The organism is Stenotrophomonas genospecies 5, assembly GCF_054473825.1.
Genome location: NZ_JBTMUW010000001.1, coordinates 3,019,827 through 3,135,169, shown reverse-complemented (window position 1 = coordinate 3,135,169; position 115,343 = coordinate 3,019,827). Strand labels below are relative to the sequence as shown.

The 115,343-nt window shown below is 62.6% G+C and carries 95 protein-coding genes, 1 tRNA gene and 3 pseudogenes (2 of these 99 cut by a window edge); 57 read left to right on the top strand and 42 right to left on the bottom strand.

Annotation, left to right across the window (positions count from 1 at the left end; translation table 11 throughout):
• Together mnmG and ACX9OW_RS14370 are read right to left on the bottom strand one after the other, a co-directional pair.
• Positions 1-1,805, bottom strand: the 5' portion of a protein-coding gene (gene mnmG / locus ACX9OW_RS14375) for a tRNA uridine-5-carboxymethylaminomethyl(34) synthesis enzyme MnmG (protein ID WP_065174313.1). 85 nt of this gene lie to the left of the window's left edge; 1,805 of the gene's 1,890 nt are visible here — the first part of the coding sequence; the start codon lies at positions 1,803-1,805; its stop codon lies beyond the left edge, outside the window.
• A 490-nt stretch (positions 1,806-2,295) separates the two neighbouring features.
• Complete coding sequence (locus ACX9OW_RS14370) at positions 2,296-2,772, bottom strand: hypothetical protein (protein WP_053517985.1); 477 nt, start codon at positions 2,770-2,772, stop codon at positions 2,296-2,298.
• Positions 2,773-2,928: 156 nt separating this feature from the next.
• Here ACX9OW_RS14370 and ACX9OW_RS14365 point away from each other — a divergent pair, with 156 nt between their 5' ends.
• Together ACX9OW_RS14365 and ACX9OW_RS14360 are read left to right on the top strand one after the other, a co-directional pair.
• A complete protein-coding gene (locus ACX9OW_RS14365) occupies positions 2,929-3,891 on the top strand; it encodes a pyridoxal-phosphate dependent enzyme (RefSeq protein WP_065174314.1) in 963 nt (320 codons plus the stop codon).
• Complete coding sequence (locus ACX9OW_RS14360; protein WP_111187213.1) at positions 3,888-4,520, top strand: YdcF family protein; 633 nt, start codon at positions 3,888-3,890, stop codon at positions 4,518-4,520. Before ACX9OW_RS14365 ends, ACX9OW_RS14360 begins: the two co-directional genes overlap by 4 nt.
• A gap of 166 nt (positions 4,521-4,686) precedes the next feature.
• Here ACX9OW_RS14360 and bioC read toward each other — a convergent pair whose 3' ends face one another.
• From bioC to bioB, 5 genes are all read right to left on the bottom strand, one after another.
• Positions 4,687-5,571 (bottom strand): malonyl-ACP O-methyltransferase BioC, encoded by an 885-nt coding sequence (bioC, locus tag ACX9OW_RS14355; RefSeq protein WP_053517990.1) that lies wholly within the window; start codon positions 5,569-5,571, stop codon positions 4,687-4,689.
• Positions 5,572-5,582: 11 nt separating this feature from the next.
• Positions 5,583-6,362, bottom strand: a complete 780-nt coding sequence (locus ACX9OW_RS14350) for an SDR family oxidoreductase (RefSeq protein ID WP_053517992.1) — start codon at positions 6,360-6,362, stop codon at positions 5,583-5,585.
• A 29-nt stretch (positions 6,363-6,391) separates the two neighbouring features.
• Complete coding sequence (gene bioH, locus ACX9OW_RS14345; protein ID WP_279941916.1) at positions 6,392-7,171, bottom strand: pimeloyl-ACP methyl ester esterase BioH; 780 nt, start codon at positions 7,169-7,171, stop codon at positions 6,392-6,394.
• An 18-nt stretch (positions 7,172-7,189) separates the two neighbouring features.
• On the bottom strand, positions 7,190-8,413 hold the full coding sequence (gene bioF / locus ACX9OW_RS14340; protein ID WP_459062421.1) for an 8-amino-7-oxononanoate synthase: 1,224 nt from the start codon (positions 8,411-8,413) through the stop codon (positions 7,190-7,192).
• A gap of 67 nt (positions 8,414-8,480) precedes the next feature.
• Positions 8,481-9,524, bottom strand: a complete 1,044-nt coding sequence (bioB, locus tag ACX9OW_RS14335; RefSeq protein ID WP_459062420.1) for a biotin synthase BioB — start codon at positions 9,522-9,524, stop codon at positions 8,481-8,483.
• A gap of 201 nt (positions 9,525-9,725) precedes the next feature.
• Here bioB and ACX9OW_RS14330 point away from each other — a divergent pair, with 201 nt between their 5' ends.
• From ACX9OW_RS14330 to ACX9OW_RS14315, 4 genes are all read left to right on the top strand, one after another.
• On the top strand, positions 9,726-11,066 hold the full coding sequence (locus ACX9OW_RS14330; RefSeq protein WP_111187216.1) for a chloride channel protein: 1,341 nt from the start codon (positions 9,726-9,728) through the stop codon (positions 11,064-11,066).
• Between the two features lie 182 nt (positions 11,067-11,248).
• Positions 11,249-11,944: a ComF family protein gene (locus ACX9OW_RS14325; RefSeq protein WP_053518002.1), complete on the top strand. Its 696-nt coding sequence runs from the start codon at positions 11,249-11,251 to the stop codon at positions 11,942-11,944.
• 58 nt (positions 11,945-12,002) lie between these two features.
• Entirely contained in the window at positions 12,003-12,554 is a 552-nt protein-coding gene (locus ACX9OW_RS14320; RefSeq protein ID WP_253119155.1) for an HdeD family acid-resistance protein, read from the top strand.
• Positions 12,551-13,036: a SecDF P1 head subdomain-containing protein gene (locus tag ACX9OW_RS14315; RefSeq protein ID WP_065181469.1), complete on the top strand. Its 486-nt coding sequence runs from the start codon at positions 12,551-12,553 to the stop codon at positions 13,034-13,036. The genes ACX9OW_RS14320 and ACX9OW_RS14315 overlap by 4 nt, the downstream gene beginning before the upstream one ends.
• Before the next feature lie 7 nt (positions 13,037-13,043).
• Here ACX9OW_RS14315 and ACX9OW_RS14310 read toward each other — a convergent pair whose 3' ends face one another.
• From ACX9OW_RS14310 to ACX9OW_RS14285, 6 genes are all read right to left on the bottom strand, one after another.
• Positions 13,044-14,831 carry an MFS transporter gene (locus tag ACX9OW_RS14310; RefSeq protein ID WP_459062419.1) on the bottom strand — a complete coding sequence of 596 codons (1,788 nt, stop codon included), beginning with the start codon at positions 14,829-14,831 and terminating at the stop codon, positions 13,044-13,046.
• 102 nt (positions 14,832-14,933) lie between these two features.
• Positions 14,934-16,049, bottom strand: coding sequence for an N-acetylglucosamine-6-phosphate deacetylase (locus ACX9OW_RS14305; protein ID WP_459062418.1), 1,116 nt, complete (start codon positions 16,047-16,049; stop codon positions 14,934-14,936).
• Positions 16,046-16,939, bottom strand: a complete 894-nt coding sequence (locus tag ACX9OW_RS14300) for a DeoR family transcriptional regulator (RefSeq protein ID WP_269203146.1) — start codon at positions 16,937-16,939, stop codon at positions 16,046-16,048. The genes ACX9OW_RS14305 and ACX9OW_RS14300 overlap by 4 nt, the downstream gene beginning before the upstream one ends.
• Complete coding sequence (locus tag ACX9OW_RS14295) at positions 16,857-18,191, bottom strand: D-tagatose-bisphosphate aldolase, class II, non-catalytic subunit (protein WP_459062417.1); 1,335 nt, start codon at positions 18,189-18,191, stop codon at positions 16,857-16,859. Before ACX9OW_RS14295 ends, ACX9OW_RS14300 begins: the two co-directional genes overlap by 83 nt.
• A 17-nt stretch (positions 18,192-18,208) precedes the next feature.
• Entirely contained in the window at positions 18,209-19,147 is a 939-nt protein-coding gene (locus ACX9OW_RS14290; RefSeq protein WP_053518015.1) for an ROK family protein, read from the bottom strand.
• Complete coding sequence (locus ACX9OW_RS14285) at positions 19,140-20,306, bottom strand: SIS domain-containing protein (RefSeq protein WP_065174327.1); 1,167 nt, start codon at positions 20,304-20,306, stop codon at positions 19,140-19,142. The genes ACX9OW_RS14290 and ACX9OW_RS14285 overlap by 8 nt, the downstream gene beginning before the upstream one ends.
• Positions 20,307-20,628: 322 nt before the next feature.
• Here ACX9OW_RS14285 and ACX9OW_RS14280 point away from each other — a divergent pair, with 322 nt between their 5' ends.
• From ACX9OW_RS14280 to ACX9OW_RS14270, 3 genes are all read left to right on the top strand, one after another.
• Positions 20,629-23,982: a TIM-barrel domain-containing protein gene (locus tag ACX9OW_RS14280; RefSeq protein ID WP_111187222.1), complete on the top strand. Its 3,354-nt coding sequence runs from the start codon at positions 20,629-20,631 to the stop codon at positions 23,980-23,982.
• A 119-nt stretch (positions 23,983-24,101) separates the two neighbouring features.
• The gene (locus ACX9OW_RS14275) at positions 24,102-27,077 is read left to right on the top strand and encodes a TonB-dependent receptor domain-containing protein (protein ID WP_065181474.1); all 2,976 of its coding nucleotides are present in this window, start codon (positions 24,102-24,104) and stop codon (positions 27,075-27,077) included.
• Between the two features lie 65 nt (positions 27,078-27,142).
• On the top strand, positions 27,143-28,498 hold the full coding sequence (locus ACX9OW_RS14270; protein WP_065174515.1) for a Gfo/Idh/MocA family protein: 1,356 nt from the start codon (positions 27,143-27,145) through the stop codon (positions 28,496-28,498).
• A 187-nt stretch (positions 28,499-28,685) separates the two neighbouring features.
• Here ACX9OW_RS14270 and ACX9OW_RS14265 read toward each other — a convergent pair.
• The 13 genes from ACX9OW_RS14265 to ACX9OW_RS14205 form a co-directional block, all read right to left on the bottom strand.
• A tRNA-Arg gene (locus ACX9OW_RS14265) sits at positions 28,686-28,762 on the bottom strand.
• A gap of 111 nt (positions 28,763-28,873) precedes the next feature.
• Positions 28,874-30,037, bottom strand: a complete 1,164-nt coding sequence (locus tag ACX9OW_RS14260) for an acyltransferase family protein (protein ID WP_053518179.1) — start codon at positions 30,035-30,037, stop codon at positions 28,874-28,876.
• A 29-nt stretch (positions 30,038-30,066) separates the two neighbouring features.
• Complete coding sequence (locus tag ACX9OW_RS14255) at positions 30,067-30,930, bottom strand: glycosyltransferase family 2 protein (protein ID WP_111187224.1); 864 nt, start codon at positions 30,928-30,930, stop codon at positions 30,067-30,069.
• Positions 30,927-32,027 carry an O-antigen ligase family protein gene (locus ACX9OW_RS14250; RefSeq protein ID WP_459062416.1) on the bottom strand — a complete coding sequence of 367 codons (1,101 nt, stop codon included), beginning with the start codon at positions 32,025-32,027 and terminating at the stop codon, positions 30,927-30,929. Before ACX9OW_RS14250 ends, ACX9OW_RS14255 begins: the two co-directional genes overlap by 4 nt.
• 74 nt (positions 32,028-32,101) lie before the next feature.
• Positions 32,102-32,602, bottom strand: coding sequence for a glycosyltransferase (locus ACX9OW_RS14245; protein ID WP_459062415.1), 501 nt, complete (start codon positions 32,600-32,602; stop codon positions 32,102-32,104).
• Positions 32,599-33,042 carry a hypothetical protein gene (locus ACX9OW_RS14240; RefSeq protein ID WP_459062414.1) on the bottom strand — a complete coding sequence of 148 codons (444 nt, stop codon included), beginning with the start codon at positions 33,040-33,042 and terminating at the stop codon, positions 32,599-32,601. Before ACX9OW_RS14240 ends, ACX9OW_RS14245 begins: the two co-directional genes overlap by 4 nt.
• Before the next feature lie 31 nt (positions 33,043-33,073).
• The gene (locus tag ACX9OW_RS14235; RefSeq protein WP_459062413.1) at positions 33,074-34,075 is read right to left on the bottom strand and encodes a glycosyltransferase family 2 protein; all 1,002 of its coding nucleotides are present in this window, start codon (positions 34,073-34,075) and stop codon (positions 33,074-33,076) included.
• On the bottom strand, positions 34,075-35,031 hold the full coding sequence (murB, locus tag ACX9OW_RS14230) for a UDP-N-acetylmuramate dehydrogenase (protein WP_197600254.1): 957 nt from the start codon (positions 35,029-35,031) through the stop codon (positions 34,075-34,077). The genes ACX9OW_RS14235 and murB overlap by 1 nt, the downstream gene beginning before the upstream one ends.
• Before the next feature lie 2 nt (positions 35,032-35,033).
• Positions 35,034-36,293, bottom strand: coding sequence for a UDP-N-acetylglucosamine 1-carboxyvinyltransferase (locus ACX9OW_RS14225; protein ID WP_053518172.1), 1,260 nt, complete (start codon positions 36,291-36,293; stop codon positions 35,034-35,036).
• Positions 36,290-36,802, bottom strand: coding sequence for a serine O-acetyltransferase (locus ACX9OW_RS14220; protein WP_080375288.1), 513 nt, complete (start codon positions 36,800-36,802; stop codon positions 36,290-36,292). Before ACX9OW_RS14220 ends, ACX9OW_RS14225 begins: the two co-directional genes overlap by 4 nt.
• 5 nt (positions 36,803-36,807) lie before the next feature.
• Positions 36,808-38,127 carry a lipopolysaccharide biosynthesis protein gene (locus tag ACX9OW_RS14215; RefSeq protein WP_065174332.1) on the bottom strand — a complete coding sequence of 440 codons (1,320 nt, stop codon included), beginning with the start codon at positions 38,125-38,127 and terminating at the stop codon, positions 36,808-36,810.
• Positions 38,128-38,160: 33 nt separating this feature from the next.
• On the bottom strand, positions 38,161-39,144 hold the full coding sequence (locus ACX9OW_RS14210) for an NAD-dependent epimerase (protein WP_164150532.1): 984 nt from the start codon (positions 39,142-39,144) through the stop codon (positions 38,161-38,163).
• 32 nt (positions 39,145-39,176) lie between these two features.
• Entirely contained in the window at positions 39,177-40,343 is a 1,167-nt protein-coding gene (locus tag ACX9OW_RS14205; protein WP_111187228.1) for a nucleotide sugar dehydrogenase, read from the bottom strand.
• Positions 40,344-41,023: 680 nt separating this feature from the next.
• On the opposite strand from ACX9OW_RS14205, the gene ACX9OW_RS14200 reads away from it, so the two are divergent.
• The 5 genes from ACX9OW_RS14200 to ACX9OW_RS14180 all read left to right on the top strand — a co-directional run bounded on the left by ACX9OW_RS14200 (position 41,024) and on the right by ACX9OW_RS14180 (position 47,551).
• On the top strand, positions 41,024-43,246 hold the full coding sequence (locus tag ACX9OW_RS14200) for a polysaccharide biosynthesis tyrosine autokinase (RefSeq protein ID WP_459062483.1): 2,223 nt from the start codon (positions 41,024-41,026) through the stop codon (positions 43,244-43,246).
• A gap of 107 nt (positions 43,247-43,353) precedes the next feature.
• Entirely contained in the window at positions 43,354-44,247 is an 894-nt protein-coding gene (gene ubiA / locus ACX9OW_RS14195) for a 4-hydroxybenzoate octaprenyltransferase (RefSeq protein ID WP_459062412.1), read from the top strand.
• Positions 44,248-44,315: 68 nt separating this feature from the next.
• Positions 44,316-45,548, top strand: a complete 1,233-nt coding sequence (locus ACX9OW_RS14190) for an alginate lyase family protein (RefSeq protein WP_459062411.1) — start codon at positions 44,316-44,318, stop codon at positions 45,546-45,548.
• A 172-nt stretch (positions 45,549-45,720) separates the two neighbouring features.
• Positions 45,721-47,145, top strand: coding sequence for a short-chain fatty acid transporter (locus ACX9OW_RS14185; RefSeq protein ID WP_193396040.1), 1,425 nt, complete (start codon positions 45,721-45,723; stop codon positions 47,143-47,145).
• A 241-nt stretch (positions 47,146-47,386) separates the two neighbouring features.
• The gene (locus ACX9OW_RS14180) at positions 47,387-47,551 is read left to right on the top strand and encodes a hypothetical protein (protein WP_180875603.1); all 165 of its coding nucleotides are present in this window, start codon (positions 47,387-47,389) and stop codon (positions 47,549-47,551) included.
• 52 nt (positions 47,552-47,603) lie between these two features.
• Here the strand turns inward: ACX9OW_RS14180 and ACX9OW_RS14175 are convergent, their stop codons facing one another.
• From ACX9OW_RS14175 to ACX9OW_RS14150, 6 genes are all read right to left on the bottom strand, one after another.
• Positions 47,604-48,221, bottom strand: coding sequence for a YiiX/YebB-like N1pC/P60 family cysteine hydrolase (locus tag ACX9OW_RS14175; protein WP_459062410.1), 618 nt, complete (start codon positions 48,219-48,221; stop codon positions 47,604-47,606).
• 59 nt (positions 48,222-48,280) lie between these two features.
• A complete protein-coding gene (locus ACX9OW_RS14170; RefSeq protein WP_459062409.1) occupies positions 48,281-48,964 on the bottom strand; it encodes a VOC family protein in 684 nt (227 codons plus the stop codon).
• Positions 48,965-49,054: 90 nt separating this feature from the next.
• Positions 49,055-50,143, bottom strand: coding sequence for an alpha/beta hydrolase family protein (locus tag ACX9OW_RS14165; RefSeq protein ID WP_459062408.1), 1,089 nt, complete (start codon positions 50,141-50,143; stop codon positions 49,055-49,057).
• Positions 50,144-50,173: 30 nt separating this feature from the next.
• Positions 50,174-50,998, bottom strand: a complete 825-nt coding sequence (locus ACX9OW_RS14160) for an AraC family transcriptional regulator (RefSeq protein WP_459062407.1) — start codon at positions 50,996-50,998, stop codon at positions 50,174-50,176.
• Positions 50,999-51,178: 180 nt separating this feature from the next.
• Positions 51,179-51,775, bottom strand: coding sequence for a DNA breaking-rejoining protein (locus ACX9OW_RS14155; protein WP_459062406.1), 597 nt, complete (start codon positions 51,773-51,775; stop codon positions 51,179-51,181).
• Complete coding sequence (locus ACX9OW_RS14150; RefSeq protein WP_128988360.1) at positions 51,775-53,550, bottom strand: S8 family serine peptidase; 1,776 nt, start codon at positions 53,548-53,550, stop codon at positions 51,775-51,777. The genes ACX9OW_RS14155 and ACX9OW_RS14150 overlap by 1 nt, the downstream gene beginning before the upstream one ends.
• Before the next feature lie 286 nt (positions 53,551-53,836).
• Here ACX9OW_RS14150 and ACX9OW_RS14145 point away from each other — a divergent pair, with 286 nt between their 5' ends.
• On the top strand, positions 53,837-54,277 hold the full coding sequence (locus tag ACX9OW_RS14145) for a DUF2231 domain-containing protein (protein ID WP_053518153.1): 441 nt from the start codon (positions 53,837-53,839) through the stop codon (positions 54,275-54,277).
• Entirely contained in the window at positions 54,270-55,580 is a 1,311-nt protein-coding gene (locus ACX9OW_RS14140; RefSeq protein ID WP_197600262.1) for a PQQ-dependent sugar dehydrogenase, read from the top strand. Before ACX9OW_RS14145 ends, ACX9OW_RS14140 begins: the two co-directional genes overlap by 8 nt.
• 130 nt (positions 55,581-55,710) lie before the next feature.
• Here the strand turns inward: ACX9OW_RS14140 and ACX9OW_RS14135 are convergent, their stop codons facing one another.
• Positions 55,711-56,373 carry an exopolysaccharide biosynthesis protein gene (locus tag ACX9OW_RS14135; RefSeq protein WP_111187236.1) on the bottom strand — a complete coding sequence of 221 codons (663 nt, stop codon included), beginning with the start codon at positions 56,371-56,373 and terminating at the stop codon, positions 55,711-55,713.
• Positions 56,374-56,522: 149 nt separating this feature from the next.
• Between ACX9OW_RS14135 and yidA the strand changes: the two genes are divergently transcribed.
• The 4 genes from yidA (at position 56,523) to ACX9OW_RS14115 (ending at position 60,982) form a co-directional block, all read left to right on the top strand.
• Positions 56,523-57,356 (top strand): sugar-phosphatase, encoded by an 834-nt coding sequence (gene yidA / locus ACX9OW_RS14130; RefSeq protein ID WP_128988352.1) that lies wholly within the window; start codon positions 56,523-56,525, stop codon positions 57,354-57,356.
• Between the two features lie 279 nt (positions 57,357-57,635).
• Entirely contained in the window at positions 57,636-59,954 is a 2,319-nt protein-coding gene (locus ACX9OW_RS14125) for a TonB-dependent receptor (protein ID WP_128988350.1), read from the top strand.
• Between the two features lie 109 nt (positions 59,955-60,063).
• Positions 60,064-60,483 (top strand): hypothetical protein, encoded by a 420-nt coding sequence (locus ACX9OW_RS14120; RefSeq protein WP_128988348.1) that lies wholly within the window; start codon positions 60,064-60,066, stop codon positions 60,481-60,483.
• Between the two features lie 64 nt (positions 60,484-60,547).
• Complete coding sequence (locus ACX9OW_RS14115; RefSeq protein ID WP_128988346.1) at positions 60,548-60,982, top strand: NUDIX hydrolase; 435 nt, start codon at positions 60,548-60,550, stop codon at positions 60,980-60,982.
• A gap of 25 nt (positions 60,983-61,007) precedes the next feature.
• Here ACX9OW_RS14115 and ACX9OW_RS14110 read toward each other — a convergent pair.
• A pseudogene (locus ACX9OW_RS14110) lies at positions 61,008-61,385 on the bottom strand (magnesium chelatase subunit ChlI family protein); the annotation flags it as partial.
• Positions 61,386-61,732: 347 nt separating this feature from the next.
• Between ACX9OW_RS14110 and ACX9OW_RS14105 the strand changes: the two are divergent.
• Genes ACX9OW_RS14105 through ACX9OW_RS14095 form a run of 3 tightly spaced genes read left to right on the top strand, consistent with a single transcriptional unit; the run spans position 61,733 to position 69,241 of the window.
• Positions 61,733-64,381, top strand: a complete 2,649-nt coding sequence (locus ACX9OW_RS14105; RefSeq protein WP_128988344.1) for an RHS repeat domain-containing protein — start codon at positions 61,733-61,735, stop codon at positions 64,379-64,381.
• 13 nt (positions 64,382-64,394) lie between these two features.
• Entirely contained in the window at positions 64,395-68,417 is a 4,023-nt protein-coding gene (locus tag ACX9OW_RS14100) for an RHS repeat domain-containing protein (RefSeq protein ID WP_128988342.1), read from the top strand.
• Between the two features lie 11 nt (positions 68,418-68,428).
• Positions 68,429-69,241, top strand: coding sequence for a hypothetical protein (locus ACX9OW_RS14095; protein WP_459062405.1), 813 nt, complete (start codon positions 68,429-68,431; stop codon positions 69,239-69,241).
• 21 nt (positions 69,242-69,262) lie between these two features.
• On the opposite strand, the gene ACX9OW_RS14090 is transcribed toward ACX9OW_RS14095, so the two are convergent.
• Both ACX9OW_RS14090 and ACX9OW_RS14085 read right to left on the bottom strand, forming a co-directional pair.
• Complete coding sequence (locus tag ACX9OW_RS14090; RefSeq protein WP_128988341.1) at positions 69,263-69,553, bottom strand: hypothetical protein; 291 nt, start codon at positions 69,551-69,553, stop codon at positions 69,263-69,265.
• Between the two features lie 354 nt (positions 69,554-69,907).
• Positions 69,908-70,387, bottom strand: a pseudogene (locus tag ACX9OW_RS14085) (magnesium chelatase subunit ChlI family protein); the annotation flags it as partial.
• Positions 70,388-70,753: 366 nt separating this feature from the next.
• Between ACX9OW_RS14085 and ACX9OW_RS14080 the strand changes: the two are divergent.
• The 22 genes from ACX9OW_RS14080 (at position 70,754) to ACX9OW_RS13975 (ending at position 97,908) form a co-directional block, all read left to right on the top strand.
• Positions 70,754-72,556 (top strand): hypothetical protein, encoded by a 1,803-nt coding sequence (locus ACX9OW_RS14080; protein ID WP_143048170.1) that lies wholly within the window; start codon positions 70,754-70,756, stop codon positions 72,554-72,556.
• A gap of 881 nt (positions 72,557-73,437) precedes the next feature.
• Positions 73,438-74,478, top strand: coding sequence for a site-specific integrase (locus ACX9OW_RS14075; RefSeq protein ID WP_164145927.1), 1,041 nt, complete (start codon positions 73,438-73,440; stop codon positions 74,476-74,478).
• 35 nt (positions 74,479-74,513) lie between these two features.
• Positions 74,514-74,960 (top strand): hypothetical protein, encoded by a 447-nt coding sequence (locus tag ACX9OW_RS14070; RefSeq protein WP_046984166.1) that lies wholly within the window; start codon positions 74,514-74,516, stop codon positions 74,958-74,960.
• 98 nt (positions 74,961-75,058) lie between these two features.
• Complete coding sequence (locus ACX9OW_RS14065; RefSeq protein ID WP_081352257.1) at positions 75,059-76,312, top strand: tyrosine-type recombinase/integrase; 1,254 nt, start codon at positions 75,059-75,061, stop codon at positions 76,310-76,312.
• Positions 76,313-77,320: 1,008 nt separating this feature from the next.
• Positions 77,321-79,273, top strand: coding sequence for an ATP-binding protein (locus ACX9OW_RS14060; protein ID WP_071227722.1), 1,953 nt, complete (start codon positions 77,321-77,323; stop codon positions 79,271-79,273).
• A 178-nt stretch (positions 79,274-79,451) separates the two neighbouring features.
• Positions 79,452-79,736 carry a CnrY/NccY family anti-sigma factor gene (locus ACX9OW_RS14055; protein WP_046984168.1) on the top strand — a complete coding sequence of 95 codons (285 nt, stop codon included), beginning with the start codon at positions 79,452-79,454 and terminating at the stop codon, positions 79,734-79,736.
• Positions 79,736-80,182 (top strand): periplasmic heavy metal sensor, encoded by a 447-nt coding sequence (locus ACX9OW_RS14050; protein ID WP_046984169.1) that lies wholly within the window; start codon positions 79,736-79,738, stop codon positions 80,180-80,182. The genes ACX9OW_RS14055 and ACX9OW_RS14050 overlap by 1 nt, the downstream gene beginning before the upstream one ends.
• Before the next feature lie 15 nt (positions 80,183-80,197).
• Positions 80,198-80,755, top strand: a complete 558-nt coding sequence (locus ACX9OW_RS14045) for an RNA polymerase sigma factor (protein WP_143048169.1) — start codon at positions 80,198-80,200, stop codon at positions 80,753-80,755.
• A 92-nt stretch (positions 80,756-80,847) separates the two neighbouring features.
• Positions 80,848-82,071, top strand: a complete 1,224-nt coding sequence (locus ACX9OW_RS14040) for a TolC family protein (RefSeq protein WP_065428117.1) — start codon at positions 80,848-80,850, stop codon at positions 82,069-82,071.
• A gap of 21 nt (positions 82,072-82,092) precedes the next feature.
• Positions 82,093-83,238, top strand: coding sequence for an efflux RND transporter periplasmic adaptor subunit (locus tag ACX9OW_RS14035; RefSeq protein WP_279703664.1), 1,146 nt, complete (start codon positions 82,093-82,095; stop codon positions 83,236-83,238).
• A complete protein-coding gene (locus tag ACX9OW_RS14030) occupies positions 83,238-86,483 on the top strand; it encodes a CusA/CzcA family heavy metal efflux RND transporter (protein WP_071227708.1) in 3,246 nt (1,081 codons plus the stop codon). The genes ACX9OW_RS14035 and ACX9OW_RS14030 overlap by 1 nt, the downstream gene beginning before the upstream one ends.
• A 61-nt stretch (positions 86,484-86,544) precedes the next feature.
• Positions 86,545-87,915: an MFS transporter gene (locus ACX9OW_RS14025; protein ID WP_427916529.1), complete on the top strand. Its 1,371-nt coding sequence runs from the start codon at positions 86,545-86,547 to the stop codon at positions 87,913-87,915.
• Positions 87,916-88,038: 123 nt separating this feature from the next.
• A complete protein-coding gene (locus tag ACX9OW_RS14020) occupies positions 88,039-88,389 on the top strand; it encodes a hypothetical protein (RefSeq protein WP_049444365.1) in 351 nt (116 codons plus the stop codon).
• Between the two features lie 361 nt (positions 88,390-88,750).
• Positions 88,751-89,374 carry a HupE/UreJ family protein gene (locus tag ACX9OW_RS14015; protein ID WP_197593503.1) on the top strand — a complete coding sequence of 208 codons (624 nt, stop codon included), beginning with the start codon at positions 88,751-88,753 and terminating at the stop codon, positions 89,372-89,374.
• Positions 89,375-89,397: 23 nt separating this feature from the next.
• Positions 89,398-90,048, top strand: coding sequence for a transmembrane anchor protein (locus ACX9OW_RS14010; RefSeq protein WP_071227707.1), 651 nt, complete (start codon positions 89,398-89,400; stop codon positions 90,046-90,048).
• A gap of 103 nt (positions 90,049-90,151) precedes the next feature.
• A complete protein-coding gene (locus ACX9OW_RS14005; RefSeq protein ID WP_046984178.1) occupies positions 90,152-90,517 on the top strand; it encodes a hypothetical protein in 366 nt (121 codons plus the stop codon).
• A gap of 87 nt (positions 90,518-90,604) precedes the next feature.
• Positions 90,605-91,855 carry a TolC family protein gene (locus ACX9OW_RS14000; RefSeq protein WP_176422360.1) on the top strand — a complete coding sequence of 417 codons (1,251 nt, stop codon included), beginning with the start codon at positions 90,605-90,607 and terminating at the stop codon, positions 91,853-91,855.
• On the top strand, positions 91,852-93,084 hold the full coding sequence (locus ACX9OW_RS13995) for an efflux RND transporter periplasmic adaptor subunit (RefSeq protein ID WP_046984179.1): 1,233 nt from the start codon (positions 91,852-91,854) through the stop codon (positions 93,082-93,084). The genes ACX9OW_RS14000 and ACX9OW_RS13995 overlap by 4 nt, the downstream gene beginning before the upstream one ends.
• Positions 93,085-93,094: 10 nt before the next feature.
• Complete coding sequence (locus ACX9OW_RS13990; protein WP_071227706.1) at positions 93,095-96,232, top strand: efflux RND transporter permease subunit; 3,138 nt, start codon at positions 93,095-93,097, stop codon at positions 96,230-96,232.
• Positions 96,233-96,288: 56 nt separating this feature from the next.
• Positions 96,289-96,960 (top strand): HupE/UreJ family protein, encoded by a 672-nt coding sequence (locus ACX9OW_RS13985; protein ID WP_197652578.1) that lies wholly within the window; start codon positions 96,289-96,291, stop codon positions 96,958-96,960.
• Positions 96,961-96,979: 19 nt separating this feature from the next.
• Positions 96,980-97,621, top strand: coding sequence for a hypothetical protein (locus tag ACX9OW_RS13980; RefSeq protein WP_046984182.1), 642 nt, complete (start codon positions 96,980-96,982; stop codon positions 97,619-97,621).
• Positions 97,622-97,662: 41 nt separating this feature from the next.
• Entirely contained in the window at positions 97,663-97,908 is a 246-nt protein-coding gene (locus ACX9OW_RS13975) for a hypothetical protein (protein ID WP_046984183.1), read from the top strand.
• Between the two features lie 139 nt (positions 97,909-98,047).
• Here the strand turns inward: ACX9OW_RS13975 and ACX9OW_RS13970 are convergent, their stop codons facing one another.
• Positions 98,048-98,323, bottom strand: a complete 276-nt coding sequence (locus ACX9OW_RS13970; RefSeq protein WP_046984184.1) for a hypothetical protein — start codon at positions 98,321-98,323, stop codon at positions 98,048-98,050.
• A gap of 62 nt (positions 98,324-98,385) precedes the next feature.
• Between ACX9OW_RS13970 and ACX9OW_RS13965 the strand changes: the two genes are divergently transcribed.
• On the top strand, positions 98,386-99,000 hold the full coding sequence (locus ACX9OW_RS13965) for a hypothetical protein (RefSeq protein ID WP_071227704.1): 615 nt from the start codon (positions 98,386-98,388) through the stop codon (positions 98,998-99,000).
• A 268-nt stretch (positions 99,001-99,268) separates the two neighbouring features.
• On the opposite strand, the gene ACX9OW_RS13960 is transcribed toward ACX9OW_RS13965, so the two are convergent.
• Positions 99,269-99,832: a cyclin-dependent kinase inhibitor 3 family protein gene (locus ACX9OW_RS13960; protein WP_049441974.1), complete on the bottom strand. Its 564-nt coding sequence runs from the start codon at positions 99,830-99,832 to the stop codon at positions 99,269-99,271.
• Between the two features lie 1,500 nt (positions 99,833-101,332).
• Between ACX9OW_RS13960 and ACX9OW_RS13955 the strand changes: the two genes are divergently transcribed.
• The 3 genes and pseudogenes from ACX9OW_RS13955 (at position 101,333) to ACX9OW_RS13945 (ending at position 102,241) form a co-directional block, all read left to right on the top strand.
• Positions 101,333-101,611, top strand: coding sequence for a helix-turn-helix domain-containing protein (locus tag ACX9OW_RS13955; protein WP_071227721.1), 279 nt, complete (start codon positions 101,333-101,335; stop codon positions 101,609-101,611).
• Between the two features lie 174 nt (positions 101,612-101,785).
• A pseudogene (locus tag ACX9OW_RS13950) lies at positions 101,786-101,917 on the top strand (IS3 family transposase); the annotation flags it as partial.
• Between the two features lie 87 nt (positions 101,918-102,004).
• A complete protein-coding gene (locus ACX9OW_RS13945) occupies positions 102,005-102,241 on the top strand; it encodes a hypothetical protein (RefSeq protein WP_143048167.1) in 237 nt (78 codons plus the stop codon).
• A gap of 34 nt (positions 102,242-102,275) precedes the next feature.
• Here ACX9OW_RS13945 and istB read toward each other — a convergent pair whose 3' ends face one another.
• Both istB and istA read right to left on the bottom strand, forming a co-directional pair.
• Positions 102,276-103,067, bottom strand: a complete 792-nt coding sequence (gene istB / locus ACX9OW_RS13940) for an IS21-like element ISPa36 family helper ATPase IstB (protein ID WP_003097544.1) — start codon at positions 103,065-103,067, stop codon at positions 102,276-102,278.
• Entirely contained in the window at positions 103,054-104,553 is a 1,500-nt protein-coding gene (gene istA, locus ACX9OW_RS13935) for an IS21-like element ISPa36 family transposase (RefSeq protein WP_003097546.1), read from the bottom strand. Before istA ends, istB begins: the two co-directional genes overlap by 14 nt.
• Before the next feature lie 54 nt (positions 104,554-104,607).
• Between istA and ACX9OW_RS13930 the strand changes: the two genes are divergently transcribed.
• On the top strand, positions 104,608-105,090 hold the full coding sequence (locus ACX9OW_RS13930) for a hypothetical protein (protein ID WP_177179487.1): 483 nt from the start codon (positions 104,608-104,610) through the stop codon (positions 105,088-105,090).
• A 144-nt stretch (positions 105,091-105,234) separates the two neighbouring features.
• Here ACX9OW_RS13930 and ACX9OW_RS13925 read toward each other — a convergent pair whose 3' ends face one another.
• Positions 105,235-105,594 carry a hypothetical protein gene (locus tag ACX9OW_RS13925; protein ID WP_071227703.1) on the bottom strand — a complete coding sequence of 120 codons (360 nt, stop codon included), beginning with the start codon at positions 105,592-105,594 and terminating at the stop codon, positions 105,235-105,237.
• A 611-nt stretch (positions 105,595-106,205) separates the two neighbouring features.
• Here ACX9OW_RS13925 and ACX9OW_RS13920 point away from each other — a divergent pair.
• The 4 genes from ACX9OW_RS13920 to ACX9OW_RS13905 all read left to right on the top strand — a co-directional run bounded on the left by ACX9OW_RS13920 (position 106,206) and on the right by ACX9OW_RS13905 (position 112,287).
• Positions 106,206-107,513 (top strand): HEPN domain-containing protein, encoded by a 1,308-nt coding sequence (locus ACX9OW_RS13920; RefSeq protein WP_143048166.1) that lies wholly within the window; start codon positions 106,206-106,208, stop codon positions 107,511-107,513.
• Positions 107,514-107,840: 327 nt separating this feature from the next.
• Positions 107,841-109,001 carry a ComEC/Rec2 family competence protein gene (locus ACX9OW_RS13915; protein ID WP_071227700.1) on the top strand — a complete coding sequence of 387 codons (1,161 nt, stop codon included), beginning with the start codon at positions 107,841-107,843 and terminating at the stop codon, positions 108,999-109,001.
• On the top strand, positions 108,998-111,238 hold the full coding sequence (locus ACX9OW_RS13910) for a ThiF family adenylyltransferase (RefSeq protein ID WP_164145931.1): 2,241 nt from the start codon (positions 108,998-109,000) through the stop codon (positions 111,236-111,238). Before ACX9OW_RS13915 ends, ACX9OW_RS13910 begins: the two co-directional genes overlap by 4 nt.
• A gap of 20 nt (positions 111,239-111,258) precedes the next feature.
• The gene (locus tag ACX9OW_RS13905; RefSeq protein WP_256200894.1) at positions 111,259-112,287 is read left to right on the top strand and encodes a patatin-like phospholipase family protein; all 1,029 of its coding nucleotides are present in this window, start codon (positions 111,259-111,261) and stop codon (positions 112,285-112,287) included.
• 92 nt (positions 112,288-112,379) lie between these two features.
• Here the strand turns inward: ACX9OW_RS13905 and ACX9OW_RS13900 are convergent, their stop codons facing one another.
• On the bottom strand, positions 112,380-113,429 hold the full coding sequence (locus ACX9OW_RS13900; protein WP_459062404.1) for a YifB family Mg chelatase-like AAA ATPase: 1,050 nt from the start codon (positions 113,427-113,429) through the stop codon (positions 112,380-112,382).
• 88 nt (positions 113,430-113,517) lie between these two features.
• On the opposite strand from ACX9OW_RS13900, the gene ACX9OW_RS13895 reads away from it, so the two are divergent.
• The 3 genes from ACX9OW_RS13895 to ACX9OW_RS13885 all read left to right on the top strand — a co-directional run.
• A complete protein-coding gene (locus ACX9OW_RS13895) occupies positions 113,518-113,811 on the top strand; it encodes a hypothetical protein (protein ID WP_128988337.1) in 294 nt (97 codons plus the stop codon).
• Positions 113,812-113,815: 4 nt separating this feature from the next.
• Entirely contained in the window at positions 113,816-114,019 is a 204-nt protein-coding gene (locus ACX9OW_RS13890) for a hypothetical protein (protein WP_128988335.1), read from the top strand.
• A gap of 313 nt (positions 114,020-114,332) precedes the next feature.
• A protein-coding gene (locus ACX9OW_RS13885; RefSeq protein ID WP_459062403.1) for a TonB-dependent receptor crosses the window boundary here: on the top strand, positions 114,333-115,343 show its start. Its footprint extends 1,983 nt past the window's final position; 1,011 of the gene's 2,994 nt are visible here — the first part of the coding sequence; the start codon lies at positions 114,333-114,335; its stop codon lies off the right edge, out of view.

Genomic DNA, 115,343 nt, shown 5'->3' with positions numbered 1-115,343 from the left:
GCCTGGCCAATGGTCTGCGGACGCACACGTTCCAGCTTCTGCAGCACTTCGGCCGACAGGCCACGCACGCTGGCGTAGTCGAAGCCTTCAGCGATCGGTGTGGCTTCGTGCCGCTGCTGGCGCGCGATCTCGTCGCGCTGGCGGTCCAGGTAGCCGGCGTATTTCACGCCGATCTCGACCTGCTCGGCCACCTTGCCATCGGCCACTGCCGGGCCGAGCGAGGGCACCTGCATCAGCTGCGCGTAATCCAGCTCGGGGCGCTTGATCAGGTCGAGCACATTGGTTTCGCGGCTGACAGTCACCCCCAGCGTGTCCTGCACTTCGCGGCCCAGGGCATTGGCCGGGGTCGCCCACAGCGCCCCCAGCCGCGCACGTTCGGCGGCTACGGCAGCCTGCTTGGCCTCGAACGCCATCCAGCGCCGATCATCGACCAGCCCCATGTCGCGGCCAACCGGAGTCAGGCGCTGGTCGGCGTTGTCCTCGCGCAGCTGCAGCCGGTACTCGGCGCGGCTGGTGAACATGCGGTACGGCTCGTTGGTGCCGTGGGTGATCAGATCATCCACCAGCACGCCCAGATACGCTTCGTCGCGGCGCGGGCACCAGCCATCCAGGCCGCGCACCTGGCGGGCCGCATTGAGGCCGGCCAGCAGGCCCTGCGCGGCCGCCTCTTCATAACCGGTGGTGCCGTTGATCTGGCCAGCGAAGAACAGGCCGTTGACCAGCTTGGTTTCCAGCGAAGCCTTCAACCCGCGCGGATCGAAGAAGTCGTACTCGATGGCGTAGCCGGGGCGGGTGATGTGCGCGTTCTGGAAGCCCCGGATGCTGCGCACCATCTCCAGCTGCACGTCGAACGGCAGCGAGGTGGAGATGCCGTTGGGATAGATCTCGACGATGCCCAGCCCCTCAGGCTCGACGAAGATCTGGTGGCTGGCCTTTTCGGCGAAGCGCACCACCTTGTCCTCGATGGAGGGGCAGTAACGCGGGCCGATGCCTTCGATCTGGCCGCTGTACAGCGGCGAGCGGTGCAGGGCGTCACGGATGATCTGGTGGGTCTGCTCGGTGGTATGGGTGATCCAGCAGCTGACCTGCTGCGGATGTTCGTCCACCGAGCCGAGGAAGGACATCACCGGCCGCGGCGTATCACCGGGCTGCTCGTCCATCACGCTGTAATCCAGCGAGCGGCCGTCGATGCGCGGTGGCGTGCCGGTCTTCAGGCGGTCGACCTGGAACGGGCGCTCGCGCAGGCGTGCGGCCAGCGTGGTGGCCGGCGGATCGCCCATGCGGCCGGCGGCGTACTGGGTCGGACCGACGTGGATCTTGCCGGCCAGGAAGGTGCCGGCGGTCAGCACCACCGCCTCCGCATCGAAGCGCAGGCCGGTCTGGGTGATGACGCCGCGCACGGCGTCGCCCTCGATGACCAGATCATCGACGGCCGCCTGGAACACGGTCAGGTTGGCCTGGCCCTCGACGAGGGCGCGGATCGCCATGCGGTACAGGTTGCGGTCGGCCTGGCAGCGGGTGGCGCGCACCGCCGGACCCTTGGAGGCATTGAGCGTGCGCCACTGGATGCCGGCGCGGTCGGCGGCATGCGCCATCGCCCCGCCAAGCGCGTCGATCTCCTTGACCAGATGGCCCTTGCCGATACCGCCGATGGCCGGATTGCAGCTCATCGCGCCCACCGTTTCGATGTTGTGGGTCAGCAGGAGGGTGCGCACGCCGGTGCGGGCCGCGGCCAGCGCGGCCTCGGTGCCGGCGTGGCCACCGCCGATGACGATGACGTCGTAACGATGGAAGGAGTGGGTCATGGGGGCGGAGTCGATGGGGGCGGGCGCGGCCGGAGGCGGTGCCGGGGTGGCGATTTTAGCGCCATTCGGCAGGGCGACGCCCGGAGAAGCCAGGGCCGGACGAAATTGACCCTAAAGTTGGCAGGATTTTTGCAGATAACCCAATAGCACCCATCGTGGCTGGCGCCGAAGGCGCCCGTGACCGGAATTGGAACAGGGGCCGGTACAGGCGCACGATGGGGGAGCAGAGGGCCGGCAGTCGGGGGACTGTCCGGCCCTGTTTTTCTTCGCGGAAGGCATCCGCAAAAACAGACGGCCCCGCATTGCGGGGCCGTCTGCCTTCAGAGGTGCCGACATCCGACAGGGCCGGAACAGGGGGGATCCAGATGTTCCTGTCGGATATCGACGTAGAGCTTTCCGCGACGGCCCATACCGCTTCTTGTCACTTTGTGACGCGGGCCGTCACAACCGCTTTAGATTGCCGCTTGGACCGTGTGAAATGCAAGACGGTTCAGCGCTCAAGTGTGCGCTGCGTCGCACGATCCATGTTGCGCCAGGGGGAACCGTTCATCCTGGGCGCACTCGGTGCCGGCGCCGGGCGGGCCGGCGGTGCCGGGCGCTGCACGCTCGGCTGCGGCGGGCGTCGCATCGAGTCCATGTTCCGCCACGGTGAACCACCATTGTTCTCGCGAGGCGGACGCGGCGGACGGTTCTCGCCATTGCCCGGCGGGCGCGGTGGCGGGCGGTGATTGTGCGGTGGACGATAGATCGGACGCGAGTAATACGGGTAGCCATAGCCGCCGTAATAGCCGCCATAGCCTCCGTAGTACGGGCCGTAGTTGTAGGGATAGCCGGCGGGGTAGCGGTACTCCACCGACGGCGCACCGTGGTAGTAGCTGCCGCTGCGGCCACCGCCGACATAGTCGTAGGTGGTGCAGCCGGTCAGGGCCAGCAACAGGCCACCGGCAAGCATCAGGCGCGTTTTCATGTGGGTCCCCCCAGAACGGGTGTGCAGTCAGCTTCGGGCGTGGGCATTGAATCGGCCCTTAATTCCACCACCCAGGATGAATGGCGGCGAAGGCCTGCATGCTGGCATGACCTGTGCCGGGGTCGCCAGCACGAGGGCATACGTTAATCTTGCGTCATGAGCGATTCACTGTTGCCCCGTGCCGAAGATGTCCTGGCTGCCGCCGCGAGGATCGCGCCGCACGCAAGTGTGACGCCGGTGCTGCGCTCGCGCACCCTCGACACGCTTGCCGGCGCACGCCTGGCCTTCAAGGCCGAGCACCTGCAGCGGGGCGGCGCGTTCAAGTTCCGGGGCGCCTGCAACGCCGTCTGGTCGCTGTCGGACGAGCGCGCCGCACGAGGTGTGGTCACCCATTCATCGGGGAATCATGGCGCGGCCCTGGCGCTGGCGGCACGGACGCGAGGCATTCCCTGCCATGTGGTGGTGCCCGAGGGCGCCGTCGCCGCCAAGCTGGCCAACATCGCGCGCCATGGAGCCACGCTCTGGCGTTGCGCGCCGACCATTGCCGAGCGTGAGGCCACCTGCGCCAGGGTGCAGGCCGACACCGGTGCAACCCTGGTGCACCCGTATGCCGATCCGGCGGTGATGGCAGGGCAGGGCACCGCTGCGCTGGAACTGCTGCACAGCGACGGGCCGTTCGACGTGTTGGTGGTGCCAGTGGGCGGTGGTGGCCTGGCCAGCGGTACTGCGCTGGCGCTGCAGCTGGCCGGCCCGCAGACCCGGCTGGTGCTGGCCGAACCGGCTGGTGCCGACGATACCGCCCGCTCGCTGGCCGCCGGCGAGCGGCAGGGCGCGTTCACCCCCGATACCGTCTGCGATGGCCTGCGCACCCTGATCGGTGCGCCCAACTTCGCGCTGCTGCGTGCTGCCGGTGCGGAGGTCATCGTGGTCGATGACGCCGCCACCCTGGCTGCGATGCGCCTGCTGTGGGAGGTGCTCAAGCAGGTGGTTGAACCGTCTTCGGCGACGGTGCTGGCGGCGGTGCTGTCCCAGCCGGAACGGTTTGCCGGGCAGCGGGTGGGCCTGGTGCTGTCCGGTGGCAACGTCGATCTTCCCGCCCTGCGCTGGGGCATGCCTTGAGCCGCGGCCGGCACCGCGAGCGTACCGGCCTGTTCGGTTGGGCGTGGCGGCTGTTCGTGCTGCTGGTGATCTGGCTGCTGGGCGTGACCGCATGGATCGTCTGGGTGGGAGAGCGTGATCAGGCCGCCCAGGCCGATGCGATCATCGTGCTCGGTGCCGCCGCCTATGACGCCAAGCCGTCGCCGGTCTTCGAGGAGCGCATCCGTCATGGCCTGGACCTGTACGAGGCCCGGTATGCGCCGCTGCTGATCTTCACCGGGGGGTATGGCGGCAGCGGCGCCCGCTTCTCCGAATCGCAGGTGGCGCGGCGCTATGCGCTCAAGCACGGCGTTCCGGACGATGCGATCCTGATTGAAACCGCCTCGCGCAACACCGTGCAGAATCTGATCGAGGCCAAGCGGCTGATGGACCAGCGCAACCTGCACCGGGTGATCATCGTCAGCGATCCGCTGCACATGGCACGCGCGCTGCGCCTGAGCCGGGCGCTGGGCATCGATGCGCTGGCGTCATCGACGCCGAGCACCCGCTTCCGCAGCTTCCACACCAGCTGGCGTTTCCTGCTGCAGGAAATCTATTTCTTCCATCGCGATCTGGTGCGGCCACCGCTGAGTTCGCCGGCCAATACCTGAGCGGCTGCCGCCTGCTTTGGGTGGGTGCCGACCTTGGTCGGCACAACCTGCCAGATCGCGATGCCGCAGGCATTGTGCCGACCAAGGTCGGCACCTACCAGAACGGATTCCGTGCATGAGTCGGTAGTCGCCGACCTTGGTCGGCACATCACCCGTGATCGATCGATCAGGTCTGCTTGCGACGGATCGGAATGGCCGACACCGGTACCGAGGCCACGTCGTGGCCGCCTTCGCGGATCGGTGCGCCCGGGTCCGGTGCCCAGGCATGGGCATAGATCACTTCCCAACTGCTGGGCAGCGTGCCATCGGCACGGCGCATCGGCTCGTAGGCGGCCGCCGCAGCGGCGAAGCGCCCGCGGCCGGTCAGCGTATGCCGACGGTCCACCCGTGCATTGGTCGCGCCCATCGCCCGCAGTTCGCGCATCAAGGCGGGCAGATCCTCGTAGGTCAGGGTGAACAGGTCGCGGTCCAGCACGGGGTCGCGGAAGCCGGCCATCATCAGCGCGTCGCCGAACTGTGCGATCTGCGCGAAACGGCTGACGTGCGGGCGATCATCGGCAGCAGCGAACGCTTCGTTGAGCTCGATCAGGGTTTCCGGCCCGAAAGTCGAGCACAACAGCAGGCCGCCGGGCTTGAGCACGCGGCGGAAGCCGGCGAACACTGCAGGCAGATCGTCCACCCATTGCAGGCAGAGATTGCTGAAGATCACATCCACACTGTTGTCGGCCAGCGGCAACGCCGCCGCATCGGCGCACAGGCGCTGGAAGGGCTTCCACCACCCGGCCTGGCGCCTGGCCTGATCGAGCATCGGCAGGGCGATATCCAGCGCGATCACCTGTGCCTTCGGCCAGCGCTTCTTCATCAGTGCGCTGGCATGGCCGGTACCGGCACCGATGTCCAGCACCACCTCGGGCCTGCGTGCCTCCAGGTAGTCCAGCGATTCCACCAGCCGTGACTGCACTTCGCGCTGCAGGGCAGCGGCGGCGTCGTAGCTGCTGGCGGCGCGGGAGAACGCACGGCGCACATGGCGGGGATCGAAGTGGGACGGCATTGCAGGATCTCTCAGAACGTACCGGGGTAGGCGCCGCCATCGATCAGCAGGTTCTGCCCGGTGATGTAGCCGGCCTGTGCGCTGCACAGGAAAGCGCAGGACGCGCCGAACTCGTCGGCGGTGCCGAAGCGGCCGGCGGGGATCTGCTGGCGGCGGCGCTCGGCGATCTCTCCGGCATCGCCATCCTTGCCCGCGCTGTGGGCGAAGTTGGCGCGCAGGCGATCAGTGTCGAACTGGCCAGGCAGCAGATTGTTGAGGGTGACGTTGTGGGCGACCGTGCGCCGCGACAGACCGGCGACGAAGCCGGTCAAGCCACTGCGCGCGCCGTTGGACAACGCCAGGGTATCGATCGGCGCCTTCACCGCCGACGAGGTGATGTTGACGATACGGCCGAAGCCGCGTTCGATCATCGCGTCCACGGTGGCGCGGATCAGCGCGATCGGGGCCAGCATGTTGGCGTCCAGTGCAGCGATCCAGTCGTCACGCTCGAAGCTGCGGAAATCGCCCGGCGGCGGCCCGCCCGCGTTGTTGACCAGGATGTCCACCTGCGGGCAGGCGGCCAACGCAGCGGCACGTCCGGCTTCTGTGCTGACGTCGGCAGCGACCGCGTGCACCTCGCCGGCGCCGGGCAGTGCGCGCAGATGCTCGGCGGCGGCCTGCAGCGCTGCTTCGCCGCGCGCAACGATCACCACGTTCACGCCTTCGCGCACCAGTGCGCGCGCGCATCCCAGGCCCAGCCCCTTGCTTGCACCGCAGACCAGGGCCCAGCGGCCCTTGATACCCAGATCCATGCGTCAGCCCTGCGCAGTTCGAAGGAACGTCATTGTCCGTCATCCGCCGGTGTCAGGCCGGCAACGAAGCGTTGCAGGACGGCGGCCACTTCGTCGGCGTGGCCGAGGAAGGGGGCGTGGCCGCCGTGAGCGATGGTCAGCGCCTGTCCGCCGGGCGCGAGCGCCGCTGCAGCCTGTATGGCGGCCGGTGGCACCAGCCTGTCGCGTTGACCGGCGATCCACAGGCTGGGCTTGCCCAGTGCCGGCAGGGCGCCGCGCAGGTCGGTGCTTTCCAGCAGCTGCAGACCCTCCCGCAGGGCGCGTGCGGTCGGGGCACCGCGCTCCACCAGGCGCTGGCGCAGGGTGCGAAGTTCCTCGCGGGCGTGCGCCGAACCCATTACATCCAGGGCCAGGAATCGTTCCAGCGTGCCACCGAAATCGCCGGCCAGCTCACGGCCGAACTGCTCGAACACGGCCGGCTCCACCGCATGCGGCCAGTCGTCGCCGCGCACGAAGCGGGGCGTGGCAGCGATCATCGCCAGTCCCCGCACTTTCGGCAGGGTCGCCGCGGCATGCAGTGCGAACAGCCCGCCCAGCGACCACCCGCACCACGCCGCCGGTGGCGTGGCGGCGGCGATCGCGTTGACCACGAAGGGCAGGCGCAACGGCGTGGTGTCCCCGCGGCTGTGGCCGTGTCCGGGAAGATCGACCAGGTGCAGGGTGAACTGCTGCGCCAGGCGCTGGACCAGCGGCGCGAACACACCGCCCTGCAGGGCCCAGCCGTGGATCAGTACCAGGTCCGGCCCCTGGCCGGCGACTTCGATATGCATGCGGAAACCAGCCGAACCTCAAGCCAGGGCCGGCAACGGCGGTGGCGCGGCCTCGCGCGGCGTGATCGAGAGGCGATCACGCGCGCTGGCGATGGCCTCGACCAGCCCCCGCACCTGGTCTGCCGTGTGCAGGGCAGAGAGGGTGACGCGCAGGCGTGCCTTGCCCTCTGGAACGGTCGGCGGGCGAATCGCTCCGACCAGCCATCCCGCCTGCTCCAGCGCCTTGGACAGCGCCAGTGCGGTGTGGTCATCGCCGCACAGCAGGGGCTGGATCGGTGTCTCCGATGCCATCAGGTCCAGCCCGTGGCGGCGCGCTTCGCCGCGGAACAGTGCGATCAGGTCGACCAGCTTGGTGCGGCGCCAGTTGTCGCGGCGTGCCAGGCGCACTGCTTCCAGTGCCGCCGCCGCCAGCGCCGGCGGCATCGCGGTGGTGTAGATGTAGGGGCGGGCGGTTTCGGCCAGATGTTCGATCAGGTCTTCGCGGCCCAGCACCAGCGCGCCGGCGCTGCCCAGCGCCTTGCCCAGGGTGACCAGTTGCAACGGCACGTCGTCCACCCCCAGACCGGCGGCCGCCACCGTGCCCCGGCCATCGCCGACCACGCCAACACCATGTGCATCGTCCACATAGAACAGTGCCTGCTGCAGGCGCGCGACCAGTGACAGTGCGCGCAGCGGCGCGACGTCGCCGTCCATGCTGAAGACACCATCGGTGGCCAGCATCGCTGCGCCATCGGCTGCGTGCCTGAGCTGGCGCATGGCCCCTTCCGCATCCAGGTGCGGGTAGCGGCGCAGACGCGCACCGGCCAGCCGCGTGGCATCGAGCAGACTGGCGTGATTGAGCTTGTCCTGCACGCAGACGTCGTTCTCTTCGCTCAGCAGCGCCTGCTGCACCGCCAGGTTGGCGGCAAAACCGCTGCCGAACAGCAGTGCGCGCGGGTAGCCCAGCCACTCGGCCATTTCGCGTTCCAGAGCATCGTGCATCGCGTGGTGGCCGCAGACCAGGTGCGATGCGCCGGCCCCGGCGCCTTCGCGGGCGGCCGCGTCCTGCAATGCATTGACCACGCTGAACTGCTGGGCCAGGCCCAGATAGTCGTTGCTGCAGAAGCCGGTCAGCCAGCGGCCTTCCACTTCCAGGCAGACGCCATCGCGACGGCTGACCGTGCGCCGTGGGCGGCGACGACCTTGGGCATCGCGCAGCGCGCGCTGGTCCTGGATGCGGGCGGTGAGGTCGGGGCGGGCCATGGCGGCGGGAGGCGGCGACGGGGCGGCTAGGGTAGCGCGTTGCCGCGACGCCTGCTCGGGCCCCGTCTCAGGCTGCGTGAGCGCAGCCGCAGCCGGGTGCATCGCTGCCGATATCGGCATGCACGGTACCGCCGTGGTCGTGGCCCTCGGCGTCCACCTGCACCGCCATCGGCTGCAGGCCCAGCCGCGCGAACAATGCCAGATCGCGTTCGCTTTCCGGGTTGCCGGTGGTCAGCAGCCTGTCGCCATAGAAGATGGAGTTGGCGCCGGCCAGGAAGCACAGCGCCTGCAGTTCGTCGCTCATCGCCTCGCGGCCGGCCGACAGGCGCACCATCGAACGCGGCATGGCAATGCGTGCCACCGCGATCATGCGCACGAACTCGAACGGGTCCAGTTCGGCACTGCCGTGCAGCGGCGTACCGGCCACCTGCACCAGTCTGTTGATCGGCACCGAATCCGGATGGGCCGGCAGCGTGGCCAGGGCCAGCAGCAGGCCCACGCGCTGCGCCCGCGTCTCGCCCATGCCGACGATGCCGCCGCAGCAGGTCTTCAGGCCTGCATCCCGCACGTGTTCCAGCGTGTCCAGGCGGTCCTGGTACTGGCGGGTATGGATGACCGAGTCGTAGTAGTCCGGCGCGGTATCGAGATTGTGGTTGTAGTAGTCCAGGCCGGCGTCCTTCAGTGCCCGTGCCTGGTCGCCACTGAGCATGCCCAGCGTGGCGCAGGTTTCCAGGCCCAGTGCCTTCACCCCTGCGATCATCGCCGCCACTTTCGGGATGTCGCGATCCTTCGGCGACCGCCAGGCCGCGCCCATGCAGAAGCGTGACGCACCGGCAGCCTTGGCCTGGCGCGCCTTGGCCAGCACCGCTTCGGTGTCCATCAGCTTCTGTGCGTTGACGCCGGTGCTGTAGCGCTGGGCCTGCGGACAATACGCGCAGTCCTCCGGGCAGCCGCCGGTCTTCACCGACAGCAGCGTGGAGACCTGCACCCGGGCGGGGTCGAAGTGCTCGCGATGGACCGCAGCGGCGCGGAACAACAGGTCGGGGAGGGGGAGTTCGAACAGCGCCTGCAGTTCATCGTGTTGCCAGTCGTGGCGGACGGCGGCGGCCATGGCGGGACCCGGGTACGAGTGGAGCGAGGGCGGCAGTGTGGAGGGGGGTGGAAAGGCTGTCAACCCGGGAGTGTTTTTAGGGGTTTACAGTGCATCGGTTGATCAGGCCGACGCGGATGGCCGCGTTTCACCGCTTCCTGCAAGGCTTGCGGCCACAGTGACTACTGCCCAACGGAAGCGCTTGCGCGCAGACTCTGTCCCATGACCGATCTCCATCGTCTTCGCGGACGCATCGCCGCGCTGGTCCTCAGCGAGGCCTGGCGCCGCCGCGCCGCACTCTGGGGCGGTGCCGTGGCCGTGGCGCTGGTGGCCATCCTGTTCGCCAAGGCCAGCGACGCGGCGTTCCATCTGTTCCAGCGCATCACCACCCATTCGCCGTGGTGGGCGCTGCTGCTCACGCCAGGCATCTTCGCGCTGCTGGCATGGCTGACCAGCGGTGTACTGAAGCCTACCCGCGGCAGCGGCATTCCCCAGGTCATCGCTGCGCTGGACAAGCCGGATGCCTCGTTCCGCGCGACGAATCTTTCACCGGCGGTATCGGCCGGCAAGCTGCTGCTGACGTCACTGTCGTTGTTGGGCGGTGCTTCGGTCGGCCGCGAAGGTCCGACCGTGCACGTGGGTGCAAGCCTGATGTACCTGTTCGGTCGTTGGTTTGGTTTCAAGGACCCGCGTGAGCTGTCGCACTTCCTGCTGGCGGGCGGCGCCGCCGGCATCGCGGCAGCCTTCAATACCCCGTTGGCAGGCATCGTGTTCGCCATCGAGGAACTCAGCGGCCGCTTCGAGCACCGGTTCTCGGGCACGCTGCTGACGGCGGTGATCGTCGGTGGTGTGGTATCGCTGGGTCTGCTGGGCAACTACACCTACTTCGGCCATGTTTCGGCGCGGCTTCCGCTGGGCCAGGGCTGGCTGGCGATCCTGCTGTGCGGTGTGGTGGCGGGATTGCTGGGAGGACTGTTCGCGCGCGCCGTACTGGCGAGCGCGGCAGGCCGTCCGCGCTGGCTGGGGCAACTGCGCCAGCGCCATCCCGTGCTGTTGGCCGCCGGCTGCGGCCTGGTGGTGGTGGCGCTGGCGATGCTGTTTGGTGAAGGTGCGTTCGGCACCGGCTACGAACAGGCGCGCAGCCTGGTGCAGGGTCACGCGCTGGTGGGTCATGAGTTCGGGCTGATGAAGCTGCTGGCCAATCTGGCCTCCTATGTGGCCGGTATCCCCGGGGGCCTGTTCTCGCCCGCGCTGGCGGTCGGTGCCGGGTTGGGCCACAACCTGGCGGTACTGATGCCCGGCGTGGATCCACGCGCGTTCGTGCTGCTCGGCATGTGTGCGTATCTGACCGGCGTCACCCAGGCGCCGCTGACCTCTGCCGTCATCTCGCTGGAACTGACGGACAGCGGTGACCTGCTGCTGCCGATTCTGGCCACGGTACTGATTGCCCGCGGGGTATCCGGTCTGGTGTGCCGGGTGCCGATCTATCGTGGCCTGGCCGAGCTGCTGATGGTGCCTGGCCCATCGGCCGATGCCACGTCCGTCGATCCCGGTCGAAAGTAGGTGATCCGCGTACGTGCCCGGCAGATGCTGTCAGGGAGAGGCGACCGGCAGCCACCCTGGCAGGCCATGCAGTAGGGGCATGGTGGGTCATGCCCGTCGGCACACGATGACGGGCATTTCACCGACCCATGTCTGGTCCGTCCGCCGATGGCGTCGCTGCCTGCCATGCGCGAGCCTGCGGCATGCGCATCGTCCACCGCATTGTCGCCGGGGCCCCGTTGCAGCGGCTGCTGCGCCTGCTGATTCCGCTGCGCTGCCTGGTCTGCAACGACCCGGGTCACGACGAGCTGGATCTCTGTGCGGCCTGCTACGCCGGACTGCCGTGGTCGGGTCGCGCCTGCCTGCGCTGCGCGCTGCCGCTGCCGGATGCGGCCCTGATCGTCTGCGGCAGCTGCCGCGAGGAGGCACCACCGCAGCTGGCCACGCACGCGAGCCTGCTGTACCTGCCGCCGGTGGACCAGCTGCTGGTGCGCTACAAGTTCCATCAGGACCTGGCGGCCGGACGCCTGCTCGCGCAGCTGATGCAACGCGCGCCGCCGCCCTGGTCGTGCGCGCCGCTGGTGCCGGTGCCATTGCATGATCGGCGCCTGCGCCAGCGTGGCTACAACCAGGCCGCCGAACTATGCCGGTTGCTGCCGATGCCGGTCTGGCAGGGCCTGTACCGTCGCCGGCATACGGCACCACAGTCCGAACGCACGGCCGAACAGCGCAGGGACAACCTGTTCGACGCCTTCGATGCACATGCGCCGGTGCCGCCGCGGCTGACCGTGGTCGATGATGTGATGACCACCGGCAGCACCGTGATGGAAATCGCTGAGACACTGCGCTGCGTGGGTGCCGCAGAGGTGCGCGTGTGGGTCTGCGCACGGGTTCCGTGATCGCCCTCTTCATCGCCAGGGGCTAGGATGAAGCCGATTCCGGATCGAAGGAGTGGTCATGAATTCCCCCTTGTCTCCCCTGTTGTCGGCGGTCGGTCGCAGCTGGTGGATCCTGCTGCTGTATGGCCTGGTCGCACTCGGCTTCGGCATCATCGCGATCGGCTGGCCGCTGTCGGCGGCGACGGCCCTGGCCTGGACGCTGGGCGTGATGGCCATCATCGAAGGTGTCATCAGCCTGTTCGCGCTGATCAGCGGTGGCAGCGGTGTCTCGCGTGGCTGGCTGGCGCTGTACGCCATCGCCTCGCTCGGCTTCGGCATTCTGGCGGTGATCAATCCGCTGGCCACCGCCAGCGTGCTGGTGCTGTTCCTGGCAGCGTGGCTGCTGGTGGCCGGCATCTACCGCATCGTGTACGCAATCCGCGTGCGCAGGCAGATCCAGGGCGAGTGGTTGCTGATACTCAGTGGTGTGCTGGCGGTGGTGCTGGGCCTGCTGTTTGCGGCCAATCCCTACGCGGGCGTGGCCGTGACCACGCTGTGGATCGGCATCGGCAGCCTGCTGTATGGGCTGCTGCAGGTGCTGGTGGCATTCAAGCTGAGGAAGCTGAAGTGAGGCGGGCGGGTTCGTTTCTGCTGGTCGCGGTGCTGGGCCTGGCCGGTTGCATGCCCGGCGCAACAGCGGATGCGGAGGCTGGCAGGGATCATGCGCCGCGTCCGGGCGTGGATGTGCGTCTGAGCGCAGTCGATGCTGCCGGCAATGGCACACCGGTGCAGTGGCAGGGTGAAACACTCGCGCTGCGCGAGCCACCGATCGCCGACAGTGCCGACATCGCCGATGTCCGTTACGTGCTGGACCAGAGCCAGCAGCCCGGCCTGCAGATCCGCTATCGCAAGGAGGCACAGCAGCGCATCCACGATGGCACGGCCGCACTGGTGGGAAAGCGGGTGGCGATCAGCGTGGATGGCCGCGTGCTGACGGTGGCGACGGTGAGTGGCCCCTTCGGCGAATCGATGATGTTGAGTGGCCTGCCCAGCGTGGCCGAGGCGCAGGAACTGGCATGGCACATCACCGGCCAGCGGGTGCCGGCGCCCTGAACCCTGCTCAGCGCTGCCTGGTCGCGAATCTGGCCTCGATTTCCTCCAGCGACCTGCCCTTGGTTTCCGGCAGCCAGAACGCAGCCACCAGGAAGAACACGAATGTGCATGCCGCCCAGAACAGGAACATGCTGGCGTAGCCATAGTGGCCCACGGTCGGCAGGAAGAGCGCGGCGATGGTGGTGGACACGAACTGATTGATCAGCAGCGCGATGCTCATGCCATTGGAGCGGATCCGGTTGGGCATCAGCTCGGACAGTGCCAGCCATACGCAGACGCCAGGGCCCACCGCGAAGAAGGCAACGAACACGAGGATGCAGGCGGCCACCGCCCAGCCGTGGGCCGGCGTTGGCACCGGTCCGATCCGCGCCTGCTCGATGCGCAGTGGTGCGTGCGCGGCGCCGGCCGGGTCTGCGAATGGATTCAGGTGCAGGGTGCGGAAGAAGGCGCCGATGACGCTGTCCGGCTGCACGGTGCCGGCACGGTCGATGCGCAGCCCGCGATCGATCAGGTTGTCACTGCGAAGTGCGCGCACGTTGGTAAAATCGCCATAGGCGTAGGACACGGTCAGCTGCATCGGACGGCCTTCGCTGTCGATGCCGTCAGTGAGGCGTTGCCACTGTGCCTCGTCCAGTACCAGATGCAGGCCATCGCCGCTGGCTGCGGCCTGCAGCTGCGGCTGCACATCGGCGCGGCCGCGTTCGGCCTGGAAAAACAGGGTGGCGGCGGCCAGCAGCGCCACGCAGATACCGCCGCTGCCGAGCATCAGCAGGAACTTGCGGCCCTTGCGATCGACCAGCAGCAGCGCGACCACGGTCATCACCGCATTGAGCAGCTTGATCGCCACGTCGGCGCCATTGGCCACCGAACCGGACAGGCCCGCCTGGTTGAGGATGTTCACCGCATAGGCGAGCACCGAGTTGATGCCGGTGGCCTGGGTGCAGGCCAGGACCACGCAGGCCAGCACGAACGGCACCACGTAGCGGCGGCTGAGCAGCGGATCACGCCTGCCGTTCGTGCCACTGGATTCCGGTGCCTGGATGCGCGCGAGCGTGGGCTCGACCTCGGCGGCCGGCAGCACCCGCAGCAGGCTGCGACGGGCGTCGTCCACCCGACCACGGCGGACCAGCCAGCGCGGCGACTCCGACAGCCAGAAAATGCCGGCACAGAACACCAGGCCCGGCGTCAGGCAGCTCCAGAAGATGGTCCGCCACGCATGGTCCTTCACGGCGAACAGTTCCTGCGCCTGCTGTGCCAGCGGCAGCGAGCGCACGGTTTCGGCAGCGGCATCCACGGCCTGGGCGTGGTACAGGCCGATCAGCGCCGCCAGCACGAGTCCGATGGTCAGCAGCAGCTGGAACATCGCTGCACCCCGGCCACGCCGCTCCGGACTGAGCACCTCGGCCAGGTACAGGGGTACCACCACTCCGATCAGGCCGCCGCTGATGCCCTGCAGCAGTCGGCCCAGCAGCAGCGGCGTGTAGCCCGAAGCGAGCGCCATGATGGGAATGGAGGCGGTGAACAGAACGCCAGCCAGCAGCATCGCGCCGCGGCGTCCGATCAGGTCGGCCACCATGCCGGCAAACAGTGACGACAGCACACTGCCCAACAGAACGGCTGCAACGACGAATCCCAGCTGCTGGCTGCTGAGCTGCCAGGCCTGGCTGGCGGTCGCTTCCAGATAGGGCAGGGCACCGGCAATGATGCCGATATCGATGCCGTACAGCAGGCCGCCGAGGCCTCCGATGAAGAGCAGATAGCGTACGGGCCAGCGCGGAGCGGTGCTTGCAGTCATCGGCAGTTCCTGTGGTAGCGCCGGACCCTGCCCGGCGGCGGTTCTTCGCAGATTGCGTTCTGTGGCGCCGCGCCATGCGTGGCTCTACGGCAGGGATGTTGCTCAGTGCAGCTCGACCACCCGGCCACCCACCACCACCTGCTGCAGGCGCAGTCCAGCGTCCAGCACCACCAGATCGGCGCGGGCGTCGGGCGCGATGCGACCGCGATCGCCCAGGCCCAGGTAGTCGGCCGGGAACGTGGAAACGCGCTGCGAGGCGTCGGCCAGATCCAGGCCGACACGCACCAGGTTGCGCAGTGCCTGGTCCATGGTCAGCGCGCTGCCGGCCAGCGAACCGGTCGCCAGCCGCACGCAACCGCCACACTTGTGCACGCGCTGTTCGCCCAGCGCGTACTCGCCATCCGGCATGCCGGTGGCGGCCGTAGCGTCGGTCACCGCGTACAGGCGCGGAATCGCGCGCGCGGCCAGGCGGATCACGCCGGGATGGATGTGCTGCAGGTCGGGAATGATCTCGGCGTAACGTGCATGGGCGAGCGCCGCCGCCGCGATGCCCGGGCGATAGTGATCGACGCCGGTCATGCCGTTGAACAGATGGGTGAAGCCGGATGCACCCGCCTGCAGAGCAGCCACACCTTCTTCGTAAGTACCCGCGCTGTGGCCGAGCTGCACACGGATGCCCATCGCCGAAAGCGCAGGAATCAGCGCCGTGTGTTCGCCGATCTCCGGCGCCAGCGTCATCACCCGGATCGGTGCCAGCGCATGCAGCTGCTGCACCAGCGCCAGCGTCGCCTCGATCGTACGGTTGGGCTGTGCGCCCAGGCGCTGAGGGCTGATGAACGGCCCTTCCAGATGCACGCCGGCGATGCATGCGGCCTCGTCGTCCGGTGCTGCCATGGTGGCGGCCACGCCCTGCAGGGCGTACTCGATCTCGTCCAGGCCGGCGGTCATGGTGGTCGCCAGCAGGGTGGTGGTACCAAAGCGCAGGTGGGTGCGGGCGATGGTGCGGGCGACGTCGCCGCCCTGCATCAGGTCCACACCGGCAGCGCCGTGCACATGCAGGTCGATGAAACCGGGAAGGATCACCTGCAGCTGCGGGTCATCACCACCGCTGTGGTCGTCCACCTGCAGCTGGCGCACATGCGAGTCGAAGTAGACATGCCCACGTCGCCACCCCAGCGGGGTGAGGATGCGGCCATGCAGGGAACGGGTGTCGGTCATGCGGGCGGCTCGGCGATGATCACTTCGATGCCCAGCCGCTGCAGGCCCTCGCGGGTTGCGTCGTCGATGCCGGCGTCGGTGATGACGGTATGGATCTGATCCAGGCGGGCGATGCGATGCAGGCTGACACGGCCGAACTTGGAGGCGTCGGTCAGCACGACGATGCGCCGCGCGCGCTCGACCATGCGGTGGTTGAGGCGCGCTTCCGCCTCATCGTGGGTGGTCAGGCCGAACTGCAGGTCCAATCCGTCCACGCCCAGGAACAGGGTGTCGAAGCTGTAGGAATTGAGGCTGGCCTCGGCCTGGCTGCCCTGCAGCGACAGCGACTGCTGACGCAGCAGCCCGCCCGTCAGCAGCACATTGATGCCGGCAGCATTGGCCAGTTCCCACGCGATGTTCAGGCCATTGGTCATCACCGTCACATCGCGGCGGCCACGCAGATGGCGGGCCAGCGTCATGGTGGTCGAACCGGAGTCGATGATGATGTTGTCACCGGCCTGCACCAGGTTCGCCGCGCAGGCGCCGATGGACTCCTTCAGGGGCAGATTCAGCGCATCCTTTTCATGGATGTCCTGCTCCTGCGGAGGCGTGCGCACCAGATTGGCGCCACCGTGGGTGCGGTTGGCCAGGCCCTGCGACTCGAAGTGGGTCAGGTCGGCGCGGATCGTCACCGCGGACACGCCGAAGCGCTCGACCAGATCGGCCACCTGCACCGAGCCGTGCTCGATCAGCAGCTGCAGGATCTGTTGCCGGCGGGAGCGGGTGTTGCGCATGGCGGAGTCTCGGGTCTGCTGTGAGGGGTAGAGATTAGCCGTTCGCAGCAATGCCGGCAGCGGATCGTGTTTCCTGACCGCGTTTGCCTGCCTGGTTGGCGCTGCAGGCGCGGGCATACTCGCCCAGGCACTGGCCGATGCGGTGCTGCACCAGGGCCGTCGGCGTGTTGGCCAGGCGGCCGTCACGCACGGCGCGGTACTGCTCCGGCAGGTACTGGCTCAGCAGCACCAACGGTGGCGTGTGCTGCTCCAGGTTGGAGAACAGCGTCTGCACGGCGCGCAGCAGTGCCGGTTCGCCCCAGTAGTAGCGGCAGCGGTCACTGAAGGAATAACTGCGCAACAGGCGCAGTGTCGCCTGGTCACCCTGGTAGTAGGGTTGCCAGTACTTCGGCTGCGCCACCATCACCTCCTCCAGCACCTGTGGCAGGCGCGAGCACTGCGCAGCCGGCAGCAGCGCCTGTTCGATCGCTGCCAACGCGAACAGCGCCTCACGATAGGCGAAGGTGGCGGCGGGGCCGACCTTGAGGATCGCGAAATGATCGCGGACCAGCGCATGCAGTCCGCTTTCGCGCTGGTAGTCGGTGGAGTGCGCCTCGAACACGATGCGCGGCTGCTGCTCGAGGAAGTCGGCCAGCGCGTTGGCGGCGACCGGGTCGTACTCGTGCACGCTGCTGTGATCGAAATCCACGCCCGGCTGCACCACCATCGCGATGACGCGCTGCCAGGCATCGCGCAGTTCGGGGGTATCGAATGCCTGCTGGTGGATGGCCAGGGTCTGCGCGGCGGCTGCCGGTGTGGTCACCTGCAGGCCGCCGGCCAGCGAGGCTTCGCCGCCGGGAACGGGCACTTCGGTGCCGATCACGTACACCGGCGCCGGCAGGCCGAGCCGGGCAGCCGTGCGCTCGGCGATCGTCGCCAGTTCCGACGAACGCGCGGCCACGGTGGCATCAGGCAGCGGCACCGGATCGTCGGCGCAGGACATGCTGCAGTCCAGATGGATCTTGTGGAAGCCGGCGGCCACGTAGGCTTCGATCAGCACGCGCGCGTGGGCCATCGCCTCGGCGGCGGGGCGCTTCTGCCAGGCGTTCGGACCGAGATGATCGCCGCCCAGGATCAGCCGCGTGCGCGGAAAGCCTTCCTCATCCGCAAGCGTGCCGACATAGTCGCGGTACTGCGGCGGGGTCATGCCGGTGTAGCCGCCGAACTGGTCGACCTGGTTGGAGGTGGCTTCGACCAGCAGCACCGTGTCGTGTGCCAGTGCCACATGCATGGCCGCGCGCAGCACCTGTTCGTTGCTGCAGCAGACGCTGTACAGGCCCACATTGTGGCCGGCGCGGTGGGAGGCAAGCAGGGTCTGCAACGGGGACATGGTCATGCTCCGGACAATCAGGAAAACGAGGGTTGGCAGGCAAGCAGCGCGGCACCGCGCGCGCCACCGGCATCGCCGAAGCGCGGGGGCACGATCGGCGGCACCTGCACGCCGTTGAACAGATGGGCAGCGATTGCCGCCGGCAGCTGCTGGTACAGCGGGGTGTACTGCGAGAGGCCGCCACCGAGCACGATCACATGCGGGTCCAGGGCCAGCACCAGCGCAGCGAGGCTGTGGCCGAGCAGGTCGCGGTGGATGTCCAGCGCGCTGCGTGCACGCGCATCGCCGCCTTCGGCCAGTGCGATCACCGCACTGGCATCGACGGCCGCGCCGCCCAGGTGGCGTTCGATCATCGCCAGGCCGCTGCCGGATACATAGCGCTCAACGCAGCCCTGCAGGCCGCACGCGCAGTCGATCAACGGCAGGCCGTGACGCTGCAGCAGGTGGCCCGGCACGCTCCAGTGGCCCCACTCCCCGGCCAGGCCGTTGAAGCCGGACAGCAGGCGGCCCTGCAGGCAGAAGCCGCCACCGGCGCCGGTGCCGAGGATCGCGCCGAACATGCTGGGGTAGCCGTCGGCTGCGCCGCCATGGGCTTCGGACAAGGCGAAGCACTGCAGGTCGTTGCCGAAATGGAGCGGACGCTGCAGGCGTGCCTGCAGGTCGGCCGCCACACTGTGGCCGGTCAGCGCCGGCACGTTGGCACTCAGCTGGCGGCCCGTGCGGCGGTCACGCACGCCGGGCAGCGCGATGCCGATGGCCGCATCGTTGCGGCCCAGTGCGGCGTCGGCGTCGGCGACCAGCGCCACCACCGACCGCAGAAAGCCATCGTAGTCACCCTGCGGAGTGGCCACCCGGCGGCGCCAGGTGACCTGCATCGCCGCATCGCACGCCACCAGCTCGATCTTGGTGCCGCCGATATCGATGCCGTAGCAGGCATGGGCGATCAACTCAGCCATGGTGGATGGTGACACCCTTGACCACGCGGTTCACCGTGCCATCGGGGAAGGGATTGTCCGGGGTCAGCCCCAGCGCGGCCGAGCGCTGCAGTGCGAACAGCTGGCCGAAGGCCAGCCACACCGGCGCCAGCCAGGGATCACCCAGAACCGGCTCCAGGACGGGTACGGCGAGGGTGTAGTCATCGTCGGCACCGATGTCCGAATGCGGGCCGATGGCCAGCACCTGGCCTGCCACACCGTCGCGGCGCAGCTCGTCCAGCAGATCCTGCTCGTAGCGGCGTGCAAGCGGCTGCACGCTGCGCAGCACGATCACCAGGGTGCTGCCATCCAGCGTGGATTTCGGGCCGTGGCGGAAACCGAGCGGCGTGTTGGCCAGCGCCAGCACGCGGCCGGCGGTCAGCTCCAGCACCTTCAGCGCGCACTCGCGCGCCAGCGCTTCCAGCGGACCGCTGCCCAGGTAGATGACGCGGTTGAAGGGGCGCTGTGCCAGCGCGGCCACCGGTGCATCCCACTGCGCCTGGCCTTCGCGGGCCAGCGCAGCGAGCTGCGTCAGGCGCGCCACCCGCGTCTGCCACGGTGAGCGGTCGAACACGGTCAGCGCGGCCAGCAGCATGCAGGTCAGGCTGCTGGTCATCGCAAAGGCGCGGTCGCAGCTGGCCGACGGCATCAACAGGGTGCAGGTATCGGCACGGCCGGCACCGCGCCGGGCCAGTTCGCCATCAGCGTTGCAGGTGATGTCGAGGAAGCGTGCGTCATCCACGTCGCTGCGCACACGGTCCACCGCTGCCACGCTTTCCGGGCTGGAGCCACTGCGGCCGAACGAAACCAGCAGGGTGGGGCGGTCGCGTTGCAGATACAGCGCCGGATGGGTCAGCAGGCTGGTGGTATGCACCACACGGACGTCAGCGGCCCACTGCGCGTTGATCGCATCGGCCACCATCTCGGCGATGAAGCCGGAACTACCGGCGCCAGTGAACAACACGCGCTGATCGGGATTGTCGAGGCGGTCGCCCAGGAAGGCCTGCAGGCGTTCGCGGGCCTGCAGCAGATCCTGTGCAAGCGCGTCCCACAGTGCTGGCTGCTGGGCGATTTCAGTAGCGGTATCGGCTCCGCCCCGGCGCTGCCAGGCGGACACATCGGAAAGCAGGGTGACGTCCATTCGGAGGTTCCAGTTGGGCCATCGCACGATCTGTGTTTTCTTTCGAAATGTCAAATACCGAAAGCAAAAAGAAAGATAAAGAGCGCTTGGCGTTTCTGACAGACCGCAATCGTCCCAAACGAAAGGAATCGAAAAATGCCGTATCGCACCAAGCTTAACAGGGGAGTGCAAGCGATTACACAAAGTACTGCGCCGCATCACCTTTCGTTTCAGTCGAACTTATCTTACTTTTTGCTTTCCATTTGTTGACATCTTTCGAATCCCTGCCCTAGAGTCGGCCCAACCGCTTTCGAAACGCCCGGTGAACGGGTTGGGAGTCCGCGTGGAAATCTGCATTCGTCGCTCGCCGCTGATGCTGGCCCTGTTGCCGGTGCTGCTGCTGGCGTCCATGTCGGCCCACGCCGAACCCATCGGCAACCTGCGCTCGGTCACCGCCAGCAAGGCGGGCACGCCCGCCTGGGACCTGCAGACCGACACCGGCGCGCGTGTGCGCATCGAACTGCCGGCTGCCGACATTGTCCGTGTACAGGCGGGGCGCAAGGGGGTACTGACCGGAGCCGGCGACAAGGCCGCGCCGATCGTGCTGCCCCAGCCCAGTGCCGACGTGCAGGCACAGCTGGAAGAAGATGCGCAGGAGATCCGTCTGCGCACCGGCGCACTCGTGCTGCACGTACAGCGCCAGCCGCTGCGCCTGCGGTTGGAGCGTCTGGACAATGGCCAGCCCACTGCGTTGTGGCAGGAGCTGCAGCCGCTGGACCTGGATGCTGCACAGAGCGTGCAGGTACTCTCGTCGCAGCCCGACGAAGGATTCTTCGGCGGCGGCCAGCAGAATGGCCGTTACCAGTTCAAGGGACGCGAGCTTGAGGTGTCCTACTCCGGCGGCTGGGAAGAGGGTGATCGACCGAGCCCGGCGCCGATGCTGCTGAGCAGCCGCGGCTGGGGCATGCTGCGCAATACGTGGAGCGACGGCAGCTACGACCTGCGCCAGCCCGATCAGTCCACCCTGCTGCATCGCGAAGATCGTTTCGACGCCTACTACTTCGTCGGTGCCGATCTGCCGGCATTGATCGAGCGCTACACGCAGCTGACCGGCCGCCCCAACATGGTCGCGCGCTGGGCGCTGTCCTATGGCGATGCCGATTGCTACAACGACGGCGACAACGCGAAGAAGCCGGGCACCGTGCCCGAAGGCTGGAGCGATGGCCCGACCGGCACCACGCCTGACGTGGTCGACAGCGTGGCCAAGCAGTACCGGGCACACGACATGCCCGGTGGCTGGATCCTGCCCAACGACGGCTATGGCTGCGGCTACAAGCAGTTGCCCGAGACGGTGAAGGGTCTGGCCGGATACGGCTTCCGCACCGGCCTGTGGACGGAGAACGGTGTCGACAAGATCGCCTGGGAAGTCGGCAAGGCCGGCAGCCGTGTACAGAAGCTGGATGTGGCCTGGACCGGCAAGGGCTATCAGTTCGCGATGGACGCCAACCGCCAGGCGTTCAATGGCATCGTCGACAATTCCGATTCGCGTCCCTTCCTGTGGACGGTGATGGGCTGGGCCGGCATCCAGCGCTACGCGGTTGCCTGGACCGGTGACCAGAGCAGCAGTTGGGATTACATCCGCTGGCACGTGCCGACCCTGGTCGGCTCGGGATTGTCCGGCATGGCCTATGCCAGTGGCGATGTCGATGCGATCTTCGGCGGCAGCGCCGAGACCTACACCCGCGACCTGCAGTGGAAGGCCTTCACTCCGGTACTGATGGGCATGAGTGGCTGGTCGTCGAACGCGCGCAAGCACCCGTGGTGGTACGACGAACCCTACCGCAGCATCAACCGCGACTATCTGAAACTGAAGATGCGGCTGACGCCGTACATGTACGGGCTGGTGCACGACGCCGCGCAGACCGGCGCGCCGCCGGTGCGTGGGTTGATGTGGGATTACCCGCGCGATCCGCATGCGCAGGACGAAACCTACAAGTATCAGTTCCTGCTGGGCCGCGATCTGCTGATCGCACCGGTCTACCGCAGCCAGGCGGCCAGCCGCGGCTGGCGGCGTGACATCCATCTGCCGGCCGGTGGATGGATCGACTACTGGGATGGCCGCCGCGTGCAGGCCGGCGCCGAGGGCCGTCAGCTCGACCGCCAGGTCGACCTTGCCACGCTGCCGGTGTTCGTGCGCGCCGGGGCCATCCTGCCGATGTATCCGTCGATGCTGTTCGATGGCGAGAAGCCACTGGACGAGGTCACCTTCGATCTCTATCCGCAGGGCGATTCGCAGTACACCCTGTACGAAGACGACGGCAACACCCGCCGCTACCAGCAGGGCGAATCGAGCACGCAGCAGATCCGCGTGCAGGCGCCGGCACAGGGCAGTGGCCCGGTCCAGGTGCAGATCGCGGCCGTGCAGGGCACCTACCAGGGCCAGCTGGCGCAGCGTCGCTACGGCCTGCGCGTGTTGAGCCGGCAGGCCCCGCGCGCAGTGCAGGCCGGCGCCCGTGTGCTGCCCGCGCTGGCCGACGCGGCAGCCTTCAACGGTGCCGACGAAGGCTGGTATTTCGATGCCCGTGAGCGTGGCGGCACCGTCCATGTGCGTACCGCCACGCAGGATATCCGCCAGCCGCTGCAGGTGCAGCTGGACTTCGCCGTGACCGCCGCCGCTGCGGACGATGCTTATCCGGCCGCGCCGGTGCTCGGCCGCGAGCTGCCGGCCGACAGCCTGCTGGTGGTCAACCGCCCAGCGGAAGAGCCTGGCCATCCGCTGGAGAACGCGTTCGACGATGACCCGGCCACCTGGTTCCGCAGCGTGCGCAACCAGGCCGTGCGCACCGGCGCCCACGAATGGGTGGTCGGCTTCGGTGAGCGCCGGATGATCGACGGCATCGAGTTGGCGCCACGCAACGACAAGAACTGGAAGCATGGCCAGGTCCGCGACTACGAGGTGTACCTGGGCGACAGCAATGGCGAATGGGGCGAGCCGATCGCCCGGGGCCGGCTGCAGTTGAAGGAAGGGATGCAGCGCATCGACTTCCCCGCACACGCCGGTCGCCTGCTGCGTTTCCGGGTGCTGAGCGTGCAGAACCCCGAAGGTGACGGCGCCAGCAGCACCGACCCGATGGTCACTGCGGCACAGGGCAGCGCCCGCGCGTTCGACGCGTTGCAGCCACGCGATGTCGGCCCGATCGCGCTGTCCACCTTCCACATCCTCGAGCACCAGGAACCGGAGCGACCGGCCCGGCAGCGCTATCTCTCCGAGCTGCCGGTGCCGGCCGCGCTGGCCAGCCAGGTGCGCGCCGACCAGGCGTTCCGTGGCGAGGCCGGCATGCGCATGAACGGCCTGCAGTTCCGCCGTGGCCTGGGAGTGGGCGCGAACAGCCGCATCGACCTGCGTCTGCAGGGCGGCTGGCGCCTGCTGCGTGCGGATCTGGGCATTGATGATGCCTGCCGCAGCGCAGGCGGCCTGCAGTTCCAGGTCTGGGGCGACAACCGCCTGCTCTACGACAGCGGCCTGGTGAAGGCGCCCGGCGTGGTCAAGCCGGAGCTGGACATCCGTGGCCTTACCACCCTGAGCCTGCGCACGCTGGGTGCGCAGGGCAGTCAACCCGCCCAGGTCTGTGCCAACTGGGCCAACGCCGTGCTGATCGGCCAGGAGGGCGACTCCGCCAGCATCGTCGCCCCATGACCCCTTCGTAACACCGCTCCTCCCCCGCCCATACCGACTGCGGCCTGCTGGCCGTGGCCCGGGAGCGTTTTGCCCGCTGATCCACATTCGCGCCGCACCCCTGCCAGGAGAGAACCCCGATGTTGCCCGCACGCTACCGCCGCCCCCCCTGTCGCACGATCGCTCCGCTGACGCTGGCCATTGCCGGCGCGCTGCTGTCGGTCGCCCTGCCTGCCGCTGCGCAGGACAGCAAGGACAACGCCACCGACCTGGCCCGCATCGAGGTCACCGGCTCCAACATCCGCCGTACCGATGTGGAAACCGCCTCGCCGGTCCAGGTCATCAGCAAGCAGGACATCCAGAACATGGGTGCGCGTACGCTGCTGCAGGTGCTCGACAACCTGCCGGCTGCCCGCCCGGCGCAGCAGGATTCGCGCTCGCTGTTCACCGGCTCCGACGGTGCCTCGCAGGCCAATCTGCGTGGGTTGGGCGCACAGGGCACGCTGGTGCTGCTGAACGGTCGTCGCCTGTCGTACTACGGCGCGCCCGCCGGCTTCCAGACCCAGTTCGTCAACATCGATGCGATCCCGGCTGCCGCCATCGAACGCATGGAAGTGCTCACCGATGGTGCTTCGGCGGTGTACGGCACCGACGCCGTGGCCGGTGTGATCAACGTGATCACCAAACGCAACTTCCAGGGCGCGGAGATCAACTTCACCAACGATACGTCATCGCGCATCGACTCCTACGGTGAGCGCCAGGCCAGCATCACCGCCGGCTTCGGCGACCTGGCCGAGAACCGCTTCAACATCTACGGTGCGGTCAACATGTACCGCCGTGACGCGATCCCGTTGCGTGATTTCTACGACAAGCGTCCCGAGCAGTACTACGTCAACAATCCCAATTACCTGACGAACCTGCGCCTGGGCGTGGGCAGCAAGCCGGGTGAGTTCAACCCGGGCAGTTACTTCGCCTTCGATCCGGTCACCGGCCGCCGCGTGCAGGAGGCCGCACCGGGGTGCAAGAACGTGCTGCAGGGCGAGGCCGCCGGTCCGCGTTGTGTCTGGGAGACCTGGATGAACAACGAGATCGACGCCGGCGCCAAGTCCGAGCGCAACACCGCCTACCTCAATGGCACCTTCCTGGTGGGCGACTCGACTGAAATCTTCGCCGAGGCGACCTACACCGACATCGATCTGCGTGCCAATGGCGGTACACCCCGCAGCTATGGCACCACCACCGGTAACCCGACCAGCTGGTTCTCCCGCGATACCGGCACTACGGTCAACCAGTTCCTGTATCCCTACCTGGGGCCGAACAACGAGTACAACCACGCCAGCCCTGAACTGAAGGCGATGATGGGCGGCGTAGTTGGCCTGCAGTACCTGCTGCAGGATGCCGGCGCCAACTACTTCGGCCAGCGCAACACCGACAAGAGCTACCGCGTGCTGACCGGTGCACGTGGCAACATGGGTGACTGGAACTGGGAAACTGCTTTCGCCACCGCCGGCACGCACTCCACCACCTACCAGACCATCAACGTCAACCTGAAGGGCTTCGAGAAGGCCTTCGGCCCCTACTCGGTGGATCCGGGTACCGGGCGGGTGATCATTTCCGACCATCCGGCATACAAGTTCGGTGAGATCAGCGAAGCCAACGCAGCGCTGATCCGCGAGGCGTTCCCGACCTTCGACATCCAGTCCTGGACGCGCCTGCACACCCTGGACGGCAAGATCGAAGGCCCGCTGTTCCAGCTGCCGGCCGGTGAGATGCGCGCCGCGTTCGGCTTCAATGCCAGCCGCGAAACCTTCTACACGCCGGGCAATGCCGACGCAGCCGCCGGCCTGATCACCCAGCAGGGCGGCTCGTGGTTCGACGGTGCGCGCAACACCTATGCACTGTTCGCCGAAACGGTGGCGCCGATCACCGACAAGCTGGAACTGGATGCCGCGGTCCGCGTGGACAAATACCCGAACTTCAGCGCCAACGTCGCACCGAAGATCGGCTTCAAGTACCAGGCATTCGATCAACTGATGCTGCGCGGCACCTATTCGACCGGCTTCCGTGCGCCGAGCCTGGCCGAGTCCGGCAGCGGTGGCGTGTTCGCCCAGCTCGGTGGCTACCGCGATGAGGTGCGCTGCGCCGAGACCAACGCGATCGCCGACCTGTTGCGGCAGTCGCAGCGCGCCGGTGACGTGGACCTGGGCAAGAGCCTGGCCAACGTCGATTGCAGCCGCACCGTGGCCCGCATGACCCAGCCCAACCAGGACCTGAAGCCGGAGAAGGCCAAGATCGCCACCTTGGGCTTCGTCTACGAGCCGGCCAGCTGGCTGTCGGTGTCGGCCGACTACTGGTTCATCTACCGCAACAACGAGATCGTTGCCCCGGATTTCAGCCGTGACACCGACATCATCTCCTCCACCCGTTCGCCGATCACTGATGCCGATCGTGCAAATCTGGCCCAGCTGGCGGCGATGTGCGCCGACCCGGCCAGCGGTGTGAGCTGCCCCTCGGTCCTGCCCGGCTACAGCGTGGGCAACGTGGCCAGCGTGGTCGGCCAGTACAAGAACCGCGGCAAGACCCTGGTCGACGGCTTCGACGTGGACGCACGCAGCCGCTTCTCGCTGGGCGAGTGGGGCGGGCTGAACGTGGGCCTGGCCGCCACCATCGCCAATCGCAACCGCTACTACATGGATGAGGAAAGCGGCTGGTACTACGGCGACGTGGTGGGCTACTACAACAACCCGCGCCTGCGCGCCACGCTCAACGCCGACTGGACCTACAAGCAGGTGACCACCAGCATGTTCGTCAACTACGTGGGCGGTACCAAGTGGGCCCGTGACCGCGTGGATGAGGTGGATAACAACAAGGAGACCTGCACCGCCGGCTACCTGGCGCTGCAGGCCAGCAAGTGCGACGGCGCGCCGTCCTGGTGGACCGCCAACCTGAGCGTCACCTGGCGCCCCGACGACGCCTGGAACCTGAGCTTCACCGTCAAGAACCTGTTCGACCGGCTGCCGTTCTACGATCCGAACAGCTTCCTGGGTGACTCCAGTGACTACGCGACGATCTTCGGCCGTGGTTACAGTGTGACCATCGGTTATCGATTCAAGTAAGCAGGTTCGAGTGATCCAGCGCGCCGGTTGCGGCCGGCGCGCTTCCAAGAGGAGAGATGTTTGCCATGAAACGCAGGGAGTTCATCGCGGCCAGTGCCGCCGTCGCCGCCAGCAGCCTGTTGCCACAGACCCCGGCCTGGGCGCGCGGGCGCACGCTCCGCCTGGCCATGATCGGTACCGGCATGCGCGGCCAGGTGCTGTTGAAGGAGCTGGTGCGCCGCGACGATGTCGAGGTCATTGCACTGTGCGACATCGAGCCGATCATGCTGGGTCGTGCCGTGGACATGGTGACCAAGGCGGGCAAGCCTGCGCCGAAAACCTATGGCCAGGATCGCGACAGCAACGCCTGGAAGCGCCTTCTGGAACAGAAGGGCATCGATGGCGTGATCATCGCTACGCCGTGGGAATACCACGCGCCGATGGCGATCGCCGCCATGCAGGCGGGGGTGGCCGTAGGCTGCGAGGTGGTGGCCGGCATCACCCTGCAGGACCACTGGGATGTGCTGAAGACCCAGCTCACGACCGGCACGCCGTACATGCTGCTGGAGAACGTCTGCTACCGCCGCGATGTGATGGCCGCCCTGCAGATGGTGCGACAGGGCCTGTTCGGCGAGCTGGTGCATCTGCAGGCCGGCTACCAGCACGACCTGCGCGGGGTGAAGTTCAACTCCGGTGATCCCAGCCAGCCTTACGACAGCGGCGTGGAATTCGGTCCCAAGGGCTGGAGCGAGGCGCGTTGGCGCACCGAGCATTCGGTGGAGCGCAACGGCGAGCTCTACCCCAGCCACAGCATCGGCCCATGCGCGATGTACACCGGCATCAATCGCGGCAACCGCTTTACCCATATCAACGCTTTCGCGACCAAGGCACGCGGCCTGCACGAGTACACCGTGGCCAAAAGCGGTGGCACCAGCCACCCCAGCACCCAAGTGAAGTTCAAGCTGGGTGACATCGTGACCACCACGCTTGCCTGCGAGAACGGTGAGACCATCCTGCTGCAGCACGACACCTCGCTGCCTCGACCGTATTCGATGGGCTTCCGCGTGCAGGGCACCAAGGGTCTGTGGATGGACGTCAACCACTCGATCCACATTGAAGGCCGCAGCCCGCCGCACCAGTGGGAAGAGTTCAAGACCTACCAGGATCAGTACGAGCACCCGCTGTGGAAGCAGCATGCCGACACCGCGGCCAGCGCCGGTCACGGCGGCATGGACTGGTTCGTCATCCATGCGTTCGTCGAGGCACTGAAGGCCAAGGCGCCGATGCCGATCGACATCTACGATGCGGTGACCTGGAGCGCGATCACCCCGCTGTCCGAGCAGTCCATTGCCAATGGCTTCCAGACGCTGGAGTTCCCTGACTTCACCGCTGGCGCGTGGAAGCAGCGCAAGCCGATCTTCGCCTTCGACGGCACGTACTGATCCGTACACCCACGGTAGCGCCGGGCCATGCCCGGCGTTGCTGTGTGGACCGGTGTGCTCGCCCCTGTGGCGCTGGGCCTGCGCTCGGCGGCTGCCGGCTTCCAGTTCTTAGCGTGGAAGATCAGCGGCCTGCTGATTCTGGGGCCGTGCCGGTGGGCCAACAATCGATGGCCTGAGCAGGGAAAGATGGCGCGCCCGGAGGGATTCGAACCCCCGACCAATGGCTTCGGAAGCCACTACTCTATCCGGCTGAGCTACGGGCGCGTTGGGTGCTGCTACCGCACCAAACTTTGGTGCGGTCCCGCTATTCTATCCACTTTCCATGGATAAATCTTCCCACCTTGCTGGCCTGGATGGGGAGGGCGGCTGCGAGGCTCAGGAGATGGCGGCACCGCGGGCGAAGATCGCTTGATGCAGGCGGGTCAACTGGGCCCTGGTCCAGCGCTGGAAATCCGGCTCTACGAAGCGTGCGATGGCCCAAGACAACACTAGAACCAGCATGCAAGCCACCCCTAGCGCCAGCATCGGCGAGGCTCCCTGGGTCACCAGCAAGCGCATCATCACCAGACCCAGCGTAAAGTGCAGCAGGTAGATGGGATAGGACATCAGGCCCAGCAAACGTAGCAGAGAGGCCATCCGAACCGACACGTGCTGTCCGATGCGCGCGCCATAGCGGATTGACAATGGGATCACGGCGGTGAACACCAGGAAGGCCGCGATAGGTATCCAGGGTAGCCGCATGGCCATTTCCTCCTGACCGATCTCCGCCAACGCCTCGGCGCGTGGCAGGGCGGCACCTACGTAGATCTGGAGGCAGCACAGCACCAGCGTGGCAATGGCGAAGAGCGCATTGATGGCCCGCAGGCGGCCGACGGATGCCAAGTAGAAGTAGATGCCCATGGCGAAGAACACGCCATGCCAGGCCAGCAGCTGACGCTTGCCGCGCGCAAGACCGATCAACGACGACAACCAGTCGATGTCAGTGGCGTGGAACAGACTGGCGACGATAATGGCCGAGCCGCTGTACAGCGTTAGGAAAATAGCAAGCAGGTCAATGCGGTGGATGCGTCGACTGAGAATCATTAGGCCAACCAAGGCGTAGAAGATGATCTCCAGTACCAGCGTCCAGTACACACCCTCCATCCATGGGGCCTTCGGCAACAGTAGCAGCGAGCCAACGTAACGACGTAGCAGTTCGCTACCGGAGTACAGGTCTCCAGCGATACACACCAGCAAGGTGATCGTCGCGCAGATCCATAGCGTCGGATACAGACGGGTGATGCGACCGATCACGAACTGGTGCAGTGATGCCTTGGCCGCCGAGTGGGTAATTACGAAGCCGGAGATCACGAAGAAGATCTGAACACCAATATAGCCAAACCATGCCCACGACATCTGCGGGATGCTGTAAAGACCTTCGTGAATGAAGTACCCGTTGCTGCGCGGTTGCCAAGTGGAATACCCCAAATGGTAGATCAGGACCAGCATGGCCGCGAAGAAGCGCGACATATCAACCAATGGGTAGTAATTCTTCTGCATTTCCAGATGTCCGCCTGCGGAGTAGGTGCTCAGTGTGCCGTTAGGCCCAACCGCTGCTTGAGCTTCCGGGATAGGTATCCATGGAAATATGCGCGGATTTCGGAGTCGTCGATTTGCGGGGAACCGCTTGCGCGGGCGCTCCAGTAACCGCCTAGGTAATCACGGGCATCGGCGAAGCGACCATGCATGACAAACTTGCCAAAGCGTACTAGCGCATACGTCAATGTGTTGCCGCGGAAGTGGGCCGAACCGCCGTAATAGCGCTGCTTGGAACGGGCGCCGACTTCACGGGCTTCAAAAGTGGCCTCCTTTACGACACGAGCTTCCCAGCCATCGATCTCGGCGCGTGCCAGCGATAACGTATCAGCCGATGGGCCTATGATGTAACCGGACTGAACCATGCACGCACCGCGCCAAAGACGGCAGCTGCCCCGCACCCAGTCAGCAGCGTGCATAGAACGCCTGTCGGTTCCAGTATCACGACTGATTCCGCTGGCTATGCCCAACTTGGGGTTGCGATCAAAAGCTTCGATTAGTAGACGATAGTAGTCCGGCTCCGGAAAGCTGTCCGCATCAAGAATGCCGATGAGATCCTCATTTCCCAATTCCACGCTGCCGCGGATTTCGTCGAAACCACGTGACACGATGCGGGCGTACTTTTGACCGAGTGCGTACTCACCGGATTCGGTGTCTTCATTGAGCACGATGAGTTGCTCGACGTTGGCGGGCTTGGCCAGCGTCTGCAGCAGTTCGCGTGAACCGTCTGTGGATCCGTTTTCCACGATGACCCACATGGCAATGGCGGTATCCTGTGCGGCCACAGCTGCATACAAGTCAGGGATATTGTCTATCTCGTTGCGTAGTGGAGTGCTCAGGAAGATGCGGCGGCTCATTTCTGGGCCTCGGTCAGTGATTTGAGCAGGAATAGGTTCATCAGAATCGGGAACATCACTGGTGGGGAGATGATGCTGTTGCCGGTCAGCATCGGGCCGAACAGGATGACCATGGCCAGAGCCACTGGGCCTGCCTTCATGCAGCCGCGAGCGAGCAAGGCGAGGATCAACAGGCTCCCGACGACGCCATACTCGATGAAGAGACGGACGAAGTCCGAATGCGGATCCTTGGAAATGAAGTCAAATACACGGTTGCCATCACCGGTTGAGCCACCGCCCTGACCAAACAACACGATGGCCGAGCCGCTATCAAACTGCGCTTCAATCATGGCGATCCAATAGGACATGCGCCATGCGAAAGAGGAGCCTTGGTTACCGAACTGGTGGCTGCGGGCCTTCTCGACGATCAGGTCAAGATCGGACACTGTGATCTTTTCGAGCGCGTATTGGCCAAGGGGAGTCTGAAGTGCCATCACTACAGCCACTACAGCCATCGCTGCATATACCAAACGCGTAACGCTGAAGCGGAAGCTAAGGAAAATCATCAGCACGCCGGCCATGAATACGAACAGTGCGCCCGAGCTCTTGGATGCCACCAGCATGCCAAGAGCTGCGGCCAGGAAGACGTAAAGGCCACGTGGGCTGTATAGCCGGCTGAAGTGCAGATACAAGAAAGTGATCAGCACCGTTGCACACACATAACCCAAGTGGTTCGCATGCGGCATCAATGAACGGTAACGGTAGTCACCTGATAGAAAAGCGCCCGTTGCCAGATCAAGCGCGAACGGCAACAGTAGGAAGGCGAGGAAAAGCATCAATGTAAGTGCAATTTCCTGCACCCGTAGGCGATGTAGCGCATAAGCGAAGATCGCGAATGTGACGAAGCGCACTGCTTCCTGTGACTGTGCCAGGAAGGGCACCAAGGAGGGGAACAAGGCGCGGACGAGCACATAGGCGGCGATCAGGTAGAAGGCCCCGGAAAACCAGCCAACATTGAGTCGTCGCCGCAGCAGGCTGCCGTTGGCCGCCGCGAACACTATGGCAGCCAGAATGCCTAGCGAGTTGTGCAAGGTGGCTGCCACGAGAACCAGCAGCATGCCACCCACGTGTCCAATGCGCAGACCTTTGGCGCTGGGTGGGGCGACGGCGAATGTGCCGGACAAGCTACGGTTCATGGCGTGTCAACTCCACTATCATTGCCGAAAATCAGGTCGCGCAGGCCATTGATGAACCGGGCATCGGCATGAGGGGGCAACACTTCGCCGAGGGGGGCGCTGGATACTAGCTCATGATAGGCCGCATCGAGTTCATCGGCCTCCTGAATGAATCGCAGGAACGGACGGTCGGCAAGCTTGCGGGCCGTGGCCAGCTGGTGGTCATTGCGATGTTCGCCCAATGCGAAGCGGCGTGGCATCAGAATGGCGGGTTTGCCATAGGTCAGCGCAGAGATGATGGTGCCCATTCCCGCATGGGAAATGATGCAGGAGCAGGCCCTGATGCGCTCTTCAAAGTTTGCTTGGCTGATAAAACGCTGGTGTTTCAAGGTGGTCGGTATATAAGACGATGTACCAATCTGCGCGAAGCCTTGGATCCCGGAGCGTGCGGCCCAAGCATCGACGATACTCACTAGGCGGTCGAAAGGCAGCTGCGTGCCGGTGGTAAGGAAGATCACAGCACGGCTCCCAAATAGCGTGGCCCATCTTCGCTAGCTAGTTCCGGCCATTGCGTCAGCCAATGGTCGGCCCACCGGGCGACCTTCCGTCCAGCCAAGGAAAGCTCCTCGGCATTGGCGATGCTGTCTATCCAAATAGTGCGTGCCCCTAGTATTTTGCCTATCACCACAGCAACAAAACCAGGCGCGGCCCCAGTGGATATCACTACCTGCGGACGCTCACGTAGAAGTACTCGAAGCACCTGCAGGGACATCATGCCCAGCTTGATCTTACGGCTGAAATTGGCATCGATAACCGTATGGCAGCGATGATTGCCGATCGCATGCGGCGCGGGCTCCTGGGTTGTCACGAACACTACCTCAGCTCCCTCGAATGCAGGCGTGAGCCGGAGTAGTTGTACCCAATGTCCGCCTGCAGAGGCGACAGCCAGAATCTTCATGATGATCTTGAATGTTTCACGTAAAGGGGGCTCAGCTCAACGCTTCCCAGCCCGCGCGCTTGCCGATCACGCGGATGAGCAGGCGGCGGACGGCGGGCAGCGCGACTGATGCATTCACGGCTAGCCGGGTTGCAATGGTGAACAGCGTCCTCTTTTCATTCTGGGCCCGCTTGGCGTACAGGCAGGCATCGTCCATCTCGCCCGCGTACAGCGACTGGATGGCAATCTTTGCTGCTGCATGGGCGAGCCCAGGATGCGGACGGCGGAATAGCCCGGCCGACACCCCATACAGGTCGATCGCATCATGCCCGTCGCGGACGCGATCATAATGGCATTGCCGGGCGAACGTGGAGAACGCCTGTTGTAGGTAAAGTTTGGACTTGTTGGTGGATACGCCGTCGCCGGCGAAGTTACGCCGTACGTACAGTACTTCGGCCAGATTGGACATGTTCCAACCAGCGCCAGCAATGCGAATCCATAAGTCGCGGTCCTGTGCAAACATAAAGAAGGGTCGGTAGCCTCCGACCTGGTCATAGGCTTCGCGACGGATCATGACCTCACCATGGCTGAAGGGATTGCCTCCTTCCAGGAAGTCGTCCAGGAGAGCCGCCCCAGGCTTTCCATGGACACCTAGCGTCGTGATTGTACCGGCACTGACCGATTCGTGGCGGCGCAAGCAGCCGACCACGCCTAGTCGTGGATCGGCATCCATGGCCTTGGCCTGCAGTGCAATACGTTCGGGTTCGGACATGTCGCCTGCTCCCTGTATGGCGATGTAGCGGCCGCGCGACAAGGTGATCGCGTTGCGGATGGCGGCCACAAAACCAGCATTTTCCTGGTGTATGACCACCAACCGCGGATCGTTGTAGGTCGCAAGAATATCCCGTACCCGCGGGTCCTTGCTGCCATCATTGACCAATACAATTTCAAAGGAAGCAGCAGTCTGTGCCAACAGGCTGTCGAGCGTGTCCTTGAGGTAGTCGGGCCGGTTGTACCAGGCACAAACGATGGAAATCAATGGTGGGCGTTCCATCAGATCTCCTCGATGGAACCAGATGGCGTAACGTAACGCGCTTCAACGGCCATCGAATAGCCGGTCGCATGCGCCACGGAGTTCTTCACCAGCGCGATCAGCGCCAGCACGTCGGCTGCCGTGGCATTGCCGCCGTTGATGATGAAGTTGGCATGTTCCGGTGCGACGTAGGCACCACCTATGGCACGACCCTTCAGGCCCTGATCTTCGATGACCTTTCCAGGCGGTCCATATTGCTCGTACATCGCCGGATTGCTGACAAATACGGAGCCGCAGTTGGGTAGTTTTTGCGGGAACTTCATACGCCGGCTGCGCATGATGTCCAGCATCTCGCGCCTGCGCGCAGCGCGGTCCACGCCTGCCTCCAGCTCCAGTTCCACCTGGGCGATCACTTCATGTCGGGTCTGGAACACCGAGGTGCGGTATGCAAATCCACATTCATCTCTGTTGCGCTCGATCAGCTGACCAGTTGCATCCACTGAAATTACCGAAACAACATGCGTGCCAATACCTTTACGCTGGCTACCTCCGTTCATGCATATGAGGCCTCCAAGCGTTCCCGGAATTCCACAGGTGTGCTCGATGCCACCCAGGCCTGCTGCCATCGCGCGACGGGCCAAGCCTGGCACCCAAACACCGGCATCGGCACGGAGGTGGTTCTTCTTGATGGCCAGCGAAGAGAATTCGGGGCCAATCCGGATCGCAACCGCACGCAGGCCTTCGTCGGCGAACAGCAGGTTGGTGGTCGCTCCGATCACCACCGATGGCACGCCTCGCGTAGCGAGCCAGCCACGCAGACGGGCCAGTTCTTCAATGCTGCGGGGCGCAATCATAACGTCGGCAGTACCGCCAATCCGCCAGCGGCTGATGATGGCCAATGGGACATCGCGCTGTACCGCTCCCGGGAACAGGCGTGCCAGCTCGGAGGCGATGCCGCCCAGCTTGACCTTGTCCAAGTTCAGCCCCATCGAACGTCCGCACCCATGGCACGCAGCTTTTCGGCGAAGTCGACATAGCCGCGGGAGATCTGCCAGGCATCGGTGACGATAGTCTCGCCCTCAGCCGTCAGACCACACAGGGTCAGTGCCGCCCCTGCACGCAGGTCCAGCGCACGTACGACAGCGCCGTGCAGCACGCCACCTTGGCCATGGATCCGCAGCATGTCACCGTCCACGTTGTACTTCACGCCCATCTTCGCCATCTCTTCTGCGTAGCCATAACGACCGGGGAAGCGCAGGTCAACGATGCGCGATTCACCCCGGGCCCTGGCGCCCCACGCAGCCAGGATTGGCTGAACGTCTGAATTGATGCCCGGATGCGGTCCGGTACTGATCTCGATCGGATAGCAGGCGCCACCACGCACGATCAGCGAATCATCGCCGACATACAGGCGCGCGCCAGCAGACCTCAGGTGCGCCAGCACCACTTCCAGGTCGGCATAAGGAAAATCAGCGATTTCGATGTCGCCGCCGGTGATCACCGCTGCAGACAGCCAGGTGATTGCCTCCATGTTGTCGGCGATCACGCGGTGCTCGGTTCCATGAAGGGCATCAACGCCTTGAATCTCGATGTGCTCTTGGCCAAACACGGTGATGCAAGCGCCCATGGAATTGAGCATTGCGATCAGGTCGAGGATCTCCGGGCGGATATGCGGATTCCACACTCGCGTGGTGCCCTTGGCCAGGGTGCCGGCCAGGATTGCATTCTCGGTCGCGCCGGTGGAGCGCATCGGCAGGTGGATATCCGCCCCGACCAGACCATTGGGCGCTTCGGCATACAAATATGCGTCATCCTCCCAGACACGCGCGCCCAAGCGCTCCAGCAACATGACGTGGAGGTCGTACTTGCGCTCGCCCAGTTTGCAGCCACCGGGCAGCGGAACGCTCCCTGCACCCAGACGTGCGGTCAGCGCACCCAGGATCAGCAGGGTGTTTCGGATCGAACGGCCTTCCCATTTCAGCTGGCTGGCCAGCGACTCGCTTTCGGTAATCCGGATTGAATCAGTACCCAGCAATTCAGCGGATTTGCCCAATGCGCGCAGCATGTCCACATGCACCTGAGTGTCCAGCAGTCCTGCTGGGTAATTCCGCAGTTCCAGAGTATCTCGGGTCAGGATGCTGGCTGCCAGCAGACGCAATGCGGAATTCTTGGCGCCGGCCAGCGAAACGCGGCCTTCGAGGCGGGACTTTCTGACATGCAGGACAGCGGCGTTGCTCATGGGTTCGTGTGCTCGGATGAGGATTCTGTGGAGTCTTTCTGGATGATGCGTGCGGGGATGCCGACAGCGGTAGCGTTGTCGGGGACGTCCCGGGTGACGACCGCGTTCGCGCCGATGATGCAATTCCGCCCTACGGTGATACGGCCGATCACCACTGCTCCGGCGAAGATCGTGGTGTCATCACCGATAACGGGGTAACTTTTTGATCGCCAGTCGCCGCTGCGCGCACCACCGAGGGTTACGTTCTGGAAGATCTTCACGTTCTCGCCGATCACCACCCCTTCACCGATTACTACGCCGGTAGGGTGCTTTAGATCGAGCGAGACCGGAAACGTTGCTTTGTGCGAGATGAACAAGCCGTGCTTGCGCGCCAGTCGGCCTTCCACATAACGGCCCAGTAGCGTGTTGCCGCGCATGCGTGCGTGAATGAGCGCCCGGAGGTGCCAGCGCACACGTGGCTTGGCTCCGCCGAGCCACAACAATTCAATAAGGCGAAAAGGATTCTTCATAGGTCTCAGCTGCGCCCGTCACGGCGGGCTGCCGCGGCCGCGCGGTTGACCACGTGCAGGATATACAGAGTAATGAGCAGGTAGAACGCGAACAAGAATGCGCTCAGTACGTATACGAATTCCTTGGGCGAAAGTGCCAACCAGAGGCAGGTTTGGTAGATGACTAGTAGGCCAATGGCACGCACTACATTGATCGAAAGAAATGCACCCTGTGCGTTATAGATGTTGAGGATCTGCACCAGTGGTGCAGACGTCAACTGCAGTAGGACGAAGGGTGCCAGAATCGAGGCATACATGCCGGCTTCGGTCCACCGCTCACCGAATGCCATATGGAAAAGCGGCTCGCCCAGCAGCATCAGGGCCAGGGTGAGCGGCAGGCCGACCAAGAACAGCTTTTTCTGCACTGAGTAGGCAAGGACTTTGATGCGAACTTCCGACCCCTTCGGAAGGCGTGCTATCTCACCATAGAATGCTTGGCCTACTGACTGGCCAATCAGGTTGCCGGGAATGGCCAGAGCCATCAGCGCCAGACCAAGCTGGCCCGTAGCGCCGGCACCGAACAGTGCCGCGGCGAACATTGCCGGTGCTTGGGTAGAGAACGCCAACAGGAATTGCGAAGGTAGACGAAATGCCGGAAAGCCACGGTAATAGCGGGCCAGCAAGAGCATTGCATCGCGGCTCACGCGATGGACATTTCCCTGAAAGTCTTTCCGGAAGCGCAGCGTGAATGAACTGATGCCGCCACTTTGTTCTACCAGATGCCCGAACAGCAAGCCAAATGGTTTGAGCCCCGCCAGGCCCAAGCCAATCTTGACCAGTACGCCCATTACTGATTGCACGACCTTGGTCTGGGAAATTGCCTTGTAGGAGCGACGGCGCGTTGCCCACAGACTCAGGCCCTCGTACACGGCCACTGCGATGGCACCCAGAATCACCAGCCACCACCAAGGTGCCAGCACGTCCATGGACATCCAGCCCAGTACAATGTCGCCGAAGGCCCAGAACAGCAGCGCTATCAGCGCAGCCATGATCAACATCAACAGGCCGGACAGCACCATCAGGTTGGCTGCCATGCGATCGGAACGGGGCAGTGGCACGGCGAGCACGTAGCGGAGTGTCAACATGGGGGCAATCACTGCCACCAATGCGCTATAGACCGCCAACACCCCGTAGTCGTCCGGGCTGTAGATGCGGGTCAGCAGCGGGATGGTCGCAATACTGACTAGTCGTGCCGTCCCCGTGCCAAGCGCCAGCGTCAGCATTCCACGCACGACGCCGCCAGATTCACCGCCGAAAAGCCGTTGGCGTATCCGTGAGAATTTCATGGTGATTGCTGATTGCATGAGCGGGCCCCGGTCTTACGAGGTGCGCTCTGGGTAGAACTGGCGATACCATGCGGCAAATCGCTTCAGGCCGGTAGCCAGATCGGTCTTTGGTACGAAGCTGAAGTCCTGGGTGCTATGCCGTATATCGGCATAAGTGGCTAGCACGTCACCCGGCTGCATGGGCAGCAAGTTCTTCCGTGCTTGACGGCCCAGTGCTGCCTCCAGCAGCGAGATCATTTCCAGCAACTGTTCCGGGTTGTTGTTCCCAAGATTGTAGACGCGGTGCGGTGTTTCATCGTCGGCCGGCAAGGGAGCGCCTTCAACCAGCGTCTGTATGCCATCGACGATATCGTCGATGTAGGTGAAGTCGCGCTTCATGTCACCATGGTTGTACACATCGATGGAACTGCCGCTGGTGATAGCATTGGCAAACTTGAAATACGCCATGTCCGGGCGACCCCAAGGCCCGTAGACCGTGAAGAAGCGGAGGCCGGTAATCGGGAAACGATACAAGTGCGCGTACGTCTGGCACATCAGCTCGTCGGCCCTCTTGGTCGCTGCGTACAGAGAGATCGGCGCATCGACGCGATCTTCAGTCGAGAATGGTTGCTTGGTGTTTGCACCATATACCGATGACGAAGACGCGTAGACCAAGTGCTTCACGCCGTGGCGGCGGCAGCCTTCAAGCACGGTCAAAGTACCGGTCAGGTTGCTGTCCACATAGGCGAACGGATTATCGATGGAATATCGGACGCCAGCCTGTGCACCCAGATGCAGCACCGCGTCAAAGCTGTGGTCGTTGAACAGTGCGGCCATGCCTTCGCGATCGGACAGATCCAGGCGAATGAAGGAGAAAGCGTGACGCCCATCGAGCTGCGCCAGGCGCGCTTCCTTCAGGCGCACGTCGTAGTAATCGTTAAGGTTGTCGATGCCCACGATTTCGTGACCGCTATCGAGCAGCCGCATCGAGGAATGAAAGCCGATGAAGCCGGCTGCACCGGTGACAAGAATTTTCATGCAGGACTTACCGTGAGGGCCGGAAGTTATTATCAGTCGGAGCCGAACAGGTCGCGGGTGTAGACCTTGCCGGCCACATCGCGCAACTCGTCGGACAAACGGTTCGCCACGATTATGTCGGCCTCCGCTTTAAATGCAGCGAGGTCGTTCACTACGCGCGATCGGTAGAAGTCGGATGCGTCGAGCACCGGCTCATAGACAATCACTTCGATGCCCTTGGCCTTGATGCGCTTCATCACGCCTTGGATGGCCGAGGCGCGGAAGTTATCCGAACCGGACTTCATTACCAAGCGATAGACGCCCACGACCTTCGGCTTGCCTGCGATGATGGTATCGGCGATGAAGTCCTTGCGCGTGCGATTTGATTCCACAATAGCGTGGATCAAGTTCTGCGGCACGTCGCTATAGTTGGCCAGCAACTGCTTGGTATCCTTGGGCAGGCAGTAGCCCCCGTAACCGAAGGAAGGGTTGTTGTAGTGTGAGCCGATGCGCGGATCCAGGCTCACGCCGTCGATGATCTGGCGCGTATCCAGACCGTGGGTACAGGCATAGGTGTCCAACTCATTGAAGTAGGCCACACGCATCGCCAAGTAGGTGTTGGCGAAGAGTTTTATGGCTTCAGCTTCGGTGGAGTCAGTGAACAGGACGGGAGAATCCTTGCTGACAGCGCCTTCCTTCAGGAGCTCGGCGAATGTTTCCGCGCGCTTGGAGCGCTCGCCGACAATGATCCGGCTCGGGTGCAGGTTGTCGTAAAGAGCACGCCCTTCACGCAGAAATTCAGGCGAGAATATAATGTTCTCCGTGCCAAAACGCTCGCGAAGCTCCGCGGTACATCCGACCGGCACGGTAGATTTGATGATCATCACGGCATCGGGATTGATCGACACAACATCGCGGATCACCGACTCGACCGAGCTTGTGTTGAAATAGTTCGATTGGGGGTCGTAGTCGGTTGGCGTTGCAATGATTACAAACGAAGCTCCCGCATAGGCCTCGCGAGGATCCAGCGTGGCACTGAGCTGCAGGGACTTGTGGGCCAGAAAATCTTCGATTTCCCTGTCCTCGATTGGAGCCTTGCGATGATTGATGAGCGCAACTCGCTTCGCGTCAATATCCAAGGCGACCACTTCGTGGTTCTGGGCCAGCAGAACTGCATTGGAGAGGCCAACATAACCCGTTCCGGCCACGGCAATTTTCATTCGCAAAATCCTTTTGGTACAGCGCACAAGACTGGTTCTGAGCGAAAGATCGAACGCTACTGATTCGCGAACGATGTGCCTGCAATCGCGCAGGCGTGGGCGATTGCCCGCGCCGCAAGTCCGACGTGTGGGGGCCAGCCTTGCAGGGCGTAGGGGATGCTACTACACGGGACCGGCGATGCCGCCAACCTGAAATTGCCAGTTCATCCGGTATCCATGCGCGCGTTGCCAGGGATTTGCGCAGCAGCGGCTGAGCAGACGCCTGCCATCTGGCCGAGACTGACCGGCGAGGTTGAAGGGGGTGGCCCATTCAGGGGTGTCTGTCAACATGGGCTCTATCGGGGGGGCTTGGCTATGTACCAGAGTTGGTATGGGTCTTGCATGCGTGCTTCCCCCTGATTCCATCTTAGCAATTCGAGGCTCGTTTTCAATCCTGAACGAGAGTGGATTTCATTCATTTGAATCGTGGCCTGTCTTTTGCGAGGGTGCTTCTCGTTCCTTTGGCCCTCCCGTTCCCTCGATGCGTTAGACTGTCAGGCTGGGCTGAGGTGCATTGGTCAGCGGTGCCTGTCAGTGCCGTAGAGTAGAGTGCGCGGTGCCGACAGTTTGCCGGCAGCAGGGCCTTGGCTGGCCTAGCAGCGCCATCCGGTATGGCTGTTCCAAAAAACAAAGTGGATGCGATGACGAGAAAAGCGGAATCCCGAGTGGTCAAGGACGACGAGATAGACTTGCGCGAATTGGTGGGTGTGCTCATCGACCGGAAGTGGCTGATCCTCGGAACTACAGCTCTGTTCTTTGCTGTAGGTGTCGCCTACGCGCTGTTGGCACCTCCAGTTTTTCAGGCGCAGGCAATGGTGCAAGTCGAGACAAAGGCCCCGGCCATCCCGGGGTTGTCCGATCTCGGGGCGCTTGGCGGCGGCACATCTGCGGCGACTACCGAAGTCGCGTTGCTGACTTCTCGTACCGTGATTGGTAGTGCAGTCGATAGCCTTCAACTTGACACGGTGATCGAAGCTTCGCGCTTTCCGCTGATTGGTGGCTTCATCGCACGCCGTTACAAGCCTGATGCTCCAAACCTGGTTGCGGCCCCTTGGATGGGGCTCTCCAGCTATGGTTGGGGAGGTGAAGAGCTCAAGATCCATAGATTCCAGGTTCCACCAGCCATGGTCGGTGCTGGCTTTGTCGTGGAGGCCTTGGAGGCTTCTGGCCAGTACAGGCTGCTTGACCCGGACGGAACCGAGCTGCTCCACGGGAAGGTGGGAGAGCTTGCCCAAGGACATGGGATTTCCATCGAAGTCGAGAGCCTCCGTGCGAACGCGGGGATGCGTTTCGACGTTTTGAAGCTTCGCCGACTGGACGTCGTCAATCGTCTGCAAGAAGGCATCAAGGCGACCGAACAGGGCAAGGATTCTGGAATTCTGCTGCTTACATACGAAGATCAGAATGCCATCCGTGCGCAAGGTGTAGTTCAGAACGTTGCGGAAGCTTACGTGCGCCAGAACGTCGAGCGCAGCTCCGCTGAGGCGGCTTCGCAGCTGCAGTTCGTGCGAGATCAGCTGCCTACGATCAGGCGTCAGGTTGAGCAGGCGCAAGCGGCCATGAGCGCGTATCAGTCTCGCTCAAATGCCGTTGATATCACTTTGCAGACCAAGGGATTGTTGGAGCAGGAAGTCGCGGTGGAGGGGGCAATCCAACAGCTGCGACTGAAGCAAGCTGAAATGGATCGCAGCTTCACCCGGGAGCACCCAGCGTACCGCGCGCTCATGAAGCAGATTGGTGACCTGGAAGGACGGAAGGCAGGTTTCCAACGTCAGGTCGGCCAGCTGCCGGACACCCAGCAAGAGCTGCTGCGCCTGACGCGTGACCTTCAGGTTAGCAATGAGCTGTACACGGCATTGTTGAACCAGTCGCAGCAATTGGATGTTGCTCGTGCCGGAGCTGTCGGCAATGTGCGGATTGTTGATCCTGCGATGGTGGACACCGCCAACCCGGTCAAGCCGCAGAAGAAGTTGATCGTGCTTATCGCGACTCTGCTCGGCGCCTTTCTCTCAGCAGCATTCGTCTTCCTCCAGCGCATGTTGAACCCGGGCATCGAAGACCCGGCCGACATCGAGGCCCTGGGCCTGCCGGTCTATGCGGCCATTCCGCTCAGTGTGTCCAACACCCTGCCCAAGCTGCGCAAGGGCAAGCACGGCACGCGCGTCGTCGCCGATGGCCGCCAGCACCTGCTGGCCGTCTCCGCGCCGGCTGATCCGACCGTGGAGGCACTACGCAGCCTGCGTACAAGCCTTCACTTCGCCATGTTGGAAGCGAAGAACAACATCCTGACCATCTCGGGTCCCCGCCCAGGCGTTGGCAAGACGTTCGTTTCTGCCAATTTGGCGGCCGTGATCGCACAAGCGGGCCAGCGCGTGCTGGTCATTGACGCGGACATGCGCAAGGGCACCCTGCACAAGATCCTGGGTGTGTCGCACCAGAAGGGCTTGTCAGACGTGCTGGGCGGCAAGCTCAACGTCGACGACGTGATTCATCCGGTGGCTGGTCTGGACAACATGCACTACATGGTGCGCGGCGATATTCCGCCGAACCCGGCCGAGTTGCTTATGCACCCGCGCTTTGCGCAGCTGCTTCAGGACATGTCAGGCAAGTACGATCTGGTGATCGTCGATACGCCGCCGATCCTGGCCGTGACCGACCCGGCGCTGGTCGCCACCCACGCTGGCTCGAGTCTGCTGGTCACCCGTTTCGGCGTGAATCAGGCCAAGGAAATCGAGCTGACCCTGCAGCGTTTCGAGCAGAACGGCGTGCAGATCAAGGGTGCGATTTTCAATGCGGTCGAGAAGCGCGCCACGGGCTATTACAGCTATGGCTACTACGAGTACAAGTCTGACGACAAGGCTTGATCTTCTCGCGGGGCAGGACACCGGGGCCCGGTGCGCGCAGGCGCATCGGGCTTCGTCTTTTCCAGGCCCGCGTCGCTGTCCCTTCAGCGCAGGAGTATCCTATCCCCATGGCCGATACCCCCCTCACTTCGCCGCATTCGCCGGCGACGCCGCGCTGGCGGCATTACTGGAGTCTGATGCGCGCGGATCGTCCGATCGGCACGTTGCTGCTGCTGTGGCCCACCTGGTGGGCGCTGTGGCTGGCGGCAGGCGGCATGCCGCCGCTGTGGACCCTGTTCGTGTTCACCGCGGGTGTCTGGCTGACCCGCTCGGCGGGGTGTGTCATCAATGACTACGCCGATCGCTGGCTCGACCCGCATGTGGAGCGCACCAAGGCCCGTCCGCTGGCGACGGGGGCGATCAGCGGCCGTGCCGCGCTGGTGCTGTTCGCGGTACTGATGCTGGTGGCATTCGGGCTGGTGCTGACCCTGAACGGGCTGACCATCGGCATGAGCTTCATCGGCGTGTTCCTCGCCGCCAGCTATCCCTACCTGAAGCGCTATACGCACCTGCCGCAGGTCTACCTGGGCATGTCGTTCGGCTGGGGTATTCCCATGGCATTCGCCGCGGTCCAGGGCGATGTGCCGCTGCTGGGCTGGCTGCTGTACGCCGGCAACATCCTCTGGTCGACCGCGTATGACACCTGGTACGCCATGGTCGACCGCGAGGACGACCTGAAGATGGGCTCGCGCTCCACGGCGATCCTGTTCGGGGATCTGGATCTGGTGATACAAGGGGTGCTCTACGCTCTGTTCCTGGCGACCATGGCGCTGGTCGGTGTGCGCGCCGGCCTGGGGAGCTGGTACCTGGCCGGCCTGGCGGTGGCTGCGGCGCTGGTGATGTACGAATTCTGGATCTGCCGCAACCGCGAGCGGGGGCCATGCTTCAAGGCATTCCTGCACAACAACTGGGTCGGCGCGGCGCTGTTTGCCGGTGTCGCGCTGGATCTGGGATTGAGATGAGCTTGCTACGCTGAGACGAGCGTTGCATGATCACTGAGGCATAGACATCGTCCGGTAACCTGCTTGCCATGAAAGAACATTTCTCTCCATTCTGGAATGGCTTCATGGGCCGGTTTTCTGTGCTGGTGCTCATACCCGGCATTGCCCTGTTCACCCTCCCGGCATCAGCAGTAGCAGCTGAATTCCGGCATCCAGGGATTCTTAATGACCACGCCGGCCTTGAGACAACGCGCAGGTCACTGATGGCAGGCGACGCGGAGAAGTTGAGGATGCTTTCCGATATGAAGGCTTCTCCTCTTTCTGCACTCAATTACGATCCTTCGCCGGTGGCTGCAGTAGTCTGCGGTCCGCACTCCAAGCCGGACATTGGCTGCAAGGCCGAGGTTCGTGATGCGCAAGCTGCATATACCCAAGCGTTGCTATGGATCTACGAGCGAGACAATCGGCGGGCTCGCAATGCGATCAGGATCATGGATGCTTGGTCCGCGACTTTGACTGGAGGGCATCAAGGTAGCAATGCTCCGTTGCAGGCAGCATGGGCAGCACAGTTGTGGACACGTGCGGCAGAAATAATCAGGTATTCCGGCAGCGGTTGGTTGGAAAAAGACTCCCGTTATTTCGGCGGTTGGCTGCTCGCACAATATCTTCCTGATATTGATCGCATGGGTGCCTGTATGAATGGAAACTGGCAGGCCAGTGCAATTGATGCCAGGATGTCCATTGGTGTCTACACAGATCGTCGAGACATATACCAGCGTGCCGTCGCAGACTGGAACGCGCAACTTCCGGCTTATATCTATCTCCGCAGTGATGGTGCGATTCCAAGGCAGATGCCCGGTTGTGGTCGGCCGGTGCGGCAAGCGTGGTATGGCCAGAAGGTATTCAAATCCGGAATGGTTCAAGAAATGTGCCGTGACCTGCGCCACACTGCATTCGGCTTGGCGGCATATTTGAATGCGGCTGAGACAGATCGTATCCAAGGCGGTACGCTATATTCCTCTGGCAGGGAACGCCTTGGTGCAGCGCTGGAATTTGTTACTGAATATGGATCAGGCCAGCAGGTTCCTGCTTGGCTGTGCGGAGGAAAGTTGAAGTCCAATCTTGATGGAACGCTTGAAATTGGCTTCGCCCAACTGCACGGACGCATGGGTCTGCCCATGCCTAATACTCAACGATGGTTGCGAGATGAGGCGCCCTCGGCAGGGACAAAACACTTTCTTTGGGAATCAATGACCCATGGTAGCGAGGTGCGCGCCGCCAGGTCGCGAGTGGTTGAAAATAATGATTCTGTAGAGGATTGATGCCTCCGCTATTATCCCAGCCTTCTGTGGCTTTAGTCCTGAGCGGCCATGATGGGCAGGATCATGTCAGAGCCCTCCTGCACGATAGGGCGGCCCTCCTACGACCAATAGGCGACTGACAGTCCCCGCCGCGAGGCCGAGAATCGAGCCATCGAACCTGGGAGGGTAGGTGATGGCCTCGACGGCAGCAGTACAGGATGGCTGGATGGCGCGCGCAGCGCTGCGCTCGGCCTCCTGGGCGGAAAAGTGGTTCCCTGATGCCTACGTGTTCGCGGTGCTGGGCGTGGTCATCGTCGCCCTGGCAGCCATCGGCTTCGGTTCCACGCCGCAGACCACGGCCAGTGCCTTTGGCGATGGCTTCTGGAGCCTGATTCCGTTCACCATGCAGATGGCCTTCGTGGTGATCGGCGGTTATGCCGTGGCCACCGCGCCTGTGGTGGCGCGCTTCATCGAACTGCTGGCGCGGGTGCCGCGCACGGGGCGCGGTGCAGTGGTCTATGTAGGCCTGGTCAGCATGCTGGCTTCGCTGCTCAGCTGGGGCTTCTCGCTGGTGTTCGGCGGTCTGCTGGTGCGTGCATTGGCGCGCCGGACCGATCTACGCATGGACTACCGCGCAGCGGGTGCCTCCGCCTACCTCGGCCTGGGCGCGGTCTGGGCGATGGGCCTGAGTTCTTCGGCTGCGCAGCTGCAGGCGAACCCGGCCAGCATGCCGCCGGGGCTGGTGGAGATCACCGGCGTACTGCCCTTCACTGAAACCATCTTCCTGTGGCAGTCGATCGTGCTGACCGCGGCGTTGATCCTGGTGTCACTGCTGATTGCCTGGTTGACCGCACCGGCGGCTGGCAGTGCGCGCACCGCTGAATCGTTTCCCGGTGCGGCGCAGGCCGAGCCTGAGCCGCTGCAGCGCCGCACGCGCCCCGGCGAATGGCTCGAATACAGCCCACTGCTGACCGTGCTGCTCTCGTTGCTGGCCTTCGGATGGCTGTTCAACGAGTTCGCCAACAAGCCGGTGGTGACCGCAATCGCCAACCTCAATACCTACAACTTCCTGTTCATCTCGCTCGGCCTGCTGCTGCACTGGCGTCCACGCAGCTTCCTCAACGCGGTGGCCAAGGCGGTGCCCAGCACGACCGGTGTGCTGATCCAGTTCCCGCTGTATGGCGGCATCGCGATGATCCTCACCCACGCGGCCGGCGCCGATGGGCAGACGCTGGCGCACCGGCTGTCCAGTCTGTTCGTGCATATCGCCAGCACCGATACGTTCGCTCTGGTGATGGGCGTGTACTCGGCGGTCCTGGGCTTCTTCGTTCCCTCCGGCGGCGGCAAGTGGATCATCGAAGCACCGTACGTGATGCAGGCGGCGAACGAACTGAAGGCGCATCTGGGCTGGGCCGTGCAGGTGTACAACGCCGCCGAAGCACTGCCGAACCTGATCAATCCGTTCTGGATGCTGCCGCTGCTGGGCGTGCTGGGCCTGAAGGCCCGCGACATCGTCGGCTTCACCTTCATCCAGCTGCTGGTGCACATCCCGCTGGTGCTGGGCCTGCTGTGGTTGCTAGGCATGACGCTGGATTACGTGCCGCCTGTGATGCCATGAGGTGCTGCGCCCGCTGCGCGGCCGGGCCGGGCCGGCGCCGCTGAATAGGTCACAGCCTCTGCGGGCATGAGCACATGCCGAACCCGCATGAATCCTTCAGCCGCTTGCGGCACAAGGGGCCACGCCGGTTCATTCACGCGCATGCACATTTCTGTAGCTGCGTCACAACGCATGGTTAACCCACCGCTGCAGACGATGGCCGCAACCACCGCATTCCGCGAGTGGCACTGGAGACACCGCAATGGGCCAGCACAATCAGAACCAGCAGAACCAGCAGAACCAGAAGCAGCAGGATCAGCAGGATCAGCAGGGGCGCGGTCGCGATCAGCAGCAGCAACAGCAGCAGGAACAGCAGCAGCGCGGCCAGCGCAACCAGCAGCAGGGCGGGCAGGACGAGGAAGAGTGACCCTCGCGTCCCTGTCCAGCATCGCCTGAAGCCCCGCCTTGTGCGGGGCTTCTCATTCCAGTGTGCCGATCCGCTCCAGCACGGGCGCCGCCGACATGTCGTTGGGATTGGTACCCGGTACGCCCTGCGGTACGTCCATGCCCATCCTGCGGTAGAGGTCGATCCAATGCCGGGCGATCTTCCCGGTCTGCGGATTGCGGAAGTTCATCGGCTGCAGCGCGAATACATGGTGGGCACGGAAGGCACGTTCGATGAAGTCCGAGCAGTAGTAGCTGTCATCGTTCGGCACGTAGGAGGCGTTGTAGGGCCTTCCAAGCAGGGTACGCGCGGTGGCGACGGCGTCGCCGATGGCAGCGTTGTGCGGTGCGCGCAGGCGGTAGACCACGATCTGCCGCAGCCGGGCGCGCGCCTCCTGCTGGAACGTAGCCAACGTCTGCCGGCGCGAGCCCTTCTCGTCCGCATGCAGCACTTCCCAGCCCTGCGTCGTGGCGGCCACCAGACCCACATGATCGAAACCGGGATGAGCCTGCGTACCGGTCGCATCATCGATGGCAGCGCTCAGGCCACTTTGCCCTGCGGTGACGAACAGCAGGTCGCCCTCCTGGAGATCCACGGCCGTCGCCGCGGCAGCGGGCAACAACAGGGCGAACAACAGCAGGATGCGGCGCATGGAGGGTCCGGCAACGGGAGGGAGCGCCATTGTAGGTTCCTGCACGGCACACGGCCCGTTCAGCTCCGCCGATGCGGTACGGCGCGTACCTCCCAGCCCAATTCCGCATCCCGCAGCTCACCCGCGGGTACATCTCCCATCAGCACCTGCAATCCCCGTGCGTTGGGCAGGTCCTTCTGTTCGGGGAACCAGCGCCGGTCGGCGGCAACGACGATCAGCAGGCCCTCGTCATCGCCCATCGGTGCGAACTGGGCCGAGGGCGCGCTGATCGGTTGCAGGCCGAAGCGCCCGGCGGCCTGCAGGCGCACCGAATCGACATCGTGGCTGGGCAGACCGACTTCGCTCAGGCAGGTCATCTCACTGCCATGGAAGGCGCCCTCCTGCGGACTGCACGGAAGCCGGCGCCGGCCGATCAGCTCCAGGATCAGTCCATCCGGGCCGGTGAAGTACACCGACTGCGATTGCCAGCTGCTTTCCAGCGCGAAGTAGTCCAGTCCTGCCGGGTTGCGCTGCAGCGGCGTACGCTCGCGCAGCCAGGTCATGGCGGCCGCGAAACGGTTGTCCGGCACGTTGAAGGCCAGGTGCACGCCGCCGACCGCGACGTCCTCGGCCAGCCGCAGCTCGATCGTGCTCCAGCCGATGTGGATGCGGTTGCCGCTGACCGGCAGCTGCAACACATCGCGGAAATAGGCCGCCACCCCGGTGACGTCGGATACCGGCAGGGTGAGATGCAACAGACGCATGGTCTCTCCGCCTCGAAGCGTGCGCTGGCAGTGTAGCGGCACGGGCCTTCGCGCGGCGTCTTCATCCGTGCAACCGCGCGTCGCGAAGCGCTATGGTCGCGGCTTAAGGGCGGCCTCGAAAAACCGCTGCGCCTCCGCCACGGTGCGTGCATGCGTCTGCGCTCTTGGCGTCTGGCTGCTGCACAGGGCGGGCAGTCGCTGCTGGCCCAGCGGCGTGCATTCGGACAGGAAGTCGTAGTGGCCGACACCGGGCAGGACATCCAGTCTCGCCTCCGTGATGGACGCCTTGGCGACCTCCGCGTTGGTGGCTGCAGGAGCGACCGTGTCCGCCGCGCCCTGGATGATCGACACCGGTTGCCGCAGCGCCTGCAACTGCTGGGGCGGGAACGCCTGCATGATCGCCGGTGCCATCAGGAACACGGCGCGCACACCCGGGACCGGGCGGGCATCATCGGCGTGGGCTATCCACGGCGCCAGATCCGCCGCCGCCGCCGCGGCCTTGCGAGCCTCCAGGGTGTGCGACGGCGCCTCGCTCTGTGGCTGGCACACACCGTCATCCGGATGGGCTTCGCAGAAGTCACGCAACCGCCGCAGGTCCGGCCGCGCCCCCGCCGCCAGCAGGGCCGTGTAGCCTCCGGCCGAGAAGCCCATTACACCGATCCGCTGCGCATCCACGTGCGGCCCCAGCTTGGGATCGGCCTGCACGGCGGCCAATGCGGCGCGCAGATCATCCGCACGCAGCCAGCTCAGCATGCTGCCATGCAGGGTCAATTCATCCATGCCGTTGTTGCCGGGATGGTCGACGGCGATCACCAGATAGCCGGCGCGCGCCAACGCGGTGCCGAGCCAGCCCATCATGCGGGCGCTGCCGCCGTTGCCATGCGAGAGCAGCAAGGTCGGCAGGCGGCCACCGGCGATGGCTGCCTCCGGCGCCGCCTGGCCCACCACGAACAACGGTGCATCGGGCGGACCGATACGCAGTGGCACTTCGTTGCTGCCCGCCATAGCCGGATACCAGACGGTGTAGCGAAGCGTATCGCGCTGCTGCGCGTCGCGTACCGCAGCGCTGGCCACGGTGGTCACCGCCTGGTGTTCGCCGGCCAGGCCAGTGCCGGGGACGCCGGCGAGCGACGCGGGGGCAATCAGGACCAGGCCCAGCAGCAGGTGCATCAAGCGCATCGCACGACTCCTTTCAGTGTGTTGCATTCATCAGGGGTGGGGGTCCACGGGCAGCCAGATCTCCACACCGCCGTTGCCGGTGTGCTCATCGAAGCGGGCGTCGTAGCGTTCCAGGTCCGGCGCCGCGGCAAGACTCAATCCGGAGGTGGGCAGATAGTGATCCAGCAACCAGAACCAGGTGGCGCGGATGGACGAGATGTGGCCGTCATGCCAGGCCACCAGATAGCGGCGCGCGGGAATCTGCAGGCGCTGCCAATGTGCTGGAATCGAGGTCAGCGTGGCGCTGGGCAATGCGGCCAGGTAGGTGAATCCGCCGTCGTCATCGCTGTCGTGGCATACACCAAAACTGACCGGTGCGGGTTTGGGCCACTCCCGGTTGAGCTGCGCCCATTGGCCAGGGATGGCGCCACTGCTGTGGCGGGTGTGGCGCATGCCGATTCCGGCCACCTGGAACGAAGGCGTGTCGAGCAGGCGCGGTGCCACGCTGCAGGCGGTGGGAATGTCGTCCACGCGCGCCGCCTGCACCAGGACCAGATCCGCAGTGCCGGACTCGCGCACCCGTTCGGGGGTCTGCCCGAACTGCTCGCAGAAGGCACGGGTGAACGCGGCATGCGTGGAATAACCGGCGTCCATCGCCACCGGCAGGATTTCGTCGGCACCGTCGGCCAGCCGCTGCGCCGCCATGCTCAAGCGGCGGCCGCGCAGGTAGCGCATCACCGACGTGCCGGTGCGCGCGTGGAACAGACGCGACAGATGGAAGGGCGACAGGCCAGCGGCTGCCGCGATATCGGCCAACGCCAGCGGACGGCCCGCATGGGTTTCGATGTACCACAACGCCTTGCCTGCCGCGCTCATCCCGCCATCCCCGCTGCACTGTCCGGCACAGTAGCGGATCGGCTGCCGCTGCGCTTAGCAGTTCTTGCGCAGTGGATGGCTGACATGGGGAGAGAACCGGGCCGCCGGTCGACTCCGGCAAAGTCCCCGGCCGGCCGGGAGAGCCGGCCCGCCGGGGATACCACACAACGCTTTACCGCCTTACTTGGTTTCTTCCCACTGCACGACGTCGGGCTCGGCGGCGCGGATGCCGGCGGTCGACAGCAGTCGTGTGGTCGCGTCCAGTGCGGCGTTCACCGATGGGTACTCGACGATCGCACGGCCGGAGGCCTTGGACACCTTCACCACGGTGCCGCCGGTGGCCGTTGCCGCGCGCTGTGCGGAGGCTGCATCGGTGAAGAAGACCTTTACCCGGGAGGTGGCCACCACCGGCGCGCCGTCGCTTGAAACGGCGGCGGCGAACTTGCCGGCACCAGCATCCAGACGTGCAGCGGCACCGGTGCTGCTGGCGTCGGTGGAGCGCTTGCTGCGGGTACCGGTGGCGGGCGCCGGTGCGTCGGTCGAGGGCGTGATGCGGAACTCACCGCCCTTGGCCTGCTGCACGGTAGCCGACGGCGCCAGCTGGAAGCGGGTCGCGCCCACGTTGAACGCGCGGCCCGTGGCCCTGGCCTTCAGTTCCTGTGCGTCCACGGCAGACAGGCTCCGGGCTGTGGGGGCCTGGGTCGAGCTCTGCGCCCAGGCGGTAGAGGAGATCGCCGCGACGGCGATGGTGGTCAACAGAATGGTCGTCTTCATCATCAGTGCCCCAGAACGCGGATCTTGAAGAATTCGAGGCTGCCGCGCGACGCTGCGTTCGCGGACTGCCCCATGTCGGTCACTTCCAGGGTCCAGGTGCCGTTGCCGGTCTCATCCAGGAAGGCGTTGCTGGACAGCAGGTCCCAACTGGTGAAGTTGCGCTGGATCGCCACGGAACCCGACAGGCCGGAGCCGATCGAGGTGAACGCCGGTTGCACCACGCTGCGCGTACCGCTGGGCGAAACCAGCACGAACTGCAGCTGACGGGTGTTGCTGTGATTCACCCGGAAGCCCAGCTGCACCGATTCGACGTTGCGTGCGACATTGGCCAGCTGCACCGTCAGCCGCGCTGCCGCAGCGGAGGTGTTGCCGATGGCGACCCGGCGCGTGGTGTTGCGCCACCCGCTGTCCACCAGCGGGCCCAGCGACTGGAAGTTCTCTGCGACCTGCACCGCGCGCGCTGCGTTGACCACGCCGAAGCCGTACCAGTTGCTGTAGGCCCGGTTTGCAGCGTTGACGGTCCAGCCCGGCACCAGCGTGCGTCCATCGGCGAGTGTCACGGCAGGCTGGTTCGGGTGGTTGCGGGTGGCTGTGGTGGCCAGGATGTACTTCACGTCGCGGTACGTCAGGTTGGGATTGGTTTCCAGCACCAGCGCCGCCACGCCCGACACCATCGGCGCCGAGGCCGAGGTGCCATTCATCTTGGCGGTGTAATTGCAGGTGCTGTCGACAGCGGACTGATTGCCGTCGAGTGTGTTGCGCAGGCTCGCGTTCTTGTTGCTGCCCTGCGCGCAGCCGGTGACATCGGTGGTGACGATGGCCGGATCGTAGCGGACGGCAGGCTGGCCCGGGACGACCTGCCGCTGCCAGCCGTACTCGCCACCGAATGCGGACACCCACAGCGCGGCACCGGTGGACGAATAGGACGAACGCACGCCGTCGGCGCGTACCGCACCCACGGTGATCACATTGAACAGATTGTTGCGGGGGTCGCGGCCGGCAGGCACGCAGCCGGTGCCGCGGTTCTTGGTGTCGGTGGTGCAGACATCCTGCGTCTGGCTGATCGATGCGTTGTTGAAGTTGTTGCCGGCGGACTTCACGTAGATGCCGCCGCTGCCGCCGCGCGTGCCGGACAGCGCCTGCTCGTACGCGCGGATGTCGTTCTCGCTGAACGCGAACGGCAGGTTCGGGTTGCCCGGGCCTGCGCCCCAGCTGTTGTTGAACACCTGCACGTCGGCGGCCTCGGCGCCGTCCCACCACGAGTACTCGATGTTGGCCGTCTGGCTGCCGCTTGCATCGGAGGCCAGTACGTTGAAGCCCTTCAGCGTGGCCGCCGGGGCCACGCCGCGCACGCCCACGCCGTTGGCGCCCACCGCGCCGGCAATGCCGCCGACCATGGTGCCGTGATTGTCCACATCCGGAGCGGAGGGGGAGGGGTTGTTGGAGTTGTTGGCAAAGTTCTTGCCCGCCACGGCTGCCACATTGGCGGCCAGGTCCGGGTGGGCGATCTGCAGGCCGTCGTCGACGATGCCGATGATCACCCCTTCGCCGCGGATGCCATTGCGGAACAGCCCATCCACGTTCAGATCATTGCCGGCAACCGGGCGCGTGTCGCCCTGTACGGCCTGTCCGGTGTTGAGCAGATGCCACTGGATCCCGGCCAACGGATCGGCCTGCTGGGCCTGGGCGGTCACGGCCAGGCTGCCCAGTACCAGGGCAGTGGCCAGGGCCAGCCGCGCGGAGCGCGGTGGCGCGGAGTGGTGCGTGTGTCGCTTCATACACGAATCCTTCTGTTGTGAATCGGCATGGCAGGACGGCGGGACGGAATTGCCCCATCGCAACGAGCCAAACGCGACACAACTGAGAACCCCCTACCTCTTCACGGCAGCAATCTGCAGATGTGCCGATTGCGTCACAAACACTCATGCCCCGCGGTAATGACGACTGCGCATTCCTGTTGTAAGGCCGAGCCTGGCCTCGTCGCAGAACCGAAGGCTCATCGCGCGCCTTCACCACCGACTGTGCTACCAAGGCCCCTGCACTTCCCCGCAATGGAGCAGGACGATGGTCAATCCGCTGGCCCAGGCCCATCGTGGCCTTGGCACGACGCTGTTCAGCCTGTTGAACCCGATCCCGTTCGGCTTCTTCGTCGGCGCCCTCATCTTCGATGCCATCTACCTCAACTCTGCCGAGGTGATGTGGGGCAAATCCGCGGCGTGGCTGATCACGTTCGGCCTGCTCATCGCCATCGTGCCGCGACTGATCAACCTGTTCGCCGTCTGGCGCCGGGGCAACACTGCCACGCGCATCGACCGTCTCGATTTCCTGCTCAATCTGGTGGCGGTCGCCCTGGCCATCTGGAACGCCTTCGTGCACAGCCGTGATGCGTATGCGGTGGCCGTTCCCGGCACGATCCTGTCGGCGCTGACCGTTGCACTGATCGGTCTTGGCCATGTCCTGTTGTCACTGCAGCCGCCGGTGCTGCAAGGAGGCCGTCATGGTTGATCGCATCGTGCCTGCTGCAGGCGGGCTGGTCCTGGCCGCAATCCTGTCGGCGTGTGCCGGCAAAGCCGAATATCACCCCAGCGAACAATCCGGTGCGCATCCGCCGCTGCCGGCGCCGGAGAACTACCTGATGCCGCCCATGCAGGTACCGCGCGGGGTGGGCTGGGCCGATGGGCAGGCGCCGTCGGTGGCCGACGGACTGAAGATCGAGCGCATCGCTGCCAACCTGCAGCACCCGCGCCGCCTGCTGACCCTGCCCAATGGCGATGTGCTGGTGGTGGAAGGCAACGGTCCGGGCACCGAGCCGGTCACCACCCCCAAGCAATGGATTGCCGGCAAGGTAAAGGCGCGCTCGGGCAAGGCCGGCAAGGGAGGCAACCGGGTCACGCTGCTGCGGCGCGCGCCTGGCACTGCCACATGGAGCCAGCACGTCTACATCGAGGGCCTGCATTCGCCATTCGGCATCGCCCTGATCGGCGACACGCTGTACGTCGCCAACACCGACAACATCATGAAGTACCACTACGTGCCCGGCGAAACGCGCATGTCCGACAAGGGCAGCGAATTCACCGACCTCCCCAGCACCGTCAACCACCACTGGACCAAGGATCTGCTGGCCAGCCGCGATGGCAGCAAGCTGTACGTGGGTGTGGGCTCCAACAGCAACATCACCGAAAACGGCCTGGCCATCGAGTACCGGCGCGCGGTGGTGCTGGAGGTGGACGTGGCGACCAGCGGCAGCCGCATCTATGCCTCCGGCCTGCGCAACCCCACCGGCCTGGACTGGGAACCCAGCACCGGCAGGCTGTGGGCAGTGGTGAACGAGCGTGACGAGATCGGTGCCGACCTGGTGCCGGACTATCTCACCTCGGTACAGGAACATGGTTTCTACGGCTGGCCGTACAGCTACTACGGCCAGCATGTGGACGAGCGTGTGCAGCCGCAGCGGCCGGATCTGGTGGCCAAAGCGATCCGCCCGGACTACGCCATCGGTTCGCACGTGGCACCGTTGGGGCTGCTGTTCTATACCGGCCAGGCACTGCCGGCGAAGTACCACGGCGGCGCCTTCATCGGCGAACATGGCAGCTGGGACCGCTCTCCGCTGAGCGGCTATGAAGTGGTGTATGTGCCGTTCAAGGATGGCAGGCCGACGGGGCGTCCGCAGACCGTGGTCAGTGGCTTTGCCTCGGAGGACGAGAAGACATTGAGGGGCGCACCGGTGGGCATGGCCATCGACAGCGAGGGCGCCCTGCTGGTGGCCGACGACGTCGGCGATGTGGTGTGGCGTGTGTCGGCCAGGTAGCTCTGCAGAGTCCAGCCATGCTCGACTGCTCTGGATCTGGCTTCTGTAGGGCCGAGCCCATGCTCGGCCTACGCGCGCAGCGCTGGGTTTCCGCGTACAGGTCGAAGAGCAGCCGAACGTGGGCTCGGCTCTACAGTTCCGTGGTACCGCTGCGGATCCCGCTGAACACCGATTCGGCCGCAAACCCGACGCCGCCCAGCAGCACGCCGAAGTACGCAACCGTGGCGACCAGGAAGGCATAGCCGGCTGCCACCGCCGCGCCATCACGCTGGATGAAGCCGATGGCGAAGGACATCAGGGCAAGTGCCGGCAGCGTGTTGCTGAAGGGAATCGGCCCGGCCGGCGCCATCAGCAGCAGCGTGGCCACGATCAGGGCCAGGTTGTTCAGGCGCATCATTCTCTTCGAGCGCACCATCACCGCCAGCCGCATCGGTCGCGACAGGCGCTCCATGCGGTGCACCCACTTCAGTGCGCGGCCAAGGTTGGCCTTCAGCTTGTCGGTGGCGATCTCGCGACGGGCCAGCTTCTGGGGCACCCACAGCGGGCGGTTGCGCACCCGGCTCAGGCCGATCAGCAGGATCGAGGCACCGAATACGGTACTCAGCCCGGGAATCGACACCGGAATGATGAAGATGGCCGAGAGCAGGATCACGATCAGCAGCAGGCCTTCATCGCCCAGCGCGCCGAGCAAGGTGCCGACGCTGACCTGGTCACCGGGCAGCTCGTCGATCATCTGCTCGATCTGCTGGGCCAAGGGGGCGCTGTCGTTGGTTTCGGGGGCACGGTAGGTCATGCGTCGCAAGCTTCTCCAGGGAAGGGCGGTCAACGGGCCGTCCTGCGGTGTGGGACGCACAGGCTCTGGCAGTATCCCGGCCAACGTGGGCAAAGAGGTGAACCGGGCATGAGGGGGTAAACTGGCGTGCCCCGCATGAGTTGAACGCAATGGACATGGGCCGCAGGCAATCGACCGTCGAACTGGTCGCCATCGACATGGATGGCACCCTGCTGGATCCCACCCACGCGCTCACCGCACGCGCCAAGCAGGCTATCGCGCAGGCGCGCGCGCTGGGCGTGCACATCGTGCTGACCAGTGGCCGCCCGGTCCCCGGCCTGGCGCCGTTCCTGCACGAACTGGGCATCGATGGCAACGACGACTACTGCATCGCCTGCAACGGCGGCCTGGTGCAGCGCATCGGCACGCGTGAAACGGTGGTCGAGTACCCGCTCAGCTTTAACGATTTCCTGTTCTGCGAGCAGGTGGCGCGCGAACTGGGCGTGCACTTCCAGGCGCTGGACAGCCAGCGCATGTACACGCCCAACCAGGACATCAGCTATTACACGGTGGCCGACTCGCACCTCTCGCGCATGCCGCTGTCGTACCGCCGAGTGGCCGACATGGATCCCACCATGTCCTTCATCAAGCTGATGATGATTGATGAGCCGGAGGTACTGGATGCGGCCATTGCGCGGTTGCCCAGTGAGCTGACCGAGCGTTTCGCGGTGCTGAAGAGCGCACCGTTCTTCCTGGAGGTGTTCGATCATCGTGCAGGCAAGGGCCCCAGCCTGCAGAAACTGGCGGAGCACCTGGGGATCGACCGTGCCAACGTCATGGCCATCGGCGACCAGGAGAACGACCTGACCATGCTGCAGTACGCCGGCACCAGCGTGGCGATGGGCAACGCGATCGATGCGGTGAAGGCCGTGGCGCGCTTCGAGACCACCACCAATGCCGACGAGGGCGTGGCACGCGCGATCGAGCGCTTCGTGCTGCGGTAAGGCGCCCGGCTATACCCGCGTATAGCCCACATACTCCCACCGCCATGACCGCTGTACCACGGCGCAATGGCGGACGCGGCAGTGCGATGCAAGAATTCCGCACGTCGAAATCACGCCATCGAATGATGCGGCAGATGATCGTCTTCTGCTGCTGACCGGCGCGCACCGCGTCGTCTCCCCTTCAACGCAATCGCACCGCCAGCCAGGGCGCCGACACCGGTGCTGCAACGCGCTGGGCGTGCGCCTGCGCCCCTCTCCCTCTGCACCCTGGATCTGCCCATGAATACCCCACCCACGACGCGCCTCGCCCTGGCTATCATCGCGGCCATCGCAGCCCCTGCGTACGCCGCAGACACGCACGACGCTGCGCTCGACACGCCCACTACGCTCAATGCCCTGCAGGTGATCGCCACGCCGCGCGGCGCCGCCGTTGCACCGACCCAGGTGGTCGGCCCCAACCGCTACCTCATCAAGGCCGAAGACCTAGACGCGATGGTCACCGGCAACAACGGCCTGGCCATGCTGAAGCAGGTGCCCGGTGCCAGCTACACCGCCACCGATGGGCTGGGCCTGGACATCTCGGCCACCAGCTTGTTCGTGCGCGGCTTCCGCATGAATGAAATGGGCATCACCTTCGAAGGCGTGCCGTTGAATGACAACGGCTTCCTCTCGCTTACCGGCACCAGCGTCGTGAATATCGGCGTGCCCGATGGCATCGGCGCGATCACGGTCAGCCCCGGCGGTGCACCGGTCAGCGTGTTCTCCAGCAGCGTCAACGGCGGCAGTCTCGAATACCGTCTGCGCGACCTGAAAGATACGCCCAGCCTGGGCGTGAAACAGGGCGTGGGCAGCAACCGCACCCTGGTCACCACCGTGTCCGGGCAAACTGGCCAGCTCGGCGAACATGGCCCGAAAGTGCTGGTCGACCTGCAGCGGGTGTCGGCCGACAAGTACCAGGGCGAGGGCACGCAGAACTTCCTGCGCGGCGACCTGAAGCTGCAGCAGGACGTCGCCTGGGGCGATTTCACTGTGTTCCTGACCGACAGCAAGGCCAAGGTCTGGGGCTACAACAACATCTCCTTCGACATGATCCGCAGGCTGGGCTGGAAGGCCGACATCTTCTACCCGGACTACGCGTGGGCCTGGTACGTGGCCTCGCCAGAGAATGCGGACAGATCCTGCGGTGCCTACACCTGCGGTGAGCTGTCCGAACTGATTCCGTACGACACCGGCCAGAGCACCCGCGACCGGGTGTCTTCGATCAACCATCGCTTCCAGATCAGCCCGGCGCTGGGTGCCAACGTGCAGCTGTACAACGCCAACAGCCACACCCAGGCCACGCTGACCGACCCGAACGTGCCGTCGCCCAACGGCGCGCCGTTCTCCGAACAGGTGCAGACGCCGCACCTCAACCGGCTGGGTGGCATGCTCAACCTGCAGTTCGAGGCCGGCGTGCACACCTTCACTGCCGGTTTCTGGCAGGAGAAGAGCAAGGCCGCGGCCAAGACCGAGTGGTACCAGCAGCCGCTGCTGGGCGAGGGTCCGCCGCTGAAGGCCACCGGTCCGTTCGATGTGTACGGCCCGGCGTTCAGGACCGACAACGCATCGTGCTGGGTGACCCGCTCGCGTCAGTTCTACCTGCAGGACGACATCGTGCTGAACGATACGCTGAAGCTGGGCGTCGGCTTCAAGGCCGTGGATTTCCGCACCAGCGGTGGCGGCCTCGGTGATGCCAAGGACCGGCCGGTGAACGGCTCGCTGCGCGCGAAGAGCAACTTCCTGCCGCATGTATCGTTGTTCTGGAGCCCGACTGAATCCACCGATGCCTTCATCGACCTGGTCAACACCATGAACGGCTACCGCGTGGCCCAGCGCGGCAACATCGGCTACACCGCCTCGGCGTGGACCATCACCGACCAGGATGAGTTCGACCGCGTAGCCGGCACGCTGCGCCCGGAGAAGAACTGGAACCTGACCATCGGTGCTTCGCATCGTTTCGACCGACTGACGATCACCGGCGACGTGTTCTACAACGACATCCGCAACCGACTGCTGTCGGCCGCCATCGGTACCCAGTTCGCGCAGATCAACACCGTGCGGCTGATGCCGAAGATGCATGTGATCGGCGCCGACCTTGGTATCACCGCCGACCTGACCGACCACCTGCAGTTCTACCAGGGCGTGGCCGTGGCACGCTCGTACTACGACAGCGATTTCGTGGTGGGTAACACGGTGTATCCGATCAAGGGCAACGCGCAGCCGGGCTACCCGCAGATATCACTGGTCAGCGATCTGTCCGCACACATCGGCGACTGGCGGCTCGGCGCCACCAGCACCTCCTACCTGCGCCAGCCCTTCACCTACGAGAACGACATCCGCGTGCCGACCTTCTGGCAGGTCAACACCTATGCCGCCTACCGCTTCGGTGCGGACAGCGCGGTACCGGGGCTGGAACTGCGGCTGGACGTGAGCAACCTGTTCAATCGCCACAACATCGGCACCGCCACCATCGCCGGCTCGTCATTCTCGGGGGATTACCAGACCCTGCAGCGCAGCGCGCCCCGGCAGCTGATGTTCAGCACCTCGATGGCGTTCTGAGGCAATGATGGTCGGGGTCAGAGCCCTTTGCCCAGCAAAGGGCTCTGACCCCAGACCCACCTTTGCGCGGCCGGCAGCGATTTTCCGGCAGTGACGCAAGGTTCCCACAATGTTGCTGGGTCATTCTGTTCGCATGGCACAGCACACCCCGCCAACCCGATTGTTCGGCATAGGCGGCCCACGACGGCCCCGGCAGGCGCTGTCCGTGGCGCCGGCGATCGACCTGCAGGGCGAATACCAGTTCTGGCAGGTCTACGAACGCGTGGTCCGCCCGCTGCCCGGCGGTGGGCTGCGCCGGGCTTGGCTGGTATGCCAGAAGGTGTACCGGGACCGCCTGCGGTTCCCGCATGACACACGTGAAGCCGCGCTGGCGCGTGTGCTATTCGGCAGCAACAGCACGCCCGAGCGCGCAGCCGAACTGCGGGACCTCTTCGGCCTTGTCAGCCGTCGCATGGCGTCCGTTGCCGTCCGGCGACAGGCGCCCATCCCCAGGAAAGCGAATCACTGGCCAGGAATCGACACGCGTTGATGGCTTTCTCTCGGTCCGCCTGCTTTTGGCCTATTCTGGGGTGGGCCGGTAAGGACAGGAAACGATGGAAATCAGACGATCTGCACGCCTTGTGATCGTTGGTGAGGATGCGGTGCTGCTGTTCCGGTATCACGATGAACACCACGCTCCCTTCTGGGCTACACCGGGCGGGGAGCTTCTGCCCGGGGAAGGATATGCGGACGCCGCACGGCGTGAGCTTCGGGAGGAGACCGGATTGGATCTGCCGATAGGAGAGCGGCTGGAAAAGCGCGATGCCGTCTACGCGGTCGCCCGATCAACGCCTGCGCGATGGCTGGAAGAGTATTTTCTGGTCCGCAGCCCCAACCAGCCCGACATCCCGCGTGATGGGTGGACGGAGGAGGAAAGTGCCACGATCAGGGCGTGGAAATGGTGGCGCGCAGAAGAGATGAGAGAACAGCCAGCTTCCCTGTTCAAGCCGGAATGGCTGCCGGATCTCTTTGAACGTGTGCCCGCATGACGCACCCTGATCCCGGCCGATGTAATTACGTGCTCGCCTTCCCGCGATCCAGCTGTCGGTAGCCAATTGCCTCGGCCAGGTGCGCCGTCTGGATCGTTTCGCACCCGGCCAGGTCGGCAATCGTGCGTGCCACGCGCAGAATGCGATGCATCGCGCGCGCTGACAGCTGCAGGCGCTCGATGGCGTGTTCCAGAAGATCCTGGTCGGCCTCGCCCAACCGCGTGCACGCGCGCAGCGCAGCGGGCGGCAGATGCGCATTGAGTCCCCCGCGCATCTGCTGCCGCGCATGCGCAGCCTCCACCCGCCCGCGCACCGCATCACTTGGCTCGCCCAGCGGCGTGCTCTCACGCAGCTCCACTGCATCCATGCGCGTTACCGCGATGTGCAGGTCGATGTCGTTTAGGAAGTCACGCTAGGGCAGTCATTTCGAATGCTACGTGCGCGCGGCAACTATGAAGATGCGGAACATGCCGGGGCGACCTTCTCCAGGAACCCGTAGCTTAAGGGATGTAACACCGCGACCAGACTGCCCGTGCTCGGTAATGGGACTGGGGTCCGGTGCCTGCCGGATAGACTTGCACAGGGGGCTCTGAACGCTCGCGGGCTCTGTTAGCGGCCAAGCGTCAGCGATTTTGGCCGAGCCGTTCCGCCTAGGTGCTGCGCGTTTGACAACACACATCATTTAAAGTAAATGTTCGCCTGAACAGCAGCTGAGTCGCTTGTTACCCATTACTCAAGGACGTAGCGGACATGATTTCTGCCAAGGACAGGCGGGAGGCAGCAGCTTCCTCCAGCACCCATTTGACCTCTCGGCTTTGCTCGCTCGTTGCGGGCGTGGGACTTGTGCTGGGAGCTGCGTTCCACGTCTCGGCTCAAGATGGACTCTTCAGTTATCAAGAATATGAGAGAAGAGTAAAGAACGCACAGTCGCTTGCTGCGATATCCGCAGACGATGTATTTGGAGATCGAACCTCTGCATTCGATGGCAGCACTGAATTCCTAGTTGAAGACGTCTCCATTCCTGGAAATTTCGACCTTCCGGTTAGCGTCGCTCGGCGCTTTGGTGTGGAAGCAGTCAATCGAGGACTTGGTGACAGTGAAGCAAAGGGGCTGACACTGTTCGATGACTGGGAGATCGTCGTTCCCTATATGTCGGGCGTTTGGACCAAGGGTGCCGGTTGGATTACTGGCCAGCCAGGGGCCCAGACCACACAGCGCTGCTCGGTCAACACCGCCCCCACACTTCTGGAGACTTGGGGCTATTCCGACATCGGCTTCGGCATTGATGTGAAGTGGAATGGTGGAAATGGCGAGGAACTTCTGATCCCTGATGATCCGTCCTACGCCTCTGCTCCAGGCTTGGAATCCCCCAAGTGGATGACAGCCTCCAAGGCCCGATTTTCCTGTCTTCCCGCGACGCGCAACGGCTATCCAGGCGAAGCGTTCGTTGGGCTAACCCCTGATGGGAAGAAATACTTCTTCGACTGGGGCGTGGAAAAGCCCTACGCACTTGCGAAGTTCAGCGACGGTGCTGCCAATCGAATGGTGGCACGTAAGCGGGTTTATCTCTTGGCTTCACGAGTGGAGGACCGTTACGGAAACTGGGTATCTTACAGTTATGACGGTTACAGACTCACCAAGATCGAGTCCAGTGACGCTCGCCGGATCGACCTGAGTTACGACGGGAATGGCAGAGTGACCACCGTAACGGCCAATGGAAGAGTTTGGCGATACACGTATGTGGGTGACACAGAGAGCAACGACGGCGGACTGTCGCAAGTGACACTTCCAGATGGATCAGCATGGACGTATAGCCATCGCGGGCGCCTCAGATCCAGCCTTCCCATCCGTAAAGCCGACGATGAGGGCGGGTGTGAGATCCGCGCTGGCAGCGCGCCCCCTCCCACGCAGATGACTGTGGTGGCGCCTTCAGGTGCCAGAGGGATCTTTGACTTTGAAATGGAGTTGTTCATCCGCTCGGATCCCTGCACGGGGCTCACGCCTTCGCACTACAACGCATGGTCATTGAAGAAGCGGACTATCACTGGGCCGGGCTTGGCGTCTTTGGTCAGCACGCGAAGCTACAATTTGCAGCTGCCGGGCGGTGGTCGGTGGTCCAGTCTGATTAAGCCGGATGGGACGCAGATTCGCGAACGCTATGGTGCCAATCCGGCCCAGAACGAGCGAAAGTTGCTTCAGAAGCAGATTCTGAACGCCGCAGGCCAATTGCAGCGTGAGGAGAACCTCACCTATACATTTGGTTCTCCGACGGGACCGTTTGTCGTCCGAGTGGGACGGTCGATCGGGATCCAGTCAGGTCAGTTCTTGGCTGGCACGCTCAGTGCGCTGAGTGTAAGTCAGTACTCCCAGGATGGTGATACCTACGGCGTGGTCTACAGCGACTTCAATCGCAGTGCTCGTGCAGCACGCGTAACCTACACTGGCCCTTCTGGAACCAAGGGCGAGATAAGAGAGTATCTGGATACGGCCAGCCCCTGGGTTCTGGATCAGGTGCTGAGTGTCAAGGAGGCAGGGTCCGGGAAGACCACCACCCAATACAGCTATGACGCCCAGGCCAAGCCGAATGCGGTCTATCGTGCTGGGGCATTGTTGCAGAGTGTTACTTATGCCACGAATGGCACGATCAGCACGGTGCGTGACGGGAAGGGAAACTCGACGCAGATCCAGGACTGGTATCGGGGCGTACCGCGGCTGGTCATCAATCCGGATGGCACCACCAATCGCATGTCGGTAGATGGGAATGGGTGGATCACTTCGACGACCGATGCGCTGCAGAGGACCACTTCCTACTTGCACGATCCGATGGGGCGTGTGCGGGAAGTCCAGCCGCCGGTCGATGAGAACCAGTGGACCAAGACAACTATCTCGTTCCGGCAGATCTCATCTGATGAGTACGGCCTCTCGCCGGGGCACTGGCGGGTCGACAACGCCCAAGGTGCGCGCCGTCAAGAGACTTATCTGGACGCGCTTTGGCGCCCACACTTGGTTCGCGAATACGATTCGAACAACGTCGCCGGCACACAGCGGTGGGTCCGCAGTGCTTACGACAGCGAAGGTCGTCTGACGTTTACGTCCTATCCTTCAGGCGATAGCAACGTGGCGACGGGCACCTGGACCGAGTATGACGCGCTCGGAAGAAAGACCTCCACATCGCAGGACAGCGAGCAGGGTCTGCTTATCACGACTATTGCCTATGGCAGCAATGCGACGACCACAGTGATTGATCCACTCGGTCGTCAGACCATCACCCGGTTCGACGCCTTTGAAGGGCCTGACTATGAAAAGCCCGCGCAGATTACTCGCGCCGACGGTAGTAAAGTCAATATCAAGCGGAACGCCTTTGGTCTTACGACAGAAGTAGCCCAGTCTGCAAACTGAAGACATGTCAAGGATGGCACTCGTGAACGCTGAGAAACTGCGCGCGGCTGCGGCCGCCCTGCTGGGGTTGGTAATCACCGTCTTCTGCTCTGCGGCACATGCGGAGGCTTGGATTCAGCTTGTAGGTCCCGCCCAGACCTCTTACACGGCGCCCGCAACTTACCAGTTGCAGCTCAACAGCGGCGTCATAGGGACCGGACCCAAAGCAGAGTATCTGTCAGACATCAAACTGACACGAAATGGACAAGTAATTTCAAGGCTTCCCAGCGGGACATACACCGAGAATGGAATTTCTCCGGGAACCTATCAGTATGTTTACAGAGCGGTCGCCGTGCGCAATGTCAACGGTGATGAATTCACGCGCCAGCTGACGTCGCCTGTGGTCACAATTACGGTGGAAGCGCCACCGGCCCCCTTCGACGGAGCTGAGTATGTTTCTGCCAGTTGGCCGAGGTCGGCCGACCGGGGAACGCCATTCAGTGGCACGGTGACATTCCGGAATGCCGGTAACACAACTTGGAGGGCGGGGGAGGGTTACAGACTCGGACAGGCTGAGCGTTACGCATCAAGCGCCGTCAGGTTGGGGATTGCCGAGGTAGCCGTTCCACACGATGTGGGCCCGGGTGGCACAGCGACGTTCTCCTTCAGTGGCACAGCAGCTGCCCAGAACGGACCGACTACGCTTCAGTGGCAGATGAATCGCAACGGTGTGCGTTTCGGGGGCACCAGCAGCGAGCAAACCTTCGAAACGACCGGCAGACTCAATAACGGTGTCATGTCTGGACAGGACGTGCCGACCAGCATGGAGGCTGGACGGACCTACCGCGTGAAGCTGAATTTTGTCAACACGGGGAATACGACGTGGACGGCGTCGGCGGGCTATGCACTTGGTTCGTGGAACCCCAATGACAACATGCGATGGTCCAGGCACCGCGTCCCGGTCCCGAAGGATGTGAGTCCGCAGATGGCTGCGTTTTTTGAGTTTGACGTAGTCGCGCCGTCACTGCCAGGTACTTACAGCTTCCAATGGCATATGCTGGAAGAAGGCAAAGAGTGGTTTGGTCGGGAAAGCGACAATATCCAGGTCACGGTGACTGGACCGCCGTCCAAGGTGATCGGCAATATCGACGCTGTCACCAGCGACGGTCAGATCCGCGGATGGGCATGCTCAACGGGCATTGAATCTTCAATTGACCTTCATGTCTACACGGGTGGAGCCGCCGGCAGCGGTGGAACGATCTTCCTGACCGGCAAGGCGAATCAGGCAAGCGAGCCTGCCGTGGCCACGGCCTGCAAGGCAGGCGGCAATCATCGCTTCTCCCTTGCCATGAGCAACGAAAATCGACGCCAACGTGCTGGGCAATCAATCCACGTTCATGGAATCTCCCCCGTTGGGCAGCCCAACTATACCATCGGCGGCTCTGGCGCCTTTGTAGTTCCCGCCGCTCCTAGTGGTACGGTCTCTGTGGCGCCGGCGATGTGCGAAATCGCATCAGGCGCTCAAACCTGTAACGTCACGTTGGCCTGGTCCGCAACGGATTCGCGTGCAGAGCTACGGCGTGATGGCGGCGCGACTGTGGGCAGTGGTGGCAGCGGCTCTGTTGTTGTGCCGCTCAGTGCGGGAACTAGCCGGTTTACGCTCTCAGTTGCCGGAGACACGATTGCCACGGCGGTTGCCACGGCAAAGGCAGCGCCAACCACACCAGCCAACCCAGACAATCCAGCCCCAACGGTTGCCCGGCGATACGTTTACGACGACAACCTGCGGCTGTGCAAGGTTATCGAACCTGAAACCGGGGCGACCGTGTTTGGTTACGATGCGGCCGGGAACATTGCCTGGAGCGCGATAGGGTTGGATTTGCCCAGTCTGTCCGAGTGCAACCGCGATGCGCCCCAGATTGCGGCTCGCCGCGTTTCACGCGAATACGACTCCAACAATCGCCTGCAGACCGTGGTCTATCCCGACGGATTGGGAGATCAGCTGATTGAATACACCGCCACCGGTCAAGTGAAGACCGAAAGGGTCTTCAATCAAGATCGGGTGCCAGTAGTGACCACGCGTACCTACAATTCTCTCGGGTCGATTACCAGTCAAAGCCGTGTAGTGGGCAGCGCCAGCGCCAGAACCCTCGCATTTGGCTACGACCCCTTGGGGCAGCATATCCGTACGGACTATCCCGATGGCTACTCCGTCCGTCAGTCTTTAAACGCCTTGGGCCAGCCCGTAGTGCTGCAAGATGGATCTGGCAGCGTACTCGCCAGCAACATCGCCTATTCTCCCAGTGGCGAAGCCACCGCGCTGACCTATGGTAATGGCATCGCACGTAGCGTAACCGAGAACGTGCGACAGCTGACCAGCCGCATCGTTGAGAGTGGCGTGGTTAACCTAAACTATAGCTACGACGCAGTAGGAAACATAATTCAGATCCGCGATAGCGTGCGCGGAGATTCTGCGACGATCAGTCTAGGCTACGACCGCCTCGACCGACTGACTCAAGCCAGCGCTCCAGCCTATGGTGGCAATGGGCAGTACACGTTCGGCTATGACACGTTAGACAACATCGTCTCGATGCGGTTGCCGGGAAAGAGGGAGCGTACGTTCCACTACGACCTCCGCAATCGCTTGGAGTTGCTGAGGGACCCCAGTGGCAATGGCGTCTCTGGCTTCTCCTATGACACGGCAGGCAATCTGGCGATCCGTAATGGCCAGACTTTCACGTACGACGTAGGCGGTCAGCTCCGTGCCGCAGGGAATGTGCAGAAGTACTTCTACGACGGAACAGGACTGCGCGCAGCTGCATCGGGCAGTTCAGGCCGCACATCACAAATCCCAGGGCTGGAGGTACCGATTAAGGGTCCTCTGGGTGGAAGCCCGATCCTACCGCCTGTGGAGCGAGGAGCGTCCGAGATTTCCATAGATGTGTCAGACATTCCAGATCGCACTTGGCAGTACTTGATGGGCGGGGAGCTGATCGAATCCACCCAAGGCGGGGAAACGTCCGACTACATCTACCTAGGCACGCGACTGCTGGCGATTCGCACCAGCTCTGCTGCGGGAGCAACGCTCAGCTACCTACACCACGACGCGCTCAACACCCTGGTGGCCACCAGTAGCGCCACGGGTGCGGTTCTGACCCGTCACTTCTGGTCGCCATATGGTGAGGCAGACGTGGCGCCGGCTGCGAAAATCCCAGGCTACTCGGGTCACCTTGCGGACACAGACACGGGGCTCGTCTACATGGGGCGACGCTACTACGATCCGCAACTGGCCAGGTTCATTTCTCCTGATCCGCTGGCATCCAGTACCTCCGGTGGGCCAAACTCTAATCGCTATCGGTACGCCAGTAACAACCCATTCCGATTCTCTGATCCTACAGGCGCGTGCGATCAGGCAACCGGGTCCCATATGTGTAACGGCAGCTGGTTCGCTGGGGCCAACCTTACCGGTGCGCCGTCGCCGACGCCGGGTGGAGTACCCCAGCACAATCCCAATGCCCCCCCACCTGCAGAGACCGTCAAGGCTACAGGCCTGGACGCGGTCGCTGAATACTTCGCTGAGCGGAACATCTTCACCGGGCAGGGGAGCTTTACCGATTTTGACGCAGTGTCTGAAGCGATCGTCGTTCCGCTGATGAACTCTCCAGCGGGATCAACCGCTGCTGGTGGTCTCAAGCTAGCCTCTGCTCTGGTAGTGCTGCGTGGGGCGAATGCAGCGAGAGGCTTTGGCAATCTTTCACGAGCAGCGGAATTTGGTATTGCCCCGTACAATGCACTACGTAGGTCCGTCGGACCCGGGACGAAACTACAGGTTCATCACCTATTAGAAAAGCGCTTCGCCAGCATGCTGGGAGTGAAGGAAAGAGAAATGCTCTCAGTTGTGTTGACCAAGGAAGAGCATCAGGTATTCACCAATGCTTGGCAGGCCGCAATACCGCGAGGAGCCGGCACGGCAAACGCTACAAGAGAGCAAGTCATGGCGTCGGCCCGTCGAATCTATGCGAATTACCCGGCAATTCTCAAATCGCTCGGACTTTAGTTGGAAGTGAAATGAAGATTAAGTATCGATACGTATTTAATTGGGACGAGAGCTATCGATCACCATTGGAGCGGCTTGGTGTGAAGTACGAGGCGCCTAAGCCTTCACCAATTGGATTGGGAATTGGAGTCTGCCATGCGGAGGAGGGGTCGGAAGTCTGGCAGGAAATTTCCGATCTCGTTGAGAGTTGGGGTGGATTCTTTACCGTAGATACTGAGTTTTCGAAGGGTGAAATTTCGGGCGCTTCCTATTGCGTACTGCGCCCGACCCACATAAGTGGCTACCCTCAGCCGGAGGAGGATTTCGGATTCCTTGAGCAAACATTCGATCTGGGCGATTATTGTGCTGAGTGTGGATTGGGGGCTCGTCAGAATAGTTCGTTTAGAGTAAAGAAGACGCTCAAATGGGGGAGGAATTCATTCCTTCAGCTGAACTGGGTGGGCGGCGTGTGCTTTATGCTGGCCTCAGCGTGGAGGGATTACTTGGCGCCGCTAGGAGTTCAGTCGTGCAGTGTTGAAGACACGCAAGGTCACCGCTTGGAAAACATGGTTCAGCTGGTGGCCGATGCTCGTGTGCCCCTGACGATGGAGGATGTGTCTGGGGTAGTGTGCAGTAGTTGCGGCAGAGAGCGCTATGAGCCTCATACCCGAGGGTTTTTCCCAGCCCCAGCTGAGCGCTCCGAACTACCGATCTTCCGTAGCGCGGAATATTTCGGCTCAGGTCACAGATCGTTTAATGAAATAATTGTGAGTGCCAAAGTTGTGGCAGCCATTCAGGCGTCTGGATTGAGGGGTGTTAGATTGTGGCCGTGCGCTCCTTCATAATGAAATTATGGAAGGAGCGCGTTAGGCATGAATTGAGCTTCGATTGAGCTCATCGTAGCGGCGACGAACGGTCTCGTTGAGATTGTTGCCTTTCAGCTCGACTGCATCCCAAGGCAGGTACTCAGCGATACCTAGGCCGATCACATCTGCGATCGCAGCTACCTCTCGAGGCACGCTGATCGCGTCTGCCATTGTGCGGTCGCCCTGTGTAACTCCGTGCAGAAGGGGTAACAAGCTTTGGAGAAAAACATTGAGAATTCCGAGGCTGAGCAGAATGCCGATGATATGATCTTCGGAAATGCGCTTCTTCATGTCTAATCTCCGTCTCGTTGGGGATTGAACTCCAGTTCGCCGTGCTACTCAGAATGCGGGGAGTTGTTCCCTCCATTAGTCCGACCACGTGATTTTGTTGGGTTGGATGCGCGTTTTTAGTTCTCATCGCAGTCGCATTGTCGGAGCAATAGAGGTCCGCCATTGATTGGTAGACTGAGGCGCTCCGCTCTACAGGCAGGGAGGGGCATTCGACGTCGCGCACAGCGGGTCATGTTCCGGTCTACCAGGGTTGCAGAGAGACCTAATGGACTGGAGAACTTGAGCTGGTCCGCAACACAGACCTTGATGGACCCACGTTGGTCAGGCCGGCAGGTCAGGCCGCTTACGAAATTGTCACGGCCCAGTCTTTCCCCGATCCAGCTGTCGATAGCCAATCGCCTCGGCCAGATGTGCGGTCTGGATGTTCTCGCACCCGGCCAGATCGGCAATCGTGCGTGCCACGCGAAGAATGCGATGCATCGCGCGCGCTGACAGTTGCAGGCGCTCGATGGCGTGTTCCAGAAGATCCTGGTCGGCCTCGCTCAACCGCGTGCACGCGCGCAGCGCAGCGGGCGGCAGATGCGCATTGAGTCCCCCGCGCATCTGCTGCCGCGCATGCGCAGCCTCCACCCGCCCGCGCACCGCATCACTGGGCTCGCCCAGCGGCGTGCTCTCACGCAGCTCCACCGCATCCATGCGCGTCACCGCGATGTGCAGGTCGATGCGGTCCAGCAACGGGCCGGAGACTCGGGCGCGATAGCGGGTAATCCGCTCATCGGTGCACAGGCAACGGTTGCTGCGGTCGCCGGCCCAACCGCAGGGGCAGGGGTTCATCCAGATGTTTTGTGAGGAATAGTGCTTGGGAAAAAAGATAAGGTGCGGCAAATTAGCTCTGCTCACCACGGTAGCTCACATTGCATGGCAACTAGAAAGAAGAAGAGTGTCGGCGAGGTCCAAACGGGCCCGGACGGACTTTGGATCACGGTAAGGGCGATCGGTCGGGCGCATGGAGTAGCGTCGATTGACTTCACATTTCTTCGGAGTTGGATCGGACCTCGCGGTCAAGCCGCATTTGTCGATGCAATTGTCAAGCTATCAAGGCGCTACGTCGCGGCCCAGAACACGTACTCGGTTCGCTGCGTCCTTCAGTTCTGGCAGGCCCTCGGTGCAAGAAGGGGGTGGTCGGCTCCAAGTCGTCGAATGAGTTCCGCTGCCTTGGTCGCGCAATTGTCTGATCTTCGGGGTGAGTTCTACGCGGCCAGAGCGGCGGTTGGAGTCGCGCTAACTACGATCACGAATCAGTGGACCAGCTTTGTTCGATTCATCCCCTGTCTTGTTCAGACCGGTGCAATCAACTTCGTCGAATCGAAATTGGCTGCCATCTCCGCTCCGCCTCGCGCGCTCATCATTGCGGATAGGGAGCATGCTGCAAACTCACCAGTGTGCCTGAACAACGCCCCAAAGACTTTGAATTCGGCACAGAACTCATACAACGACAATCTCTTCGAGTCGATCTCAATCGTTGATGGAAGTGCAGAGTACCTAGATCGCTATCAGGAAAAACTTGGGAAGGCAGTAAACACGATTCTCCGCTGCGCAGTGAAGGACTTCGAGGAGTTCGTGGCTCAACGAGAGAGAGGCTTGGCTGAAATTAGCCGTTTCGATGTAGGTTCACTACATGAGCTTAAGGCGCATCGCCGAGGCGGATTCTCCCGAGAGAACTGGGGGCACCTGCTGAATCAAGAGCGATATGAGAAGGGTCTCAGGATTGCCTTGGGGATATGCGTCTTTGATATGGGCGGGATTCCTAGGCAGCGACGCAAATTCGATGTGAAGTCGAGCAAGGCATCCATCTTAGATGGGTCTAGCAGAATCTGGGACTTCGTTTCTTCGTTCGGAAAGAACGAGCTCCTGCCATACCTTGGCATCATGAGTAGCAAGCAGGCGGCGGTCTGCATACTGATCCTACTCATTGAACACCCGATTCTTAACCCGGTGGCGTTGTACAGGGCCAGGATAGAAAGGGATCGTCATGGTGGAACCTACATCTCCTCCGATGGTCTTGTCGGAAAAGGGGGTATTCGCTTTAGCGTGGAGAAGCTGCGTGCGGGTGAGGAGAAGAGTGTGGAGCTTTCGCCTCTTGCCCAGCGAGTTCTTGTGAAGGTCTTCGAGTGGACCGAGCCCGTACGTACTCGGATGATCCAGGAAGGGAGAAGGAAGGATGCAAACCATCTTTGGATTGGCATCAGTAGCCTCGACTACCGTTTGAAAGCCTTCTCGGAGAAAGCGTTCCTGAATGCACTTGGTGCATCTGAAGCTTGGCGCAGTGTCAGGGGAGCCGGCATGGTCACCCGGGCAACGAACTTCGGGGAGCGCCATGCCGAGCTCGCTCCATGGAGAGAGAAGCTCACCTACAAGAATCTACGAATGAACTCCGGAGTGCTAAAGTTCCTTGAGGCAGATGGTGATCTTGTCGTAGCGGCGAGGATATTTGGCCACCGATCGGTCAAGACGACCTTGGGGCACTACGTCCCAAATGCCCTTCGCATCGCCTTGTTTGAGAGGCAGGTTAGGCGGCACCAGAACAGACTGATCGTTCAAGCATTTTCTGATCACGAGCGGCTTCTTGAAGTGTCGGATTTCTCGACGGTTGAGGACCTCCACCTGTTCCTCTCGGGTAGCGCGGACGAGGCTGCTGAAGCTCAGGTTCCCCGCCGTGTGTACAAGGCCGCTTCTCCTGGCGCGGGACTGATCCTCTGTAAGGATCCTGATGCGCTGGCGGTTGCAATGCTCTACCGGGATCGCTTGGAAAGCGCCAGTGCGACCTTCCTGGATCGACCTGATCTCCGGACCGGAGTTGCCCCGCGATTCTGGAGAGACTTTGTGGATGCGCTGACTGCGCCATTGCCCCCGGCATTGATTGAGATCACTGATCTTGTCGAGTGTGCATTGGCTAGAAAGACTGTCATCATTTCTCGCATTCGGCTGCCGGAGATCCGGTGATGGCTCAACTTCCCTCGGAGGTCCTGTCCTTCTTCAGTCGGACCCAAACCGGTTTGAGCCCATTAGTGCGTCCGTGGTGGCTGAAATCCGCGGTCCACGAATCTGTATGGAGAGTTGAGACGGGAAAGAGAGATCTGCGCCAAGTCGGTGAGAAGAGTCGCAGTGGGCAGGTTCTGAGATGGGATCTACTGCTACCAACGGGACGATTGAGCACATCATCTCACGCAGTTATCTGTGAACAATGTAAGGCGTTGATCATCGCCGTAGCGAAGGTCCGTGGATCAACCCGGTCGCTCAGATCAGTTCACGGCGCACTGTTTCTCTTCGCAGAGTTCTTGGCCCTTAAGTACGAAGAGAAGTTCCTGCGTGACGGACTCCTAGTCGCTCATCTGGACGACGTAGAGGCATTCATGGAGTCCTATGCTGAGGCGGGGTCTTGCGGGACGGGGCGGTTCATTGAGCGGCTTAGCTCTTACCTTTCGGCTGAGATTCCGTTGGAACGGTTAGACGCGGATGAGGTTAGGAACCACTTTGGTTTGACGGAAACAAACCAGTTGAGTTTGGTCGCCATTGGCGCGGCTATATCGGTGGACTGGCAGAGGCTGCGCAGTAGTCCCGCATTTCGGAGCCATCTGACCCAGTACGGGTACCGAGGAGAACGCGACTTAAGCCGCGGCGCTCGTACCACCAGCGGCTATGCGGATATCTTTCCGCTACTGGCTCAGGCCTCGCACTCCGTCCAGAGCCTGAGCGCGTGGGCTTTGAGCAATGTTCGCGAGGTTCGCGATGCTTGCCGACCTTTTCGCAGAGAACAGTCGGGCCGCACGGCGACATTGCCACCGACCGTCTGTAGGCAGTTTGTTAGGTCAGCGTGTGCGTGGATGCTTGAGGAGGCGCCTGCATTGGAGGCTCACCTTGCAGGGTTGATTGATGAAATCGCCCAAAGTGGTGACCTTGGCCACCGGTCGCCAACTGCATTGTTGAAGGATGCGGAAGCGCTGATTGAAACCGGTCCACTAGTACGCTGTTCGAGGTTCGTTTCCCAGCGTTTCAGGGAGAGAGGGGATGACAGGTACTGTGATTTGGAACCCTATCGGTTGTTCCCTTTGGTTCTCGGACTGATCCGAATCCATCTAGGAGTTTGCTTTGGACTTGTGGCCTTGTTTGCTTGTGCAAGGAGATCCGAGATCATTGACATGGGGTTGCATGCGCTCCTGACATCTGATGGTCGCTACCACTTGACGATTCACCAGGCAAAGCGGGGGGAAGGGAACGAGAGGCCGAGGTTTGACAAGCCTGTGCCACGTATCGTTGCCATGGCGATATCGATCATGAACAATCTCAGGACGCAACTACTTCGGGTGATGCCCAGGGAGGATGCGTTGCTGGATGATCGCGTGATGTTCTTCGTCGGAATGCAGGGCATCAGGCCATTCAGTGAGAATCATCCGCGCGTCGTTCTCCAGCTCATAAGTGACTACTTTGATCTCCGTGGCCCCGACGGAAAGCGATGGGTGCTTGAGCCTCATCAACTGCGAAGGAGCTTTGCTATGACATTCTTTCATTCGGAGGGGGAAGAGTCATCTCTACCTGCGCTCGCGTGGCTCATGGGTCATCATGATGTCGAGGAGACTTGGAGATACGTGAAGGAGTCTATGACGGGCAAGGAGATCAGTCATGCAGAAGCCTGTTTGGCGATGGCGGCTGTGAACTCAGGTGATGGCTCGGAATCTGCCCAAAAATTGAAGACGCTTCTTCTCGAGCACTTCGGAAGCGACGATCTCGCTGTTCTCGATCATGATGATGTCTTGGAGTATCTGGAGATGCTCTCTGAGGAGCGAAAGATCAGTGTCAAGCCGATTCAGATTACAACCGGCGATCGTAGTACGTTCACAATCCTCATTTCGCACAGAGGGGAATGATGCCAAGGCTCAGTAAAGGACAGGTAGCTGCGGGTGTGCGGGACAAGCAGCTTCGTGCTGAACGGAGTGTTCGGGGCATCATCGCCATCCTGGACGAGGCGGTGGCAGTTGGGTCCCTTCTTGAAGAGCATAGTGATCTCTTTAGACGCATGAGTGATCTTGCCGGGATGAATGATGAGGCTCGAGGCATCTTTCCGATGTCGGTTCGAACACTCAGGAACAATGTGGAATCGCTGTACCCAGGCGGGATGGAAGCGTTTAGGCGTGCCATCGGAGAGCTTCTGGGGGCCGCGAGGAAGCCTGTTGCACAGCAGGAAGATGAGGCTTGGCTGGAGGATGCTGTTCTGGACATGACCGCTAGGTACAGTGATCTCGTGCAACGCTTCAAGAGGCTGGCTCTTGGATCGGAGGTCGCAGCCGATGAGCTAAAGCGACACTTCGATCGGTACCGCGGCTCTAGCTCCCTGCGGGTAGTGAAGTGAAGATTGATGGTGGTTTGTGTAGGAGGGCCAGCAATCAATTCCGGTTACCGGGGGTTGGACGCGTCACCTCGTTCCTCGATAGGGGCGCCGCAGGAGGCATGAAGGTGGTGTTCTTCCCAAACGGCCGTTCTTGCTGGGAAGTGAATGCGTACCTAGTTCATTGCCGACGCCTTGGGCTGACGGTAGGTACGATATCCACCTATGCGAGTGAGCTAAGCCTGCTGGTACGATTTCTGTACTTGCGTCGCCTGGAGCTGAGAGAGATCGATGATGATCATCTGATCGAGTTTGCTGATTGGCTGGTGGTTCGGGATGAGTCCAGCGCAAGGCACATCAATCGTATCCTCTCACGTGTTCTCGCTTTCATTGGCTGGGCCGAATGTATCAGTCTCGGCCCTTCCCAGATCGGCCGGCTTGGTGAGCAGGCGATTATCACGGTTGAAAGGCGCGTGGTGAGGACGAAACGGCTGGACCGGGTGTCCTCGGACAGGCATGCAGCGATGCTTCCAAGTGGTGCAAAGCGAGTCGTACGACCAATGCCTCTTGAGGTATTTCGCCGACTCCTGGCGCAGTGCGAGCGAAGCGCGAAGCGCACCTTTGTAAAGAGTCGCAATCGCGCGATGCTCCTGATACTCGCGGATACCGGGATCAGGCGCGAAGAGCTTGTTTGGATCAGGGTCACCGATGTACTTGATGCATCGAAGGGTGATGGCATGCTGAAGGTGCGGACCTCGAAGAGGAGGGGGAACCCTATACGTCTGGTTCCTGTTCCCGCACTAACTTTGCAGGAGGTCATGAAGTACATCAGGGTGCAACGGGAAATGCATATGCGCCGCCATACCAAGTCCGGACGGGGGAGTCGCGACAAGGGTTGGGTCTTCTGCTCTCAGAGCGGTTCAAGGCTAGCTGCTGCAACGGTGAGCCAGACTTTCTCGGATCTGCGGGCGCTTGCCGGAGTTTCAGAGCGCGCTACGGCTCATATGCTTCGACACAGGTACATAACTCTTCAGGTCATCGATCGGATCAAGAGGCTTCGAAACATTGGGATTCTTGGCGTTGAGGCAGCAGCAACGGTACTCGCACAGGTGGCTTCTTTAAGCGGCCACTCCAATCCTACTAGCATGTGGGACTACATTGACTGGGCCTATCAGGAAATGGCCTCGGATGCCGAGAACCGCGGGACCTTGGAGATTGGCGAGCTCATCCGGGAACTGGAGGTTTTTGGTGATGCGGCGATAGAAAGCTCCGAAGGGAAAGCCCTGCTTAGCCGGGTTCGTAGCGCACTTGCTTCGCAGCTTGAGAAGGCTCCGAAACTGGGTGTACTCGCCCACCAAGGGATGGGGCTGGGATGAACTGCTTGTGCAGGGGCGCCGGTGGTATGGGTGAGAGCCCTTTGCTGTTGGTGTGGTGCGGGCGATCCAGCACCTCTAGTAGCCGGAAGCGACGTCCATCGAACAGGGCGTCACTGGGGACAGTGAATGTCCTACAGAGTATTGGGTGTCGTGACCACCTTGATCGGTTGCCGGCGACGCCGTAAAAAGCGCCTTCTTCCTTGCGGATGCGATGCACACGCTTGTGGTCGTCCCACCAGGCGTCCCAGCGAAGCATCACCAACACGGGCTCACAGCCATAATGGATGCGCGCGTGAGTGCCCGAAAGCACATGGTTCGCGTTCCGAGTCGCCCTTGCACTGACCGGAATTCAATCGTTGGCGGTCGTGCTGTTCGCTGGCGTCGTACTTCGAGCGTGTAGCTCGTTTCCCTCGGTGCCCTCTCCGCTGGATGCTCAGGCATTCTGGGCAACGGTAGCGTGCTTGATCGTCGGCCGCACCGTCTTCGCTATAGGTTCCCAGAGCCTTGGGCCAGGCATTGCTCGGTCACGCGTGTTGCGCTGCTGGTCGGAACCGAACCGCTTTCGGAGCGCTATTTGACTCTATTTGGATGGGTGAGGTCATTGGAAAAGCGGCTTGGGCGGGGGCGAGGCCGGACAGTCCGGAGGAGCGCTTGGGCTGGCGCCGATACCGATTGTGCTCAACGTCCCGCGGGAACCAGCCCAAAGCGCATCAGCTGAGCGGGTGCAGCTGGGCTGCTGACGTGAAACTCTGATATCCGCTTCTGGCCGAAAGCGGACGCTTAGCTCAGTGGCTGTCTATACGGCACATTCCTGGTCGGCGTGCTGACGGAGATTACCAAGTGGGTCAAGCGGAGCGGGCGAGGGATTGAACGGCGCTCCGGCAATAGCACACGCGTCGGCTGGCGTCGCGGCAGGTGAGATGGGCTGGGCTTAGCTTTTTGCCAAACTCGGCGGAAGGCGGCATAGTCTTGCACATATTACCGATCAAGCACTTAGCGGATATTCCCATGGCCAAGAAGGGCAAGGCAGCCAACCAAGCTCTCTTTGAGGAAGACTACGTGCTGCGGTCACTCGGGCGGATTGGCTATGACCCAGATATGGCGCTCACTGAGCTGGTGGCCAACACGTGGGATGCAGGGGCTGCCAGGGTTGCCGTGATCATCCCCGAGGAAACAAGTGGCATGCTGTCGGTCGAAGACGATGGCCACGGGATGACCGAGGACCAGTTTCGCAAGCGCTGGATGACCTTGGGATACAACAGGCATCGAAGCCAAGGGGCGAACGTCCAGTTTCCTTCCGAACGCGACGATTGGGTACGCATGGCCTTCGGACGCAACGGTATTGGTCGCCATGGCTTGTTGTGCTTTTCTGATCATTACACGGTCGAAACTTGGACAAATGGCGTTCTTTCTACCTTCGTGATTGGGACCCGAAATCAGCCGTCGCCGTTCTACATCCAAAGCCATGAGACAGCCACCCGTTCGGGCCATGGCACCCGGTTGTTGGTGGAGGTTGAACGCCACCGCCCAGATCCAGATCGGATCAGGACGGTCCTGTCAGGACGCTTCCTGCACGATCCGCAGTTCGTCGTTTCGGTGAACGGCCAGTCCGTCCCGCTGTCTGAGCATGAGGGCCTTCTGGAGGAACGCAAGATTCAGGTCGAACCTGGCTTTGATGTCACGGCGTATGTGGTGGACACAACACGCACAGCGAAATCCACCCGCTACCAAGGCGTAGCGTTTTGGGTGAGCAATCGGTTGGTCGGGCTGCCGAGTTGGACCGTTGGGCCGATGGTCGTTCTGGATGGGCGGGTGCGCTTTGCCAAGCGCTATGCCCTCGTGATTGAGTGCGGATCGGAGTGGCTTTCCGAAATCGAACCAGACTGGTCGAAGTTCAAGACTACGGAGCGAACTGATCACCTTTTCGAAGCGGCCAACGGGTATGCCCAGGAAATGGTCGAGAAGTTGTCGGCCCACCTGATCGAGGAGAACTCAGAAGACGCGCTCTACAAGAATCGAGAGGATCTGCGGACGCTACCTAGGCGATCCATGCTTGAAGTAGCCCAGTTCACAAAGACCGTGGTGCATGACCAGCCAGGGATACCGCCGGAGACCCTCAACAAGGTCGTCAAAGCGGTTATCAAGATTCAGAAGGCACGAAGCGGTTCAAGTTTCCTTGACAAGCTGATGCAGCTGGATGAGCACGACATCGACGGGCTGGATCGATTGCTAGGACAGTGGACTGTGGAGGATGCGCTCACGGTTCTGGATGAGATCGACAGTCGTTTGTCCATCATTGCCGCCATGGAGAAGCTCAGCGGCGACCCGGAAGCTGACGAGTTGCATACCCTTCATCCGCTCGTGACGCAGGCGCGTTGGCTGTTTGGGCCGGAGTTCGACAGTTCGGAGTATGCGTCGAACAACACCCTGCGAACAGTCGCCACCAGTCTATTCAAAGCGAGAAAGCAGAATCAGACCTTTGCTAATGCTGCGAAGCGCCCCGACATCGTCGTCCTCTCCGATGCCACTCTCTCAATCGTCGGGACGGAAAGTTTTGATACCGGCAAGGATCAGCTCGTGATGATGCGCGATGTCCTGCTCATCGAGTTGAAAAAAGGGCGTTCTGAAATCGGTCGCAAAGAAATGAATCAGGCGGCAGAGTATGTCGATGAACTTGTCTCCAGCGGAGGCATACAGGGTGGGCCTTTCTTCCATGCCTTCGTGGTCGGCCATTCGGTCGCATCCAATATCCCAACTGTCAATAACCTGGAATACAACGGAGCCCAGCGCGGACGGGTAACAGCGACCACTTACAACCAGCTCGCATTGACAGCAAACCGGCGCCTCCATGGGCTAAAGGCAAGAATACCCTCACGGTACGAGGAGGTTTCTGGTTACGAGCTTGTCCAGAAAGTCATGGGGACGCCAAGCCAAGCATCGTTCGCTCCGCTGGCAGAGTAGGGCGGTGTCTAGCCCGGGTTAGGCGATCGCTTATGGCCGAAAGCAGACATCGTTGACGAATCCCGCTGGGGCAGAGCTCCCGGAAGGCCTATTCAGAAACCACGTTCATCAACTGCTAGTGTTCGAGGGGAAGCCGCCCTGGCAGCCGTATGAAGTATGTGGACGAGGAGATCTGCAGATGAACAACCTTGATGACTGGCTTGCAAAAGCCGCAAACGCAACGCGCGCAGATGCCAGCGCGGGAACCGATGCGCTGCTGGCCCGCCTGGCCCAGGAGCCGCCACCTGCCAAGTGGGCGGGACGCCGCGAGCTCCGCCGCGCTGTGACCTGTGCTGCGTTGTCTGCGGTGCTGACCTGTGGCGGGGTGGGCTCTGCATTCCTCGTCACCCAGTCCAACCCGCGGCCCACCTGGGTCGCGGCGCCGTCTGCCATGTCCCCCTACGCCCTGCTGGTGGAACGCTGATGGCTATCGGAACCGCCATGCGCCTGCCTTTGGCGACCTTGGCCGGCGCGGTCATCGGCGTGGTTTGCGCCCTGGGGATCGGCTGGGGCTGGCACTACCTCAACCCTGGCCACAGCGACCTGCATGAACGGCTGCACGCCGTGGTGCCCCTGGACAATTCGGAGAAGGACATCCTGCAGGCCAAAGAGCAGCTCTTTGCGACGCGCAGGGGCGAGATCGAGGCGCGCTTGCGAATCGCCAACCGTCAACTTGCCGATGCCATTGCGGCCGATCCTCGCTGGAGTCCGCAGGTAGAGGCGGCAAGCAGGGAGGTCGAGCGTGCGGCGGGTGATCTGCAGCGTATCACGCTGGAGCACGTCTTCGAGATGCGTGCAGGGCTGAAGCCCGATCACCGCGCTGCCTACGACAAGGCGCTGCTGGACGCACTGCGCAACGATTCCCCTTGAAAGCATGGCCTGAGCGTGACGATCGAGGAAGACAACAACTGGGCCGTCGAAGCTGCTGCGGGTGACCCAGCGGCATTCGCGCGCCTGGTGCGCAGGCACTCGCCGGCCATCACACAGATGGTGCGAGGCATGGGCGTTCCGGAAACCGACGTGGACGACGTCGTGCAGGAAACGTTCGTGTCGGCGTGGCGCGCGTTGGCTGAGTATGACCCCGCTCGCCCGGTGCTTCCGTGGTTGATGCGTATCGGAATCAACAAGGTTCGCGATACCCAGCGTTTCCGCCGCGTGCGTTACTTCCTATTCAAGGCCCGGCCCATCGACGATGAAGAGAGCCGGACGCTGGTATCGGACCAGGCCGGCCCGGAACAGAGCGCCAGTTCCAGCCTTGAACTCGCCAGCGTGATGCGCGTGCTCGACAGCATCGATCCCGCCTTACGCGAGGCACTGGTGCTGACGGCATTCGTCGGTCTGTCCCAGGTTGAAGCGGCCGCTGCGCTGGGAATCAGCCTGAAAACGATCGAAGGCCGCGTACTTCGCGCCCGGGCAAAACTGGCCTCGGCGTTGGGTCGTTAGAAAAAAATCTCCCAGATGTGAGGGGAGCGGCACACAGGCCGCGTAGTGCATGAGACGACCGCTGATGCGGCATCACTGCACTGGACCCCTGGATGAAGTACTCATTGCTTGCCTTGTCGACACTGCTGGCGCTGTTCGGCACATCGGTGGCGTGGGCCGCCGACGCGCCCACCTACGAAGATCTACTGGAACAGAGCAGGGCGCAATCGCCTTACCTGCAGGAAAAGCGCTTCGACACCGCAGCGGCCGCCGGCGATGCCCGGCAGGCCAGAGCATTGCGCAACCCCACTATCGACGGCCTTGTCGAGAATCTCAACGCACCCTTAAGCAATGGCAGCAGCCAGCGCCAGACGACCTACACCCTAACCCAGCCGCTGGAGATCTTCGGCCAGCGGAGCGCGCGTATCCAGGCGGGCGAGAAGGGCCTGCAGGCGGCCGAAGCTCGGCAACACCAAGCGCAGGTTGAGTTCTCGGCAGCGCTGGCGGTGGCCTACGCCGCTGCCGAGGCCAGCCTGATTCGCCGGGCAATCGCGCAGGAGGATGTGGAGCGCGCCGAGGGCGACCTGCGTGCGGCCAAGGCTCTGGTGGAAGCTGGCAAAGAGGCCAGCCTTCGTTCCGCCCAAGCCCAGGCCGGCCTGAGCGCGGCGCAATCGGCTGCTGCCAGTCGCGATGCCGAGACGACGGCTGCTCTTGAGCAGTTGTCGGTGCTGGCCGGCCAGACCGAGACGTACTCAGGTGTGGGCCAGTCCCTTCTAGAGCGCGACTGGCCAACGGTGGGCGCAACCGCAGGCGATGCCACGGCGGTGCTGACAGCCAAGGCGGACGTGGACGCTACCGAAGCCCAACTGCGTATCGAAAGGCTCAAGCGTGCGCCGGACCTGAGCGTGTCTGCAGGGCGTCGCAGCTTTGCAGCAGGTGGGGACGCGCTGGTCGTGGGCCTTTCGCTGTCCGTGCCGCTGTTCGACCGCAACAGTGGCGGCATCAGCGCCGCCCGTGCCCGTACCGACGCGGCCAGGGCGCGATTGGACGCTGCGCGCCTGCAGAGCCAGGCAGATCGCGCTACCGCGTTGTCCCAGGTGGCTGCGGCACGACGCGGCCTCGAGGCAGCTGCCGAGGGTGAAAAAGCCGCGGCCGAGGCCTACCGCATGGGCCGTCTGGGGTACGAGGCCGGCCGCACGCCCCTGGTGGAACTGCTGCTCAGCCGCCGCACGTTGACAGAAGCGCGGCTGACCGTGGTCGATGCGCGCCTTGCCCGGGTCCGTGCCTACGCATCACTTGCAATGGCCAATGGCCAGATCGTCTTCGGAGACCGTTGAATGAAGCGAAACACCCCTTCCGTGAATACTCTGGGCATGCTCGGCGTCGCCGCGCTGGCGCTTGGCGCAGGCTTCGGCATCGCCCGCCTTTCGCAGTCCTCCAGCGCGCCTGCCCCGGCAGACGCTGCGCCCACTGCCGCTGAAGATACCGGCGGCGTGCAGGCCGTTGCCATTCCCGATGCATATCTTGGAGCAGCCGGTATTGCCGTGGAGGCTGTCACCTCTGCCGACGTGGCAGCCAACATTGGCGCAGCAGGCTCCGTCGTTGCCATTCCGGGTGGCGAAGCCGTGGTTGTATCCAGGGCCGCAGGCAACGTGACCGAGGTGCTTCGCCAGGTGGGCGACAAGGTCGCCAAGGGCGATGTCCTTGCACGGGTCGCCAGCCCTGATGGCGCACGCATTGCAGCAGATCTGCGCGTGGCCAATGCCGGTCTTTCCCTGGCGCAGAAGAACGCCAGCCGGGACCAGTCGCTGTTGGCGCAGGGGGTGCTTGCCCGGCAGGAGGCCGAAGCCAGCCAAGCTGCCTACCTGTCGGCACAGGCCGAAGCGCAACGGGCTGCGCTGGTGGCTCGCACCGCCAACGTCGATGGCGGCGGCAGCGTTTCGGTGGTCAGCCCCATCGCCGGGACCATCAGCAGTTCCCAGGCCACACTGGGTGTATTCGTTGAACCACAGGCCACCCTCTATCGCGTCACCGGCTCGAACGGCGTGGAGGTGCAGGCATCGGTGCGCGCGGGTGATACCAGCCGGATCCGCTCCGGTGATCCTGCCACCATCGTGCGCTCTGACGGCACCGTGGTATCAGGCAAGGTCCGTTCTGTAGCGACGGCGGTGGGAGGATTGACTCGAGCTGCAACCGTGGTGATTACGCCGGAAAACGCTGGCGCCGGACTTGTCGTCGGTGACGGCGTGCAGGTGCGCCTTGTGGCGTCAGCCGGGCAGTCCGGTGGCATGTCCGTTCCCGAAGAAGCCGTGCAGAACATCGATGGCAAAGACGTGCTGTTCGTGCGCACGGAGAAGGGGTTCAACGCCCAGCCCGTGTTCGTAGGCGTGCGTAGTGGTGGAATGGCGCAGATCCTCTCCGGTGTTTCCGCAGGAACCCGCGTAGCAACCCGCAACGCCTTCCTGGTGAAGGCGGAAATGAACAAGTCCGGCGGAGACGAGTGATGATCGAACAGGTGCTTACAGGTGCCGTGCGGCACCGCTGGCTGGTGTTGTTCATCACGCTGGTGATCTCGGTCATCGGTGCCTGGCAGTTGAACATGCTGCCGATCGATGTCACCCCGGACATCACCAACAAGCAGGTGCAGATCAACACCGTCATCCCCACGCTCAGCCCGGTGGAAGTGGAAAAGCGGGTGACCTATCCCATCGAGACCGCGATGGCGGGCCTGCGCGGCGTTGCCAACACGCGTTCGTTCTCGCGCAACGGTTTCAGCCAGGTGACGGTCATCTTCGATGAAAGTGCCGATCTGTACTTCATGCGCCAGCAGGTCACCGAGCGCTTGACCCAGGCCCGGCCGCAGCTTCCCGAAGGCGCCGAGCCGCTGATGGGGCCGGTTTCCACTGGCCTGGGCGAGGTATTCCACTACAGCGTCGAGTTCACACACCCCGATGGCAAGGACGCGCCACGCAACGATGGCAAGCCCGGATGGCAGAGCGATGGCTCGTTCCTGACCGATCAGGGCGATCGCCTGGCCGATGACATGGCGCGCCTAGCGTACCTGCGCACGGTACAGGACTGGATCGTGCGCCCGCAGCTGCGCACGACGCCGGGCGTGGCTGACGTCGACAGCCTGGGCGGCTATGTGAAGGAGTATGTGGTCGAGCCCAATGCAGCCAAGCTTGCTGAGTATGGGTTCTCCTACACCGACCTGGCGAACGCGCTGCAGGATGCAAATCTTTCGGTGGGTGCGGACTACATCCAGCGCTCTGGCGAATCCTATCTGGTGCGAGCTGATGCCCGTATCCGTTCGGTGGATGAGATCGCGCGGGCCGTGGTGGGTAACCGCAACGGTGTTCCGGTCACGGTGGGTGATGTTGCGCGGGTGGTGATCGACGGCGAGCTGCGGCGAGGTGCCGCCAGTCGCAACGGCTACGAGACGGTAGTGGGCAGCGCGCTGATGCTGGTGGGCGCCAACAGCCGCACCGTGGCCGCCGCCGTCGGCGACAAGCTCAAGGAGATCAGCAAGACCATGCCGCCGGGCGTGAGCATCGTCCCGACGCTGGATCGCTCGCAGTTGGTGGTGGCGACCATCAAGACCGTCGCCAAGAACCTGACGGAGGGCGCGCTGCTGGTGGTGGTCATCCTGTTCGCGTTGCTGGGTAACTGGCGTGCGGCAGTGATTGCTGCACTGGTAATTCCGTTGTCCCTGCTCATCACCGCCATCGGCATGAACAAGCTGGGCATCTCCGGCAACCTGATGAGCCTGGGAGCGCTGGATTTTGGACTGATCATCGACGGTGCTGTGATCATTGTCGAAAACTCACTGCGACGATTGGCCGAGCGTCAGCATGCCGAAGGTAGAATCCTCACTCTGAGCGAGCGCCTGCACGAGACCATCGCGTCCTCCAAGGAGATGGTCCGCCCGACGATCTACGGACAGGCGGTCATCTTCCTCGTCTTTGTTCCGTGCCTGACGTTCCAGGGCGTGGAAGGCAAGATGTTCTCGCCGATGGTGATCACCCTGATGCTGGCGCTTGCATCGGCCTTTGTCCTCTCGCTGACATTCGTTCCGGCGATGGTCGCGGTCATGTTGAAGGGCCACATCTCCGAGAAGGAAGTGCGTGTAGTGGCGGCCACGAAGAGCCGTTACCAGCCGTTGCTGCGCAATGCGATCCGGCAACCGATGCCATATCTTGCCGGCGGATTGGGCGTATTGCTGGCCGGCGCGGTGGCGTTCTCCTTCGTCGGACGTGAGTTCATGCCGACACTGGACGAGCAGAACCTGAACCTGTCCTCCGTTCGTATTCCCTCCACCTCCATCGAACAGTCGGTGGCCATCGATCTTCCCTTGGAAAGGGCTGTGCTGACGCTTCCCGAGGTGCAGACCGTCTACTCCAAGGCGGGTACGGCGAGCCTTGCCGCAGACCCCATGCCGCCAAACGCATCGGACAACTACGTCATCCTGAAACCGAAGGACCAGTGGCCTGATGGTGTGAAGACCAAAGAGCAGGTCATCGAGCGCATCCGCGAGAAGACCGCGTTCCTGGTGGGCAACAACTACGACGCCACGCAGCCGATCGAGATGCGCTTCAACGAGCTGATCGGTGGTGTGCGCAGCGACGTGGCGGTGAAGATCTACGGCGAAGACCTGACGGCCTTGGCCACCAGCGCAGACAAAATTGCTGCTGTGCTGAAGAAGATTCCCGGGGCATCGGATGTGCGTGTGGCCCAGACCGGTGGCTTCCCGACCTTCGACATGGCGTTTGATCGCGCAGCGATCGCCCGCTATGGCCTGACCGTGAAGGATGTGGCTGATACGGTGTCGGCCGCGTTGGCCGGACGCCAGGCGGGCCAGATCTTTGAGGGCGATCGCCGCTTCGATGTGGTGGTTCGGCTGCCCCGCGTCGACCGAAGTGATCTGGACGTCCTGGGTGCGGTGCCGGTCATGCTGCCGCCGGGGAATCAGGAAGGCAGCCCTTCGGTGCCGCTGCGTGAGCTGGTCAGCTTCCGCTTCACGCAGGGTCTGAACGAGGTGAGTCGTGACAACGGCAAGCGCCGGATCTATGTAGAGGCCAACGTAGTGGGGCGTGATCTGGGCAGCTTCGTGGACGATGCCAAGGTAGCGATCGCACAGCAGGTGCAACTGCCGACCGGCTCGTGGATCGAGTGGGGCGGGCAGTTCCAGAACCTGCAGGCAGCTACCCAGCGTTTGGCCATCATCGTGCCGCTGTGCTTCATCCTGATTGCCGCGGTGCTGTATATGGCCATCGGCAACGGGCTGTTGACCGGCACTGTGCTGACGGCCGTACCGCTGGCGCTGGCCGGTGGCTTCTTCGCGCTGGCCTTGCGTGGCATTCCGTTCTCGATCTCGGCAGCAGTGGGGTTCATTGCTGTTTCGGGTGTGGCGGTGCTGAACGGACTGGTGTTGATCTCCGCCATCAAGAAGCGTCTGCATGACGGCATGGAGCCGGACGAGGCGGTGGAGCAGGGTGCAATGGAGCGCGTCCGGCCCGTGTTGATGACGGCCTTGGTTGCTTCACTGGGGTTTGTGCCCATGGCGATCGCAACCGGCACGGGTGCTGAAGTGCAGAAGCCGTTGGCAACCGTGGTCATCGGCGGCCTCATCACGGCCACCGTGCTGACCCTGTTCGTCCTGCCGGCACTGTGTGGGCTGGTGCTGCGCAGGACTGCGCGCAGGAAGGCAGCGGGCATCGAGGACCCACTGCCGGCGCCGGAAACCGATTGAGTACGTTCCCTTCCACAGTTTCACGCCCGGCCCTGCGGATCGTTCTACGATCCGCAGGGTATTGGCATTTCTGCACTCCATTCCTCCGAGGACAGCCATGATCGAGGTTCTCCGTTTTCCGACCTTCAGGAATCTGTTCGCTGCCCAGGTGATTGCGTTGGTCGGTACTGGCTTGGCGACCGTGGCGCTTTCGCTGCTCGCCTATGACCTGGCTGGCGCGCAGGCCGGCCAGGTGCTCGGCACGGCACTGGCCATCAAGATGGTGGTCTACGTCCTGCTCGCGCCTATGTCCGGCGCGGTCGTGCCAGCCAATCTGCGTAAGCCGGTCCTGATCGGGCTTGATCTGGTGCGCGCGGCCGCGGCACTGTGCCTGCCTTTCGTGAATCAGATCTGGCAGGTGTACCTGCTCATCGCTCTTCTGCAGTCGGCATCAGCCTGCTTCACGCCGCTGTTCCAATCGACCATTCCGGAAATCCTCAAGGAAGAGCGCGACTACACCCGTGCATTGTCCTTGTCGCGGCTGGCGTATGACCTGGAAAGCCTGCTCAGCCCTGCGCTGGCGGCGGCCCTGCTGACACTGATCAGCTTCCATGGCCTTTTCGCCGGTACGTCGGTGGGCTTCGTCTGCTCAGCGCTGCTGGTCGTGGTCACGGCATTCCCCTTCGTTGCAGCCTCGCCGCGCAAGGAAGGCCCCTATGCACGGGCCATCCGTGGCATGCGTATCTATCTGAAGACGCCTCGACTGAAAGGCCTGCTGGCGCTGAACCTGTGCGCTGCCGCGGGTGGTGCGATGGTATTCGTCAATACGGTGGTGGTCGTGCGCAACGTGCTGGGCGGTGCTGAAGCCCAGGTCGCCTGGGCCCTGGCTGCGTTCGGCGGCGGCTCGATGCTGATGGCGTTGGTTCTTCCCAAGGTACTGGACCGCGTACCGGACCGTCGCGTGATGCTCTCTGCAGCCAGCATGATGCTTGCGGTGCTTACCGCCTTGGGGGTTACGTGGTGGCTGACGCCCTCCGCGATCGGCTGGCCCCTGGTGCTGTCCGGCTGGGCATTGCTGGGCATGAGCTACGCCGGCTTGGTGACACCAGGCGGCCGGCTGCTACGGCGCTCGGCAGAGTCCACTGACCTTCCTTTCCTGTTCGCCGCGCAGTTCTCGCTTTCCCACGTCTGCTGGCTGATTGCCTACCCACTGGCCGGTACCGTGGGGGCACGCCTGGGCATGCCGGTGGCGGTTCTGGCGCTCGCGGTGGTGGCCTGCGCGGGGCTTCTATTCGCCTGGCGTACCTGGCCTGCGAATGATCCTGACGCAATCACCCACCGACATGATGATCTCCCTGCGGACCACCCGCACATGCAGGAACACGCGCATACGGAACAAGGCCACTCGCACCGTTTTGTCATCGATGACAACCATACCCGTTGGCCCGGTTGAACGACGAGTCACCAGAGATGCCCAGTAGCGCGCGCACGCTGAACAACCCCCCTTTTTCGTGTCGACTTTGATCCAGCAACACACTAGTCTTTGAGCATGACATCACTGCGCCGGATATCGAATGTGCGACTGCTCACCAGCATCTTTCTGATGCTGGTGGCAAGCATGTTCCTGCGCCCGGTGCTGAATCATCTTGGCGAGCTGCATGGTCTGCAGCACATGGTGCAGACCGCAGCCGAACATGGACATCCGCACGCGGGCGATCGTGATGCTGCAGATCGGGATCCTCTGCACGCGTCGGGCGGCCATGGCGTGCTGCACCAGTCCGATCTGGGCGGGTCACTTGGCATCCTGCTGGACGTAGCACTCCACGATCCAGCCATCGGCCGTGGTGCGCACCCTTGGCATCGCCAGGCAGCGTTCATTGCCCATCACTGCTCATCGTTGTTCAGGCCTCCCATCGTCGCGGCCTGATGCCGGGCGCATGTCTGCCGCGCTGCCTGCTTTCTGCGGGCATGCGGCTGGCTTGCGGCTAGACGCATCGCGGTTCCCCTCTGTATTCCGGCCACGATCCGGCTGACTCCTGCGCCACCGCGCGGTAACGACGTGCATGCGTGCCCTGGCACACATCTGCATGGCGTTGCCGTGCGCCTGTGGCGGGGCGCGGCGCGGAGGACCGTGGCATGTCATGTCACTCAAGAACTCCATCATGATCCCCAGACCACATTCCGGGCTATCCACCCGTACCCATCCCATGGCCATGCCGTCGCATTGGCCGCGCACGCTGCTCGCAGCGATAACCATGCTGTTGCTTGTTTTCACTGCCGATGGTGCTCTGGCGCATGCCATCGCCGAGGGCGACAAGGGTTACATCCAAGAGATATCAGGGGTAAATCTGATCGCCTTCGCTTACCTGGGCGCCAAGCACATGGCCACCGGGTATGACCACATTCTGTTCCTGCTGGGCGTGATCTTCTTCCTTTACCGGATGAAGCATGTCGCGCTGTACGTCACCCTGTTTGCCATCGGTCATTCCACGACTATGCTGCTGGGTGTGCTCTTCAATGTGGGCATCAACAGCTATCTGATCGATGCGATCATCGGCTTGTCAGTGGTCTACAAGGCGCTGGATAACCTCGGTGCCTACCAGCGTTGGTTCGGCTTCCAGCCCAATACCAAGGTCGCGACACTGGTGTTCGGACTGTTCCATGGCTTTGGCCTGTCCACCAAGATCATCGAATACGACATCTCCCCCGATGGTCTTCTGCCGAACCTGCTCGCCTTCAACGTCGGGGTGGAAATGGGGCAGATGCTTGCCCTGGGCGCCATCCTGATTGTGATGGGCTACTGGCGCCGCACCGCCAGCTTCTTCAAGCACGCCTACTTCGCCAACGCGGCAATGCTCTGCGCAGGTTTCGTCCTGATCGGCATGCAGCTGACCGGCTACGCCATTTCCTGAATCCTTGAGAGATCCCTACCATCATGTACAACAGCAAGCCCCTCGAAAGTGACCTCCCCAGCAGCCGTCAGCTGGCGCGCACTACCCTCATCGCCGCCGGCATCGCCGTCGTGCTTCTCATCGGTGTCGTGCTGCCTGCGGAACACGCCGTGGATCCGTTGGGTATAGGCCGAATGCTGGGTCTGACCGAGATGGGACAGATCAAGCAGCAACTGTCCGAAGAAGCCGCAGCGGATGCGGCCATGGATGCCCGGGCCGAGGAGGGCCTCGCCGTGCTCACCCAGGTCTCCACGCGGGATCGCCAGACAGTCGAAGTCACTTCCAAGCCGGCCGCTGCTTCGGCCTCAGCGCCCGCAGCTACGGAGTGGCGTGACGAAGCCGAAGTCGTGCTGGCGCCCGGTCAGGGTACCGAAATCAAGCTTTCCATGAAGGAAGGCGAGCGTGCGACCTACACCTGGTCGGTCCAGGGCGGGGTGGTGAACTTCGACACCCATGGTGACGGCGGTGGTCGTGCCATCAGCTATGAGAAGGGGCGAGGTGAGGCGTCCGACCAGGGCGTACTTCTGGCCGCCTTTACGGGCAACCACGGCTGGTTCTGGCGCAATCGCGGCGAGGAACCGGTCACCCTGCTGCTGCGTACGGGCGGGCAGTATGAACAGCTGAAGAAAATGTAAGACCAGGCCAGGAGGGCGTGCCCGGGGCAGCCGGGTACGCTCCTCTGCAAACATTCGTCCTACCATCTCGACAAGGCCACGTGCCACATTTACCCTAGATCCCATGCGTCTTTCCGCCCGCCACCGTGTGCTCGCCCGCATCAGCCTTTTCGCGCTGATGCTGCTGAGTGTTGTGGCGCGGCCGATGGTGATCCAGCTGAGCGAACTGCATGGTCTGGAGCACGACATCGCCGCTGCGTTCGACCATGGGCATTCCCATCCGGCCGGAGCCAGTGACAACCTCGACGACGACCACGCCTCTGGTGCGCACAGCGTGCTGCACCAGGCAGACGCAAGCTTCGCAGGGAGCCTGTTCAATGGCCACCACCAGGTAGTCGCTCTCGCACTGAGCGCCGACGTGCCCGCATTGCGGCTGCTGCGCGTGCCTTTGGGTTATCCCGCCTCGCCCTTCCGGCCTCCGATCGTCTGACAACGCCTGCCGCGTCCGCGCGGCCTGTTCTGCTGCCTGCCTTAGCGGGCGGCAGCGCGTTGTTCTAACATCTTTCCGGAGGCTTCCGTGAAATTCCGTAGTGTGTGGGCGCTGGCCATTGCCGGCGCCTGCGGTATGGCCGTGCCTGGCCATGCCGCCGAAGTTCTGCGCCTGGAGGAAGCGGTCGCCCGCGCCCTGGGCAGTCATCCGAGCGCCGCAGCTGATGCCGCCCAGCTGGAGGCAACCCGCAGCCGTGCAGCCCGGGAGGGCCTGCCGGCGCCAATCATTCTGGGCGGGGAACTGGAGAACGTTGCTGGCAGCGGCAGCGTTTCAGGGATGGATGCCGCTGAGGCAACGTTCCGCGTATCCCGCCTGCTGGAACTCGGCGGCAAGCGCGCTGCGCGACAGGCATTGGGCGGCGCGGAGATCGACGCGGCCCAACGGGCAGGGGACGTGACTCGCGTAACCATCGCCACCCGAGCCGCAGGACGGTTCATCGATGTGCTGGCCGCGCAGGAGCATGTGGAACACGCGCAGGAGCGCATCGCGATGGCGCGCGCCCTGCAGCGAGAGGTCGGGCGTTGGGTCTCGGCGGCGCGCAATCCTGATTCCGACCTGCGAGCGGCAGAAATCGCAGTTGCCGACGCCGAACTCAAGCGCGATCAGGCGCTGGAGCGTCTGGAGTCGACACGCCATGCGCTCGCAGCTTCATGGGGTGCGTTGACGGTCGACTTTGGCGCCGTCGCTGGTGATACCTCGGTGCTGCCCCCCCTTGAGCAGTTCCAGGCGATGGCCGCGAAGCTGCCTTCGACACCTCAGCAACAGCTTCTTGAGTCCCAGGCAGGCGTGCTGACCGCGCGCCGTAACGTGGCGCTTGCCGCCGCCCGGCCAGATGTCAGCGTGGGCCTGGGCATTCGCCGGCTGGAAGCCACCAAAGACAGCGGATTGGTGATGTCGGTTTCTGTCCCATTGGGCAGCCGCAAGCGATCAGCGTATTCCGTTTCTGAAGTCGACCACGAGCTGTCTGCCCTCAGTGCCCGGCGCCAAGCGCAGGCCGTTGAACTGCAACAGGAACTTTTCGATATCTACCAGCAATTGCGGCAAGCGCAGCTGGAGGTCGAGTCGGTACGCGAACGCCAGCTGCCCAAGGCCGAGGCAGCACTGAAGCAGAGCCGGCGCGGCTTCGAGGAGGGCCGATTCTCCTATCTGGCGCTGGGCCAGGCGCAGAAGACCCTGTTCGACCTTCGCGAGCGCGAAGTTGAAGCCGCCGCCCGCTATCTCCGACTGCTGGTCGAGGCAGATCGCCTCACCGCCTCCGCTCTGGACATCCGCCCATGAACCGCTACGCATTCCTGATCATGTTCCCCTTGGTCCTTTCCGCCTGCGGCGGTGACAAAGCCGCGACCGAAGCCTCTACCGAGACAGCTGCCGCATCCGCCGACTACGAACGAGGGCCGAATCGAGGGCGCATGCTGCGTGACGGCGATTTTGCCCTCGAGATCACCGTTTACGAAACCAACACGCCGCCACACTTCCGTCTTTACGCGTATCGCAACGACAAACCGATTCCGCCTTCCGAAGTGCAGGCGAGCATGCAGCTCAAGCGTCTGGACGGCGAGGTCAATACCTTCAGCTTCAAGCCGGAGAACGGCTACCTCGTCGGCAGTGGGGAGGTCACTGAGCCGCACTCGTTCGATGTGGTGGCCGAAGCCACCGCAGCAGGCAAGTCCCATCGCTGGAACTACCCCTCCTATGAAGGCCGTACGCGAATCGAACCACAAGCAGCTAAGGACGCGGGCATCGTGGTGGAAGCAGCAGGCAGTGCCAGCATCCGCGACACAGTGACCTTGATGGGCAACGTGACGGTCAACACGGCGCGGCAAGCCGCAGTGAAAGCACGCTTTCCCGGCGTGGTGCGCAGCGTTGCAGTCGAGATGGGCCAGCGAGTCAGTGCGGGCCAGACTCTGGCCACGGTGGAAGGCAACGACAGCATGCGCAGCTATGCCGTCATCGCGCCGTTTGGCGGAATTGTGTTGGCGCGTAATACCAGCGTTGGGGACGTGGCGGCAGACAACACGTTGTTCGAGATCGCCGACCTCTCCGAGGTATGGGTAGACCTGCGGGCACTGGGCACCGACGCCGAGCGGCTTGCTGCAGGCCAGGTGGTGACGCTTCGCTCAGCCACTGGCGCCCATGAAACCCAAGGACGGGTGCAGAGCCTGCTCCCCTTGGCCAGTGCCGGCCAAAGCGTAGTCGCACGGGTCAGCATCCCCAATGAAGACGGCCGGTGGCGCCCGGGTATGGCCGTGTCGGCCGAGGTCGTGTTGTCCGAAACCCAGGTCCCGTTGGCAGTCAAGGAATCCGGGCTGCAGCGCTTCCGTGACTTCACCGTGGTCTTCGCACAGGTGGGCGACACGTATGAGGTGCGCATGCTTGAGCTCGGCAAGCGCGATGGGCAGCTGGTCGAGGTACTCGGTGGCCTCAAGCCCGGTACCCGTTATGTCAGCGAGCAAAGCTACCTGATTCGCGCGGACATCGAAAAGTCTGGCGCGAGCCACGATCACTGAGGGGCATCCCATGCTAGAGCGAATCATTCGCGCGTCCATCGCGCATCGATGGCTTGTGCTGCTGCTCGTGCTGGCGCTGTCCGGCCTGGGCATCTGGAACTACAGCAAGCTTCCCATCGACGCCGTGCCTGACATTACCAATGTACAGGTACAGATCAACACCGAAGCCCCTGGCTATTCGCCACTGGAAGCCGAGCAGCGCGTGACCTTCCCGGTTGAAACCGCACTGGCCGGGTTGGCACGTCTGGAGTACACACGCTCAATCTCGCGCTACGGCCTTTCGCAGGTGACCGTGGTATTCGAGGATGGGACAGATATCTACTTCGCCCGCCAGCAGGTTGCTGAGCGTCTGCAGCAGGCGGCCTCCCAGTTGCCCAATGGCCTGAAGCCAACACTGGGACCGGTTGCCACGGGCCTGGGCGAAATCTTCATGTACACCGTGGAGGCCGAACCAGGAGCTGAGAAAACCTGGACGCCAATGGCACTGCGTACCCTGCAGGACTGGGTGGTACGCCCGCAGATGCGGCACCTGAAGGGCGTGACCGAGGTCAACACCGTGGGCGGTTACGTCCGCCAGTTCCATATCACGCCAGACCCCCGCAAGCTGCAGGCCTATGGCCTGACCCTGCAGGACGTCATGGAGGCCGTTGCCCGCAGCAATGCGAACGTCGGTGCGGGCTACATCGAGAAGAGCGGCGAGCAATACCTGGTACGCGTGCCTGGGCAGGTTGCCGACATGGACGGCCTGCGCAAGATCGTGGTGGCTAATCGAGAGGGGCTGCCGCTGCGGGTAGGCGATCTTGCTGATGTCCACGAAGGCACCGAGCTGCGGACCGGCGCCGCCACCAAGGATGGAAAGGAAGTTGTGCTTGGCACGGCCTTCATGCTGATCGGCGAGAACAGCCGGGCCGTCGCCCAGCGCACCGCTGCCAAGCTGAAGGAGATCGACGGCACGCTGCCCGAGGGCGTTCGTGCGCACCCGGTGTATGACCGAACCGAGCTGGTGGATCGCACCATTGAAACGGTGAAGAAGAACCTCCTGGAGGGCGCGCTGCTGGTCATCGCGGTGCTGTTCCTGCTGCTGGGCAATCTGCGCGCCGCGCTCATCACCGCTGCGGTCATCCCGTTGACCATGCTGCTAACGATCTCCGGAATGGTTCAGAACCGGGTATCGGCCAACCTGATGAGCCTCGGTGCGCTCGACTTTGGCCTGATCGTGGACGGCGCGGTCATCATCGTGGAGAACTGCCTGCGCCGCTTCGGTGAACGCCAGCATGCGCTGGGACGCCTGTTAACGCGCGAGGAGCGATTCTCCCTGGCCGCTTCGGCAAGCGCCGAGGTCATCAAGCCCAGCCTGTTCGGTCTGTTCATCATCGCGGCGGTGTACATCCCGATCTTCGCGTTGTCGGGTGTGGAAGGAAAGATGTTCCATCCCATGGCCTTGACCGTGGTAATCGCCCTCACCGGTGCCATGGCGTTGTCGCTGACGTTCGTGCCGGCTGCCGTGGCGCAGTTCGTCACCGGCAAGGTGTCCGAGAAGGAAACCAAGGTCATGCGTGGCGTAACCCGCCTGTATGGCCCTCTGCTGGAGCGGGCGGTCAGTGCCCGTAGGTGGGTGGTCGGCGCAGCGGTTGCACTTACCGTGGTGGCCGGCATCGGTGCCAGTCGCATGGGTACAGAGTTCATCCCCAACCTGGATGAAGGCGATATCGCCCTGCACGCGCTGCGCATCCCCGGAACCAGCCTTACCCAAGCCATCGGCATGCAACGCCAGCTGGAAGCTGCCATCAAGCAGTTCCCTGAAGTCGACGAGGTGGTGGCCAAGATCGGTACTGCCGAGGTGGCGACCGACCCGATGCCTCCGTCGGTCGCCGACACCTTCATCATGCTCAAGGATCGGGACCAGTGGCCGGACCCGCGCAAACCAAAGGCCCAGCTGATTGCCGAGCTGGAGAAGACCGTCAGAGCCATCCCCGGCAACAACTACGAGTTCACTCAGCCGGTGCAGATGCGCATGAATGAGCTGATCGCCGGCGTGCGCGCGGAAGTGGCGATCAAGCTCTATGGCGACGATCTGGATCAACTCGCACAGATCGGCAGCCAGATCGAGGACGTTGCCAACCGGATCACCGGCGCAGCGGACGTGAAGCTGGAGCAGGTCTCGGGCCTTCCGTTGATGACCATTACGCCTGACCTGGACGCGTTGGCGCGCTATGGCGTGGCAATCGACGATGTGCAGAAGACCGTATCGGTCGCATTGGGTGGGGAGTCCGTTGGCCAAGTATTCGAAGGTGATCGTCGTTTCGACATCGTCGTGCGGCTGCCCGAGAACCTGCGTCAGGACACGCGCACGCTGGAATCACTGCCTGTAACGGTGTCAGGTTCGACAGAGGCCGATGCTGATCGCGGTTTCGTTCCGCTGGGGCAGCTGGCCAAGGTTGAGGTGGCTCCAGGCCCGAATCAGATCAGCCGCGAGAACGGCAAGCGGCGTGTGGTTATCACCAGCAACGTCCGCGGACGCGATCTCGGCTCGTTCGTCGAGGAGCTGCGCGCCGCCGTCGGAGATGAAGTCCAGCTGCCTGAAGGTTACTGGGTGGAGTATGGCGGCACGTTCCAGCAGCTCATCTCGGCCAGCGAGCGGCTGATGGTGGTGGTGCCCGTAGTGCTGGTGATGATCTTCGGCCTGCTGTTCATGGCGTTTGGTTCGGGACGTGATGCCGCCATCGTTTTCAGCGGCGTGCCGCTCGCCCTTACCGGCGGTGTGGCGGCTCTGTGGCTGCGTGACATTCCGCTGTCCATCTCGGCCGGTGTCGGGTTCATCGCGCTTTCGGGCGTGGCGGTACTGAACGGCCTGGTGATGATCAGCTTCATCAAAAGCCTGCGGGAACAGGGTGTGCCTCTCCACCGCGCTGTCAGCGAGGGGGCAGCGGGACGCTTGCGACCTGTGCTGATGACTGCCCTGGTCGCCAGCCTGGGCTTCCTGCCCATGGCACTGAACGTCGGTGCCGGCGCTGAAGTACAGCGTCCTCTCGCCACGGTGGTCATCGGCGGCATCGTCTCGTCCACGCTTCTGACGCTGCTGGTGCTTCCTGCGCTTTACCGCCTCATCCATCGCGAGGGCGATACGTCCAAGGATGAAGCCGAATGACGCTTTCCCTTTTTCCAACGTTGAGGAACCTACGCTTGATTCCGTTGAACAGACCGTTGTCGTGGCTCCTCCTGCTGGCCGCGCTGTTGATTCCCTGGGCTGCGTTCGCCCACGGTGTCAGTGAGGGTGACCAAGCCTTCCTGGAGGACAGCACGGGCACCCAGCTGATTGCATTTACCTACCTGGGTGCCAAGCACATGGTCACAGGGTACGACCACCTGCTGTTTCTGTTCGGGGTGATCTTCTTCCTGTACCGGATGCGTGATGTCAGCATCTACGTGACCTTGTTCGCCATTGGTCACAGCACGACGCTGCTGCTGGGCGTGTTGGGTGGCTTCCACGTGAATGCCTACTTGGTGGACGCCATCATCGGACTGTCAGTGGTCTACAAGGCACTGGACAACATGGGGGCGTTCAAGCGCTGGTTCGGCGTGCAGCCCAACACCAAAGCAGCCGTGCTGATCTTCGGCTTCTTCCATGGCTTCGGATTGGCAACGAAGTTGCAGGATTTCACCCTGTCGGCTGATGGTCTTGTCCCGAACATGCTGGCGTTCAACGTCGGCGTGGAGCTGGGCCAGCTGCTGGCCTTGGCCGGCATCCTGATTCTGATGGGCTTCTGGCGTCGCCTGCCGTCCTTCCATCGGCAGGCCTACAGCATCAATACCGTCCTGATGTGTGCCGGCTTCGTGCTGATGGGCATGCAACTGACGGGCTACTTCGTTTCCTGACCTTTGATCGAGGCTTTCAATGTCCATTTCCATCAATCAGCAACTTCCCAGCACTCGCCGACTGCTCAAATCGACCGCGCTCGCCGTGGCGGTCGCTGGTGTGATTCTGATCACTACCGTACTGCCCGCCGAGTACGGCATTGACCCGACTGGCGTGGGTCGTGCCCTCGGTTTGGATGCGCTGGCCGCGAGCGGCGATTCCTCCGCATCTGAAGCCGTTCCTCAAACCTCAAATGGGCGCCCGGAAGCCATTGCGGCCTTGTCCGAGAAGGCCAAGGTCGCCTTCGGAGAGAACAAGGGGCAATCCCTTGATCCAGCGGCTGTAGGTTTTGGTTCTGGCGCGCTGCGTCAGGACACCATGACCATCGAAATCGAGCCAGGCAAAGGCATGGAGCTGAAGTCCCACATGACCACGGGTGCAGGAATGCTGTTCCGCTGGACATCCAGCGCTCCGGTTGCCGTGGACATGCATGGCGAGAGACCTGACGTGAAGGGAGCCTGGACCAGCTACGCCGTAGAGGGCGCCCAATCGAAAGCAGAGGGGACTTTCATCGCTCCCTTCGATGGAACACATGGCTGGTATTGGCAGAACCGAGGTACCTCGCCGGTGATCATCACAATCGAACTGAATGGCTATCAGGCCGACCTGTATCAGCCGTAACACCCCCGGCATTCCGCCGGAACCAACCCAGGAGTCAATCCATGAAACTGCGTTATACGTTCGCTGTATGCCTCGTTGCCGGCCTGACATGGTCCTCAGGCGCATCTGCCCACGATCCTGCCTTGCATGCCGATCCGGTGCCGGCCGCCGCGCCACAAGCTAAGCCAAAGACGTGCGAGCAGCTGGCTGATCGATCGAAGTACAAGGTTGATCTGAATGACTCTCAGACCAAGGCATTGAAGGAGCGTTGCGACGCCGAGGCGGCTTCGGGCGCTAAGAAGAAGTAAGCGGTGGGCAATGTGGCCCGGCTGTAAGTGTCGGGCCACATTGATGCAGAAGTCGCAGTGCAGGCACCGTGTGCTGGGACGTCCGTTTCTGGCCGAGATCGGACATTGCCCGCCTCGTTGAGCCGTACGCCTTGGCTGCTTAGGGTCTCTTGCACTCGGTGCCGATCTGCTCAGTGAGAACTGTCAGGGACTGCTGGAATGCGGCGGCGAATTGCTGGCTGCCCTCCCTCTCGTGGCTATGGGCGATCGAGGGGAGCAGTCTGGTCCACGTGTCGAGCAGAATCACCGGGTCTTGGTGTGTTAGAAACGAAACCCGCAACCCATACTCCATTGCTTTGAGGTAGCCGCGGTGCATCTCAAGTGCGGCCTCGCAAGCGTGGAGGCGCTCAAGGATTTCTGTGATCTCGGAGGTCATGGCAGTCTGGACAGGCAAGGGGTGGGAAGGCGATAGTTTGCGAACATCTGGACGAGTCCGCCATGAGCATCCTCAACCTTCTGCTCACTCGTGATCACCTTGTCGTCGCCGTGGATACCTTGGCAGAGGATGCTCTCACAGGGGCACATTCCGCCGGGGCAAAGCTGCTGCTGATCCCTCAGCACAACCTGATGTTTGCTACGCGAGGTTCTACGCAGTTCTTCCTTCGCATTTATGAGCTGGCGCTGCAGGCTAGCTACCGCGCAGATTTCACAATGGAACAGTTATCTGTCGAGCTGGGGTTGGTGGTGGACCAGCTGTGGCCGAACTACGAGAAGGCGGCAGCCGAGGCAGGATTACCGATCGAGCAGCTCGGGACCGAGTTGGTGTTTGGTGGCTGGTCGTCGAAGAGCGACCGGATGATGGCCACGGCATATGCCAAGAGCGGCAGCCAGCACCCTTGCGTGGTCCAGCCGATCCGGGGGCAGCTGGCCTCACCAGGCGAACCGCTCCGGGCCGTGATTCCTAGCATGGCCCAGAAGGATCTGCTGGCCCACGCACGCCTGCAGGCCAGCTACCTCAATGAGCAACTTGGCCGGCGAGTGGCGGGAGGCCGGTTGCTGGCTGGGTTCTTGCAGAAGGGACAGGCCGTGCTCAAGGATCTTGGAGAGATCTAGGTCGTTGGCGGCAATCCGGCTAACGCCAGAATCCGTCCGCCCCTTATTTCTCTTCTCCGCGGGACCAGTAGGCTCAAGGCTAGTCGTGGATAAGAAAGATCTATCGGGGGAGGGGGCTATCGTCTTCTGACCGAAGCCGGGCATTGGTCAGTCGCCCGATACTGACTTGCGCCGGCTGCTGCCGCGCCCTCTCCTAACGCGACGATCCTCAGCAGCGACACGTTGGGGTTGGTCTTATCAGAAGGACAGGAAGCTGATCAGTGCTTCCCTAGAGGTGATGTGAGGCAGATGCCCAGTTGTGCAGGAACTCCTCTTGCTCCAATGTCTCAACGGCACCAAGGCGTACCATTCTCACGCGCCTGATCGCATCCTCGCTGCTCAGGGAAGTCTTGGTGCTGAGGAGAAGCATGCAGGCGACAGTGCCTGCTCTGCCAAGTCCGCCCTTGCAATGGACGACAACCCGTTTGCCGTTAAGTAGCGCGTTGCAGATGGACGTCTCCAACTCCTTCCATCGCTGGAGGAACCCGTAGTCGGGCGCGGCGCCATCCACGATCGGCAGTCCGTACCACCGTAGACCATGGTCTGCTGCACGCTCTGGCAGAGCGGCGATCTGAAGATCCTCGAACTCCCAAGGCTCAATTAGACTGATGAGATGACTTGCGCCCCATGAACTTATAGCTTGAAGGTCCATATCCAAGTCTCGCGACCACGATCCGGTCATAGCTGTGACTTGATGCTTGCCAGGCGCGAACGTCACCCCGATGGCCCCACCGCAATGGCCAACCGGGAGAGTCGCAATCTGAAGGGGGTGGGAAAGACTGGTTCTGGTCACGCTGACTCCGGCGATTGAATGGCGCGCTCTGTCATGCAGAGAACCTAGACGTGGCTTCGTCTGCGGCTCTGGCGCGATGGCTTCGATTGATGCTTAGTCAGGCGAGCTAGAAAGCAGCGACACTCTCTCCCCGATGCGTCGCTGGGCGGCCTGCAACCCACTGTCATCAGCAAGGTACGGTGATGCGAATAGCGGGGCCTCAACCCAGAACTTGTGTTGACCCCGGTGGATGTAGGGGCGGTGGTCGTCAAGCAGCAGAGCTTGGCCAAGTAGTGGAGACACGAATCGAAGGTCCTTGGTAGGCCCAGTCCATTCGACGTAGCGGACCCCTGTGAACCAGCCAGGCACATGGCCTTCCTCAGCCAGAAGTAAGGCGATTCTTAGCGACATATGCCGAGATACCGTTGTGAAAAGCACAACCTCATCAAAGGTGGTTCTAGCATAATCTAGGAAATCCCGAAGTCCTGGTCGAGGAATTTGGCTGACCGCATTGGAGATCAGGGTTCCCTCAAGATCGAGGGCGAGGATACTGGGGCGCATGCGATAGGAGCCTATCTACGTTTGAGTGCGTCGTAAGAGACGCGATCTGAGTCCTGGCCCCTCTTGCTGCCGAGCCAGAATAGGAGGGGCGAGCCAGTAGTCGTCGCCAATAGGCAGTAGGCACTCCAGCGCGACATCGACCATCAGCGGTCGCCGCCATGCAGGGTCCGGCAGAAAGCAGTAGTCAGACTTGCTTAGCGTTCCTGATGCTTGCTTGCGAGATAGCCAATCTGCTCGACTGCGTATCTCGCGGCTCAGCACGGTCAATGCTGCGGATTCGTCGCCGCCGGTGCTTAAGAACTCACTCGCAGCTCCCCGGACTGACGACCAAAGCACGTATCGCTTGCGTCCCAAACTCAGCTCACGCCATTCTCTTTCCTGTACACATAGGATCTCCTCGGCGTGTTGAGTACGGATCCGATGCTTGCGTAGCAATGACACGAGATAGGCAGCAGCTTCGCGGTCGGAAAGCTGACGCCAGAGCCACTGTCGGTCCTGTGCTCCAAGCGAGGGGCGCCATGCTCTAAGTGCATGGGTTAGTGAACTACTCAGGTCGTCAGGCAGCTGACTGCTCTCCCGATAGCTCCAGCTAATAGGGTCGTAAAGAGATCGCCTTGTAGAGCCATTTGACGAGCTCGTCTCAGCTAGGACCCCCGCTGTCTGAAGGAACAGCAGCAAGTGCTGCGCAACTGCTGTGTCAGCGGCCACAGGTGCGGAAATCGAAGTGGAGCGCTCGAGCGCACACCACGCGCACGCGTAGAACGGCCCAAGCGATACTAGCAGCGCATCGAGGTCTGGCCACGGAGGGATGAGGGTCTGTTGGTCACGACCATAGATCACTCGATCCCCGGCAGTTCAACCGGCTCTGATGCTAGCAAGCCACCGGAAAGTCGTCTACACAATTTTCATGTAGTGCCCGGCTCGGCCATAGATTTCGTTCCGCTCCTCCAGGCGGACCTGATGGCTACCAAGACGATCTACCAAAGTGCGTACCTTCGGTTGGTCGGTCTGCTCCGCGAGCGACGTGAGTCGTTGGGTATCAGTCAAACCCGGCTAGCCGCTCATCTGGGGTGGCCTCAGCAGCGAGTCTCTTCCGTTGAGTCTGGGGCCCGACGCTTGGACGTATTGGAGTTCTGCCTCATCGCTGCTGCCTTGGGGTTCTCTCCGGCTGAGGTATCTGATCAGGTCATGAAGATGCTACAGAGCGTGCGCGGCAGCCAGATTAAGGGCCGGCACTAGCGAGCGACGGTGGCGATCGCGTCAAGCCAGATGATTCATGTGGGCTCTTTCTGGGGGTGCCACCTGTGAAGCGGAGAACCTTCTTTGGTTGAGCTGCTGCCAACGTTCGGCCTTGTCTGATCAATGACTGTTCTGGTTTGAGTTGCCTCATGGAGTACTTGCGCGGTTACGCCCAGACTGTGCGAACTGCACGAAGACAGCCGCGGCACATTGAGGGCTGGTCGCATGCGCGAAAACCTGGTTGAGGGGGGCGAAAGTGCCTGCCTGAGCCGGGTTGCGCGCCTGATGGCAGCAAAAGGCCTGCAACCTAGGAGTTAGATGACGCAAGTCCTCCGTCCAGCCGTTCAGGGCCGTTGATAGAATGCGGAACCAACATTGACGCGGGCGGCCCTCATGAATTTCACAGAAGCCATTACGATTGGAACGGTAGTATTTGCCGGAGTTTCAGCCATCGGCTCTGCGATTACAGCGGTTATCACTGCCAGTTCAATCCGAGGAACCCGGCGGGACCAGGAGAGCAAGCAGATGCTGGAGCAGGCCGTCCTTTCCTTGGAACGTGCCTATGAAGCCCTTGCCAAGGATGCCAAGCCTGTTGGCGCGCACTTAAAACTGACCCAGGCTGCGCGTTGAACTTTGACCCACCCGGTGTACGGGGCTGAGGGTATCAGTTGGTGGTCTGGGTGGTGGCCTCCTTTGCCCTGATTCTGGCTTTGGTCTTGTTGGCGGCGGTGCTGTTGCGCAGCCGCCAGGAGTCGTTGCCGGTCTCCAGGATGTGGCAGTGGTGGGTGATGCGATCCAGCAGCGCGGTGGTCATCTTGGCGTCGCCGAACACCTGACCCCATTCGGAGAAGGCCAAGTTGGTGGTGATGGCGAGGCTGGTGCGCTCGTAGAGCTTGCTGATCAGGTGGAACAGCAGCGCGCCGCCTGAGGGGGTGAACGGCAGGTAGCCCAGTTCATCGAGGATGACCAGGTCGGCATAGGTCAGGCGCAGGGCGATCTGCCCGGCCTTGCCCTGGGCCTGTTCCTTCTCCAGCGCATTGACCAGTTCGATGGTGGAGAAGAAGCGCACGCGCAGGCGATGCTGGCGCACGGCCTGGATGCCGATGGCGGTGGCCAGGTGGGTCTTGCCGGTGCCCGGTCCACCGACAAGGACGACGTTCTCGGGGGTGTGGATGAAGTCACCCTGGTGGAGTCGTTCGACCAGTGCGCGATCAACGGGACTGGCCGCGAAGTCGAACCCGAGCAGGTCACGATGGACGGGGAAACGTGCGGCCTTCATCTGGTTGGCCTGGGCACGAACCTGCCGTTCGGCGGACTCGGCCTGCAGCAGTTCGGCCATCCAGTGTTCGGGCTCCATGGTGTGCAGGCGCATCTTGGCCAGCAGTTCGGGCCACTGGCTGGCCATGCCGTGCAGCTTGAGCTGCTGCATGCGCAGCGGCAGGTCAGGCGTCGACATGATCTGCCTCCCGCAGGGCGTCGTAGCGGGCCGGATCGGACACCGGCGGATGACGCAGCGTCACTCGCGAGGCGACCGTCTCGATCGTGCGGTCCGGATGCTGCAATCGCCCCAGCACGTTGAGCACGTGGTCGGCGCGCACCAGGCCGGACTCGAGTGCCAGTTCCACCGCCACCAGTACCGCTTCGAGCCCGTGCACGGGTACGGCGGCCAGCACCTGGGCCATGGCGCGGTCGCCGTGAGGCTGGCGCAGCAACACCTGCTGCAGCTTGCGCAGCGGATCGGGCATGGACAGGAACGGCGCGCCGTCACGCAGTGCCCCCGGCTTGCGCTGGACCAGGGCGATGTAGTGCTGCCAGTCGTAGTGGACCCGATCACGCTCGAAGCTGCGCCGGTGGCGGGCGACCTCGGCCTCGCCGACCACCACGGCCAGTTCGAAGGGATACACGCGCAGGCTGGCGACGGCGTGGGCGTGTTCGCACGGCACGCTGTAGCGGTTGCGCTGGAAGCTGACCAGCGCGGTCGAACTGACCCGCACCGGCCGCTCGATGTAGCCGTCGAAGGGCGCGGGCATCGGCATCAGGTGGGGCTGTTCGTCCTCCAGAGCTTCGGCCACGGTGATGTCGGAGGCATCCGGATGCGCCTGCATCGGCCAAGCGGCGCGGCACTCGCTGGCGAGCCAGGCATTGAGGGTGTCCAGATCTGGCCAGTGGCGGGCCCCGGCCTCGATCCAGATCTGTCGGCGCCGGTCCTGCACGTTCTTCTCGACCCGCCCCTTCTCCCAACCCGCGGCGCGGTTGCAGAACTCCGCGGCGAACAGGTAGTGGCTGGTCATGGCGTGGAAGCGGGCGTTGACCCGCCGTTCCCGGTGCTGGCCGATCCCGTCCACCGCCGTCTTCATGTTGTCGTAGATGCCGCGGCGCGGCACGCCACCGAAGGCGGTAAACGCCTGGGTATGAGCATCGAACAGCATCTCGTGGCTCTGGGTGGGATAGGCCACCAACCAGAAGGCGCGGCTGCAGGCCAGCTTCACGTGGGCGAGATCCAGCGGCATCTTGGCGTGGCTGCCGACGAAGGCGTACTCGCGGCTCCAGTCGAACTGGAAGGCTTCACCCGGAGGAAAGTGCAACGGCACGAAGGCCGGGCGGCGGCTGGCGCCGCCGGCCGCCTTCCACTGGCGGATGAAGGCCGTCACCCGGGTGTAGGTGCCCGGATAGCCGATCGCCTGCAACTGCGAGAACAGCACCTTGGCGGTGCGTTGTTCCCGCCGGGGACGATGGCTGTCGGCACGCAGCCACGTCTCCAACTGGGACCGGTAGGGATCGAGCCGGGAGGGCGAGGCTCGCCTGGGATAGACCGGCTCGGACTGGCCGCTGCGCAGCCATCGCCGGATGGTATTGCGGGATAGGCCCGTGCGCTTGGCGATCTCGCGCAGCGGCAGGCCATCGCGGAAATGCATCCGCCGGATCTTGGCCAACATGACCATGGTGATCACTCCTGAAATCCCCCGAGCAAAAGATGCTCAGGATGTGGGCTTCAGGTGGGTCAGTTTTACCCGCGCATCACCGCCGAAAGTGGGTCAGTTCTGGATGCGCGCCAACATGCCAAGCCCTACAATCCACCTGAACCAGATCGCATCGCCTGGCTTAGTGCTGCACGCCTACTTACCCAGTATCAGTGGATCAAGAAACGGGTGACTTCCGTCCCGCATAAGCTTGTTCTGGAGGAACAGGAAGAACATTGGCGGCATCGCTTCTATCTACTCCTGCAGCCCCTCATTGGTGTCCGCGGAGTGGGGTACTACAGCGGCGGTCCTTCCTTGGCAGAAAAAGAAGAGCTCATTGAACCGATGTCGGCAGTGGTCATTCATACTTTTGCAAAATGGCCGGAAGGCAAAGTGGATCCGCTCGCCGCTCTTCAGCCCGATAGCATCGACCCTAATGCCGAGTTCCTCAAGGGCAACATGGGTTTGCAGCGCTACCTAGGCGGTCGCGGATTCATTAGATCCACTGGCCCGGAGTGATCCTGCTCAATGCGTCGAATCACCAGAGCGCCGTTGTGGGCATTGGCAATGGTGCGCTGGGTCTCTGCGGGAGACCCACTCTTCTTCCTGCCAACAAGGCCCGAGCAGTCAGGCTTACCAAGCGCCCGGGCTTGCCGAACGGCATCAGGAGGCCGAACCCTGCTGCTGGTGTGCCGACTCGGAAGGCTCTTCTGATTCCTCGTCAATGATCTGCTCTGAGTCGTCGGCTTCGCTATCCGAGGATGCCTCCTCCGCATCTTCTAGGTGTTTGTTCGTCGCCCTTGCGACCTCTTCCCGGCTAAGGGTCTTCTCGACCACCATTTTAAGCACGACGAGGATCTGGTCCACGACTTCGTCCTCAGTCTTCGCATCAACAAGAACCCCTCTACCCCTACCGTCCACTGTTAGCCTTGCGGACGAGCCGATCCTATGCACCCAGACTAGATAGTGGCAATTGTCCGCCAGGTCCTCGCATTCGGCCACGAACCAAAGTTCCTCTTTCATCACTACTCCTATCTGACCATTGTGTGTTGGTTGATATCGGTACGGGAATTCAGGCCTGTAGGGTGACTTGCCGCATTCCCCAGCAATGAGACGGTTGCGAGCCGAATTTGCGACGTCGGTCAACATACATCATCAATTAAAGAGGCCAGGTGCCGCTAATGTTGGTGATGCACTCCAGCAACATCAGGCATGACTGACCTCACCTTCTTCCCCGACGGCGATCAAATCTGGGTAATCGATGGCTATGTCAAACCCCACAAGGGAACTGAGTCGACCTCGGTTCTTTGTTATCTCACATCGATCCCAGCTGACATCGGCGATGATCCGTCAAAGCTGAGCAAGTCTCAGATCGCGACGATCTTTGGACGGGAGAATTCTGCCTCATTCACTACAGCTATCTTCGCGGGTTCCCTACCCAGCTACGCGGTGGGCTTCGCGTTTCAATGTGAAAGATACGTGGGATGCAAGCACTCACCTACTGTGGCCTCTCTGGCTGGATGCAGGATGAAAGAGTAAGTGTCACAGCGGCGGCATCGCAAGGATGCGGAGACGCTATAGTGAAGGTCTAAGAACTCATTCACACCATCTGACCACACGGACGCGTAGCCAACATGTCACTGAGTACAACGCCTGGAATCGACATCGGTGCGGTTGAGCGGGTCATGAGATCCGTTCTGCCCCAGTTGAAGGCGCTGCGTAAGAGAAATGAGTTGGATGAGGATGAGGAAGCCAAGCTCATCTACGCGAACCAGAAGTTGGGAGCCGCCTTCTATAAGTCGGAGTACACACGTAGTCACATAGGTTGGGAGCACGCGCTCGATTTAATCTATGCAGTGCTGAATGCTGGCGATCTCGACGATGCCCGAGCGTTTGCAACGCGGCTTGATGCTGCGCTGAAACAAACAGCGGTGCATCTCGACTATATTGCCGTCATCCCTTTAGGGTTCTTTCAGCCCATAGCTTTCGCTTCGAAGAGGCAGAGCGTTTTTCGCCCATTCCAAGTTGGTCCATTTACACTAGTGCCAGCTGCAGCCACGAGCGAAGCGCTGAACAAGCGCATCAAGATGTTTAACTCCAAAGCTGTGCCGGACGACTTATTCGAACATCAGCAACGGCAGACTGACCAGGCACTGAGCAGCAATCCTTTGTTGCTCCTGCCAACCCATGGGTCTTCGGATTCCCTACGCCATCAGACACGTGCAGCTGCTCGCCGCGTGATCGGATTAATTGAATTGTTTGGTCGAGTTTTCGGCGTAAAGAAGCCGGTGCTGGGGAAGGAGGCCACACCAAGCTATTTGTTCCTCATCAACAAGCGTACGGGGTGGCTTGATCGGGTTATGGCGATGCGCCCGTTGACTGTGTCCATTTCGCTGGAGAGAAAGCTTCTTCAAGTAATGAAGCGGCCCGACGTACCAATTGCCCTCAAGCTGCTCTCCTTGGGTGAGGAAAAAACCTTGAATGCACAGCTTAGGAACGCGCTGGAATTCTTTGGTCGAGCCGTGGGCGAGAAGGATAGCGTGGCGCGATTCATATTCTTTGTCATATCAATGGAGGCAATTTTCTCTCGCGATAAGCACGCGCCCATCAAGATTACTCTGGCTGACTACGCGTCACTACTTTGCTTTAAGGGCGAGGACCGAAGGCGCGTCCATGCGGATCTTGGAAAAATTTACGATGCTCGATCAGAAATTGTGCATACAGGTGTAACTAGCGTCAAACATACGTTGCTGATAAAAGCCGAAGCGCTAGCGGCAAGAGCGTTGTACTGTAGTTTGATGCTTGCCATTCATCTCGATGATGGTCAAGGGGATCTTCAAAATAAATTCTTCGATTTGCTCAAGGGCATGAAGATCGGTGTCGAACTCAATCCAATTAAGCTGCCCGCTTGGCAGGGCTATGGCCCGGATGCAGGCGAATAGTTGAAACGTCGAAGTGCGTGTATCTGATCGATCTTGCCGAGATGGAGCAGCTCTCAGTGACGTACCTGGGCTCGTGGCCTCGAGACACCATCCCTTCAAACAAGCCGGCGCACAATTCGACGGCTTGTTATGTTATTGATTTTAAAGGCCTCGGCCCTTCTTCTCCAAACACAAAAGAAAATTCCGCCCGGCCCTTGAAAAGAGTGATGGTCATCACAAAATAGACGCTTGGCTGAACAGAAACAGCCGGCTGCACGCGGTCTCATGCCTCGAGACGGCAGGGCGGCAATCTGAGATTGATGGATCAACTTTCAGGGGGATGTCGAGATGGCGACTAAGCACCAAGTGATTTTCTACCCGGTTGGTAACGGGGACACGACGCAGATCATTCTTGATAATGGAAAACGAGTTCTCTTCGACTTCCGTCACAAACAGTGCGCGGAAGAAGAGTCGACACCAGAGATTGATCTGAAGGCAGCTCTCAAGAAAGACCTTGCCGACGCAGGCAAGGAAAGCTTCGACGTCGTTGCATTCACCCACGCAGACAATGATCACATCGAGGGAAGCACTGACTTCTTCTGGCTGGAGCATGCAAAGGTCTATCATGGCGACGGTCGGATCAAGATCGACCAGTTGTGGGTCCCCGCAGCAATGCTCTTGGAGGAGGCCACCCAAGAACAGCAGAGCGAAGAGTTCGTGCTTCTGAGGCAAGAGGCGCGCCACCGTCTGCTGGAAGGAAAAGGCATTCTGGTCTTCTCACAGCCAGAGGCGCTGATGGAGTGGCTGGAGCCCAAGTTGGAAGCACGCGGCGAAGCATTGACGGCCCGGGATCACCTGTTTGTCGACGCTGGCACTGTCGTTCCGGGTTTCACCTTGCAAGAAGACAACGTGGAGTTCTTCTGCCACTCGCCCTTCGTCGAACATTGCGACGATGGGGACATCATCCGCAACTCAGCAGCCTTGGTGTTCAACGTGAGGCTCCAGGCAGACGGCCGCACCTACGACTACCTGGAAGTTGGTGATGCCGACTACTGCGACCTGGAGAGAATTGTCGACATTACGAAGTATCACGGCAATGAAGACCGTCTTGCCTGGGACCTCTTCAACATTCCCCATCACTGCAGCTACAAGGCACTCGGGGCAGAAAAGGGGGAGAAGGACACTGTTCCCTGCGAAAAGGTCGCTGAACTTCTCATGATGGGAAAGAAGGACTCGTACATCGTCGCTTGCTGCAAACCTGTGCCCGACATTAAAGAGTCCTACGAGCAGGTCCAGCCACCCCACATTCAAGCCCGCAGAACCTACGCGTCCTATCTTGAGAAGGTTGGTGGAAGATCCTTCCTCGTCACCATGGAAGAGCCTAACGCCAACAAGCCCAAGCCAATTGTCTTTGAGGTGGCTGCCGCAGGCGTCACATGGACGAAAGCAGCGTCGTCATTTGGCTCTGCGGCCATCGTTGCCTCCCGCCCAGCCAGGGCAGGAGCATGAGCTCGGAGTACTTTGCGCATACATTGACTGCTCTCGACGATCTAGCGGCAGTCACATCGCGTACAAGCGCGATGATCGCAGCTGTCAATGCTCACCGTGACTTCAAGCTCATTGAGGTGATGCGTAGCGCCAAGGTAGATGAGCTGGAGACCGTCTACCTAATGGTGGACGTTGAATGCCACGGTGTGCCCACCCACAATGAATACGGGCTCCGCTTTCGGGAGCGCATGCTTATACATGTACCTCAGGACGATGCGAAGGCAACGGTCGTTTGGTCAATGCGAAAGGACTTTCCGAGGCTTGCACACCAAAACAGCGTGACGTCGCAGGGCCCAGCTCAGCTCTGCTTGTATTTCGAACCGCCCCCCGTTGTCGCTCGCACCTGGACTCCTTCGTCATTTCTTGCTCGGATCCAGTGGTGGATGGAGAAGAATGCCAAGGGCGAGCTGCATCTGGCCGATCAGCCTTTGGACATGCTGTTCTTTGAGTCTCGGCATGAACTGCTGATCCCTTGGGATCTTGACCAACTGGCGGCAAGGGGGAAGCTCAGTGTCATCGCTGCAGCTGCGCGTAAGGACGATGGCTGGACACTGCGCATCGTTGATCAACTGCCTGCCAACAAGTCTCTCCACGCTACTCTGGTCAAGGTAGATCTTGAGCCCATTGAAGGCGGGATGATTGAATGGGATCCGCATACTCTCGGACAGTTGAATGAGCTTTTGGCACGGCGAGGAGCGGACCTGCTTCCGCTTGTAACAGCAGCTATCCAGGCAGCGACGCCTTCAGGCGGACTCACTCGCCAGGATGAGGTTCCGAGCACGCTTGTGCTGCTCTCTGTTCCCATCAAGCGTGCGTCGACTGGCGAGGTCGAAGGAATCACCTATCGCGCCTTCTTCCTTGATGGTGGGGCACTGAAGATCGGAACTATGCTCGGTGCCCTTATCCCGCATGACGGTCGGTACTTCAGCTCAGTTGGTGTTGTTGGAAATCAGCCGCAGGAAGGTTGGGAGTCTATCGGGCTTGATCCAGTCACCGTTCTTTGGGAGAACAGCCCTGAACGTGCACGCACCCAGTCAGGCTTCAGCGATGCAGGGCCGCAAGGCGTATTGATCGGCGTTGGATCTTTGGGAAGTGCTTTGTTGGACCTATGGGTTCGATCTGGCTGGGGTCGGTGGACTGTAGTGGATAAGGATCATGTCCGACCGCACAATCTGTCACGCCACACTGCATTCAATAGACAGATTGGGCTACCCAAGGTTCTGGCAGTCTCCGCGAATGCCAGGGAGGTCACGCGTAACGGTTCGGCTGTGACTCCTCTCGAGGAAGACGTCCTTACCAGTACATCGCCAGAGCTGGCGCAGGCCCTCAGGAGCGCAAACTTGGTCGTAGATGCAACTGCAGACCTAGGGTACCCGCGGGCGTCAGCAGTCGTGGATGATCGATCACGGCATGTGAGCGTGTTCGTAACTCCCACCGGTCGGTCGGGAGTCATGATGCTTGAGGACGTCGCCAAGGAACGGTGCTTGCGTACGATTGAAGCTCAGTACTACCGCGCCATCATCAATTCCGATTGGGGAAGGGCCCATCTTGAGGGCCATCGCGGAGCGTTTTGGAGCGGAGCATCGTGCCGTGACATCTCAATGGTCCTACCGTACTCGAGTGTGATGATTCATGCCTGTCAGTTTGCCGAGAGCATCCCAGTCCATATTGCCAACCCCCAGGCCGCCGCGTTGATCTGGCAGCGAGATTTGAGCGGTCAAACGGAAGCGATAGAGATCCCACTGTCTGATAGGCGGATACACCAAGCAGCTAATGGTCTCTGCATCTACATGGATGAAGGCCTACACGAACATCTGCATGCTCTGCGCGGCAATAGTCTTCCCAACGAGACGGGGGGCATCCTCCTTGGTTACCACGACTTCACGCAGAACCTGCTCGTCGTTGTAGATGCGCTCCCGGCGCCAGCCGACAGTAAGGGTACGCCCGCTTCGTTTGAGCGCGGCGTTGCCGGAATGCCAGAGGCTGTCGCAGAGGCACAGAACCGCACTGCTGGAATCGTTGGATACGTTGGAGAGTGGCACAGCCACCCAGACGGCTGTCCTCCAGAGCCAAGCCGAGCTGATCTTGTGCAGCTGGTCGAGCTCGCTATGGGAATGCACGAAGAAGGCCTTCCGGTAATCCAAGTCATCGTTGGAAGCCATGACATTCGTGTTGTCCAGGCGGAGGTTCAGCCTTGAAAGATCGCCAGATCGATCTAGTGCTGTCCGGTGGAGGCATCAGAGCAATGACCTTCCACTTGGGGGTCATGCGGGCGCTGGCAAGGGCTGGTTGTTTGGAGTCAGTGTCTCGGATATCCAGCGTGTCGGGAGGGAGCCTTATCACCGGACTTGTGCTGCATCGCTCTGGCATGGCATGGCCGACTTCAGAGCGGTTTCTCGAACAGATCTACCCGGCACTCCGCGATGAACTCACCTCACGCAGCCTCCAGTGGGATGCACTCCGCGAATTGTCGAGCCTCTCGAATCTCCGGTTCTTGTTGAGCCGCTCGAATCTCTTGGCAGCTGCACTGCGCCGCCGGTGGGGCATTGAGAACAGGCTTTGCGATCTTCCCGCGACACCTGATTGGTCAATCAATGGGACCAATGCTGAGAACGGACGCCGCTTTCGGTTCAAGCGTGCAGACTTGGGAGATTACCTCACGGGCTACGCAGCTGCGGGCAACTTCCCCCTGGCCAGCGCAATGGCTGTCTCGGCCGCCTTCCCAGGCGGCTTTGGTCCGCTTCGCCTCAGGGCGGACAAATTCAGGTGGAAGCGTCGAGCGAACTGGAGCGGGCCTGCACACGAAACCGTAGACTCCCAGCCGGGCTCTGTAATCCATCTCTACGACGGTGGCGTATACGACAACCTTGGACTTGAGCCCTTCTTTGATGCGGGTAGTGGAGAGCCGAAGGAGCCGAACGGCCACTTCATCCTGGTGTCAGATGCAGGAAGGCCCTTGGATATGGGCTTCAGCAAATACTCTCTGAATCCATTCCGGATCAAGCGCGTGGCCGACATCATGTCTGACCAGTCACATGCACTGAGGGTTCGCTCCTTTCACCACTACCTCTCTAAGAGTGCCAATAGGGGAGCAATGATCTACATCGGCAGTCCAACCAGTGCGGACTCTGCAGATGAGGAGGAGGCAAACTTCGTAGCGAGATTCCCAACAAGCCTTATCAAGCTCACCGCAGCCGACTTCGACAGAATTGCGATCCACGGTGAAAGGCTTACACGCTTGCTCTAGCAGAGCCCAAGGCCTCCATTTCCCTAGAATAGACCCCGTCTGCCGTGAAGAATTTGGTCGGCTCGTTCTGTCACCCCTGACGACCTAAATGCTTACATGGTGGGATTTCTCACAAAAGCCGCGACCAGCTGGAACCGCGCCGGAAACATCACGCTGCGTGCAGCGCGGGCGATGCGGATGTGGCCCGATTCCAGCGGCTCGCGCAGGGTCTCCAGCGCGCTGCGGTTCCACTCGGGAAGTTCGTCCAGGAACAGCACCCCATGGTGCGCCAGTGATATCTCGCCGGGGCAGGGCGGATTGCCGCCGCCCACCAATGCCGCAGCGCTGGCGCTGTGGTGTGGCGCGCGGAACGGTCGTTGCCGCCATCGCTTCGGGTCCAGCCCTTCGCCGCTGACCGAGGCGATGGCCGCCAGCTGCAAGGCATCGATCTCGGTGGACGCCGGCAGCAGCCCGGGAAGGCGTGAAGCAAGCAGGGTCTTGCCACAACCGGGGCTGCCGATCAGCAGCAGATGGTGCCCGCCGGCCGCAGCCACTTCCAGCGCGCGCCGTGCATGCACCTGCCCGCGCACATCGGCCAGATCCGGCAGCGGCAGGGGCGTGGTGTCCACCCGCTCAACCTGCGGCAGCAGGCGCGGATTGCCCAACCCGGCGCAGCATTCCAGCAACGTGCGGGCCACGCGCACGTCGGCGTGTTCGGCCAGCGCCGATTCGGCCGCATTCCCCGGTGGGACCACCAGGATGCGGCCCGCTTCGGCCGCCGCGATGGCGGCGGGCAGCGCGCCTGCAACCGGGCGCAGCTCGCCGGTCAGGCCCAGCTCGCCCAGGAACTCGTACGGCAGCAGCGACTGCGGCGGGATCTGGCCACTGGCGGCAAGAATGCCCAGGGCGATGGCCAGATCGTAGCGCCCACCTTCCTTGGGCAGGTCGGCGGGCGCCAGGTTCAGGGTGATGCGCCGTTGCGGGAAATCAAAGCGCGCGCAGAGCAGCGCCGCACGTACGCGTTCGCGCGACTCGCGCACACTGGTTTCGGCCAGACCGACGATCTGGGTGGCGGGCAGGCCACCGGAAAGATGTACTTCCACCCGCACCAGCGGGGCCTCGACCCCGGCGCGGGCACGGCTGTAGACCAGGGCCAGGCTCATGTGTGCTTCCTGCAGAGAGAGAGGCTCGATGGTGCGGCCGTCACTCTGTCCGTCGCCATCAGGCATTGCTGGCCAGGCGCCTAGGGCTTTGCTGCGCAAGCTGGCGCTCAGCGACGTGCGCCTGCGCCGCATGGTCCGCTTCGATCCGGCGATAGAACCGGACCCACGCGAACCTGCTGAGCGTGCGACGCTGATCGACGACTGCCTGAGCAATGGAGCGTCGTCCAAAGCACTGGCCGAGGCATCGGTGTTCATGCGACAGTCGATGGCGAATCATCGCGTCGGCGACTTCGCTGATAGCAAGCAGTTCGCGAAGGGAACGTCGTATGAAAGGCCGCAACCTCATGTATTCCAAATGAAGAGAGGCAAGAAGAATGATTGACCGGATGAAGTTCGAACTGCCCGGCAAACCGGCCTACTGGGTTGCCGTCGGCATACTCTGTGCCCTGATCGGCCTGGGCATGGACATGAACATGGGGGGCATCGTGCTGTCAGTCGGCGAACCGGCCAAGTGGGGTGGCTTCGGCGCATTGATCGGCACCAGCGTCGGTCTGATGGCGGTATTCGGCAAGCGTTCCGCGCCACGCTGACCGCGCAACGCCGAACCGGCGCGTATGCGGCGGGTGGTGTCCATGCGCGACGGGCGCCGACCTCCTGATTTTCGCTAGCAAGTGGCTGCACCGTGTCGTCGGTGCTCAGCTGGTTGAAGCTCACTTCATCGAAGCTGCGTGGCACGAGGCGGGTGGGCATCGGGCACGCTCGCGGGCGGGTATGACCGTCGGCCAAAAGCAGATAACCACTGAGCATTTCTGCATTGGGGCGCGGGCGGGGTTAATGAATGTGCGATGTCTGGTCCGCCGATTGCGGCTGGCATTGCTTCCCCCACTACCCGTACAGCCCACGATGACGACAGCTCGTTCTTCACTGCGCCCGCGATTGCTGGCGTTGGCGGTGTTGCTTGCCACCGCGTCTCCCACACTTCATGCACAGTCCACCACCGGCGCGATCGCCGGACAGGCGCCGGCCACCGCCCAGCGCATCTTCGTTCGCAGCGATACCGGCCTCACCCGCGAGGTGACGGTCGATGGGCGAGGCCGCTTTACCGTCGGCCAGCTGCCACTGGGCCGCTACGTGGTGGAAGCACGCGATGCCGAAGGGAACGTGCTGCAGACCCGCGAGGGCATTTCGCTGACGGTAGGCGCCAGTACCGAGGTGTCCTTCACTGACGTCACCCGGCTGGACGGTGTGCAGGTCAGCGCCGACCGGGCAGCGGCTGCGATCGATGTCAGCAGCGTGGACTCGCGCACGGTGATCACGGCCGAGCAGCTGCAGCGCCTGCCACTGGGTCGCTCGGCCGAGGCGATCGCGCAGCTTGCGCCCGGGGTCAACGGCAACAGTGGCAATGGCACCTATGCCGGCCCGACCGGTGCACAGCTGGTGAGCTTCGGCGGTTCGTCCGCTGCCGAGAACGCTTACTACATCAATGGCTTCAACAGCACCGATCCACTGCGCGGTCTGGGTGGCCTCACGCTGCCCTACGGCAGCATCGACCAGCAGGAAATCTACACCGGTGGCTACAGCGCCAAGTACGGCCGTTCCGATGGCGGCGTCATCAATGCGGTGGGCAAGCGCGGCACCAATGAGTGGCGATTCGGTGGCCAGGTCACCTGGGAACCAGCATCCACGCGCTCGGATAAGGACGATGTGCGTTACCCGGGCAATGGCGCGCTGTATTCACCGGAAAGCCAGGACCGCGAGTGGGTGACCACGCAGAGCATCTACGCCGGTGGCCCGCTCCTGGAAGACCGGCTGTTCTTCTTCGGCTCGTACGAGCTCGAGCGCCGTGAGGGCACCGACGTCAAGAATGTGGAGGCGACCAATGCCTACTCCCGCTATGAGTACGACCGCCCGCGC

Coding starts and splice junctions, on each gene's coding strand:
- ACX9OW_RS14050 (WP_046984169.1), top strand. CDS start 79,736: ATGGCTATCGGAACCGCCATGCGCCTGCCTTTGGCGACCTTGGCCGGC.
- ACX9OW_RS14240 (WP_459062414.1), bottom strand. CDS start 33,042: ATGAAGATTCTGGCTGTCGCCTCTGCAGGCGGACATTGGGTACAACTA.
- ACX9OW_RS14005 (WP_046984178.1), top strand. CDS start 90,152: ATGCGTCTTTCCGCCCGCCACCGTGTGCTCGCCCGCATCAGCCTTTTC.
- bioF (WP_459062421.1), bottom strand. CDS start 8,413: ATGGCCCGCCCCGACCTCACCGCCCGCATCCAGGACCAGCGCGCGCTG.
- ACX9OW_RS13980 (WP_046984182.1), top strand. CDS start 96,980: ATGTCCATTTCCATCAATCAGCAACTTCCCAGCACTCGCCGACTGCTC.
- ACX9OW_RS14150 (WP_128988360.1), bottom strand. CDS start 53,550: ATGAAGCGACACACGCACCACTCCGCGCCACCGCGCTCCGCGCGGCTG.
- ACX9OW_RS14260 (WP_053518179.1), bottom strand. CDS start 30,037: ATGCAGAAGAATTACTACCCATTGGTTGATATGTCGCGCTTCTTCGCG.
- ACX9OW_RS14285 (WP_065174327.1), bottom strand. CDS start 20,306: ATGGACGTCACCCTGCTTTCCGATGTGTCCGCCTGGCAGCGCCGGGGC.
- ACX9OW_RS14080 (WP_143048170.1), top strand. CDS start 70,754: ATGAGTTCCGCTGCCTTGGTCGCGCAATTGTCTGATCTTCGGGGTGAG.
- ACX9OW_RS13920 (WP_143048166.1), top strand. CDS start 106,206: ATGTCACTGAGTACAACGCCTGGAATCGACATCGGTGCGGTTGAGCGG.
- ACX9OW_RS14255 (WP_111187224.1), bottom strand. CDS start 30,930: ATGAGCCGCCGCATCTTCCTGAGCACTCCACTACGCAACGAGATAGAC.
- ACX9OW_RS14095 (WP_459062405.1), top strand. CDS start 68,429: ATGAAGATTAAGTATCGATACGTATTTAATTGGGACGAGAGCTATCGA.
- ACX9OW_RS14320 (WP_253119155.1), top strand. CDS start 12,003: ATGAATTCCCCCTTGTCTCCCCTGTTGTCGGCGGTCGGTCGCAGCTGG.
- ACX9OW_RS14135 (WP_111187236.1), bottom strand. CDS start 56,373: ATGACCTACCGTGCCCCCGAAACCAACGACAGCGCCCCCTTGGCCCAG.
- ACX9OW_RS14235 (WP_459062413.1), bottom strand. CDS start 34,075: ATGGAACGCCCACCATTGATTTCCATCGTTTGTGCCTGGTACAACCGG.
- ACX9OW_RS13900 (WP_459062404.1), bottom strand. CDS start 113,429: ATGAGCCTGGCCCTGGTCTACAGCCGTGCCCGCGCCGGGGTCGAGGCC.
- ACX9OW_RS14055 (WP_046984168.1), top strand. CDS start 79,452: ATGAACAACCTTGATGACTGGCTTGCAAAAGCCGCAAACGCAACGCGC.
- ACX9OW_RS14040 (WP_065428117.1), top strand. CDS start 80,848: ATGAAGTACTCATTGCTTGCCTTGTCGACACTGCTGGCGCTGTTCGGC.
- ACX9OW_RS13890 (WP_128988335.1), top strand. CDS start 113,816: ATGAAGTTCGAACTGCCCGGCAAACCGGCCTACTGGGTTGCCGTCGGC.
- ACX9OW_RS13925 (WP_071227703.1), bottom strand. CDS start 105,594: ATGAAAGAGGAACTTTGGTTCGTGGCCGAATGCGAGGACCTGGCGGAC.
- ACX9OW_RS14065 (WP_081352257.1), top strand. CDS start 75,059: ATGAAGGTGGTGTTCTTCCCAAACGGCCGTTCTTGCTGGGAAGTGAAT.
- ACX9OW_RS14270 (WP_065174515.1), top strand. CDS start 27,143: ATGAAACGCAGGGAGTTCATCGCGGCCAGTGCCGCCGTCGCCGCCAGC.
- bioH (WP_279941916.1), bottom strand. CDS start 7,171: ATGCATATCGAAGTCGCCGGCCAGGGGCCGGACCTGGTACTGATCCAC.
- ACX9OW_RS14225 (WP_053518172.1), bottom strand. CDS start 36,293: ATGAGCAACGCCGCTGTCCTGCATGTCAGAAAGTCCCGCCTCGAAGGC.
- ACX9OW_RS14200 (WP_459062483.1), top strand. CDS start 41,024: ATGACGAGAAAAGCGGAATCCCGAGTGGTCAAGGACGACGAGATAGAC.
- ACX9OW_RS14090 (WP_128988341.1), bottom strand. CDS start 69,553: ATGAAGAAGCGCATTTCCGAAGATCATATCATCGGCATTCTGCTCAGC.
- ACX9OW_RS14170 (WP_459062409.1), bottom strand. CDS start 48,964: ATGCGTCTGTTGCATCTCACCCTGCCGGTATCCGACGTCACCGGGGTG.
- ACX9OW_RS14305 (WP_459062418.1), bottom strand. CDS start 16,049: ATGACCGACACCCGTTCCCTGCATGGCCGCATCCTCACCCCGCTGGGG.
- ACX9OW_RS14060 (WP_071227722.1), top strand. CDS start 77,321: ATGGCCAAGAAGGGCAAGGCAGCCAACCAAGCTCTCTTTGAGGAAGAC.
- ACX9OW_RS14300 (WP_269203146.1), bottom strand. CDS start 16,939: ATGCCCGCGCCTGCAGCGCCAACCAGGCAGGCAAACGCGGTCAGGAAA.
- ACX9OW_RS14295 (WP_459062417.1), bottom strand. CDS start 18,191: ATGTCCCCGTTGCAGACCCTGCTTGCCTCCCACCGCGCCGGCCACAAT.
- ACX9OW_RS14100 (WP_128988342.1), top strand. CDS start 64,395: ATGGCACTCGTGAACGCTGAGAAACTGCGCGCGGCTGCGGCCGCCCTG.
- bioB (WP_459062420.1), bottom strand. CDS start 9,524: ATGGCCGCCGCCGTCCGCCACGACTGGCAACACGATGAACTGCAGGCG.
- ACX9OW_RS14075 (WP_164145927.1), top strand. CDS start 73,438: ATGCTTGAGGAGGCGCCTGCATTGGAGGCTCACCTTGCAGGGTTGATT.
- ACX9OW_RS13955 (WP_071227721.1), top strand. CDS start 101,333: ATGGCTACCAAGACGATCTACCAAAGTGCGTACCTTCGGTTGGTCGGT.
- ACX9OW_RS13965 (WP_071227704.1), top strand. CDS start 98,386: ATGAGCATCCTCAACCTTCTGCTCACTCGTGATCACCTTGTCGTCGCC.
- ACX9OW_RS14115 (WP_128988346.1), top strand. CDS start 60,548: ATGGAAATCAGACGATCTGCACGCCTTGTGATCGTTGGTGAGGATGCG.
- ACX9OW_RS14125 (WP_128988350.1), top strand. CDS start 57,636: ATGAATACCCCACCCACGACGCGCCTCGCCCTGGCTATCATCGCGGCC.
- ACX9OW_RS13990 (WP_071227706.1), top strand. CDS start 93,095: ATGCTAGAGCGAATCATTCGCGCGTCCATCGCGCATCGATGGCTTGTG.
- ACX9OW_RS13945 (WP_143048167.1), top strand. CDS start 102,005: ATGAATTTCACAGAAGCCATTACGATTGGAACGGTAGTATTTGCCGGA.
- ACX9OW_RS13970 (WP_046984184.1), bottom strand. CDS start 98,323: ATGACCTCCGAGATCACAGAAATCCTTGAGCGCCTCCACGCTTGCGAG.
- ACX9OW_RS14145 (WP_053518153.1), top strand. CDS start 53,837: ATGGTCAATCCGCTGGCCCAGGCCCATCGTGGCCTTGGCACGACGCTG.
- ACX9OW_RS14250 (WP_459062416.1), bottom strand. CDS start 32,027: ATGCTGCTGGTTCTCGTGGCAGCCACCTTGCACAACTCGCTAGGCATT.
- ACX9OW_RS14140 (WP_197600262.1), top strand. CDS start 54,270: ATGGTTGATCGCATCGTGCCTGCTGCAGGCGGGCTGGTCCTGGCCGCA.
- ACX9OW_RS14330 (WP_111187216.1), top strand. CDS start 9,726: ATGACCGATCTCCATCGTCTTCGCGGACGCATCGCCGCGCTGGTCCTC.
- ubiA (WP_459062412.1), top strand. CDS start 43,354: ATGGCCGATACCCCCCTCACTTCGCCGCATTCGCCGGCGACGCCGCGC.
- ACX9OW_RS14180 (WP_180875603.1), top strand. CDS start 47,387: ATGGGCCAGCACAATCAGAACCAGCAGAACCAGCAGAACCAGAAGCAG.
- ACX9OW_RS14155 (WP_459062406.1), bottom strand. CDS start 51,775: ATGATGAAGACGACCATTCTGTTGACCACCATCGCCGTCGCGGCGATC.
- ACX9OW_RS14010 (WP_071227707.1), top strand. CDS start 89,398: ATGTACAACAGCAAGCCCCTCGAAAGTGACCTCCCCAGCAGCCGTCAG.
- ACX9OW_RS14165 (WP_459062408.1), bottom strand. CDS start 50,143: ATGCGCTTGATGCACCTGCTGCTGGGCCTGGTCCTGATTGCCCCCGCG.
- yidA (WP_128988352.1), top strand. CDS start 56,523: ATGGACATGGGCCGCAGGCAATCGACCGTCGAACTGGTCGCCATCGAC.
- ACX9OW_RS13915 (WP_071227700.1), top strand. CDS start 107,841: ATGGCGACTAAGCACCAAGTGATTTTCTACCCGGTTGGTAACGGGGAC.
- ACX9OW_RS14290 (WP_053518015.1), bottom strand. CDS start 19,147: ATGGCTGAGTTGATCGCCCATGCCTGCTACGGCATCGATATCGGCGGC.
- ACX9OW_RS14370 (WP_053517985.1), bottom strand. CDS start 2,772: ATGAAAACGCGCCTGATGCTTGCCGGTGGCCTGTTGCTGGCCCTGACC.
- ACX9OW_RS14210 (WP_164150532.1), bottom strand. CDS start 39,144: ATGAAAATTCTTGTCACCGGTGCAGCCGGCTTCATCGGCTTTCATTCC.
- ACX9OW_RS14365 (WP_065174314.1), top strand. CDS start 2,929: ATGAGCGATTCACTGTTGCCCCGTGCCGAAGATGTCCTGGCTGCCGCC.
- ACX9OW_RS14160 (WP_459062407.1), bottom strand. CDS start 50,998: ATGAGCGCGGCAGGCAAGGCGTTGTGGTACATCGAAACCCATGCGGGC.
- ACX9OW_RS14220 (WP_080375288.1), bottom strand. CDS start 36,802: ATGAAGAATCCTTTTCGCCTTATTGAATTGTTGTGGCTCGGCGGAGCC.
- ACX9OW_RS14190 (WP_459062411.1), top strand. CDS start 44,316: ATGAAAGAACATTTCTCTCCATTCTGGAATGGCTTCATGGGCCGGTTT.
- ACX9OW_RS13995 (WP_046984179.1), top strand. CDS start 91,852: ATGAACCGCTACGCATTCCTGATCATGTTCCCCTTGGTCCTTTCCGCC.
- ACX9OW_RS14205 (WP_111187228.1), bottom strand. CDS start 40,343: ATGAAAATTGCCGTGGCCGGAACGGGTTATGTTGGCCTCTCCAATGCA.
- ACX9OW_RS13975 (WP_046984183.1), top strand. CDS start 97,663: ATGAAACTGCGTTATACGTTCGCTGTATGCCTCGTTGCCGGCCTGACA.
- bioC (WP_053517990.1), bottom strand. CDS start 5,571: ATGCCGTCCCACTTCGATCCCCGCCATGTGCGCCGTGCGTTCTCCCGC.
- ACX9OW_RS14175 (WP_459062410.1), bottom strand. CDS start 48,221: ATGCGCCGCATCCTGCTGTTGTTCGCCCTGTTGTTGCCCGCTGCCGCG.
- ACX9OW_RS14215 (WP_065174332.1), bottom strand. CDS start 38,127: ATGAAATTCTCACGGATACGCCAACGGCTTTTCGGCGGTGAATCTGGC.
- ACX9OW_RS14185 (WP_193396040.1), top strand. CDS start 45,721: ATGGCCTCGACGGCAGCAGTACAGGATGGCTGGATGGCGCGCGCAGCG.
- ACX9OW_RS14350 (WP_053517992.1), bottom strand. CDS start 6,362: ATGGATCTGGGTATCAAGGGCCGCTGGGCCCTGGTCTGCGGTGCAAGC.
- ACX9OW_RS14275 (WP_065181474.1), top strand. CDS start 24,102: ATGTTGCCCGCACGCTACCGCCGCCCCCCCTGTCGCACGATCGCTCCG.
- ACX9OW_RS14030 (WP_071227708.1), top strand. CDS start 83,238: ATGATCGAACAGGTGCTTACAGGTGCCGTGCGGCACCGCTGGCTGGTG.
- ACX9OW_RS14120 (WP_128988348.1), top strand. CDS start 60,064: ATGTTGCTGGGTCATTCTGTTCGCATGGCACAGCACACCCCGCCAACC.
- ACX9OW_RS14310 (WP_459062419.1), bottom strand. CDS start 14,831: ATGACTGCAAGCACCGCTCCGCGCTGGCCCGTACGCTATCTGCTCTTC.
- ACX9OW_RS14105 (WP_128988344.1), top strand. CDS start 61,733: ATGATTTCTGCCAAGGACAGGCGGGAGGCAGCAGCTTCCTCCAGCACC.
- ACX9OW_RS14325 (WP_053518002.1), top strand. CDS start 11,249: ATGCGCATCGTCCACCGCATTGTCGCCGGGGCCCCGTTGCAGCGGCTG.
- istB (WP_003097544.1), bottom strand. CDS start 103,067: ATGTCGACGCCTGACCTGCCGCTGCGCATGCAGCAGCTCAAGCTGCAC.
- istA (WP_003097546.1), bottom strand. CDS start 104,553: ATGGTCATGTTGGCCAAGATCCGGCGGATGCATTTCCGCGATGGCCTG.
- ACX9OW_RS13910 (WP_164145931.1), top strand. CDS start 108,998: ATGAGCTCGGAGTACTTTGCGCATACATTGACTGCTCTCGACGATCTA.